This window comes from Campylobacter sp. Cr9, assembly GCF_020138295.1.
GTDB lineage: Bacteria > Campylobacterota > Campylobacteria > Campylobacterales > Campylobacteraceae > Campylobacter_E.
Window position 1 is genome coordinate 1 of the sequence record NZ_JACGBH010000009.1, and the last position, 95,650, is coordinate 95,650.

Consider the following 95,650-nt stretch of genomic DNA (forward strand, 5'->3'; position numbering starts at 1 on the left):
GAAAATATTTAAAAAATTGTGAAAAAGTTGTGGAAAAAAATATAGTAAAAATATGAAAAAATATAGTAAAAATATGAAAAAAATGTGAAAAATATGGATAAAGTTTTTAAGTTATTTAGTGTGAAATTGGATTGATAGATGGTTTGAAAGGGTTGGGGGTTGGTAGTTTAGTGTGTGGTTTGATTTGGTTTAGTGGGATTTATGGCTAGTTAGAAATTTATATGTAAAGTTTATAATATAAATAATTATGAAAAATTAAATTCCTGTTTTAAATTCTTTTAGATAGTTTTATTTTTAGTGTTGTGGTTAGAAAAATGATTTATGTTTAAAGAATTTGGGATAGGAATTTAGATTTTAAATCTAACATTATCAAGGCCTTATTTCAAATTCTTTAATCACAAATCCTAATAATTCCCCTTTGCATTGTGATTTTATTTTCACTTTTTAATTCTTTTAATATTTTTGTTACAACTTCTCTTGAGCTACCAACAGCTCTTGCTAATTCTTCATGGGTGATTTTTAATTCATTATTGCTTGCATTATCCTTTATGTATCTTAAAACACGATTTGCAAGTGGCATAAAAGCAAAATCTTCTAAAAATCTCATAATTTCACTAAGTCTTTTTGAAACAATATCTAATTTTAACTGCTTAAATTCTAAATATTTCTCGCTTAATTCTTCTAAATCTTTGCTAGGAATTAGCCATACACTAGTGTTTTTTACAAACTCAATATTCACATCAAAACTAATATTATTTAACACGCAAGAAGCAGACAATAAACAATATTCATCGTTTGATAAATTAAAAATATCAATCTTTCTAATGCCATTATCAATAAATATTTTGATACTTCCATCAATAATAAATATAAGCCCTTGGCATTGCCATAAATCATCGCCCTTTTTATAGGTCTTAAACAAGCCTTTTTCTAAACACTTTTTAATTAGCTCATCATTTGTAAATATAGAATTTAAAAAATTTTCAACTTTCTTCATTGTAACTTTATCACATACATAATTTTTAAAAACATTTATACTTTATCAAAAACAAGGAATATTATGAGTTTAGATAGAAGAAATTTTTTAAAAATAGCAGGAATTGCTAGTGTAAGCAAGGTTTTTGCAAATACAAATCAAGAAAAAAAGGCAAAACTAATTGATTTAAGCCTTTGCGATGGTTGTGCTGAATTTAAAACACCTTTATGTGTAAGCGCTTGTAAAACAAAAAATAAAGATGTTTTTCCTAAACCAATTAGCAATATACCAAACTATTATCCACAAAAATTTTATGAAGATTATCAAGACAAAAAAGATGAGATAAATAGACTAAATCCTTATAATTTCATCTATGTTGAAAAATTAAACATATATAATAAAAGCATAAATATCCCAAGACATTGCATGCATTGTGATGAGCCAACTTGCCTTAAAATATGTCCATTTGGAGCAATTAGCAAAGATAATTCAGCTGTTAAAATTAACCCTAATGTTTGTTTTGGTGGAGCAAAATGCAAAGATGTTTGCCCTTGGCACATACCACAAAGACAAGCAGGAGTTGGAGCTTATCTTAAAATAGCGCCCAAATTAGCAGGCGGTGGAGTTATGTATAAATGCGATTTATGTGCTGATATTAGCACGCCTGCTTGTGTGAGTGCTTGTCCTAAAAACGCTATGATATATGCAAATAAAGAAGAAATTAAATCACTAGCCTTAAAAAAAGCACAAGAATACAAAGAATTAGCTAAAGATAATGGCACATATATTTATGGAGATAAACAAAACGGAGGAACTGCTACTTTTTATGTATCGCCGATTTCGTTTGAAAAAATTCAAGAAGCAATAAGCAAAAAACACGCAAACAACACTCAAGGAATAGCACATATGAAAGTAGATGTAAATAACAAAATAACCAGTAATGACAAAATAATTAAAAGTGTTTTATTAAGCCCTATTGCAGGGGTTTTGGCAGGTGTCTTACTAAGGAAGAAAAATGAAAATTAAAAGACAAAGTATATTTAATCAAATAACTCATTTAGGAATAATGATTAGTGTTTTTGCATTGATTTTTAGTGGTATTTTGCAAATGCCTGTCGCAAAAAGATATATGATTTATAAACTACCTTTAATGTCGTGGAGCACGGATTATTATATTAGTTTGATGGTTCATTATATTTTTAGCATTAGCTTGATGTTTTTTGTGTTTTTGCATATTACTTTTTATATTTTACGCAAAGATTTTTCAATGCTTCCAAAAAAAGGTGATATTAAAAAAAGCATAAAATTAATCTATGCAATAATTTTTAATAAAGAAGAAGAACCTTGCGAAAAATATCTACCAGAGCAACGCCTTGCATATTTAGGACTTGTAATTATTATGGCTATTATAATAATCACAGGGCTTATTAAAACTTATAAAAATTTAGCAGGGGTTTTGATTAGCGAAAACTCTTTATTTTTGATAGCATTACTACATAATATAGGAATGTTTTTGATAATTTTTTGGATATTTATACATTTATTTGCTTTTGTTTTTAAGGCTAATAGAGCGCTTTTAGGTGCTATGTTTGGTGGAAAAGTTGATGCTAAATATGTATTAAAAAGGCATAAATTATGGCAAGAAGGTGTGAAAGCTGCTAAGAAAGTTTTAAAACTTTCTTAATCTTGCTTATAAAACATATAAACCAAATTCCTATTTTAAATTCTTGCGTCTAAAACAACATAAAAACAACCCAATATTAATAAAAAATTTTTTTAAAGGTAAATCTATAAATTTTATTTTTCTTTAAAAAAACTTGAAATAAAATTATTAAAATTTTATTAAAAGGATTTACTATGTTATCTTTTTTAAAACCTGTCAAAAAAGATAGAAAAATCAAAGATGAAGAGTTGTTAAGCACTTACTATAAATATAGAAAACTTTCTTTAAGTGGTGTTTTTGTTGGTTATATGGGATATTATTTAGTAAGAAACAATATCACCTTATCAACCCCATTAATCAAAAACGATTTAGCAGTTAGCAATACAGAAATAGGACTTATAACAGGCTCAATGCTTATAGCTTACGGAATTAGTAAAGGAGTTATGAGTGCTTTAAGTGATAAGGCTGACCCTAAAAGATATATGGCATTAGGTCTTATTTTATGTGCTTTAATCAATGTAATATTAGGTTTTTGCAATGCTCTTTATGCTTATGTTGCAGCAGTAATTGCTCTTGGAGTATTTCAAGGAATGGGAGTTGGCCCAAGCTTTATCACTTTAGCTAATTGGTATCCTAAAAAAGAGCGTGGAATTTATACTGCTATATGGAACATAAGCCATAATATAGGCGGAGGCTTAGTAGCTCCTATAATTTCTAAATCTATTTTAGTTTTATCTCCTGTATTAGGAATAGCCGCTGCTGATTTTAATGCAAATTATTGGAAAATAAATCATTTTTATGTCCCTGCAATCTTGGCAATATTAATTAGTATTTATGTTTTATATGCCGTAAAAGGTAGCCCAGCAAATGAAGGTTTAAAAGAATTAAGCGAAATCAATAAAATGCGTGGCTATGAAGAAGATATTAAAAATCAAGCTTCAAGCACCAACCTTAGTAGCCGTGAAATCTTTGTGCAATATGTATTAAAAAACCCTAATGCTTGGTATGTTGCTTGGATGGATACTTTTGTTTATATGATTAGATTTGGACTTATTAATTGGCTTCCTATATACCTTTTATCTGTAAAAGGTTTTAGCAAAGAGCAAATGCATACTGCATTTTTATTCTTTGAATGGGCTGCGATACCATCTACAATGCTAGCAGGTATTATTTCTGATAAATTATTCAAAGGTCATAGAATGCCACCTGCAATTTTAGCTGTATCAATTATATTTTTTATGATTATTGGATATTTTACAAGCGATAATATTTATTACACGATATTTTTTGCAGCTGCTGCAGGGTGCTTAATATATGTTCCGCAATTCTTAGCAAGCGTTCAAACAATGGAAGTGGTTCCTGCCTTTGCTGTGGGTTCTTGTGTTGGACTTCGTGGCTTTATGAGTTATGTTGTTGGTGCCTCATTAGGAACTATGGTTTTAGGAAAAATTGTTGATGCATTTGGCTGGAGTGCTGGTCTTTATATGCTTTTATTTGCTTGTGTTATGTGTATAATTTTTTCATTATTATGCCATTTTGGAAGTTTAAATAAAAAATTCTAATATCTAATTTCCTATTTTAAATTCCTTAAAAAATTCGTGGAATTTGAAATAGGAATTAGCTTTTATTGTTTAATCTGTTATAAACAATAATAATCACAAATATACTTAACATAACGGCTAAATGTTTTAATGGCTCTATAACGCCTTCATTACTTGCAAAATAACCATGTGCAAACTCTATAAAATAATGAATTATCAAAGGCATTGACAATAAAAACAAATAAATACTTCTAAGCCTTATGCAAACTGAAATTATAAGTAAAATCAAAAAAGAAACTAAAATATAAAAAATATCTATTAGCTCATAAAGAAGTAACGAGCAAGTAAGATATAAAATAATGCTAAAAAAATAATGCATATTTTCTTTAGCGATTGCAAATACAAATATAGATATAAAAACAAATACCATTAAACAAATCAAGAAAAGTCCATTAGATTGAGTAGCCAAACTTATAGGATAAAGTATGCTAAAACAAATATGAATACATATTGCAAAGCCTAGAAAAAAATCTTTTAACACATAAGCAAAATTAATTTTATCTTTATCAATTAATAAGTTAAATAAAACCACTATAAAAGATGGGATAAATACCACTAAAAAAATAATTTGAAGTCCTACAAAAGGAATTAATAAAAATATATCTTTATATACTGCTTTTTCATCTATAAATACACGAAATATTTTAGCGATATCATCAGGTTTTATAAGCAAGTATAAAGCAAAAAATAAATAATAATAAATATTTAATTTTTTAATAGAAAAATAAAAAGCTATGAAAGATTTTTCATTTGATTTAATCTCACTTATTAACCAGTTTAAAAAAGTCTTCATAACTATCCTTTATTATAAATAAATTATTTTTTAGCAAATCTATCTTTCATTAAAGTTAAGTTTGCAAAAATTAGCAAATCCAAATAACGCTGAATAATAGAAAATACAAAAGATAAAATCAAAAAACTAAGAACAAATACACAAATAGCTAAAATATCATCACGCACAAAATCCCTAGCTATCAAAAAGGCAATGCTAAAACCTAAAGCACCAAAAATAAAACTTACTACCTCGCTAGTTTTTAATCTTGAGATTTTGCCTTTTAGAATATACGAAGCCTTACAATTAGGGCATTGTAAGGTATGAATGCCTAAGTCTTTTTTGTAAGAAAATGATTTTAGCTTTGAAATATTATAAGAGCAAAGCTCACATTCTTTATAAAACATTTTCATCTTTTTACAAGCTTTATGAAAAAATCTTTCAATTTATTTAATCTAGTTTTTTTAACTTCTAATTTCTCATTATCATCAATTAAGACAAATTTAGAAAATATAAATAAATTTAAATAATGCTCAAGCATTGTAAGAAAAAGCCCAATACCTAAAAAAGATATAAGCCATACAAAGATTAAAAAGACAACATTCTTACTCACAAAATCACTACACAAAAACACGCAAAAAAACGGAAGTAAAAACGCAGCCCATCCAAAAATCTCGCTAACAATAGCATATATCATCACAAAAGATATTTTAGGCTTTAATCCATAAGAAGCCTTACAATTAGGGCATTGCAAGGTGTAAATTCCTAAATCTTTTTTATAGCTATATAGTTTTAATTTTGAAATCTTACAAGAGCAAAGCTCACATTCTTTATAAAACATTTTCATCCTTTCTTAAAAATTATTTAATTTCTTATAAAAGCTCTTCAAATACTTCATCTATTATATATGCTTTAAATTCTTTATCATTGTTTAAGCTTCCATTCCATTTATAAACAGCTAATATTTCTCTTAATAAGGCTATTATTTCTTTTTCATTTAATGTTTTATTATCTCTTATAGAAAGGATTTTATAAACTCTATTATAAACTACATTATCAATTTCTTGTTTGATATCATAATCTAAAATTATCCTTATATGCTCGCCTTTATAATATAAAATCCACAAAGATTTATTAAGCTTTGCATGGTCTAGCTCAGGGTCATCAAAATACATACAATTCATAAACCAGCAGTCTAATTCTTCATCTATTACAATGCGTTCTTCAAAAGGAAATTTACGATATTGTCTGAGATACCAATCATTAGAATATCTAATGCAAATATCTACAAAAGAATATTTCTTCTCTAATCTATCATCAATAATTGCATTTTTAAAAGCCATTTGCTTACCCTTTTTTAGCTCAAATTCCGATTTTAAATTCTTAAAACATCAATATATTAGCATAAAAAATAAGCCAAATATACCGCAATACAAAAGCAAATATATAAGAGTAAGTAATAAAAACTTAAAGCAATAAATAAAGTTTTCTATAAAATTATAAAGCTTGTAATTTTTATCCTTTGGTTTGTATTCTTTTAAGAGTTGTTTATAATAATAAAAGCAAAAGATAAATTTTAAAAACAACTTAAATCTATATTTTTTGTATGGATACGCTTCGATTAATAATGCTATTGCAAACACAATCATAGCGATAAAGAAATATTTCATTTTCGCTCCTAAATCAAATTCCTAATTCAAATTCTTTTAAAAATTCGTGGAATTTGAAATAGGAATTTCACGGCATTTGTAAGCTAGAAAATTCTTTAAGCAATCATCTAAATAAGGGCTTAGGGTATTTAAAACTCTTAAATGATAATCATTTAGCCACTTAATTTCATCAGTATTTAGCATATTTAAATCAATTAAATTAAGCTCAAATGGATACAAAGTAACTATATCAAATCTTAAAAAATCTCCATATTCACTACTCATCGCAAACTCACTTATAGCAAGGTTTTCAAGCCTTATTCCGTATTTGTTAGCGTGATATAATCCTGGCTCTATTGATGTTAGCATTCCTCTTTTTACTCTTGTATGCTCGCTAGCATTTGCATTAAGCGATAATACTTGCGGACCTTCATGAACATTTAAAAAATACCCTACCCCATGACCAGTGCCGTGCAAATAATCAAGCCCATATTGCCAAAGCTCTTTTCTAGCTATACTATCAAGTAATGGCATTTTGATATTTTCTGGATAAAGTATTTTTGAGATTGCAATATTTGCTTTTAGCACTAAGGTGTAATCTCTAATTTGCTCTTTGCTAGCTTTATTTATCTTAAAAACTCTAGTAATGTCGGTAGTTCCACACTCATATTGCGCTCCACTATCAAGGAGTAATAAGCCATTTTCATTTAAGAATTTTGCATTATTTTTCTTAGCCTTATAGTGAATTATGGCTGCGTTTTCATTAAATCCTGCAATAGTATCAAAAGAATTGCTTATAAAATACTCATTATCCGCTCTATAATTTGTCAAAATTTCATCAATCTTACACTCATCAACGCTTGATAAATCAGTATTTTCAAGCCAGTGATTAAATTTACAAAGTGCGATGCCATCTAACAAATGAGCGTATTTTAAATGCTTAATTTCATTAGCGCTTTTGCACGCTTTTTGCATTGTGCTTGGCAAAATCTCATTTATTATATTTGCTTTTATTTGACTTATAATTTTTGCGTTAGTATTAGAAAAATCGCAAATTATATTGCCTTTTAACGTCTTTAAATCATCGTAAAATTCAAAATAATCTTTATAAATTAAATCTTCATCTTTAGTAATTTCGCTTAATTTATTTTCATCAATATAAAAATAAGCCTTTGTTTTAGAAACAATCAAATAACTTAAAAAAACGGGATTGTATTCTACATCTTTTCCACGAAGATTTGTAAGATATGCAATATCACTAAGGCTTGAAATTACACAATAATCTATGTTTTTTTCGCTTAGTTCATTTTGCAATCTTTTTATTTTGTTAATGTTATCAACAAATTTAGGATTTTGATAAAATACTTTATCATTTGGCAAAGTTCTTGAATGAAAATCATTGTAATTTATTGTAAAATCAACTATTTTTGCAACTTCGCTTAATTTTAAATAATTTGTATAAGAGATTGTTCTTAAGTCTAATAAAGCAGTTTTATTGTTAAAATTATCTTTAATATAGCTAATATAATCAGGACTTTTTATTAGCTTAAAATCTTGCTTTAGCTCATTTTCGGCTTGTAAAAAATATCTACCATCAGTAAATAAAAATGCTTCGTTTTTGCTAATTAGCAAAGTTCCTGCCGAACCACAAAAACCACTTAAAATTTCTTTAAGTTTAAAATACTCATTAATATACTCGCTTAGATGAAAATCTGCATTAAAAATCAGCATAAAATCAGCGTTAAATTCATTTAAAATATTTCTTATTTTTGTAAGCATAGTTAATCCTTAATAATATCCTAAACATAAAGTATTTGTTAGTTTGATTTTTTTCTCAAATGGTTCAGGTGCGAAATAGCAACATTTTTCAATATAAATATGAGAGTTTTTAGGAATATTTAATTTTTTAAAAAAATCTTCTAAATCTATAAATTTTATCCCTGAAATTTCTACAAGTTTTATTATTTCTAATAGATTTGAATTATTGTTTGGGTTTAAATGCGATGGAGCTAAATTACTCATAGAACAAAAAGCACTAGCTAAAACCAAACCACTTAAATTAGAACATTCCGAAATCAAATTCTCATATTTTTTTGCGATAGTGCTTTTATCCAAAAATACAATTCTAGAATTAGGATATTGAGCGTATTTGATATTCTTCCAAAATTTATAAGCATTTTGTGAGATATTTGCTAATTCGTAAAGTTCTTTGTTGAGTATGTAGTTTTCTAAAGTTTGATTATAAGGAAGTGTGATTTTATTCATAATATTTGAGTGCCGAAGCACTCAATAATTATACTAGCTCAATATAAGCCATTGTAGCCGCATCACCACGGCGAGTTCTTGTTTTGATAATTCTTGTATAGCCACCATTTCTTTCTTTGTAGTTTGGTGCTATTTCTGTAACTAATTTATTTGTGCATTCTTTATCTTGTAAAGCTGCAAATACTGCTCTATGAGCGTTAAAATCTCCAACTCTAGCACGAGTGATTAATTTCTCAATATAAGATCTTAATTCTTTAGCTTTTTCTAAAGTTGTTTCAATTTTACCATTTTTGATAATTGCAATACTTAAATTTTTTAATAAAGCTGCACGATGAGTGCTAGTGCGACCTAGCTTTCTGTATCCGTGTCCGTGTCTCATTTATTATCCTTTATTTCTTTTATTTTTTCAATAAGTTTATCTTTATAAGCCTCAACAGAGTTAGAACCTATTGGATAGCCTATTTCTTTCATAGCATTTAAAATTTCTTCTACTGATTTCTTACCAACATTCTTTAAATTATTTACATCGTTTTCGCTCATTAAAGCTAATTCGCCTATAAATTCAATGCCAGCTTTTTCTAAACCATTGTTACTTCTTACGCTTAAGCCAAGTTCTTTAACGCTCTTAAGTAAAGCAGAAAAATCAAACTCTTCTGTATCTTCTTCGCCAATTAATCTTGGGCTTGTAGTTGCTATTTTGTTAAATACCATCATTTGTTGATACATAGCATCTAAAGCATTCTTAAACGCATCTTCAGGAGTTATTTGACCATCAGTTGTTATTTCAAATACAATTTTTTCATAGTCAGGATTATCTTCATGTAAAACCTTTTCTATTGAATAGTTTGCATTTCTAACTGGTGTAAAAAACGCATCAAGAGCTATAAAACTACTATCAGTTTTTTCTCTTAAATCTTCGCTTGCTACATAGCCAATACCTTTTTCAATAACTAATGTAAAATCTAACTCAGTATCTTCATTTATAGTAGCAATGTAGTTATCAGGATTTACAACTTCAATTACATTATTAGCTAAATCACTACCTTTAATTTCTCTTGGCCCTTTAAAGCTAAAGCTTACTTCTTCTCTCTTACTATCTTCGTTTTTAATTTTAAAACGCATATTTTTAATATTGATAATAAATAAAGAAATATCTTCTACCATACCTCTTTTGCTATCAAACTCATGACTTACGCCATCAATTTTAATAGCAGTTGCTGCATAGCCAATTGCACTAAGGCGTAAAAGCCTGTGCAGTGGATGTGCTAATGTAATGCCAAAACCAATTTCAAAAGGCCAAGCACTTATGCGTGCTTTGTTTTCGCCGATATTTTCAATAGTAAATTCATTTGGCATATGAGCTGTTGTAACTACTTTTCTCATGTGCTACTCCTTATTACTTAGAGTATAGCTCTACTATGAATCTTTCCTCAACAGGAATGACAACTTCTTCTCTCTCAGGTTTTCTTGTGAAAATTCCGTATTTTTTGTCTTTTTCAACATCTACCCACTCAACAATACCTGTTTGATTTGTAAGTTCTACTGCTCTTACGATTTGAGGATTGTTTTTGCTCTTCTCTACAACTTCAACTTTAGCACCTGGTAATACTCTATAACTTGGAATATCTACTCTTTTACCATTTACTAAAATATGTCCGTGAGTTACAAGTTGTCTTGCAAAACGGCGAGTTGTAGCAAATCCCATTCTATAAACTACGTTATCTAGTCTTTGCTCTAAGAATTGAATTAAAATAGCACCTGTGTTGCCATCTTTTCTTGCAGCTTCTTGGAATAATTTTCTAAATTGCTTTTCGCTTACACCATACATGAATTTAGCTTTTTGCTTTTCTCTTAATTGTAAGCCGTATTCGCTAATTTTACCTCTTCTTTGACCATGCTGACCTGGTGCATAAGGTCTTTTATCTAAAGCACTCTTACCAGCTAGTCTTCTTTCACCCTTCATTGCAAGGCTAACGCCTAATCTTCTTTCAATTTTCTCTACTGGTCCAGTATATCTTGCCATACTATTTTCTCCTATATTCCTATACTTATATTATACACGACGGCGTTTTGGTGGTCTGCAACCATTATGTGCTAATGGTGTAATGTCTTTTAAGAAAGTAACTTTAATACCTTCAACTGCACCAACACTCTTAACAGCAGTTTCTCTACCGCTACCAGGACCTTGAACACGAATACCTACTTCTTTAATTCCGTGTTCTTTAGCTTTATTTAAAGCATCTTCAACAGCTTGTTGTGCTGCAAATGGAGTTGATTTTTTAGAACCTTTAAAACCTAATCCACCTGCACTACTCCATGCTATCGCATTTCCCATTTCATCAGTAACTGTTACCATTGTATTGTTAAAAGTTGCACTAATATATACTACACCTTTTGCAATATTCTTTTTAACTAATTTTTTCTTAACTACTTTTCTCTTAGCCATTATCTATCCTTACGCTTTTGCACCAACGGTTTTTCTCTTACCCTTGCGAGTTCTAGCATTTGTCTTAGTCTTTTGACCACGCACTGGTAAACCTTTTCTATGTCTTAAACCACGATATGAACCTAAATCCATTAAAGCTTTAATGTCCATAGCAACTTGTTTTCTTAAATCACCCTCAACTAAATAATGTTCTTGGATTTCTTTACGAATAGTTGCTGCTTCATCTTCGCTTAGTTCATAAACACGCTTGTTTGGATCAATACCAACAGCAGCTAAAATTTTGCGTGAAGTAAATAAACCTATACCATAGATATAAGTTAAGCCATATTCAATTCTTTTTTTCTTTGGTAAATCAACACCTGCAATACGAGCCATACCTTATCCTTGTCTTTGTTTGTGTTTTGGATTTTCGCAAATAATACGAACAACGCCTTTTCTCATAACGACTTTACATTTGTCGCACATTTTCTTAACAGATGGTCTTACTTTCATCTTGTCTCCTAAAAAATAATTTGCTTTCCACTTTTTTACAATCTGCATTTTTAGGTATCACGAATTACCAACTAATATTTAAACGGTGGAAAATTCACTTAAATATTACTTCTTCACACAGATAAATTGCAAAAGTGCTGATGATATCACAACAAAATTAATATAAGTTTAAATATTAGATTTATTTGTATTTCCGAATTCAAATTCTAAAGATTTTTTAGCAATTTAAAATCAAGATATAATTTAAAAAAGTATTTGTAAATTTTGAAAATTATTTAATTACGGATTTAAATTCCACTTGGAATTTATTTCCGTATTAATTAAAATATTTTAAATTTCTTTAATGCCTTAAATATTACATAAATTACTCCAGCAATAATAATCCATGGCAATATCATAAATACATAAAAAATACCACCAACACTAAATAACAAAACCACTGATATTGTGATAATTGCAAGTATAATAAGTTTTTTTAATATATTATTTTTTGCATATTTTAGTATTTCTTCTATATTTGATGTGCCATAGATTGCACTTTTGTGAAAAGCCCTTGCAAATTCACATTCTTTAAGACCAACTAAATTATTTATTAAATTTGTCATTTATTCTCCTATATGTTTAATGCTAGTTTTTGAAGTAAGTTTATAAATAGTTATCATTTCATCGCCATATTGTGAAATTAATTTTTTTAGATTAGGTTCGCAAAGCTGTAATATATTGTGTGGAGTTTTACTAGTTTTGTTAATTATGAAATAAAAAATAGCAATGAAAATAAGGTTAAATGAACCAAAAGCAAAACCAATTAATGGAATTAAACAAAGAACCACCATCGATGAGCAAAAAATTAAAACAATTTTACTTTTGCTATCTAAATTCTCTAAAGCACAATTTGCCTCATAAATAGGTTGAGTGGTGCTTTGGCATTCATACACCACATTTGCTCTTTCTAAAATAGCATTTAAGTTTAGGCTTTCTCCATTAGGATTTAACTTGCCTATAATTGCTAAAGTGCCTTTTATTCTAAAATTATTATTTACTTTAGTTTCTGTATTTACTGTAGATGTAGAACTATAAGAATTAGAAAAACTACTAACCCTGCCTTTTGTATCAATAGTTCCTGAAGTTTCCATACTTTCAGTATAGTTATCTCTTACTATGTTTAAAACACAATTAAATCCTAAATAACTAGCTAAATTTTTTAAAGATTTTTCCGCATCTTCATAGCTAATGCTAGATTTTGCAGTTATTTCTATTTCACTCATATAAATTAAACCATATTGAGTAACATCATTATTATTTACTAATAAAACACCCTTAAACAAATCATATTTGTTTTCATTTTGATTTTCATTTATTGCTAAATCACTCATTTTATCTCCTTCGGAGTAATAATACCCCCCCCCAAGATAAATGAATGGTAAATAAAATGAAAAAATAAATTAGAAGTTTAGCACCATAAAAAGTGCTAAATTATTTGTGTCTATAAGTAATGCGACCTTTATCAAGACTATAAGGAGTTAATTCCACTCTTACTCTATCTCCTGGCATAATCTTAATATAATGCATTCTCATTTTACCTGCAATGTGACATAAAATTACATGCTTGTTATCAAGCTCGACCTTAAAAGTAGCGTTAGGAAGTGCTTCAATAACTTCGCCATCAATTTCTATTACATCATCTTTAGCCATAATTTTCCTTTAAAAAAATGTAAAAAATCAATAATAACATAAAAACTATTAAAAAACTAAATTTATTATTAAATATGAATGATAAGAAGAATAAAAAGACCTATTTCAAAAAGAATTTGAAATAGGAATTAAGAATTAGTTTTTATAAGGAACTAATTTTATATTAGTTTTAAGTAGCTCGTTCATTCCACCATCAAGATTTAAAATATCATTAAAGCCGTTTTTCTCAAGCATTTTAGCAGCTGCTAAACTTCTTTTACCACTTCTACACATAATAGCAATTTTGCTATCTTTAGAGTAGTTTTTCGCTACCTCATCTATAAATTCAGCATTTATAGTGCCATCTTCTTTTAAAAATGTGATTAATTTAGCACCATCTACTACACCTGTTGCAGCGTATTCACTAGGCATTCTAACATCAATTAAAGCATAATCTTTATTAGAAAAATCATACTCGCTAATATTCATAGTAACAATATCAGCATTTAAAAACGAAAATAAACCTAAACTTAGCAATAACTTTTTCATATTAGTCCTTTAAAGTATTAAATATTCTATCTCCAGCATCGCCTAAACCTGGAACAATATAGCCTTTTTCATTAAGCCCTTTATCAAGACAAGCAGTAATTAAAGCTACATCAGGGTGAGCTGCTTTCATCTTATCTCTTGCTTCAGGTGCTGCAATAATACTTGCAAAAATTATCTTTTTTACACCTATTGACTTTAATCTATTTACCGCTGCAATCGCACTTCCACCCGTTGCAAACATAGGATCAATTATAATTGCAGTTTTATTTTGCATATCTTGTGGATATTTTTCAAAGAAAAACTCAGGCTCAAGCGTTTCTTCATTGCGTTGAATTCCTAAAAATCCCACACTAGCTTTACCTAATAAATCAAGTGCAATATCACTCATACCAAGTGCAGCCCTTAAAATAGGAACAATTACAATATCATCACTTATTACATCGCATTCGCAAGGCATTAACGGAGTTTGAACTACTACTTTTTCAGTTGCTAAAAACTCACAAGCTTCATAAATCACAAAACCACTAAGCTTTTTGATATGCTCACGAAAATCTCTGCAAGATGTGTTTTTATCCCTAATTTTCGCTAGATAAGTTGAGACTAAAGTGTTTTTAATTACCTTCATTTAAAAGCCTTTCAAAATACGCTTTCTCATCAAAATCTTTCACTAAAGCTATTCCTTCATCAACTGCAGCCTTTGCAACTGCTGTGCTAACATAAGCTTTTACCCTATCATCAAAAGGTTTTGGAATTATTAAATCTTTTCCATATTTTAAATCTTTGCCATATAATTTTTTTGTTTTTTCACTAACTTCAAGTCTTCCTAATTCGCTTAAAGCCCTTACAGCAGCAATTTTCATAGCCATAGAAATCTTTCTAGCTCTAACATCTAAAGCTCCACGGAAAATATACGGAAAGCCTAAAACATTGTTAATTTGGTTATCATAATCGCTTCTTCCTGTTGCAATAATTACATCAGGGCGAACCTTTTTTGCAAGCTCAGGTAAAATCTCAGGGTCAGGATTTGCTAAAGCAAATACGATAGGATCTTTTGCCATAGTTTTTAACATTTCTTCGCTTAAAGCTCCTGCTTTGCTAAGTCCTAAGAAAACATCAGCTCCTTTAATAACTTCGGCTAAAGTATCTTCATCACATTCTCTTACGAATTCTAATTTATGCTCGTTTAAATCAGTTCTTTTTGTATTGCAAACGCCTTTTGAATCTACTAAGAAAATCTTATTAACACCTAAAGTTTTGTATATTTTAGCACTTGCAATTCCTGCTGCACCTGCTCCACAAACAACTACTTTTAAATCTTCTAGCTTTTTACCTATTAAATCACAAGCATTTATAAGACCTGCAGCACTAATAATCGCAGTTCCGTGCTGATCATCATGCATTACAGGAATTCCTAAATCTTGAAGTCTTGCTTCAATCTCAAAACACTTTGGTGCTGCTATATCTTCAAGATTTATTCCACCAAAACTAGGGGCAATCGCTTTAACTGCTGCTATTATTTCTTCGGTATCTTGAGTGCTAAGTTCAATATCATAAGCATCAACGCCTGCAAATTTTTTAAACAAACACGCCTTACCTTCCATAACAGGCTTACCTGCAATACCACCGATATTGCCAAGACCTAAAACAGCCGAACCATCGCTAATAACTGCTACTAAATTACCTTTGCTTGTATATTTATAAGCTAAATCCGCATCACGAGCAATCTCTTCGCATGGATATGCAACCCCTGGAGAATACGCTAAGCTTAAGCTTTCGTATTCTTTCATAGGCGTTTTTATCGCCGTTGCTAACTTACCACCTAAGTGATACTCTAATGCTCTTTCTTTTAAATTATTCATACAATCTCCTTTAAAAATTTATTAAATCTTGCCTTTATTTCTTCATTTCCTAAAAATTCCATCATAGCATAAATGCTAGGACTTACAGTAGTTCCTGTTAATGCTAATCTTATTAATTGAGCTATGTCTTTTAGCTTAGCGTTATTGTTTTCTAAAAATTCTTTAATTCCTAATTCAAATTCCGCTTCAGTTTTTGCATCTTTAAACTCACTTACAAACTTAGCAAACAATGTTTTGCTATTCTCATTTACAAATTTTGCAACTCCGCTTTCTTCATAAGCGCTAGGAGCATTTACTATAATCTTTGCACTATTAATTAATTCTATTAAAGTCTTTGCTCTTTCTCTTAACATAGTTAATAAAAACGAGTAGTTTTTAATACTTGAAAAGTCAAATCCTAAGTCCTTACAAGCATTCACTAATCTTTCATCGCTTAAAGTCTTTATATAATGAGCGTTTATCCATTCTAGCTTTTGTGCGTTATATGTACTTGCACCTTTGCTAACATTATCAAAAGTAAAGCAATCTAGCATTTCTTGCATAGAAAAAATCTCTTGGTCTTTATTAGAAAAGCCAAGTCTAAGTAAGAAATTAAGCAATGCTTCAGGTAAATACCCCATAGCTTTGTATTCCATAACATCGGTTGCTCCGTGTCTTTTACTAAGCTTTTTGCCATCTTCTCCATTTATCATTGCTAAATGATAAAAATTAGGAACTTTAAAGCCTAGAGCTTCATATATAATTATTTGTTTAGGAGTATTAGAAAGATGATCATCTCCACGAATTACATCAGTTACACCCATTAAAGCATCATCAACAACTACAACGAAATTATAAGTAGGTGTGCCATCAGCACGAGCGATTACAAAATCATCTAAAATATCAGCAGCATTAAATCTTATTTCGCCTTTTACACCATCATTTACGATAATTTCTCCATCAAGTGGTGCTTTAATTCTAACAACAGGTTTAATTCCTGCTGGTGGAGTGCCTTTAAAATCTCTATATCTTCCATCATATTTAGGGCGTTCTTTTCTAGCTTCTTGCTCTGCTCTTAGCGAGTTTAATTCGTCTTCACTCATATAACAATAATAAGCATTTCCGCTATCAAGTAATTTTTGAATGTATTCTTTATAAATATCCATTCTTTTACTTTGATATGTGATTTCTCCATCAACTTTTAAATCAACCCATTTAAACGCTTCTAAAATAGCCTTTGTTGCCTCTTCGCTATTTCTTGCCATATCTGTATCTTCAATACGAAGAATAAACTTACCATTATTTCTTTTAGCATAAAGATAAGAAAAAAGTGCAGTTCTAAGCCCACCAATGTGTAAAAACCCCGTTGGAGAGGGTGCAAATCTAGTAACTATCATTATTATTAGCCTTTTGTGAATTTTTTGTAGTTATAATCACTTAAAATCACTTAAAGGTAAATAATGAGAAAAATTTTATATGTGCTAATTATTAGTGCATTTTTAAAAGCAAATCCTATTGCTTCAATAATTGCTAGTGTAAATAATGAACCTATTACAAACATTGATATATTAGAAGTTTCACAATATATGAATATAGACCAAAACGAAGCTTTAAAACTTTTAATTCAAAATAAAATATGCACTTCACTTGCTAAAAATTTTAAATTAGGAGTAAATCAAATAGAAATAAACGAAGAATTATCAAAAATAGCAGCAGCAAATAATGTAAGTTTAGACACTTTCATAGAACATAATCAAGATAAGATAAAAATCTTAAGTGATAATATAAAAGATGAGATTTTAAAAAGAAAATTATTTGATTTAATAGCACAAAATTATATGAAAGATGTAAGCGATGATGAAATTATAAGATTTTATAACCTAAATAAGGATAAAATGAACGGAGCATCTTATGAAATGGCAAAAGAACAAATAAAAAATTATTTAATAAATAAAAACGCTCAAGAGTCAGTTCGTAATTATATGGAAAAAGAAGAAGCAAAGGCGTCAATAAAAATGTTTAGGTAGGGTAAGGTATGAAAAAAACACGCTCAATTTTATCTAATTCTTTTAAAAATTTTGTTGTTACAACTTTTTTGTTAGTTGAGATTGCGGGAGCAGTTTTTGGGACTTTTAGATATTTTAGCGAAGTTAAAAGGATTGAAGAGCATCATAGAGTGCATAATATAAGCAATGAAAGCTTAAAAATTAGATTGCAACAAAACAAAGATCAGACCTTATTTCAATTTTTTGTATTCACTATAACTGTTTTTGTAGCAGCCTTAGCAAGCAATAGAATATATCAAAGAAGACTAAGAAAAGTAAAAAAAGATTTTGATAATTTCGCTGAGCTTTTGGCAAATTCTGTTAAAAAACATAAACCATTAAACCTATCAAAAGACTTAACATATAGCGAATTTCAAAAAATCGCTGATTCTTTAAATGAAGTTTTAAACGATATATATTATCAAGAAAATTACAATTCTTTAACCAAATTACCAAAAAAACAAAAATTCTTATTAGATATTTTAGAGCTTTACGAAAAATCAGATTGCCCTATAATAGTAAGCTATATTTATCTAAAAGACTATCAAAACCTATTAAAAAGTAGAAGTTTTAATCTAGCTGATAAGATTATTTTAGAATTAGCAAATAGATTTTCTAGCTTTTCAACCACATTAACGGATTCAAAAATTGCAAAAATTAGCGGTAACGGAGACTTTTTATTAGCATTCCCTTGTGCGAATGAAGTTCAAAAATGTTTTGATACTATGGCAGTTAAACTACACGAATGCTTTAGCGAAAGCATTAATTTTGGAAGCGATGGAATATATGAGCAAAGCGTAGGGATTGGCTTTAGCATACTAACAAGCGATAATTATAGTCAAATAATAAATGATACTTATAAAGCTGCACTACTTTCAAGCGTTCAAAAGGATAAATTATATTGCAATTATTCAGAAGAAGTAAAAGCTCAAATTGATAGTGAAGCTAAATTAGAAAACGATTTAAAAAGAGCTTTAGAAAAAGGCGAGCTTGATGTATTTTATCAAGCAAAAATCGGAGCTAATGACAATCTAGTAAAAGGTGCAGAAGCTTTAATTCGCTGGAAGAGAAATGATAAATTTGAAAATACAGAAAAATTCATAAGAATTGCAGAAAAAACCGACCTAATTATAAAGCTTGAAAAATTTGTAATCGCAAGAGTATTTCAAGATTTAAAATATTTACAAACTATCGGAATAAATATTCCTATTAGCATAAATATTTCAGCAAAACATCTTCATCATAAAGATATGATAAATTATCTAGTAGCAAATATGAAAAAATACAACATTTGCCCTAGCCTAATAGATATAGAAATTACTGAAAGATATAGATTAAGAGAAAATAGCGAAACGATATTAGAAAAATTAAAAGCGATAGGATTTTTAATAAGTATTGATGATTTTGGTAAAGATTATAGTTCTTTATCTTATATTAATAATCTTCCTATTGATACTATTAAAATTGATAAAAGTTTTATAGATGGATTAAATACTAAAGATTGTGATTTGATAAACGAAAACTCAAAAGCAATCATAATAGGGATTATAAAAATCGCAAAAACTATGAATAAAAGAGTTGTAGCTGAAGGCGTTGAAACAATTGAGCAAGTAAATTGTCTAAAAGAATTAGGCTGCGATGAATTACAAGGATTTTATTATCATAAAGGTGCAACACCTATGAATGAGTTTTTACAAATATATAAAAACAGATTTTAATGAAATTACATATAGATTTTGATAGCTATTTTGTAAATGCCGAAAGACTTATAAACGAAGAATTACGCAATGTTCCTTGCGTAATTTATGCAGGAAGTAATGAAGATTTTTTCACACAAGATGCAAAATATGTAGAAAACAAAATCGCTTTTATGACTTCAATAGAAGTTAATAAAACCCCCATAAAAAATATTGATTACAAGCATTTTACAGCCATTGCAGTATCTTATGAAGCTAAAAAATACGGAATAAAAGTAGGAGATAAATTAAATATAGCTTATCAAAAATGCCCTAATTTAAAAATCGCAAGAAGCAATATAAGGCATTATAAAGAACTAAGCTTTAAGGTAAAGACTTTTTTAGAAAGCAAAATCCCTGTAATTGAACAATTTAGCATTGATGAGTTTTTTGGAGATTTAGAAGGCTTTAAAAAAGATACCGAAGCACTAGATTATGCAAAATATTTGCAAAAAGAACTCTTAGAAAAATTTGGCTTACCAGCTAGTATAGGGATAAATCATAGCAAATGGGGTGCGAAATTTTTAACAGATTTAGCAAAACCATTCGGCATTAGAATGGAATACGATATGCAAAACGCAATTAAAGGCATTGATATAAAAGACTTTGCTGGAATTGGTAAAGAAATTCAAAAATATCTAAGAGCTTATGGTGTAAATACTTTAGATGAATTATTGCAAAAAGAATATTTATTAGATAAATACGGCAAACACGGCAAAAAAATCATCGCTAGAATTAAAGGCATTGATAATGAAAAAGTAGAAGAGATAAAAGATATCAAAAGCCACGCAATATCAAAAAGTTTTAAACCTATAAGTGATTATGAAGAGCTAAGGCGTAGGATAAAAATCCTTGCTAGATATTTAAGCGTTTGGATAAGCAAAAACGGCTTTCATCCTAGAAAAATTGATGTAAGCATAAAATACGGAGCTAATTACGAGCATACAAGCCTAAACCTCATCCAACCTTTTAGCGAAAAAAACCTACTAGAAAACTCATTAAAAGGCTTTGAAATACTAATGAAAAACGCTAAAAACAACAATGTTTATTATCTTGGAATAAGTGCAAATAATCTTGATAAAACTTATTGTGAAGATATTTTCAACACTAATGAAAAAAGCAAAAAACTAAACGAAACCTTATCAAAAATAAGAGATAAATTCGGAATAAACTGCATAAAATACGGAGATTAAATTCCTATTTCAAATTCCATGAAAATTTATAAGGATTACGAAATAGGAATTAAGATTTTTGTAATCTAGCCGATTTAAAGCAATAAACATTAAGGATTATTTATGATACACGATATAAGTGCTAGTAAAAATATGCCAGTAGCTTGGAAAATTGATGTTAAAAAGCACGAGTTAAATGAGGTTGAGCTAAAAGATTTAAATTATCATATAGAAAAAAATAATTTTGAGATAAAGACAAATAAAGAACAAGATTATAATGTATTTTTTAGACTTGATAAAGATAATATCGGTGTAAAAATAAATGAAAAAAATCTAAATAGATTAAAAGAATTTTTTGATAGCGATAATTTTATTGAAAACGACAAAGGCACCATCTTAGATAAAGATGCAGCTAGCTTTGTAGCTGGGTGGTTTAGTGATATTGCATATAGAAGAAATCTTCTAGCAGCTGATATGAATAATGATGGAGAATTAAGGGGCAAGGAATTTAAATATACATTTACGGTATTTAGTGAAGCTTCCGAAATAGTAATAAACGAAAAAACACTTGAAGAAGAACTAATTTCATATGCTATAGTAGGCACATATTTGCCTAGTATGGTGGCTTTGCCAGATGGTGAGAGTATGGATATTAGCAAGGCTTTAGATATAAGCTTAAATGATGATAAAAACCTTGATGGAGTGATAATATTTGGCGAGTATTTAGGGGCTGATGGTAAAAATAAAATTCATACATACATAGCTGATTGCAAATCAAGTGAAAATGAAATTGGTAATCCTATAGATACATTTAAAGTAATTTTTAAAAATAGTGATAAATTAAAAGAAAAAGAATTAGAAGAATTAAAAAAATTAGCAACCTTAGCAAAGCTAAAAAATCAAGGCTTAGAAAGTCTTACAAATGATGAAAAGAAACTCTTAAAAGATTTTTCTATAAATCTTAAAATAAGCGAAGACAAATTAAAGGATTTAATAAGTAGCGATAAATTAAAAGATTTTATATCTTATACAAAAGACTTTATAAATGAACTTAGCGAAACAAAATTGCTTGATATAAAAGCCTAATTCCGATTTTAAATTCCTTACAAATTTTAAAAGAATTTGAAATAGGAAATAGCTAATAGTTACTTATAGTTACAAACTAATTGTTTTTTAAACAAAATTTCAATATGATTTACTTAAACTAGTTTTAATAATTTAAATCAAAATAATTATTGATAATTTTCGGAGATTTTATGAGAATTAGTGGCTTTGATGTTGACATTTCAAAAGTTTATGATAAAAGTTACCATAAAACAAACTTAAATAATTTTCAAAATCTTAGCAATGATCAAATTAATATCATAAAAGATGATATAACAAATCACAATTATTCTTTAAAAACAAGCGATAAAGATAATATAAATATAGTTTTTAACCTTGATAACAATACTCATGGGCTAAGTCTAAGCAAAACAACAATAGAGCAATTAATGGCTCATTTTAATAAAGATAATTTCATTATTAGTGATGATAAGATTATTTTAAACAAAGACGCTGCTAATTTTGTATCAAGCTGGTTTAAAGAAATCGCCTATGATTTAGGACTTGCTGATGCTGATAGCAATCAAGACGGCAGAATAAATAATGATGAGCTAAGCAAAGCAAGGCTTGAGGTTGGTATTTATGGCGAGTTTGATGGGTATCTTTATGTAGTAAATAAATTAAGCGATGAAAGATTTATAAACACCAAAAATTACGATGCAATAAGGCTAGAAATTGGCACAAGTATTAGCGAATATTTAGATTATGTAATATCTAGTGATAGAGATTTTAATGGCGAGCTTAGTTTTGCTGAGCTTAATTTTACTAATGCTAATGAAGAACAAGAGTATAAAAGTGAGCTTAAAGAAAAATACGCAGATATTAAACGCTACAAAAGTGATTTTAAAAGAGCGTTTGAGTATCACACAAAAGAAGGACAAAGCGCCGAAGAGATTAAAAACAAACAAAAAGAAAAAGAATTAGAGCAAGCCGAGCTTTTAGCAAAACTTATGCAAATAACTTTAAAAATCAAAAAATTAGGTGCAAGCTCTCTTACAAACGATGAGAATAAAGTCTTAGAAAAATTAGGCAAAAACGCAAATGCAATAGAAACTTCTGTAACACTAGAGCTTAGCTCAAGCCTAGTAAAAGACATTGTAAGTAACAAGCACTTAGATATAAAAATCTAATTCAAATCTTAAAGAATTTGAATTAGGAATTACAAAACTTTTATATTTCAAAATATATAAATTAATTTTAGTTTATCGATAAAGTTATATAATCTTAATATAATTTTAAAAAAATTATTTAATTAAAAGAAAGGAAAGTTATGGAAAAGAATAGGCTTTTTCTAATTTGTGCTCCGATAGTAATTATCATTGCTATTTTTGCAATTATTTTTCCAAAGGAGCTTACAAATTTCATCATCTCAAGCACTCAATTTTTTTACGTTGTGTTTGATTGGTTTATTATTTGGTTGCCTTTGCTTGGGCTTGGGCTTGGATTTTATTTCGCATTTTCAAAATACGGCAAAATAAAGCTAGGAGATGCCGAACCTGAATATTCTACATATTCATGGATGAGTATGCTCTTTACTGCTGGAATTGGTGTTGGGATTGTGTTTTATGGACCACTTGAAGCTCTTTGGCACTACCAAAGTGCTCCTATTGGAATAAATGGCAATTTTGACCAGCAACAAGCTATGGAAAATGCTATGAGTATTTCTTTATTTGTTTGGGGCTTACCTGCTTGGGCTTTATATACTTTTGGCGGTGTGGTTGTTGCTTATTTTGCTTATAGACACGGCGGGTCTTTTAGCCCTGATTCTTGCGTTAGAATTGGTTTTAAAGATAAAAAATTTGCTAAACCACTTGCTATATTTATTTTAGTTTTTGCTATTGTTGGTATTGCTTTATCGGTTACTGCAAGTATTGCAATGGCTACAGGACAAATTAGTAGTGGTTTAAAAATCATCACAGATGGTGGCGATTTTACTTCAATGACTTGGAAAATGGCTATCATGATAGCTTTATTTGCTGCATTTACGCTTGCTGCTATTTTGCCGATTGCAAAAGGTATGAAATTCTTAGGCGATTGGACTATGATTTTTGCTATTGCTTTATTATTATTTGTATTCTTTACAGGGCCAACGCATTATTTTGTAAGCGTTATTACAACTTTAATAGGAAAAATCATAACAGATACTATCCCGCATAGTTTTGAATTATATATATTCAAAAGCCGTGATTGGCTTGTATGGTATCCATTAAGCTATATTGTTTGGTGGATTGGTTGGACTCCTTTTGTTGGGGTTTTCTTAGCAAAGATTTCAAGGGGTAGAACTTTAAAAGAATTTATTCTTTGCTCAACTTTAATTCCAACGGGCTTTATGGTTGTTTGGTTTAGCGTATTTAGTGGATATGGTTTATTAGATGAAGTTCAAATGAGTAAAGAAATAGTAGCAATGGCAAACTCAAACGGCTATGAAGGCACAATTTATAGAATATTGCAAGACTTTCCATTTACAAAACTTACTCAAATAATTACCGTATTTTTATTCGTATCATTCGTAATTACAACTATTACTTCAGCTGCAATTTCACTTGGAATTATGACAAATGACGGAATAAATGAAAGCAAAGTAAAAGCAGCATTTTGGTGCATAATAATGGCTATTGTTGCTTCTGCTGTTGTAATTACAGGTAAGATTGAAGGAATTAAAGCTATGGGTTCATTTACTGGCTTTCCTTTTGTGTATTTATTGTTTATTATGGGTGCTGCATTTATTAAGCAGATTAGAAAGGATAACAAATGAATAATTTTGTAAAGATTCTTGATGAAAAATCTATGTTTTATTATGTAAATACTGATATTAGTTCTAATTTAATTGAAAGCTCTCTTATTACTTTAACTATTGTTTTTATTGTATGGAGTATAAAATTAGCAATGGAGAAAGAATGAAAAAGTTAAATATTCCTAGCCTTGAGATTACCAAGGCTAATTTTATTAAGCACGCTAAATCTTATGAAGATTTTAATGAAGATTTATGCGATAAGTTTTTTGCAAATGATGCTATTGTTTTACAAGAAAAATTACTTGAATACGATGAATTAATGCAAAGCTCTTATCTTGAACGCAACTGGACTAAATCATATCTTAGCACTAGAGCGCCGCTTGCGATTGCAAGTAATTTTTGCTTTAAATTACCTAAACAATATGATTTAAATGATTTTATTTGCACATTTTCAAATCTAATAATAGCTTATGATGAAGGTAAATTAGAGTATAAAACAGCTCGTGGAGATGAGATTTTTCCTAGACAATTTGATATTTTAAAAGGTGGAGCTAGAATTCCTAAGCCTTTAAGTGATGAGTTTAGGCTAAATTATAAAAATACAAGATTTTTTAGCGTTCTTCATAATAATAATTTATACAAGGTAGATATTTGCAAAAATACAGGACTTAAAAATAATTTTAAAGATGATTTTAAACCTATAAGTTTTGCTCATCTAAGTTTATTAAATAGCGATGATGCTTCTAAACTTTATCAAAAATACGAAGATTGTAATCCATTTTTTGAAGTGATAGAAAACTCAAGATTTAATATTTGTATTATCAATAAAGACTTTAATAGTATTAACGAAGAAGTTCATTATATGCAATATCATGCACCTTGCTATCATTATAAAACTCTTAATTTTATTTATAATGAAAAAAACAAGAATATTTATATAAATGCCGAACATAGTTTCTTAGATGGTGGCACAATTGCATATATTTTAGAATATATTGATACAAATCTAACAAGTCCAAATGAATTAAAAGAGCCTTATTTTGTGGAGCAATATTTTGATGATGAATATATAAAAAGCATTCAAGAAGGCTTAAAAGCTTATAACAATTTAAGCTTTAATGCTAATTTTAGCTTTGATTTAGCACAAGATTTTGGCTTTTCAAAAGATTTTATTTTGCAAGCTGCAATTGTAAATGCAAGTAAAAATGCTTATAAAAAATACGTATGTCAATACGAAGCTGTTGATATGAGAGATTATGATTATGGTAGAACTGAGTGTGTAAGAGCTATTAGCCTTGAACTACAAGCTGCTTTAAAAAGCTTTAATAAAGATGATTTTGTTAAGGCAAATAATGAGCATAAAACTCGCATAAAAGACTGCAAAAAAGCTTGCGGAATTGATAGACATTTATTAGGGTTAAAAACTCTCATTCCTTGCATTGAAAACAAATACGCAAAAGAATTTTTTAATTCTAAAATGTATAAAAATACTTGCGAAACCATTGTTTCAACAAGCTCATTAGGTAAATCAAACTTCGTTGATGTTTTTTATTTTCATCCTGTTTGTGAAAATGGAATAGGCGTTTCTTATGCTTATTATGAAGGCAAATGCTATTTCACGCTTACATATTTTGATGAAAATATTTTAAATGGCTTTAAAGACGGCTTAACTGAGTTTTTTGATAAATTTAATAATCTATAAACACTAAAAATCCTAATTCAAATTCTCTAATAATTAATGTGGAATTTGAATTAGGAATTACAAAACTTACTTATTTAATAATTTTTGTAATTGTTCGTATTTTTTGCAACCTATATTAGAATTAGCATCACAAGCTTTTTTATAATAACTCAAGGCTTTTTGTGGATTTGCTTCTAAGCCGTAATCTTTAGCATCTTTTAAGAACATTCCATCGCCTGCTAAAACGCAAAATTTTTCATGAGATGATACACCTTGTGCTATTACAGCAGGCAATTCGCATAATTTACTTATAGCTTTTTGAGCATCAACATAAGCTTCTTTAGTATCAATTGCTTGTGTTTGTATTAATTTTACATTTGCAGTAGCTGTCATTAAACAAGCACTAAAATTATCTTTAGCACATAAATCTTTTGAATATTGATAACAAGCTTTTAAATCTTCTTTGCAAAAGTTCGCAAGCTCGGCAGCGCAAGTTGATTGGTCTTGACTTTCGCAAGCTTTATCAATACTATCAACAGCAAATAAACACGAAATTAAAGCTAAACTTAATAATATCTTTTTCATAAACTCTCCTTAAAATAAATATTTAAATTATATATTTTTTTATCAATTTTTTCTCAAATTAACCGATATAAGTTAAATAAAGGAGAATAAAAATGGATTTAAGTATTTGCGATATGGGAGGGTTCTTAAACTCTAGCCTACATAAAATAAAAAATGTAAATAGTACTATTAATCTAAGCCAAATAAGACAAGATATAAAAACAAATAATTTTGAATATAAAACAAGTGATAAAGAATTAAATGTATTTTTTAGCCTTGATAATAAAAGCGTAGGAATTAGCTTAGATAAAGATATTTTAAAAGATTTAAAAAGCTTTTTTAATAAAAATGATTTTTTAGAAGAAAATGGAAAAACTATTTTAAAAGGCGATACGGCTAATTATGTAGCGGGTTGGTTTAGTGAGATTGCATTTGATTTAAAATATCTTGAAAGTGATAGTGATAATAATGGGGTTTTAAATAGTGAAGAGTTGATGAATACTTTAATTGATGTTTGTTATTTTGATGAGAATAAAGATGGGATTTATGTCTTAAGCGAGATTGTGAAAAAAGACAAAATATTAGAAGAAGACATTAATGAATTTGGCGAAAAAAACATAAACACTATTTCAAAAATGATTAATAATAGAATATTTTTTGATAAAGATAAAGATGGAGAAATATTAGTAAAAGAACAATATATTGAAGATGAAAGCGAGTATTTTAAAAACTTAAATCAAGCAAAAGAAGAATTAAAAGATAAAAAAGAAAAAATAGAAATTAATCCAAAGATAAAAGAATACGCAATAAATGAAGAAAATAATCACATAAGAAAACTAAAGCAAGATATAAAACTATTTAAAAACTCAAATGCTTTAAAGATAAATGAAGATAAAGAAAAAGAATTAAAAGATAAAAATACTTTAGAAGATTTTTGTAAGTTCAGCATAAAGCTAATTGATGAGATTAAAGATTATAAACTGCTAGATTTAAAAGCCTAATTTAAATTCTTTTAATTAAAAGGAACATATTTTGCTACTTCTTATCAAATAAAGGAGAGCAAATGATAATAAATGATAGGATTGTTCTTAGTTCTTACACTAAGACAAATAATTTAAAAGATAATAAAAACACTTCATTTGAAGAAGCCTTACAAGCTCAAAGTAAAGCAGCAAATACTATAAATGATGAACTAATTAATAAGTGTATATCAAATGCTGAAGATGATTTTGCTTGGTTACATTATGGACATTGTTTGTATTTTCCCACAGAATGGCATACTCCTAGGAAAGATAAAGAAACCCCAGATGACTATATAGCAAGATTACCTAAAGAAGATGTAGGGGTAATGATGTTCTTAGAAGCTTGTGGGATAGTTGAGACTAAAAAGATATATCCTGTGCAAAATGATTTAGACTATCAAAGTTTAAAAACTGCAGAAGAAATTATAGAAAACTATCAAATAACACCTGATTTGGAATTAAAAATAATTGAATTTGCTAAAAAATCATCAAAAGAATTTATGAATAATTTTGATTTACCATCAGGAAGTGTAGGACTTGATCACCCTAAATTACAAGCAATTTTTAAAAAACATGGAATTTCAATGGATGAATTTGTAGATAAAGAAAAACTAATGAAACAAAGCTTTAAATTTGATTTTGATAAAGAAAAGGATAAATTATTTGATGAACTTTTAAAACTAGGGGAAAACAATAAAATAAGATTAGGAATTAGTTAATTCCTAATTCTTAAAAATAGGAATTAATTTCCTATTTTTTAGCGCTTTTTGGGGTGCAAAGCATATTTATATAGCGACCTTCAAATAAAGGAGCTTTATCCATATTTGCAATTTCGCTAATTTCTTCATAAATTTTTAAAAGTAGTTCTTCTCCTGATTGTGGATTGCTTAATTCACGACCCTTTAAAAACACTCTAAATCTAACATGCTTCCCTGATTTTAAAAACTCAACCGCATGTTTAACTTTATAATTAATATCATTTTGAGCAATTTTTACAGAAAGTTTTATCTCTTTAACTTCTACTACTTTTTGCTTTTTCTTAGCATCTTTTAGCTTTTTTTCTTGCTGATAACAAAACTTACCGTAATCCATAATTTTACAAACAGGTGGCTTTGCATCTTTTGCGATTAATACCAAATCAAGTCCTAAACGATTAGCAAGAGCATTTGCTTCATCACTGCTAATTATCCCATACTGAGTGCCATCATCACCTATACATCTTACCTGTGCTAAATCTATTTCTTCATTTAACAATACATCTTTTTCTTTACTCAAAATACTACCTCGTTTTGTTTTTCTTTAATTAGTTTCAAAAATTCCTCCATTGTTAGTGTTGATTGTTGTTTAGCTCTTCTATCTCTTAAAGCTATTTGATTGTTATTTACTTCTTCATCACCGATTACTGCAATAAATGGTACTTTCATCATTTCTGCATTTCTTATTTTTTTACCTAAGGTATCATTTTTTTCGTTAATATCTGCATCAACTCCTAGCTCTAATAATGCCTTTTGTAATGCTTTTGAATACTCAATATGTTTTTCTCCTACTGGTAAAATCATCACTTGAATAGGTGCTATAAAGAATGGCAATTCTCCTGCAGTGTGCTCAAGCAATATTCCTAAAAATCTTTCAAAACTTCCAAGTAATGCACGATGTAGCATTACAGGGCGTTTTTTCTCATTGTTTTCATCTGTATATTCAAGCTCAAATCTTTCTGGTAAGTTAAAATCTACTTGAATAGTTCCGCATTGCCATTTTCTTTTTAACGCATCTAGTATTTTTATATCAATTTTTGGACCATAGAATGCTCCACCGCCCTCATCAACACCATATTTTATACCTTCTTCATCTAAAGCTTCTTTTAATGCTGTTGTAGCGATTTCCCAAATCTCATCGCTTCCGATTGATTTTTCTGGTTTTGTTGAGATTTCTAGCTCCCATTCAAAGCCAAAAGTTGTCATAATCTTCTTAGCAAAATCTAAAATCTCTTTTACTAATTCTTTTATTTGACTTGGCATACAGAAAATATGGCTATCATCTTGAGTAAATTCACGAACTCTTAAAAGCCCATGTAAAGCCCCACTCATCTCATGGCGATGAACCATTCCGTATTCAAAAAACTTAATAGGTAAATCTTTATAACTTCTACCTTCACTTTTATAGCAAAACACATGACCTACGCAGTTCATTGGCTTAATGCCGTATTCTTGCTCATCAATTCTAGTAAAATACATATTTTCTTTATAATTATCATAATGTCCGCTAATTTTCCAAACGCTTGAATTAAGTAGTTCAGGACCTCTTACAGGCTCATAAAATCTAGTTCTATGAGCTTTATATAAAATATGTTCTAATTTACTTCTAACTCTCGCACCATTTTTAAGCCACAATGGTAAGCCACCGCCTATTTGCTCGCTAAATGTGAATAATTTTAAATCATTTCCCAGTTTTCTATGATCTCTTTTTTTAGCTTCTTCTATCATTGTTAAATAATCTTTTAAAGCTTCTTTTGTCGCAAACGCTATACCATAAATTCTAACTAGCATTTCATTTTTTTCATCGCCACCTAAATATGCACCTGCTAATTTTGTAAGCTTAAAGTTTTTTAGCATTTTTGTATGTGGAAGATGTGGCCCACGACAAAGGTCAGTAAATTCGCCTTGAGAATAAGTGCTAATCTCTCCACTTAGACGGCTTAATACTGCTTGTTTTAATTCATCGTTTTTAAACATCTCACAAGCTTTTTCATAGCTCATTGTGTTTTTTACCATAGGAGAGCCTTTTTTTGCAAGTTCTCTCATTTTATCTTCAATAACTTTTAAATCTTCTTCACTAATTTTCTCATCAACTTTAAAATCATAATAAAAACCTTCATCAACACAAGGTCCTACGAAAAACTTAGCATTTTTATATAATTTTGTAATAGCTTCTGCTAAAAGGTGAGCACAGCTATGACGAATGATTTCAAGTGCCATTGGGCTATCATCATAATAAATTGGCTCAAGTCCTATTCCATCAGTGCTTAAAGTATCATAAATATTTTTGTCTTTATCGTAATATCCTATTATTTCCATTATCAATCCTTTAAATTTTTATAAATATCATCAAGATTTTTATATAAACTATCGTAATTTATTTCATCTTGTTCTAATAATTCATATAAAATCACATTATCTTCTTTACCATTCCAAAGTTTTTTATAACTTCCATCTTTGTAGCCATTATCTTGGCGAAATTTATTTAAAACATTTTTTCCAATGTAGATTTTATAAAGTCTATTAAACTCTAAATCACATTTGCAAGTAAGGTGTAAAAATGTATTGCATATATCGTTTATGTTAACAGTTTTAGCACTGCTAAAATGTATTAATTCTCTTGAATATTCTAAGATTTCATTTAGATTTTTATCAGTTTTGTAGAATTTAAAATCGGAAATTGTATTTTTTAATTCTATTTGTTTATTTTGCATAATAGCAAGACTTAAAATAAAATGCCAAATATCAACAAGTTCTATTTGAATATTTTCTAAATCCCAACTAGCATTTATGCTTTTCCAGTGTTTCCACGGCATAGAATCAACTAGCTCAGCACATTCCATATAAATACAACGAGCAAAATCAATTAAGCGATTTTCTTTTGTAAAACCTTTTGTCCAATCATTGCCACAAGTAGCTATATTTAAGCTATTTTGTAGATTAAGCATTTCATCAATCAAACTTAGTTCTTTCATTATCCCTTCTATGTAAAAAAATATTAAAATACTAGCAAAATAAACTAACAATCAAGCGTAGTGATAAAAATTTTTTTAGTTTGAGCTTTGAAATATAAATAATCATCTTTAAAACTAACTTCGCAAATATCATTACTTTTTGGATAAATTGTAGCCTTTTCATCAACCAATTTAAGCATTCTAGCATAATAAAAACAAGCATTCATTCCAGTTCCACAAGCTAAAGTTTCTCCAACTCCACGCTCATAAGTTCTAACATATAAAACCCCATCTTTAAAAGTTGCGTAATTTACATTAGCATCGTATTTTTCTCTTAAATATTTTGCGTTTTCTTCATTGTAATTTTGCACTCCATCAAGAGTTACTAAATGTGGCACACCTGTATCTATTAGACAAAACACATTGCCAAATTCCACTAAATTTTCATGAATAATCTTAGCTTTAGTAAGTCTAATTTCTACAAAATCATCATTATAGATATTAGCTTTTATTATTCCTGCACCTGTTAAAAAACTCATTTGTTCTTTTGCTAAATTATTTGAGTAGGCAAAATGAGCTGCTGCTCTAGCTCCATTTCCACACATTGAAGCACTTGAGCCATCTTGATTATAAAAACCCCATGAAAAATCATATTCTTTATTTTCTTCTTTTTTAATAGCAATAAGCCCATCAGCACCTATTCCGCTGTATCTATTACATAAATTTTTAGCTAAATTACTTAGATATTTTGAGTCTAAATTATCACTTTTAAAAATAATAAAATCATTGCCATTTGCATAGTATTTATGAAATTCCATGTTTTTCCTTTAAATTTTTTATAAGTTTTAGCGAATTTTCTTTAAAATCTTCTAAATTACCATCGTTTTTGATGAGATAGGTTGCGTATTTTATTTTTTCTTCAATATTTAGCTGAGAATTTAGCCTAAGTTTTGCTTCATCTAAACTTAGATTATTTCTACCCATTAGCCTTTTTAAAGACAAATCATAAGGGCAATATATAATGATTTTATTAAGCAAAAAATTATAATTTCTATTTTCAAAATAAAGTGGAATTTCAACAAAAATAATTTTTTCTTTTGAGTTTTTTATCTTTTTGATGATTTCTTTTTTTATTTTTGAGTGCATTATTTTTTCTAATTTTTTCTTTAAATTTTTGTCCTTAAAAACAATACTAGCTACAAGCTTTTTTTTATCTTTTAGCGAAAGGAATTTGAAATCGGAATTACAAATCTTTAATTTTTTAGCAATTTGTTTAGATTTGTAACGAAATACAATATTAGAAATTTCATCAGCATTTATGCAAAAAATACCATTTTTTCTAGCGTAATTTAAAAATGTAGATTTTCCACATGCAATGCTAGAAGTTACTACATAAACATTTTTTAATTTTAGGTCTTTTTTTATCTTATTTTTTCTTAGCAAAATTGACTCTTTTTATCATTATCATAATATTATTTTATAGCAATATTATTAATTTTTCTTAAGCCTAATTTTAAGGCAATTTAGTATTATTTAGGTTACTCAAAATTTTAAATAAGGAGGCAGTCTTGGAAAACAAAAGAAGAGCGTTTCTTAAAAAGGCTCTAAGCGCTGGTGCCATTGGTGCTGTTGCTAGTGTTAGTTTAAACGCTGCAGTAAGCACTGAAAACAACACCTCAGGCGTAGTAGCTGGACGTGCAAAGAAAAAAGAAGTGTTATACAAAAAAACCCTTCACTGGGAAAAATTTTACAAAATTGCATATTAATTAAAGAAAGGAAAATAAATGCGTAAAAGTATAAGCAGAAGAAGCTTTTTAAAGCTGACTGCTATGGCTGGTGCAACTACTAGCGCATTCGGTGCTACTACTGCTACCGTTAAGGCTGATGAAAATGTAAAAATGCCTTATGAAGGAAGCAAAATAGTAAGAACTGTTTGTACAATTTGTAGTTCAGGCTGTGGTATTGAAGCTGAAGTTCACAACGGCGTATGGGTAAGACAACATAATGCAATAGACCATCCACATTCTTTAGGAAGTCATTGCTGTAAGGGAATTGATCAAATTGATTTAACCAAATCAAAATGTCGTGTTAAATTTCCACTAAAAAGAGTTAATGGTAAGTGGGAAAGAATTAGCTGGGAACAAGCTGTAAATGAAATCGGCGATAAAATGCTTGAAATCAAAAAAGAGAGCGGTCCTGATAGCGTAATGTTCTTAGGCTCAGCGAAATTTAATAACCAACAAGCTTATTATTTTAGAAAATTTGCAGCATTTTGGGGAACTAACTCAATAGATCACGTTGCTAGAATTTGACACAGCGCAACAGTAGCCGGTGTGGCTAATACTTGGGGATATGGCGCTATGACAAATCACTTTGGTGACGTTGTAGGTAATACAAAATGTATGATTATGTTTGGTGCAAATACAGCGGTAGCAAACCCTATTGGATATAAGCATATTTTACAAGCAAAAGATAGAAACAATGCTCCACTAATCGTAGTAGACCCTGTATTTACAAGAAGTGCAGCTCATGCTGATATTTATGTAAGAATTCGTCCTGGAACTGATATAGCTTTCGTATATGGAATGCTAAATATCATTTTTGAAAATGGTTGGGAAGATAAAGAATTAATTAAAGATAGAACTTATGGTGTAGATTTAATCCGTGAAGAAGCGAAAAAATATACTCCTAGCGAAGTTGCTGACATTTGTGGATGTAGCGAAGAAATTTTACATCAAGTAACAAAATTATTTGCAACTACAAAACCAGCTACACTATTCTGGTCGCTTGGTATTACTCAACACTCAGTTGGTAGCTCAAATACTCGTATCTTAGCTATTTTACAATTAGTGTTAGGAAATATCGGTAAGCCTGGTGGTGGAACAAACATTATCCGTGGTCACGACAACGTTCAAGGTGCTACTGATATGGGCTGTTTAGCTGATACACTTCCAGCATATTATGGATTAGCTGAAGGTGCTTGGAAGCATTTTTGTAATGTATGGGGCGTAAAATATGAAGATATGCAAAAACGCTTCGTAGATGATAGTGCAAATGGTGGCAAAAAATGGATGCACGAAAAAGGCTTTAGCTTATCAAGATGGTGGCAAGGCGTTAAAGGTGTAACTCCTTACGGAAGCGATACAACACATTCAAATGCTCCTGTTAGAGTTCTTTGGGTTCAAGGAACAGGAATTACTTCAATGGCTCACACTGTTAAAATTCAAGAAGCACTTAAAAAACTTGATTTAATAGTAGTAGCTGAACCATTTGTAAATGAGGTTGCTGTTTTAGCAGATCGTCCTGATGGTATTTATATACTTCCTGCGACAACTCAGTTTGAAACAGAAGGCTATGTAACTGCAACTAACCGCTCAATGCAATGGAGAAGCCAAGTTATTAAGCCTATTTATGAAAGCAAAGAAGATCATGAAATTATGTTTATGTTTGCTAAGAAATTTGGTTTTTATACAGAATATACTCGTGGTATGAAACTAGAGCTTCAAGACCATAAGTTAGTTCAAGTAATCCCAGACGATCAAGATGCTAAATGGCCTGATGATGCAACAAGAGAGATGAGTAACGGACTTTTGTCAATAGGTCTTCGTGGAATTAGCGCAGAAAGACTAAGAAAACATCAAGCAAACTGGGCTAACTTTGACCCTAATACGCTAGAAGGATTAGGTGGCGAAGTAAAAGGTGAATATTACGGACTTCCATGGCCTGTATGGGATAAACAACACCCAGGAACTCCAATTTTATGGAACCCAAATGTGCCTTATGAAAGAGGTGGAATGGGCTTTAGAAATAGATTTGGACTTGAGCATAATGGCGTTAGTCAATTAGCAGATAGTAACTTTACTCCTGTTGGTTCTAAAGTTAAGGGAGGTTTCCCACAAATTGATAAAAATAATATAGAAAAAGTTTTCGGAATCAAATTAAGCGATAAAGAAAAAGAATTAATGGGTGGCTCATGGAGTACTGATATTTCAGGAATTATCCTAGAAAAATGCCGTGAGAAAAGTGCTTGTTGTTTAGGTAATGCAAGAGCTAGAACAATAGTTTGGGAATTTAGCGACCCAATTCCAAAACACAGAGAGCCAATTCACTCACCAAGATGGGATTTAGTTCAAAAATATCCTAGCTTTGATGATCAAACAACTCCAAATTTCCGTGTTACTACAATGTATAAGAGCGAGCAACAAAGACAAGACTGGAGCAAGGACTTCCCTGTTATTATTAGCTCAATGCGTTTAGTGAATTTAAGTGGTGCTGGTATGCTTGAAAGAACAAGTAAATACCTAGCTGATATTACACCTGAAATGTTTGCTAATGTGCATCCTGAACTTGCTATGAAGCATAATATTGGTGATGGTGAAATGATGTGGATACATTCTCCACAAGGCACTAAGATTAAAGTAAAATGCGTGCATAATAGAAGCGTAACTCCTGATAGAATATGCTTACCTTATAACTTCTCGGGTGTTTTACAAGGTGTGGATTTAAGCCATAACTATCCAGAAGGAACAAAGCCTTATGCAATAGGCGAAATGTCAAACACAGTAACAAACTACGGGTTTGACCCAAATACGCAAATTAGCGAATACAACGCTGGACTTTGCAGAATTGAGAGGGCTTAATAAATGGCTAGAATGAAGTTTTTTGTAGATAAAAATCGCTGTATTGGTTGTTTTGCTTGTCAAGTTGCATGTTCAAGCGGACACGAAGTTCCTGTTGGAATTAAAAGAAGAAAGGTAATTACCCTAAATGACGGAATTGAAGGCAAAGAAGTATCAATGACTATTGCTTGCCAGCACTGCACAGATGCACCTTGCGCGCAAGTTTGTCCGGTTAAATGCTTTTATATCCGTGAAGATGGTATTGTATTACATGATAAAAAAGTATGTATAGGCTGTGGATACTGCTTATACGCTTGTCCATTTGGCGCACCACAATTTCCAAGAGATGGTGCATTTGGAATTAAAGGCGAAATGGATAAATGTACGATGTGTGCTGGTGGTCCTGAAGAAACTAACAGCGAAGCTGAAAGAGAGCTTTATGGACAAAACCGCATAAGCGAAGGAAGAGTGCCAATTTGTGCTGCTGTATGTGCTACAAACGCACTTTTAGTTGGAGATGAGAGTGAAGTTTCTAACGTTTATAGAAAGCGTGTTTTAACTAAAAACGCAAATATAAACCTAAGCAATATGTTTATTTAAACTTTAGCCCCTTTTTTGGGGGCTAATTCCTATTTCAAATTCTTTTATATTTATGAAGGAATACAATGAATGAATTACAAGAATTTATAAAAACTTTTAAAAGCGTAAATATCTCAAGTCTTAGTATTGATAATAAAGTTCTTTGCTCTTATGCTCCAATAATTTTTAAAAACAATGAAATGTTTATTTTCATAAGCGAAGTTGCAAAACATTTTGCAAATATTAAAAATAACCCTAACAATGTAGAAATAATGTTCTTAGAAGATGAATGCAAAGCTGCAAGCATATTTGCTAGAAAAAGACTAAGCTATCAAGTTAATGCAACGATAGTTGATGATAGAAAAGAAGAATTATTTGAAGTATTAAAAGAAGTTCATGGAAATGAAGTAGAAGTGTTTAAAACCATGTTAGATTTTCATTTTATAAAGCTTGAAATTAAAAGCGGAAGATTTGTAAAAGGCTTTGGCAAAGCTTATGATATTGATACTTTCAATAATTTAAGTCTAGTAAATACCCCTCATAAAACAGCAAAAAATTAAAAGAATTTGAAATAGGAATTAGCTTTTAAGCATAAAGTTTAATTGTGCTTAAAAGCAATATAATGGCTTTTTAACTTTTACAACTAGCACCTTCTTTAAATACTGCACCATAATCATTTTTTGAATCGGGTTTAATCAAATCTAAATTCTTTTGTATTTCTAAGCTCTCATCCATTTGCCAAGCATTCCAGCCACCATCATAGATATAAATATTTTCCCAACCATCAAGTAAAGCCATAAACCAAGCAACACTAGCTCTCCAGCCAGTGCCACAATAAAAGGCTAAATTATCATTTTTATTAATGCCTTGACCTTGCCATAATTCATATATTTCATAAGGATTTCTAAGCGTTCCATCAGGGTCATAATAATCAGCTACATTAGATGAATTTGTCCCTGCAAATCCCCAAATAGCACCCTTTGGCTCACCGCTTTTTGGTATATAATCATAACCACTAATTTTGCCTATAAACTCATCCCAAGCCCTAACACTTACTAACTTTAAATCGCCTTTATAATTTTTAATATCATTTGGCATTGATATATTTATATTAGCATTTGCAGGAATTATTGCTTTAAAATCGCTTTCTTTATTAGGTATATTTGGAGTTTTTTCTATGCTAAATCCTGCTTCTTGCCAAGAATATAACCCACCATTTAAAAATCTAACATCCTTAACTCCAGCATATTTTAGTGCAAAAAATACTCTTAGAGCTGCCATTTGATTTTTAGAATATAAAATTATGGTTTTTTCACTCGTAATTCCTAAACTTAAAAGATTTTTTTCTAAAGTTTTCGCATCACTTAAATTCCAAACAGGAGCATTTTCTATTAAATCGGTATTAAAATGATAAGCACCTTTTATGTGCTCGCTATATTCATCGCTATTTTCTCCCCAACTAACCTCAAAAACCATAAAATCTTTACCATTAAAGCTTTCAACTTTTTTGCCTTGCATTAAATCGTTTAGCCATTTAGGATAGATTGCTAAATGATAATTTTTAAGTTTTACTAATTCATTATTATTTGCATAGTCTGTAAAATCAGCATAAATCTCACCATTGTATCCACGAGCTAAAAACTCCGAGCTAACTTTTTTTATCTCATCTAAATTAGAGCCATAAAATACGAGCTTTTTATCTTTTGTAATGCCTTTAGCCTTAAAATATTCTTCAAATTTTTTATTTTCAATAAAATCCATTGATAAAGCACTAATATTTAAAGCCCCTTTAATATGACCGCCATTTTTTGCCCCATCTTCGCTAAAACCATTATAATAACTATCAATTCTTGTATCAATTATCAAATAATCATTATTTAATCTAGCCTTAAATTCATCGGTATTTAGCAATTTAACATCATCAGCATTAAAACAAGCACTAAAAATAAGTGCAAACAATAAAATCAATTTTTTCACGATACTCTCCTTAAAATAATCAAAAATCCAAAAAGCATAAAAGGTAAAAATATAAAGGCTTGAAAGCTAAAATAAGCACTAGCGATTAAAATATTTGCCACATTACAACCACTCGCAAGAGAAGCTCCTAAAGCCATTAAAAAGCCTCCAATTACACTAAAATATCCTTGTTTTAGGGATACGCCTTTAAGCGAAAATGATTTTAAATTAGCAAAAATTGCTCCCAAAATACAGCCAAATAAAAAATACACTCCAGAATCTAAATATCTATATTGATTGGTTACTAGATATAAAATCATATTTTTACTAGGCACAGATAAAGTAAAACTAAAGCCTATTATTTTCCACATTAAAAGGCTTAAAATCGCTAAAACTATTGCAAGAATGCTAATTTTTTTGGCTTTATAAATAAAATATATGCTTAAAATTCCAAGCAAAGCAACTAAAATAAAAGGAGAAATATTTAAATAAGTATGAATATTTGTAAGTTCGTTTTTAGTAAAAACATCTATGTATTTTTTAAATACTCCATTAAACAAAGCCATACTAAAAGCAAAAGAAAAAGCCGTGATTAAATAAGAGCTATTATTAATAATTCTAGTAAAACTTCCACTAACACAAGCCTTACTAAAGGCCATTCCAACGCCAAATATAAAGCTACCTATAATAGTAGCAAGTATTGAGAATTTAAACTCAGGTATGGTAATTAATCTAAAATGCTCTAATGTAAAAAGACCCAAAGATTGTAAAAATACGCATAAACTTAAAGCACTAACAAACGAAAAATCTTTAAAATAAAAAAGATTTCTAAACCCAGAAAAAAAGCAAAATTTAAAATTTGCTAATAAAAATCCAAAAATAATTCCAAAAATAAGTGTATTCATTACCTAATGACTTTCTTTTAATTTTGTGCGATTTTAATCAATAATTGTAATTTGTAATTCCTATTTCAAATTCTTTAAAAAATATTAATTTTTTCCAAAACTTACCGATATAAATAAAAAGGGGTAAAAATGCAAATTAATTCTATAAATCAAACATCAATAAACAATCTAAACTCTAAAGCAAATCAAAATAATTTAAAAGAACAAATCGCAAAGATTTTAAAAGATGCTCCACAAGATGAGTGGGGCACTTATGATCCTAATGCCGTGCTTAGTAAAATAGGAGCTTACGAAAAAGGTAGCAAGATTTATGAAGCCTTAGAAAACGAAATGTTAAAAGGAATAATTACTTACCAAAAAGATCCAAACGAAGAAATATTAAGCACAAAAGATTCGCTTACAATAGATAGTAGTGATCCTGCTTGAGTTGTAGCACTAAAGCTAGAAGTTCAACCTTTGTTTAAATTTGAAAACAATTCAATATACCAAAGAGCTTTTTATCAAAATAACGATGATTCAAAAGAGCTTTTAGAATTTTTAAAAGAAAATCCCATAGACAAACTATCTCTAAGTGATAAAAAATTTAAAAAATCTTTTGAAGATAATGACAATAGATTAGAAATGTTATTTGCAAATGAAGAAATCAGCATAGAAGACTTTAAAAAAGAATATTTGAAACTAAAAGCTATTTATGATGAAAATAAATTAAAAGAAGAACAACCCGAAGATAAAAAACCATTCAAACCCATAGAAGTAAAAGACATTGATGTACGTGAGAGCATGAAAGATATTTTAAGCAAACTTGATATTCGTAATATCAAAGATGAAAGAGATTTATTAGCTTTATTTTTAGCTTATAAAAATGGTGAGAATTTATATGATAAAAGGGTTTAAATTCCTATTTCAAATTCCACAAAATTTTAAAAGAATTTGAAATAGGAATTAAGTTAGGGGCATTTAGCCCCTATTTATTAGTCGTTTTTGCGAATTTGAAGTTTTGCTCTTGAATAAAGACCTGTTCCAACAGGAATCATTCTACCTAAAACAACGTTTTCTTTTAAGTCTTCTAGGTAATCAATCTTACCAGTTACGCTAGCTTCTGTTAGAACTTTAGTAGTTTCTTGGAACGACGCAGCTGAAATAATACTATCACTACTTACTGATGCACGAGTAACACCCGTTAGTTTTGGCTCAGCTATCGCAGGTTGTCCGCCAAACTTCATAACAGCTTCGTTTTCTTCTGCAAATCTACGCTTACTTACAACATCACCTACTATAAACTTAGTATCGCCACTATCAATAATGGTTACTTGTCTTAGCATTTGCGAAATAATAATTTCAATATGTTTATCAGAAATTGCAACACCTTGACCGCTATAAACTTGTTGAATTTCGCTAATTAAATAATGGTGTAATGCTTTTTCGCCTAATATTCTTAAAATATCATTACTTGTAATTGTTCCATCAGTTAAACGCTCACCCGCATGAACCATTTCGCCATCTCTTACTTGAATTTGGCTGTGTCTATCAATAGTATGCTCAACTAAACTTCCATCAGCACCTTCAATAGTAATAATTTGTCTCATACGGCTAGCTTGTCCTAATCTTACAATACCATCTATTTCAGCTAAAGTAGCAGGGTTTTTAACCTTTCTTACTTCAAATAATTCAGTTACCCTTGGAAGACCTCCGGTAATGTCTTTTGACTTAGTTGCTGCTTTTGGTGTCTTAGCTAAAATTTGAGCTACTTTTACCTTTTGATTATCATTTACATAAATAACGGTTTTTGACTCTAATTGATATCTTATTGTACTTCCATCATCTTTTGTAATGATAATAGCTGGTTTCATACTAGCTGGTAAATATTCATTAACAACTAAAGAGCTGTTTCCTGTTAATTCATCAGTTTGCTCTTCAACGCTAAATCCTGGTTCAATATCAACAAAGCTAACAACACCATCGCTTTCTGCAATTATAGGGTTGTTATATGGGTCCCACTCAGCAATTATATGACTTTCTTTGCTTGCGTCTGTTACTATCAAATCATTTGCATTTTTTACTATTTCATTACTTGCAAACTCAATTTTTGACTTTCTTGGAACATAATGGCGAATTGCTTCTCTATCATTTCCGTCTGAAATAATTACAAATAAGCCTTTTTCATTTACAATATGACCTTTTTTAAGCTCAATTTTTTCTAAGCCATCGCTCTTTTGGATAAAGTAATTAATCTTACCTGTTGCGTTTGCTCTAATATCTTGAGCTATTGGCGCTCCATCTTCAATTTTAAGCTCTGATGCATAAGGAATACGTCTTGGAATATTGTAATCTTCCTTAATTACTTCAACGATACTTTCGTTTTCAACTACTTTATCGCCTTCTTTATATGGTAAGTATAATTTACCTAGTAAGTTTCCACTAACTCCAGCTAATTCATTAACCTTAGCAACATCGTGCTTTCTTAGGATGTATTTTTGCTCTTTTTTACCTGATTTTACAACGATTGTTATATCATCGTGAGAGTTGATATAAGAAACTACTCCATCAAAAGGTGCTTTAATCTTTGGCTCAACTAAAAGTATGTTTGCATTTCTTCTATTTGCAATAATTTTCTTACCTTCATTGTTTGTATAAGTTTGAACATTGTAAAATCTTATGAAACCTTCTTTTTTAACTTCTACTTGTCTGTCTTGCATATCAGTTGTAGCAGTTCCCCCACTATGGAAAGTTCTAAGTGTTAGCTGAGTTCCTGGCTCACCGATTGATTGAGCTGAAATAATACCAACAGCTTCACCAGTTTTTACTAGCTTACTTTCTGCAAGGCTAATTCCATAACATTTAGCGCAAATTCCTTTTTTAGCTTTACAAGTAATTGGAGTTCTAATAGTAACTGATTTAATATTGCTTTGAACGATACTTTTTGCTTTTACTTCATCAATTAAAGTGCCTTCATTAAATAATACTTCATTGCTAATTGGATCAATTACATCATCAGCTAAAACTCTTCCGATAATTCTATCGTGTAGGTTTTCAACCACAACACCATCTGCTGTAATTTCACTAACTTCAATACCTTCATGAGTTCCACAATCATGCATTGTAATCTTAACATTTTGAGCAACATCTATTAGCTTTCTTGTTAAGTGTCCAGCACTTGCAGTCTTAAGCGCTGTATCTGCAAGACCTTTTCTAGCTCCGTGAGTTGAAATAAAGTACTCAAGAACGTTTAGACCTTCTCTAAAGTTTGAAGTAATAGGAGTTTCAATAATTGAACCATCAGGTTTAGCCATAAGACCACGCATTGCTGCAAGCTGTGAAATTTGAGCAGTTGAACCCCTTGCACCTGAGTCAGCCATCATATAAATTGAGTTAAACCCTGCTTTATCATTTTTCATTAGGTTAATCATATTCTTTGATAGCTCATTATTTGTATTTTTCCAAATATCAATAATTTTATTATAGCGTTCGCTAGCTGTAATTAGACCTTGGTTAAATGAGTTTTGAATTTCTCTTACTTTTGCTTTTGCATTTTCAATATTATCACTCTTTTCTTCTGGAACAATAATATCAGCAATAGAAATTGAAATACCTGCTTTTGTAGCATACTCAAATCCTAAATTCTTAAGATTATCAAGGAAACTTGCGCTAATTTCTAAGCCACCATTTTTATAAACATAATCAACTAATGCGCCTATATCTTTTTTCTTTAAAACCTTATTCCATAATTCTTCAGGAACAAAATCAGGTAAAATTGATTTAATAATTAAACGACCTGCTGTAGTCTTAATGCTTTTGCCATTTACAACTGATTTAATACTTGCGTGAATATCAAGTGAGCCTGTTTGCATTGCCATTAATACTTCATCAACACCTGTGCAAATCTTATTAGCGCCTTTTGCATCAGCTTTTTCAAGCGATAGATAATAAATACCTAAAACCATATCTTGTGATGGAACTGTAATAGCTTTACCACTCGCTGGTAATAAAATATTCATTGAGCTAAGCATTAATATCTTACATTCTGCTATTGCTTCTTGACTTAATGGAACATGCACAGCCATTTGGTCACCATCAAAGTCAGCGTTAAATGCAGCACAAACTAAAGGATGAAGTTGAATTGCTTTACCTTCAACTAACACTGGATGGAAAGCTTGAATTGAAAGCTTGTGTAGTGTTGGTGCACGGTTAAGCATTACAGGATGATCTTTTACAACTTCTTCAAGACATTCCCAAACCTCATTGGTCTTTTCGCCTATCATTTTATGAGCTTGTTTAACAGTGGTTGCATAGCCTTTTTCTTCAAGCTTAGCTAATAAATGTGGCTTGAATAATTCTAAAGCCATTTGCTTTGGCAATCCACATTGATCCATTCTAAGTTTTGGACCAACAACAATTACGCTACGACCTGAGAAGTCAACACGCTTTCCAAGTAGGTTTTGTCTAAAACGCCCTTGCTTACCTTTAATAATTTCAGTAAGTGATTTAAGCGTTCTTTTGTTTGCACCTTTTGCAGCACCTGTTTGCTTTCTAGCGTTATCAAATAAAGAATCAACTGCTTCTTGAAGCATTCTTTTTTCGTTTCTTATAATAATTTCAGGCGCATCAAGCTCAATTAATCTTTTTAAACGAGAGTTTCTATTAATTACACGGCGATACAAATCATTCACATCAGAAACAGCAAATTTTCCGCCATCAAGTGAAACTAATGGGCGTAAATCAGGTGGTAAAACAGGTAAGCATGTAATCATCATCCACTCAGGGCGATTTCCTTCTCCACTTTGAGAACTAGCTAAAAAGCTTTCTACAATTTTTAATTTTTTTACAATTGCAGGTTTTTTTGATTTTGGAGCTAATTCGCAAGCTTCTTTAAGCTCTCTTACCATATCAACTAAATCAAGTTCAGCTAATAAGTCATGAATTACTTCTCCACCCATTCTAGCTTTAAAGCCTGTATCTTCATATCTTTCATTTAGTACTTGGAATTGTTCTTCGCTAATTACGCTATATTTTGAAACTTTTTTATTATCATCATAAGTTGCTGTATGAGCATCTCCAACTGCTTCAACAATATAAGCTTCATAGTATAAAACACGGCTTAAATCTTTTGTTGAAATATCAAGTAATGTTGAAATTCTTGCAGGAATTGCATTTGAATACCAAGTATGAGCTACTGGAGTAACTAACTCAATATGACCCATTCTTGTTCTTCTTACTTTACTTGTAGTTACTTCAACACCACATTTTTCACATTTAACGCCTTTAAAACGCATTTTCTTATATTTACCACAAAGGCATTCGTAATCTCTAATAGGTCCAAAAATCTTAGCACAAAATAAGCCATCTCTTTCTGGCTTAAGTGTGCGATAATTGATAGTTTCTGGTTTTTTTACTTCACCAAAAGACCATGAACGAATAGCCTCAGGGCTTGCTATTTTAAACCCTATGGCATCAAATTGACTTGGTTTTTCTTCTTCATTAAGTTGGATTTTTTTATATTTTTTATTCATTATCATTATCCTCTTTATAAATCTCAACATCTAAAGCTAATGATTTTAGCTCGTTTGTAAGAACAAAAAATGTTTCAGGAATTCCAGCTGAAGTTACATTTTCACCTTTTGCTAATGCCTTATATGCTGCAAATCTTCCATCAATATCATCTGATTTTATAGTTAGCATTTCTCTTAGAGTATGAGCAGCTCCATAAGCTTCAAGAGCCCAAACTTCCATTTCTCCAAATCTTTGACCTCCAAATAGTGCTTTACCGCCAACTGGTTGTTGTGTTACTAAACTATATGGACCTGTACTTCTTGCGTGAACTTTTTCATCTACTAAGTGGTGAAGTTTAAGCATATACATAACACCAACATTTACACGCTCTTTCATCTTCTCGCCTGTGCGGCCATCGTATAATTCACTTTTGCCATCCATATCAATTTTAGCCATTTCAAATAGCTTTTTAAACTCTGCTGCTGTAACACCTTCAAAAACAGGAGCACCAAATTTAACACCCTTACTCCAATCTCTTGCATGGCGAATAAATTCTTCATCACTCATATCTTTTAGATATACCTTAGCATCCATAAGTCTTGAAATATCACAAATATCAATCATTTTTTGGCGTAATTCTTTTATAAAATCAGCTCTTTTTGCATCAAAAATTTCTTGAATTTGCTCTCCCAATCTAAGACCTACTAAACCTAAATGGCTCTCTAAAATTTGACCTATATTCATACGACTTGGAACACCTAGTGGGTTTAGAACAATATCAACAGGTCTTCCATCAGGTAAATATGGCATATCAACTTCAGGAACTATGCAAGAAACAATACCTTTGTTTCCGTGGCGACCTGCCATTTTATCCCCTACTTTTAATTTACGCTTAGTAGCAATATAAACTTTAACAAGTTTTACAATACCATTTTGTAAAATATCATCTTTTTCTAATATTTCTAGCTTTTCATCATGCTCTTGTTTTAAATTTTTCTTTTCATTTTGGAAATGATTTTTTAAATTCTCATAATATGATTGAACATCTTTTGGATAAGCTTTAATAATACTTCCTATTGCAAAACGATTTAAATTAGATAAATCTTCTTCTTTTACAATATCTCCTTTTTTATAAGAAGTTCCACCAATGGTTTCAGCTTTTTCTAAAGGAGTTTCTTTTAATAGCTTAGCAATTTTTAAATTTTCTTCTCTATCCATCATTAACAGTCTATCATGATAGTCTTTTTCTAATACTAAGCGTTCTGCATCTTGAGCTGCTTTTGCACGCGCATCTTTTTCGTGTCCTTTTTTAGTAAATACTTTTACATCAATTACAACACCTTCAACGCTAGCTCCAGCATATAAAGATTTATTTACAACATGACCTGCTTTCTCACCAAAAATAGCTCTTAATAATCTTTCTTCAGGAGTTGGTTTAACCTCGCCTTTAGGAGAAACTTTACCAACTAAAATCATTCCTGGCTTAATATGTGTTCCTATTCTTACAATTCCACTTTCATCAAGGTGAGCAACATCTTCATCTTTTACATTTGGAATATCACGAGTTATTTCTTCTACGCCATCTTTTAATTCACGAGCTTCTATTTCTTTTTCATAAACATGAACGCTAGTAAATGCATCTTCACGGATCATTTTTTCGCTCATTACAATAGCATCCTCGTAGTTATAACCATTCCAAGGCATAAATGCGATTAAAGCATTCTTACCGATAGCAAGTTCACCTTGATCCATAGATGGACCATCTGCAATTACTTGTCCTTCTTTTACTAAATCACCTTTTCTTACAATAGGCTTTTGTGAAAATGTTGTATTTTGGTTAGTTCTTAGATTTTTTTCTAACTTGTAATGGTCAATATATAAACCATTTTCATCTTCTCCAAGAATGAAAATATTATTACTATCAACCTTTTCTACTTTACCTGCTCTTTTTGCCTTTATAGCTTCCCAAGCATCTCTTGCAACTACTCTTTCCATACCTGTTCCAACTATTGGAGCTGTTGCTGTTAATAAAGGAACTGCTTGGCGTTGCATGTTTGAACCCATTAGAGCACGGTTAGCATCGTTATGCTCTAAGAAAGGAATTAAAGAAGCTGCAAGTCCAACAATAGCTCCTGAAGTAAGGTCTATAAGTCCTATATCTTCACGCTTTGCTAATATTGTTTCTCCGTCAATTCTTGCTTCAAGCAAGTCATCTACAATATTGCCTTTTTCATCTACTTTTGTTGAAGCTGGAGCAATACAAATTCCTTCTTCTTGAGTTGCCGTTAAATATACAATTTCATCACTAACTTTTCCATCTACAACTTTTCTATAAGGCGCTTCAACAAAGCCTAAATCATTTACTTTTGCATAAGTAGAAAGTGAGTTAATAAGACCGATATTTTGTCCTTCTGGTGTTTCAACAGGGCAAATTCTTCCATAATGAGTTGTATGAACGTCACGAGCCTCAAAACTTGCTCTTTCTTTTACTAAACCACCTTCTCCAAGTGCTGATAATCTTCTTTTATGAGTAACTTCACTTAATGGGTTAGTTTGATCCATAAATTGTGATAATTGACCACCTGTAAAGAAATCAAGTAAAGTTGAAGTAATCATTTTTGAATTAACTAAATCACTTGGCATTAACTCTTCAATAGGAGTTGTAATAGAACTTAACTTATCTTTAATACCTTTTTGAATTTTAGCAAAACCTATGTGAAGCTCATTTGTTAAAAGCTCCCCAATAGCTCTTATTCTTCTATTTCCTAAATGGTCTCTATCATCTAAATATCCACGACCTGATTTTATTCTGTAAAGATATTGAATAGTTTTTACTATATCTTCTCTTGTTAAAACTGTAACATACTCAGGAACATCAAGACCTAATTTATGGTTCATTTTCATACGACCAACTCTTGTGATATCGTATCTTTCAGGGTTAAATAACATGTCTAAAATATATGTTTTAGCAGCATCTAAAACAACAGGATCACCGGGTCTTAATACTCTAAATATTTTTGCAATTGCAAATTCTTCTTCAGTTTCATAATTTTCAGAACGCTTAAATGATTTAAACATATCCAAATCATTTTGAAGAGTTTTTAACATTGAATCATCTACGCCAGACCCAACATCATTTGCTATTTTAAAATCACTGCCATTATGAACAAGTGCTATTAATTTATCTTCATCAAGCATTGTTAAAGTATCAAACAATAACTCGCCTGTATTTTTATCATAAACAGGTTCAGCTAATTGACGATTTGCTAATATATCAACAGGATATTCAATTAATTTTAATCCTGAATCTTCTAATTCTTTAATTTTCTTTTTAGTTAATTTTTTACCTGCTTCGTGAACTACTTCACCTTTTTCATTTACTAAATCAAATTCTACTCTATCACCTAATGAATTAACATCAAATTTTGTATAAAACTTATGCTTTTTAAGTGTAATTGTTTGGATAGGATAGAATAATTGAATTATATCTTCTTTGCTATAGCCTAAAACTCTTAAAAGTAAAGTAGCTTGGAATTTTCTTCTTTTATTAATTCTTGCATATAAAATATTTTTTGAATCAAATTCAAAATAAATCCAAGCACCTCTATCAGGTATAATTTGGCTAGAATATAAAAGCTTATTGCCTTCTTCACTCTCTTTGAAAATAACACCTGGACTTCTATGAAGTTGATTTACAACTACTCTTTCAACCCCATTGATAACGAAAGAAACTCTATCGGTCATTAAAGGAATATCACGAATAGTAATATCTTGTTCTTTAATATCTTTTATACCGATTTTTTCTCCAGTCTTTTCGTCTCTATCATATAGCGTTAAACGTATTTTTGCGCGTAAATTCGCTGCATATGTAAGACCTCTTTCCATACATTCTCTAACTGTATATTTTGGTTTTACAAATTCACAAGATACGTAATCTAAACTTAATCTATTTTGAGAGTCACTAACAGGAAAGAAAGATTTGAAAACTTTTTCTATACCACTTTCTCTGTTTTCATTACCAATATTTAAAAAATAATCAAAGCTTTTTTGCTGTAATTGTAATAGATTTGGAATCTCAATTTGTTGTGGAACGTTTGAAAAATCCACCCTTAATCTGTTTCCTGAATGTAAGCTATTTAACATATATGTACCTCTTGGTAAGTTTTGAAAGAATAGTTTTGTTGTTAAAACAACACAATATTAAAAAAGCCCTATAAAATAGGGCTAAAAAATTATTTAAGTTCAACCTTAGCGCCAGCTTCTTCAAGTTGCTTTTTCGCTTCTTCTGCGTCTGCTTTACTAACACCTTCTTTAAGTGTTGATGGAGTTCCTTCAACAGCATCTTTAGCTTCTTTTAGGCCTAAACCTGTTAATGCGCGAACTACTTTAATTACGTTAATTTTGTTTGCACCTGAATCAACTAATACTACGTTAAATTCAGTTTTTTCTTCTTCTGCAGCAGCTGCAGCACCACCAACAGCACCTGCAACCATCACAGGAGCTGCACTAACACCAAATTTTTCTTCAAATTCTTTAACTAATTCTGATAGTTCAAGAACACTTAGGTTTGAAATATATTCTAATACATCTTGTTTTGTAATTGCCATTTTTTATCCTTTATATAATTATTCTTTTTCTTTTTTTTCTTTAAGAGCATTTAATCCGATTGTAAAATTTTGAATCGGAGCATTCCAAACTTGCAATAACATAGCAAGTAGTTCTTCACGTGATGGCATTTTAGATAATGCAATAATTTTATTAGCATCAGCAACTTCACCATCAATGTGGCCAAATTTAACTTCAAAAGCATTATTTTTTTCTGCAAATTTTGCAGCAACTTTAGTAACTGCTAAAGCATCTGCACCCCAAAGATATATATTAGTATCTTTAAGAGTTAAACCTGTTTTACCTGCTTTATCTAATGCAATATTAGCTAAAGTATTTTTAATTACTTCAACTTTTACATCAGCAGTTCTTGCAGAATCACGTAATACTTCTAATTGCTTAGTAATAATTCCTTTATAGTTACAAACTACAACAGCATTATTGGCAGCAAATTCATCAGAAAGTCTAGCTATTAATTCTTCTTTTTGGTTTCTTGTCATCTTTTCTCCTTTCCGATTTATGATTTAAGCAGAGAGACAAAAGTCAATTAAGTAAAACACCTCGGCTGTCACAAATCAAATTTTTATCTTAACTTTCATAAAAAACTAAAATAAAAATTCATAAAAAAACAATAAGCCGTATTTGTAACATAAATTTATTACAAAACGGCTATAAACTAAAAAAATTATTTTAAATCTAGTAATTCTTGAGTTTCTAATTTTAAACCTGGACTCATTGTTAAAGATATAGTTGCACTCTTAATATATCTACCTTTTGCTGTTGCTGGTTTATGCTTATTAATAGCTTTTACAAAAGCACTTATGTTGTTTAATAATTTTTCTTCTGAAAAACTAACTTTTCCTAAACCTGCATGAATATTTCCTTGCTTATCAACACGAAAATTAACTTGTCCTGATTTAGCATTATTTACAGCTTGTGCAATATCCATAGTAACTGTTCCTGTTTTAGGGTTTGGCATTAAACCTTTTGGTCCTAAAATACGACCAACCTTACCTACAAGACCCATTAAATTTGGTGTAGCTATTAAAACATCAAAATTGATATTACCTTTTTGAATTTCCTCAACTAAATCATCATCACCTACAATATCAGCACCAGCTTTTTTAGCTTCATCAGCTTTAATATCTTTAGCGATTACTGCTACGCGAACTTTCTTACCAGTTCCTTCAGGTAATACAACTGAACCTCTAACCATTTGATCAGCATGTCTTGGATCAACATTTAATTTCATAGCTATTTCAACAGTCTCATCAAATTTTGCAGATGAAAGAGTTTTGATAGTCTTAATACCTTCGTTTAATGAATATTCTTTTGTTAAATCAACTTTTTTTAATAATTCTTGAATTCTTTTTGCTTTTTTTGCCATATTAATTTCTCCGCATTTTTTAAAGTGCTTCCGCCTTAACCCGGCGGTTGGGTTTTAATTAATCTACTACTTCAACACCCATAGATCTAGCAGAACCTGCGATAATTTTAGCAGCTTGCTCACGATCTTTAGTATTTAAATCAGCAATTTTTCTATCTACAATCTCTAAAATTTGAGCTCTTGTTAATTTACCAACTTTATTTTTTAAAGGATTATCAGTTCCTTTAGAAATTCCTGCAGCTTTTTTAATTAAATCTGTTGCAGGTGGTTGTTTTGTAATAAATGTAAAACTCTTATCAGCATATACAGTGATAACAACAGGAATATTATAACCTGCCATATCTTTTGTGCGCTCATTGAAAGCTTTACAAAATTCCATAATATTAACACCTTGCTGTCCTAAAGCAGGTCCTACCGGTGGTGATGGATTTGCCTTTGTTGCAGCTATTTGTAATTTGATTTCCCCAACAACTTTCTTAGCCATAATGACTCCTTATTTAAATAATTTTCTCAACTTGTGAATATAGAATCTCAACTGGAGTACTTCTACCAAATATAGAAACATTTAGCTTCAAAGTACCTCTTACCATATCGTATTCTTCTACTATGCCTGTAAAATTCGCAAATGAACCTTCTATGATTCTTACACTCTCTCCATTTTCAAAATAAATTTTTGGTCTTGGAGCTTTTCTATTATTAGCTTTTTCTAAAATTAAATTAACATCCTTTTCGCTTAAAGGAGTTGGTTTTTTAGACTCACCAATAAATCTACCTACTTTAGGTAACTTTTGAATTTTATGCCATAGTTCGATATCCAAATCTATGTTTGCAAAAACATAACTTGAATATAAACATTTTGCTGTAATTTTTTGTTTTCCATTCTTTCCTGTTTCAATAACATCCTCAGTAGGAACTAAAACTTCTTTAAGTCTATCAGAAATACCATTTTCATAACATAATTTCTCAATAGCTCTTTTTACAGCCATTTCGCTTCCCGCGTAAGTCTGAATTGCATACCATTTAAAATTCATCTAACGCCCTTATAAAATACTCTTTAATGAAAAAGACATAATAAAATCAACAAAAGCTAAAAATAATGATATAACAGTTACAACTACTGCAACAGTTATAAAAGCATTCTTCACTTGACTTTTAGTTGGAAAAAATACCTTAGCTAATTCAGCTTTTGACAACTTAAAATAATTTATTAATTTTTCCATTTTAAAACCTTTAATTGGCAGGGCAAGAGGGATTCGAACCCCCAACCATCGGATTTGGAATCCGGCGCTCTACCGTTGGAGCTATTGCCCTAAAATTAACTCTTTAATTTAACTTCTTTATGAACTGTATGTTTTCTTAATCTTGGACAATACTTTTTAAGCTCCAATTTTTCTGTTGTATTTTTTGAATTCTTAAAAGTGCTGTAATTGATATCACCTGTTTCTTCACATTTTAAACCAATTTTAATTCTCATAACATTTCCTTTTATTTTTATAGAGTAGGTTTAAAACCTACTCATCAAATTACTTAATAATTTTTGATACAACACCTGAACCAACTGTTCTACCACCTTCACGGATAGCAAAACGAGTACCTTCTTCAAGTGCTACTGGTTGAATTAGTGATACTGTAATTCTTACGTTATCACCAGGCATAACCATTTCTGTGCCTTCTGCTAATTGAATTGAACCAGTAACGTCTGTTGTTCTTACATAGAATTGTGGTCTATAGTTATTAAAGAATGGAGTATGTCTACCACCTTCTTCTTTAGTTAGAATATAAACTTCTGCTTCAAAATCTGTATGTGGAGTGATAGTTTTTGGCTTAGCAAGAACCATACCACGAATTACATCTTCTTTTTTAGTTCCACGTAGTAACACACCTACGTTGTCACCAGCTTCACCTTGCTCCATTTCTTTTCTAAACATTTCAACGCCAGTTACAGTTGTTGTTTGTGTATCTCTAATACCAACGATTTCAATAGTATCACCAACTTTAACAACACCTTTTTCAATACGTCCTGTTACAACTGTACCACGACCTGAAATTGAGAATACGTCTTCAATTGGCATTAAGAAATCTTTATCTGTATCACGAACTGGAGTTGGGATATAAGCATCTACTTGAGCCATTAATTCTATAATTTTTGCTGACCATTCACCATCTTTACCAGCTTTTGCTTCTTCTAAAGCTTGTAATGCAGAACCTGCAACGATTGGTGTATCATCACCTGGGAAATCATATGAACTTAATAATTCTCTAATTTCCATTTCAACTAGTTCTAATAATTCAGCATCATCAACCATATCAGCTTTATTCATAAATACTACGATGTATGGAACACCAACTTGGCGTGATAATAGAATGTGCTCTCTAGTTTGTGGCATTGGGCCATCTGCTGCTGAAACAACAAGAATAGCGCCGTCCATTTGTGCAGCACCTGTAATCATATTTTTAACATAGTCTGCGTGACCTGGGCAGTCTACGTGAGCATAGTGACGATTTTCTGTCTCATACTCAATATGAGAAGTAGCGATTGTAATACCTCTTTCTTTTTCTTCTGGAGCATTATCAATATTATCATAATCTTTAAGCTCAGCAAGACCTCTTCTTGATAAAACAGCTGAAATAGCAGCAGTTAAAGTAGTTTTACCGTGGTCAACGTGACCGATAGTTCCGATATTCACGTGTGGTTTATTACGTGAGAATTTTTCCTTTGCCATAATACTTCCTCCGTATTAATAAAATTAATTACTAATCTAAAATTATTACCTTTTTGAATAAATGGAGCTCATAGTGGGACTTGAACCCACGACCTCTCCCTTACCAAGGGAGTGCTCTACCTCTGAGCCATACGAGCGCTCAGAAAAATTATAATTTTAGACAACAAAAACTAAAAACATCATAAAAACTTATTTTGGAAAAACTTGCGAAGCGATAAAAATACAGCTCCCAGTTTTTACAAAAAAGTTGGAGCGGGAAACGAGACTCGAACTCGCGACCCTCAGCTTGGAAGGCTGATGCTCTAGCCAACTGAGCTATTCCCGCATCATAGTGGTGGTGAGTCGTGGATTCGAACCACGGAAGGCAAAGCCAGCAGATTTACAGTCTGCCCTCGTTGGCCACTTGAGTAACTCACCTTAATAAAAACCTTTTTTGTTCTGGTCAAACACTGCTAAAAATAAAATGGAGCTGGTTAAGGGACTTGAACCCCCGACCTGCTGCTTACAAGGCAGCTGCTCTACCAACTGAGCTAAACCAGCAATTAAACTAAAAATGAAAGACGGCATTATATGTAAAAAATTTTCATTTGTCAAGAGTAAGTTATAATTTTTTTTAAAAAAAGGATAAAAATGTATATTTTATTTTCACCAAGCGAAGAAAAATTAAAAAGCGAAAACCATTGTAAAATAGAAGAAATAAAAGAATTTTTTCTTCATTTAAATATGAATAATTTTTTTATAAAATCTAGCTTTAGAAAAGAAATTATTGAAAAATATATTAATAATTTTGATAATTTAGAAGAGATTTTTGGAGTTAAAGATACAAAATCAATACTAAATAACTTTTCAAAAACACTTCATAAAGCTATTAATTTATATCAAGGTGTTAGTTATAAAGAATTAGATTATGAAAGCTTATCTAAAGATGCAAAAACTTATATTGACAATAATTTAATCATTTTTTCTAATCTTTTTGGACCTATTTTAGCAAGTGATAAAATACCATTTTATAAACTAAAGCAAGGCGTAAAATTAAATAAAATAAATCAAGCTAAAGAATATCTAAAAGATACAACAAGTGCTTTAGACGAAAAGATAAAAGAATTTGTAATAGACCTTAGAGCTGATATTTACAAAGATTATTACCGAATTCAAATTCCACATGCTACTTTTGTTTTTATGAAAAACAATAAGCAGTTATCTCATAGCTCAAAAGTCTATCGCGGCAGGGTTTTAAGGCTATTGGCACAAAATAATATTACTAATATTAAAGAATTATCTAATATGATTTTAGATAATTTTAATGTTATAAACATTGAAAATAAAGATACTCAAACAATTTTTTACATTGATATAAAGGATTAAAATGGGAAGTTTATATTTACTAGTAGTTCTAGCGATATTTTTATTAATTGTATTTTTAATTATCCAACACTTTAATTCAAGAATATTATTATTAAAACAAAAAATCACAGCACTAGATGAAAAAATAAACGATGCAATGAAATTAATAGAAAAAAATAGGCTATTAATTGAAGACAACAAAGAAAGCATAAAAGCTCAAAATAAAGCTACAAAGGAGGAATAATGGATTATTTACATTTACTTAAAACTCGTTTTGCTTGCAAAGAATTTAATAATGAAAAAGTTTCTCAAGCAAAAGTTCATACTATTTTAGAAGCTGGAGTGCTAAGCCCTAGCTCATTAGGACTTGAGCCTTGGACTTTTTATGTATTGCAAAGCCCAGAAAAAATTGAAAAATTAAAGCAATTTTGTAATTCTAAAAGACAATTTGAAACCTGCTCTTTTGCTGTGATTTTAGCTGCAAAAAATGATTTTAATCCACAAGGACAAGTGGTTCAAAAAGCATTAAGAAGAAGGGAAGATTTTGATAAAGTATATGAATTATATTCGCCATATTTAAAACGTCTAGAAACTAGAAACGCTCATGAATACGGAGCATTACAATGCTATATAGCAGCTACAAATATGGTAAATTGCGCTCATACTTTAGGCGTTGATTCTTGCATTATAGGTGGATACGACGAAGCACCAATTAATGAAGAATTTTTACCAAAAGATGAATTTTGCGCTTTGGTTTTAACTTTTGGTTATAGAGCAAACGGACAACCAAAACATAAAAAAATGAGATTTTCATTTAACGAAAAAGTAAAATTCATATAAATCTTACGAAATAGGAAAATTCAAATTCCTATTTCAAATTCTACAATTTTTTTAAGCATTTTAAATAGTTTTAAGCATAAATTAAGAATGGGGGGGGGTATTATCTCGTTTTTATTTTATTTTAAAAGGATTAAAAATGAATGCGACGATTTTATTCTCTTCAATTCAAGACAAGTTGCCTAAAAAAATAGGTAGATTTAGAAAATTTCTCATAAAAAATATAAAGTCATCAGAACCTATTATGAGTAATGAAGAATTATTAAAAAAACTAGAAAGTTTAAGCGAGACCGAGCTTAACGAAGTTGCTAAAATACTAAAAAAAGACAAGCTTGATAGTCCTGTTACTTGCTTTTGGCTTTATAATCTATTATTAGGTTGTTATGGTGTAGCTTGGTTTAGAATTAATATGTTTTCGGTAGGTTGTATGAAATTAATTTTATTAATAATAGCATTTAATCTCAAGGAAATAAATCCAGAGATATCGGGTATTTTAGATTTAGACAAATTCATTGCTTTTTGGTGCCTATTGGATTTATTTATAATAGGTGCAATTTTAAGAAATAAAAACTTAGAAAAGGTTAATAATATCATAGACTTAGTAAGGGCAAGAAATGCAAATTAAAAAGCCTTTTATTGATAGTAAAAACTATCCTTTCAAGCTAATTTATAAAGATAAATATTTTGAAGTAGTAGTCGGAGAAGCACAGACAAATAAGGGTGAATTATCAATAGGTATAAGGACAAATCATTTTCCTAAGGATAATTTTCACAATGATTGTTATTTTATTTTCCCATCGCACTTTGGCGTTGAGTTTTTAAAATTATTTATATTAGATAATAACCCAAATAATGAAAATATCTCTCAAGCAATTGCAAAAATATTTGAAGATAATAGGGGCAACAATGAAAAAAATAATAATTAGTTTATTTTTAAGCACATATTTAAGTGCTTTTAATTTTTCTTTTTTTGATAATACACCAAAATGTAATGATGAATTAGTGCTTGAAGTCCTAGAAGAGCTTATAAGAAAAAATGCTCCTGAAGTAATATTTAAATACGGCGTTATTAAAGCATTTCAAGATGAAGTAGAAGATACGATAATTAAAGTACAAGAGTTTAAAGATTATGATTATTCATATAATGGTAATTTTGCTGAAAGCTACGCAGCAAATGCTTATAAGCCCGTAATTGATTTATTAAATCAAATAATAAAATATGTAAGCACTAATGTTAAGATGGATTTTTCTAGCTTTGTAACACTAAAAAACGAAGATGATAGAGCAAGATATTGTAATGCTAATTTGAAATTTGTTTATCCAACTATGCCAAACGAATTAAGCAGTAAAATAATAGATGGCAAGATAAAAGGCATAGTTGTAAATGGTGGAGAAAGCGAAACTACAATAGAATATAAAACTTATTACACCGATGATAAAGAGCAAGTTTATGTAGAACTAATTGATTATTAAAATATTTTTACTCAAACCTTTAAAGGCTTGAGTAAATTTAAAATTTATAGCCTAGTTCAAAACCAGCTTTACCACCATGACCGATTAAAGTATTTTCATAGCCAAATTTGACTCCTACATAAATATTATTTGCAAAAGTATAACCAAGTCTTAAATCAACTTCAGGTGAAAAGCGTTTTACATCTTCAATCTTTTTTGTAAAGTATTTAAGATATACACCACCGCTCATTGTAAAATTATTCTCAAATTGCTTTCTAGTAGCAACACCAGTCTTTAAAAACATTGAATTATCTTTTTCACTAGAGCTTAAATCTACTATTGCAGTAGCATTACCAAGTGTTGCACTAAAGTTACTAGCAGTATATTTTGCGTTTTCATAACCTAGACCACCTAAAAATGACAAAGATACATCATTGCCAACCAAGATTCCGTATCCAGCTAAAGCTTGTAAACTAAGTGCTTTTACCTTTACACTAGCCTTAACTTCTACATTTTCTTCAATAGCTTTAATATTGCTTTTATAATATGAATATCCTAATTTTGCATCATAAACGAAATTATTTTCACCTTCACTATAAAATTTATTTGCATATATTTCATAGTGATAAATTCCTTTATCTTCTATATCAAGACCTTCAGCATTTTTAGTATCAGCATTCGAACCATAAAAACCAAAACCAACAAAATTACTCGCAAAAACATTTGCACAAATTAATGAAAAAGCTAATTTTTTCATAAAATCTCCTAATAATAATTTAAAAGAAGAATAATACCCCCCCCCATTCTTAATAAAAGCTTAAAATTATAAAAATAAGATGTGAAATTAACTCTTAATTCCGATTTTAAATTCCACAAAATTAAAAAGAATTTAAAATAAGAATTTTAAAAATATCTTGTAGGTTAAACTCTTTTAAGCATTAAGTTAAATAAATATGATTTATTCGTTAGCAAATCTTCTGATTTGATAATTTATTTCTTCGGGATTTTCTTTCAAAAATTCACTTACTCCATAATCAATATCTTCGCAACTTGTAATAAAATCTTTGTAAATATCTTTATTTTTTAAAAATTTCATATTTTTCTTAATATGCAAAGTGCAATCTCCTACAAATAATCTTAATAAATGCTGTCTTGGGGGATTTTTATAGCATTTCGTTTGAATTAGCCTTACTTCACTACCTTTATAAGCAATCAAATCCACTCCTCCATCACGCTTACCATTAATATATCCATTCGGAAATACTCTATAACCTAAACTCTCATAATATAACTTTATTTTGTATTCGTATATTTTGCCTTTTTCATAATTTGCTTGTAGATTTGGCTTTGGTTTTTCTTGCACTAGGGTTTGAATATCTTGTTCGTAAGCTTTGATTTTATCTTTATACTTTTGCGTTATTGATTCGTAATATTCTAAACTTTCTTGATATTCTTTATTGGTTTTTTCTAATTCTTCAAGTTTTTTATTTTTACCTTTTATAAAAATTTCAAGTTTTTTTATAAAGAATACATAAAAAATAAAAAAACTAAAAAACATCACTAACATTATAGTAAATCTATATTCGTGCAAATAATATAAAGTCCATTTGAAATAATAAATCACACTATCAATCATCTAATTCCTATTTTAAATTCCTTAATAGATTATGATTTTTTCGTTTTGTCTTTGTGTAATATTTGCAAATGCATAGGCGTTTATACCTGCGTTATTTAGTAAATCCAGTGCTTTTTGGCTATCTTTTTGGCTTAGACTTATTATTAGCCCACCACTTGTCTCAGGCGAATATAACAACAAATCATCTTTTAAAAATGATTTCACAATACCTTTTAAGCTAGATTTATTTGAATAACTAGCAGCCCCAAACAATCCTAAAGCAGCGAATTCTAAAGTGTTTTTATAATACCTTATCGCTGAGTTTTCAACTTCAATGCTAATTGCATCGTTTAGCATTTCGCTCAAATGTCCTAATAAACCAAAGCCTGTAATATCAGTGCAAGCATTGATTTTAATATCTTTTAAAACTTCTAAAGCTTTATTATTTAAGCTCTTCATACCATTTATACATTCGCTAAAATCATTAGCAAGACTAGCCTTAATAGCCATTGCACTAAGACTTGTTCCAAGTGGTTTTGTAGCAATTAAAACATCGTTGATTTTAGCAGTATTATTGCTTAAAAACTCATCTTTTTTTACATAGCCAGTTGCACTAAGACCTAAAAAAACTTCCTTTGAGCTAATCGTATGCCCACCAGCACAAAAACCACCAGCCTTATTTATAGTATCATTAAGCCCTGCTATCATTTCGCTTAGCATAGCCTTAGGCAAGCAATCACTAAAAGCTACAATATTTAAAGCACTCATAAGCTTTGCTCCCATTGTAAAAACATCGCTTAGCGAATTTGCCGCAGCAATTACAGCATAATCATAAGCATTATCAACAATAGGTGCAATAAAATCAAGCGTTTGAACTAAGGCAAAATCACTCTCTTGCTTAATAATCTTAGGATAATCAATAACACAAGCATCTTCATTGCTAGTAGTTGAGCTTAAAACAAACTCGCTAGGTTTAATCGAGCTTAAAGCATTGTGTAAGTCAGCCTGACTTAGTTTAGCCCCTCAACCTGCGTGCATACTAAGGCTTGTTAATTTCATAGAGTTACCATATTTGTATCAAATAATGTGCCAATTATCTCAACTGCATTTGAACTTCTACCGATTTTTGGACTTTGTGAGAAGTAATTCAAGCAATTCGCACAGCATAAAATTTCCACTCCATCATCTGCTAGAGTTTTTAAAGCATTAAAAGCAGGATGGTTTTCATCACAAGCTATAAAAATCGCATCGTTTATGAGTACTACTTTTTGAATATTTCTCTCTTTAACAGCAGTTAAAAAGCCAACTAGTAGCATTGCACCTAATTCTCCATCGCCTACTTTTTGAGATTTTAAGAATATTCCTTCTTGCTTTTTGCTTTCGCTTTTTGCCTCATTTATCTTGCTTTTTTGAAGTTTGAAAGTAAAGCCGTCATTTTCAAATTCCTGATTCAAATTCTTTAACAATCTTGTGATATTTTCTTTCGCTGCTTCGTTATCTACGATTATTTCTAATATTTCATTTAAATCTAGGTTTAATAAAGCTTTTTTTGTTTCAATTACAGGTATCGGACAAGCCTTGCCGCTAAAATCTAATTTCATTTTATTCCTTTCTAAATAATTCATCAAATCTTTTTTCTACAAATTCTTCTAACTCTTTTTCTAAAAGCTCATATTTTTGCATAAATTCTTTTGCTTTAGCACTAAGAATTGTTCCGCTATCTTTACTAGCACCTTTTTTGCTAATAAATATATCACCTTCTAAGAATTTTTCTGTGCTATTTTTCTTGCTCCAAGCTTTTTTATAACTCATATTAAGTTGCTTAGAGCTTTCGTTTATTGAGCCATATTTTTCAATGGCTTTTAATATTTCATAATTTCCTTTTCCAAAAATTTCGCCGTTATCTTCAAGCCAAAATTTAATTTTAGGTGTTTTATTTTTCATAGCTATAACTTGGGCTTATTTCGCCTTTTTTAGTAAGCTCTTTATACCAATATGAGTGTAGGATATAAACTTCTTCTTCTTCCTTATAGCCTGTAATCATTGCATGAATTGAGCCTTTGATAGCAAAAACAGCCATGTATAAATGAACAAAAAACATAGCAGCACAAACAATTCCTAAAATATTATGAACTATCGCACTAAGTCTTAAAATATTAATATGACTTAAACCAAATGTGCTTTGTAAAAATTCGCTTTGAAAATCCAAAAAGAACATAAAAGCACCAGTAATTATCATAATCGCACCGCCAAATACCGCAATGTAATACCACATTTTTTGACCGAAATTAAATTTACCCGCTGGAACAGGTCTTTTAACCTTGCTTAAATATCCACCAACTATCATAAGCCATCTTATATCATAGCTTGCAGGTAGCATTCTTTTTATCCAGCAAAAAAACATAGGAATAATTGAAATAAAAAATAAAATCGTAGCAATTCCATGAAGATTTTTGCAAAGCCTAACAAACACACCGCCACCAAAAAAATGACCATTCATTATAATTAAACCCGTTGGAATTAGAATTATCCAAGCAAGTGCAGCAATGAAGTGAAAACCACGCTCAAACAATGAAAAGGCATAAATTTTCTTGCCTTCATGACTAAATGTCTTTGGTCCTATTACCATATAATGAAGAGCAAAAGCACTTAAAACTGCAATTAATACAATAAGCGCTAAAGGTGCAATATAAGTTGAAGCTAAAAGCGTCCATAAATGCCCTAATTTGTAGCTAGTGATATTTTCAACTCTTCCTGTTGTAGTTAAATCACTAGCACTAAGACAGGCAAATAAAAATGCTGGTAAAAAAAACTTTCTCATAATATCTTCCTAAAATAAAATATTTTTTTAATTTATATCAAAATAATTTTAATTTCTCCTTGAATAATCATTAAAATTAAAATCTTTTTGATTTTTAATGTTACCTTTTTCATCAACATAGATTAAACTAGGTAGTTTTACCCCATTAAAAGTTGTATTTTTTACTATCGTGTAATGAATTTGATCACAAAATACTACCCTATCTCCTATTTTTAATTCTTGATTAAACTCATATTCTCCCATAATATCGCCTGCAAGACAAGAATTTCCCGTTAAAACATAGCTAGTTTTAGTGCTTTTAACATCTGCTAGCTCATCACGACTTGCTAAAATTTTTGCATTCTTTACTTCGCTTGTATAAGGCATAATGATTGTATCTGGCATATGAGCTTCTGCACAAATATCTAAAATAGCAATTTTTTTCTCATTTTCAATAATATCTAAAACACTAGCTACTAATTCACCCGTTTGCCAGCCAACAGCTTCGCCTGGCTCAAGATATATTTCAAGCTTATATTTAGATTTAATTTCTTTTAAAAACTTAATTAATTCATCAATCTTATAGCCTTCTTTAGTAATATGATGACCGCCTCCAAAATTAATCCATTTTAAAGGGTGTTTTGCTAGATATGGCTTTAAAAATTTTTCTTCAAATACTGCAAAAACACTTTCTAAACTCTCAAAACTTTCTTCACAAAGTGCGTGAAAATGTAAGCCATCAACCACAATATCACTTTCTAATAAATCTTTTGCTTTAATTCCTAATCTTGAATATTTTCCGCAAGGATTATAAATCTCTCTTGGAGCCAGAGAAAACTCTAAATTACAACGAATTCCTAAAGAATTTGAAACAGGAATTTCATTTTGCAATTTTTTAACCTTTTTGTATTCATTTAATGAATTAACAACTAAATGATTGCTTATTTTTATAATTTCTTTTAAATCTTCTTCATTAAATGCAGGAGCATAAGTATGTACTTCTTTGCCAACATATTCTTTAGCAAACAAACTCTCCCACAATCCACTGCAAGTGCAACCTTGCAGGTATTCTTTAACTAAAGGCATAGCAGCACTAAATGCAAAGCCTTTTAAAGCTAATAATACTTTTACACCGGTTTCTTCTTGAATTCTTTTGAAAATCTCAAGATTATTTTTAAGCTTGTTTTCATAGCAAACATAAACTGGAGTATTTATTGTATTTTCATTATAAATCATCAAAAAATCCTTTTAATATTAATAATTTTGCTATAATATCATATTTAATTTTACAATATATCAGGTATTTTATGAAAGAAAGAAAGTCAATTTTAGAAGAGTCAATTAAGAGCTTAACTCTTTATTCTATAGTATTTTTTGTACTTATTTTTATAATAGGAATCTTCGTAATTAAAGCAAATTATAACGAAGAAATCAGCAATTTAGAAAAAGATTATAACGAACAAATCAATCTATCATCTAATAAATACATAAAAGAAGAAATAAAAAATATTAAAAAATATTTAGATGCTGAATATAACTATATTTTCGATAGCACAAAAGAGATTATTGATAGCACTTATAATTTTATTAACGAATATATTACAACCCATGAAAACAAACAAGAAGCTTTAAAATTCGTTCAAGCTAACACGAAATATCCTATCAGAATAGATGTATCAAATGGAATTGATCCAAACTACATTTATTATGCAAGATATATGGAAATTGATGATAATCAGATTGTAAAATTTAGTATAGATGAAAAAAAATATCAAGAAAGCCAAACAATAGTTGCTTTAAATAATATAAAAAATCTTCATAATGCTCAAATTTCAAACTTTAAAGTAAGAAAATTAGATGATAGTTTTAATTTCCTAGGTAATGAAAAATGGTATTGTGTATATGAAAGCAAAGCTTTTACTTGTTATGATAAAAACTGGTGGCTAGCTTTAGAATTTACAATTAAAGAAGATGTATTAAAAGCTAATTTAGAAGAAGCTAAAAATAAAAGATTTAAATCATTCTTGATGCAAGGAATGTTTTTATGCTTTTCTATTTGCATAGGCTTTGTTGCTTTATGGATTTTTTTGGTTAGAAAAAGAAGAGAAGTAAAATCACAAATAGAGCTAGCAGCTAAGCATTTTGACGTTGCATTAAATAAACAAATTTCTAATTTTAATAAAGATAAAAAACTTAATAATGATTTTGCATTTAAAGAGTTTAGAACCTTAAGCTACGCATTACTTAGATTTATTAGACAAATCCAAACAAAAGATACAAATATCAAAAAACAAGCTTATGTAGATGGTGTAACAGGGCTTATGAATATGATAAGCGTTAATGAAAGCCTTAAACAATACGCTAAAAAAGATGATAAACTACTATTATTTTTATTTTTTAATATTGATAAATTTAGAGTTTATAACTCTATGTATGGAAGACATTTTGGAGATGAAATACTTAAAATAGTTGCTTACAGACTTTATGCTAATTTAAAAGGCTTGGCAATAGGTGATAATGAACATTTAGAAAGCTTAGACTATATAAAATATGATAAATACAAATTCACTCAAAATAAAAATAAATTTGAATGCTTAGCAAGAATTTCAGCTGATGAATTTTTATTAGTAGTAGAAGTTAATAAAGATGAAGATTATTATGCAATAGCTAAAAATTATCATCAAAAACTAACTGCAAGAAGTATTAAAATCACATCAAACGATGATTTGATAGAATATGAACCATTTAGAATAAATGCAAGAATAGGTTGTAGCTTGTATCCAAAAGATAGCGAAGACTTACATGAATGTATAGGAAATGCAGATTTAGCAATAGAAAATGATAAAGCTAGTGGTGATACTTGTGTTTTCGTATATACTAAAGAAATAGGCAAACAAAATGAAGAGAATCTAACTCTTCAAAGAGATATAAGAAACGGCATAATTAATAAAGAATTTTTATTACATTATCAACCAAAAGTTGATTGTAAAACTGGCAAAATAATAGGAGCTGAAGCTCTTGTTAGATGGCAAAAAGGCGATACTTTAGTATATCCTGATCAATTTATTAATATTTGTGAAAAAAGCAATCTAATTATAACATTAGGTAATGAAATTATAAAAATGGCTTGTGATGCTCAAAGAAGATGGCTAGCAAAAGGACTTGAATTAAAATTAAGTATAAACTTAAGCACAAAACAACTATTAAGCGAAGGTATAGTTCATACAATTGAAAAAAACATTCAAGGAATACCGCCTAGATTAATTGAATTTGAAATTACAGAAAGCTTTTCAATAGAAAATGCAACAAGTAAAGCTATCATAGATAAAATTAAAAAGCTTAATGTAGGCTTATCTATGGATGATTTTGGTAAAGGTTATAGCTCTTTATCTTATTTAAACGATCAAGATTTGGATTTTGATGTTGTAAAAATTGATAAATGCTTTATACAAAACATTGACACAAACGAAAGAAATAGAAAATTAGTTGAATTTATTGTAAATATCATCAAATACTTAAATAAGCGTTCAGTTGCTGAAGGCGTTGAAAATATTGAAATATTAAATTTCTTAAAGCATTTAGGTTGCGATGAATATCAAGGTTATTATTTTAGCAGACCTGTTCCTGAAAATATTTTATTAGAAAAGGTGTATGAAAATGGTAAAAATTAATTTTTTAGGACCTATCAATAAAGATAGTTTGGAATTAGATGTAAAAAATATTTACGAACTAAAAGAAGAATTATTAAAACACGAAGATTTAAAAGAATGGTTAGAAATTAGCGCAATAGCTGTTAATGATGGTTTCATTGATAGTTTAGAATATGAATTAAAAAATGGAGATATCATAAGCATACTACCACCTGTATGCGGGGGTTAAATATGAATAATTTTCAAATACATACAAAAGCACTCGATGAAAGAGCTTTATATAGTGAATTTTGTGGGATATGTAAAGAATTAAATTACGGAGCTTTCTTAAGCTTTAGTGGGATAATTAGAGCTGAAGGTGATATTAGTGGTCTTAGTTTTGATATATACGAACCTCTACTTAAAAAATGGTTTAATGCTTGGTGTGAAAAAACAAAAGATTTAAATGTAAAATTATTTTTTGCTCACACTAAAGGTGATGTTTTAGTAGGCGAATGCTCTTATTTTGCAGGAATTGCAAGTTCTCATAGAAAAAATGGCTTAAGTATTTTTGCTGAATTTGTTGAAGACTTTAAACAAAATGCACCTATTTGGAAATATGATTTAATTAATAATGAAAGAATTTATGCTAAAGATAGAAGCTTTAAACTACCAAACGCTGGAATCTTAGGAATTTCAAATAGGAATTGCAAGTGAAAAAGAAAGCCTTAGCAATAGAAATAATAGTAGTTTGTGTAGTAGTTTTAGCTTTATTGGTATTAATATTTTTAAAAGTAAATAGCTCAAAAAGCGAAGCAGAAATGTCAAAATCTATAAGAAATCTAGCAACCTTAATCAACGATATAGATACTTACTATTCTACAAACAATGAATTCATTGATATTGCTCTAATGACTAAAGTTGGGCTTGATAAAAACAAATGGTTTTTTATTAAATCGGAACAATGTTTGCAATTTAGCACTTTTAAAGAATATATTGTTATTAAAAAGACAGATAATCCTGGTGAGCTTTGCAAAACTTTATTAAATTACGATTCAGTAAAATCATTACTAATAGGAAAAGCAACACCTAATGAAGAAGCAATAAATACAAACATTCATAATTCAAATATTATTTATATAAAAGCAGGAAATAAATATAATAGTTCTATTTTATAGAACTATTTTATATCCTGTTGAAGTTATATTTTTTATTATATTTACCCCTAATTTATCTCTAAAACGCTTTATGAAAGTTCTTACCGAACCATCTTTTACATCGCTTTTACCCCAGCAAATTTCTTTAATCTCTTCAAGACTAACAACCTTGCCGATAGGCTCACTAAGTGCTTTTAATAAAGCTAATTCTTTTCTTGTAAGCTCTACTTCATAATCTTTTGTTTTAAAGCTAGATTTTACATAATCTATCGTGTATTCGCCTAGACTAGCTGTTTTGTTTAGATTTTTTATTAGGCTTTTTACACTTGCGATTAATTCTTCAGGAATAATAGGTTTAATCAAATATTTATTAACATTAATATCAATTGCTTTAAGTAATTTTTCTTTATCACTATGTGCTGATATTATAATTATAGGAGTATTCGGACTTAAATCTTTAATGCTTTTTGCAAGACTAAGTCCATCTTTTAAAGGCATTAAAACATCGCAAATTACCATATCAGGTCTTAATTTTTTAAATTTATTTAAGCCACTTACACCATCATTTGCATAATAAATCTCTGAAAATATAGAAGAAAGTATATCTTTCATTAAAAGTGCTATATTTTTTTCATCTTCAACTATTAAAACACTTAGCATTAATCTCCTTTAAAAATTATCTCAAAACAAGTTCGCCCATTTTCACTAGAGCAAAAAATCTCAGCGTTAATTTTATTTAAAATTTGCTTACAGATATATAGACCCAAGCCAACTCCTTGTTTTTTATGCTTTGTTGTAAAATATGGGTCAAATATATGCTCAATTATATTACTTTTTATTCCACCTGCGTTATCAATTATCCTTAAAATTTGTTCCTTATCTTTTACAAACACTTCAAATCTAAGTTCTTTATTAATATTAGTTTCAAGCAAGGCATCTTTTGCATTATTAATAATATTTACTAAGACCTGCACTAATTCATTAAAATTGCATTGAATAGGAGTTTTATAAGCATTTTTATCAATATTAAAAAATAATTTTATACTAGCTTTTTTAAGTGCTTGATTGCTTATATATAAACTTTGCTTAATAATTTTAGGAAGATTACAGCTTTGTAATGGTGTATTTGGATTGATAAAATTTCTAAAATCATTAATGGTTTGGCTCATATTTTGAATTAATTTTTGACACAATTTATAATGTTTATCTTTTTTCTCATTATGTAATAAATAAATCGCTAAAGACAATTCATTTAAAGGCTGTCTCCATTGATGAGCTATATTTTCTAGCATTTGACCCAAAATTACTTGGCGATTTTGTTGAAAAATGATTTTTTGCTGAGCGTTATTTTGACTTATAGCATCTTCTATTTTTTTCTCTAAATTTTCATTTAAAATCCTTAGTGAATTAGTCTTTTGGGCTACAACTTGCTCTAAATTCTCGTTTAATATCATAAGCTCTTGCTTAGTCTTTGTAAGCTCTTCGTTTAATGTAAAAAGCTTTGTTACATCGCTTCTAATTGCGATAAATTCAAAAATACTCCCATCTTCATCAAAAATCGGAATAATAGTAGTTTGAGCATAAAATGCTTCTCCGTTTTTTTTCTTATTTTTTACAATGCCTTTATGAACCTTGCCTTGCAAAATAGTATTCCATAATTTCTCAAAAGCACTTTTTGGCGTATCTGGATGACGAATTATATTATGATTTTGCCCTATTAATTCTTCTTTACTAAAGCCGCATAGATTGCAAAATTCTTCATTTACAAAAGTAATAATACCATTTATATCTGTCTTTGAAACTATATTTGTATTTTCTATGGCGTTTTTATACTCATTTAATCTATACATATTACCTACTTAATTTAAGTGCTAAATAGCATAAATAAAATCCATAAACTATAATTAAAGCAAATAAAAAATATTGAATATTTTTAATTTTTCTAATCTCTTTTACAAATACTCCGCCTAAAAGCATAGCAGGTAAAGTGCTAAGCCCAAAAACAAACATATTAAGCCAAGCTTCATTAAAGCTTTTTGCTATCATTGATTTTGCTACAAAAAAATAAACCAAACCGCAAGGAAAAAGCCCATTTAAAAAGCCAAATATAAAACCTTTATATTTAGAAGTTTTTTTATTTGATAATAAAAGAATTATTTTTTTATAAATAAATTGATTTTCTATTAGAGCTAATAAATTGCCTTTAACTATCAAAGCAAAACCCAAAAACACGCAAAATGCACCCAAAAAGAAATATAAAAATATCTGTAAATTAAGTGAGTTTATAAAATATCCTAAAAAATAAGCAATAATTCCTATTAAAACATAGGCAATTATTCTAAAAAAATGATAGGCAAATATATCAAAATAAGTGCTTTTATTGTGGTTAAATAATATCAAAATCCCACCGCACATAAAAAAGCAGTGGGTAAGACTAAGACCTAGACCTAGTGCAAAGGTGCTAAGGAGATTATTTATAGCATTTTCCTTTTCTTAAGCTCTTCTTCATAAAGCTTTTCGTAAATTAAATCATATTCTTCACTACCAGGAATAATCTTTCTTTTGTAGTTACTAATCTTATCATAAACTAAATCTTCAATATCTTCATAAGTTTTTAAATACTCAATCATACTTGAATAAATTACATTTTTTACTCTATTTTCTGATACATTGAAATTAATTAAATCTTCATCTACTAAAGCATCTAAAATAGCGTGAGATAAAGCATTGTATCTATCTTCATAATTCATTTGGATTTTATACTCATCTGCTAATTTTTTCTTAAGTAGCCAAAACATATTTTTTCTATCAACTTGCATTAAATCCATTTGATTTTCTTGCTCTGCTAAAATTTCATTCACTTTTTCATCTAAAGATTTTTCTTTTAACACTAAAGCAGTGATTATTTTAGCAATAACTTCTTTAGTAGGTTCAAGTCCATTTACTAATTTTATGAAATTTGAATTTAATAAATCTAGTGAAATTTTATTTGAAACATAAGGAATATGTGGTTGTCTAATACGCATTTTTTATCCTTTTTTATTTTTCTTGATTATAAATAATTTAAGTAAAAATGAATCTAACAATAATAATTTAATTTTATGTTTTTTGTTTTTATAAAAACCTTGCAAAATAAAGCTTTTAAAGCTTGATTTGTAAATGGAATTTGAATTCGGAATTTCCGAATTCAAATTCTTTTAATCTCCGATGTAGATTTGTCTTGGGCGAACTATTTTTAAAGGACTTTCTTTTTGTTCAACTAATTGCGAAATCCAACCAGGAATTCTACCAACCACAAACATAACAGCAAACATTTCATTAGGAATTCCTAAAGCTTTTAATATTAAGCCGCTATGAAAATCCACATTTGGATATAATCCACGGCTTACAAAATACTCATCATTTAAAGCTATTTCTTCAATTCTTGTTGCAACTTTTACAAAGTTTGCATCAATTCCTATCTCGCTAATTAATTGATCTCTTAGTTTTTTAAGAACTTTTGCTCTTGGGTCAAAATTCTTATAAACTCTATGACCAAAGCCCATTAATCTAAATGGATCATTCTTATCTTTTGCTCTTTTAATAAACTCATCAACCCTATCAGGTGTACCGATAGTCTCAAGCATTCTAATAACGCCTTCATTAGCACCCCCATGAGCGTGTCCCCATAACGCACCGATAGCTGAACTTATACAGCTGTATGGATGTGCGTGAGTGCTACCAACTGAGCGAACTACACTTGTACTTGCATTTTGCTCGTGATCAGCATGAAGCATTAAAACGGTATCTAAAGCCTTAACTTCAATAGGTCTTAGATTTACATGCTCGTATGGATAAGTTCTTAACATATATAAAAAGTTTTCTGTAAATCCACGATCAAGATTTGGATATGCCATAGGAAAGCCGTTTTTATAACGATACGCACTTGCTGCTATTGTTGGTATTTTTGCCACAATTCTAGCTGCCATTTCCATAAAATCTTCGTGCTTATCCATATTTAAATGATCAGGATAAAAGGTTGAAAGTGCGGCAACTGCTGCTTGCATAACTGCCATTGGATGAGCGTTATCAGGGAAAGCATCAAATAATTTATGCATACCTTCGTGAATAAAACTTCTTTTTTTTAGCTCATATCTAAACGCTTCTAATCTCTCAGGGCTTGGTAATTCTTTGTGTAATAACAAATGCACTACATCTAAAAATGTTTTATTTTCTGCAAGCCATTCAATAGAATAACCACGATGTCTTAATTCCCCTGCTTCTCCATCAATATAAGTAATGCTTGATTTACAAGTTGCTGTGCTTGTTAGCCCTTCATCGTAAGAAAATGCCCCTGTTTTTGAATATAAAGATGAAAAATCAATAGATTTTGCACCCCTAGTTCCGCTAAGAACATCAAATTCAAATTCCTTACCATCATAAATTAATTTTGCTTTTTCCATTTTGTCTCCTTTTTAATTTTTACTATTTTAAAAAGAATTTGTGAAATTTAGTAAAAAGCTATCTTGATTTTTGTTTTCTTGTTTCAATAAGTAACGAAATCTTAGGAATAACCCACATAAATAAAACTGCTTCAATAAGTGAAGATAAAACTAAAGCCAAATAAAAAGAATCATCAATTAAGTTTAATTTCTTACCTAAAGTAGCAATAGCAATAAGCAATGTAAGTGGCATACAAGTTGTAAATGCTACTAAAATACAAGATATTTTAAAATCTTTATAAAATACAAAAGAGCTAATAAGCCTACAAACAAGCATAGTAAAGCAAATCGCAAATGCCATAAAAATAAGCTCATAATTTACAAGACTAAAATCAAGGCTAAGCCCAACATAAACGAAAAATATAGGTATTAAAAAAGGATGTCCTAAAGAGCTTAATTTATGTTCCAAATCCTTTTTATGACCAAAAAAGCTTGATATAAACATACCAGCTAAGAATGCTCCTAAAGCTATTTCAAAATCAAAATAAAGCATTAAAGCAACTGCTAACATCCATAAAGCAAGGCTAAGCCTTACATTTCTTTCTGCTTTATCATAATCAGGCATTAAAATCTCTTTAAGCCAAGGCAACCACCAAAAAATAGCATTAAAAATATAATAAATTACAACAAATATTCCTAAAAAGAACACGATTGATAATACAGAAGTAATAACGCTAATTAAATCGCTAGAGTGCGAAAAACTATTTAAAAGTGTTATTAAAATAATGCTTATAACTTCTCCAAGTGCTGCTAAAACCATAGCAAAACTAAGCCATTTTGGAGTAACTTCATAATCTTTATACAAAATACTAATAAGACCAATACTCATTACAGGAATTATTATAGCAACCACTAAACTAAGCTTTAAAACTAAGGCAACACTAATAGCTAAGGAGTATAAAATAAAGTAAAATAAAAATATTTTCTTAAGTTCATCTGCTTTTAACTTTATAAATTCTTTAAGACTAACTTCAAGCCCAGCAATAAACATCAAATAACAAAATCCTATGCTAGATGCTAAGCTAAAAGCAGGAGTTTTAGTAATTATTCCTAAAGCACCCGCAATACTTCCTAAAATAATTTCTACTGCTAATATAGGCAAACTTGTAATTTTTGCTATATAAGGAGATGAAAACACAACAAAAGAAATAAATAATAAAATATTTAAATCACTTGAGCTTAATTGCATTATTTTCCTTGTATCAATCTAACATCTTCAAAGATTATACTTTTTGCGATGATTTCAATTTTTTTTGGTATTTCATCTAAAATTATAATAGGACTTAGGTTATAGTGGTTAAATAGTTTTGCTCTAAAACTTATCTGTTTTTTAATACTTGGTGGATTTTTCAAAAACTCATTAAAATCTTTGTATTTAAAAAACTCATTAGCCTTTTTAAAACTAATTAAACATAATTCATCTTTATTGCAAATTATAAAATCTTTTGAATTATCAAGATTTAGATTAATTTTCCTTGATTTAAAATGAGAATAAAACAACACAAAAGCTCTTAAGTATTTTTCATTATCGCTAATTCTTGCATAAAGCAAACGATAATTTAAGAATTTTTCTCTAATAATGCTTATGTTTTTATTACTCTTTTCATCTTTTTCAATCTTTTTAAAAAGTTGCAATTTCTCTTCTATTGAAGCAGGTAAAATAAGGTTTTTGTATATGCTTGAGCTTAGTTCTTTTATTAAATGCTCTTCGCTTTTTTGCTGAACTAGCCCATAAATACAACCACAATAATTTTGATGATACAATAAATCATCTTTTGCTAATTTTAACTGCCTTTGTGTTCCGCCATTTTTTCTAAAATCTACACAAAAAAACTCTAAATTAGTCCCTTTTAAAGCTTCTTGCATTGATACTTTTAATTGCTCTAAATCTTTTTTAGGAGAGCATAAAAGTGTAGTTGTGAATGATTTTTGTCCTAATTTTAAAGCCATTTCAACCGAGCTTTGCATTCTAAAATCAAAACATTTAGAACATCTCTTGCCACGCTCAGGCTCGTTTTCATAGCCTTTTACGAAATTAAACCATTCAGCGAAATTATATTCACCCTTAATAAGCTTTATATTTAATTTCTTGCAAGATCTTGCTACATCAAAATATCTTAATTCATATTCGCTTAAAGGATGAATATTTGGATCATAAAAATACCCGATGAGTTCTTCATCAGGCATTAATTTTCTTAATTCTTGTAAAAAAAAGTGCGAATCAACGCTACAACAAATATGAACTAGCATTAATTTATTTTATACTTTTTGCTAATTTCATTTATTGTGCCATCATCAAGCATTTCTTGTAAGGTTTTATTTATCATTTCAAGTAATTTAGTATTTCCTTTATTTATCGCAAATCCTTGAGAATCGCTGTCTTTATAATCGCAAAAAATATCTAAATCTTCATTTTTTTCTAAAAAATTAAGAGCTGCAACCTTATCAAGCACAATAACATCAACCTTTTTATTTCTTAAAGCTAGTATGCTAATGCTTGAATTGTTATAGCCCATTACTTGTTTGCTAAGCTTTTTTGCAATATCGTATTGAATAGAGCCAAGCTCTGCACCAAAAATAGTATTTGAAAAATCTATATTTTCGCAATTTTCAAGATTTTGAGTTTTACCTAATTCTAGTCTTTGTAAAAAATAATTTGAACTATCTTTAAAATTAATCGTAAAATCAACCGCTCTTTCTCTTAAAGGTGTTCTTTTCATTAAAGCACCTATTAAATCAGCTTTGTTGCTTTTAAGTGATGGGATAAGCCCATCAAAATCCATATATTTAAACTCTAATTCTAAATTATTTCTTTTTGCAATCTCTTTTACAATATCAACATCAAAACCTTTTAACTCATTATCTTCCAAATATTCATAAGGAGGATAATTTGGTGCTGTTGCAACTCTTAGCACCTCCGCATTTAAAGAGCTAAGTAGTGCTAAAGAAAATAATAATTTTTTCATCAAAATCCCTTACTTAATAGTGTCTTTATAAACAGCTTGTTCATTCACTACTTCTTTAATAATTAAAGACCTTTTAGTCTCGCCAGTATTATCTATGCTAATTACTCCGCTTACACCTTCATAATCTTTTGTCTTTTTGATTTCTTGATTTATACATTCACTTGTAACTTCTTGGCAACGATTAGCAGCTTCTACTAATACAAAATAAGCATCAGCTCCCATAGCAGCAAAGTTTGAAACAACTGCACCATTATAAGCTTTTGAATATTCTTCTAAGTATTTTTTACTAAGTTCTGTTGGTGGAACATTTGCATCAAAACTATCTGTATATAAGTGATTGTTTGTATATTCTCTTGCAAGTTTAACAAATTGCTCATCAGCAACGCCATCAGCACTTGCTATTATACTTTTTACTCCTGCAATTTTTGCTTGTCTTACAAAAAGCGCTGCTTCTTGATAATAAAGTGGTAAATACACTACATCAGGATTTAAGCTAGCAATTTGTGCAACTATTGCATTAAAATCTTTATCCCCACTTGTGATGATTAATTCTTTTATTATTTCTCCACCACCTTTTGTGAATTCTTTTTTATAAGCTTTTGATAAACCTAGTGAATAATCAGTAGCTTGATCTTTTACTATTATTGTAGTTTTTTTGCCTTGTGCTAATAAATATTTAGCCATAGCTTCACCTTGAAAACTATCATTAAAGCAAACTCTAGCTGCGTAATTTTTACCTTTTAATAATTTATCATTTGTTGCAGCTGGTGCAATTACAGGAACTTTTTTAGCTTCTGCTGTATTCATAACTACTATTGTATTAGCTGTAATCATTTCGCCTATTATTGCATTTACTTTAGGCAAAATTCTCTCAGTTGCTGTGATTGATTCTATTTTATCGCCTTTAGTATCCACAATATTTAAATTAATCTTTTCACCATTTTTTAAAGTTGGTTGCATTGCATTTGCTACTTTAATTCCACTAAGTGCTGCGTTTCCATAAGCTGCTACACTTCCACTAAGTGGTAAAACCACACCAATATCTAAAGCAAAAGCCGCACTTGAAGCTAACAAAATTAAACTTTTTTTCATAATAAATCCTTTAAATAATTTAAATAAATACCTTGAATAATAAGGCATAAAAGACCTGCAAAAAATCCTGCAAGCAAATCATCAAGCATAACACCTAGCCCGCCTTTTATTCTTTTATCAACCCTACCTATAACACTAGGCTTAGTAATATCAAAAATCCTAAACAAAACAAAAGCTAAAGCAAAATGCCACCAAGAGCCGTTAAAACTCATACCAATAGCCAAGAAAACCCCACAAACTTCATCAATTACTATTTCTTTAGCATCGTGTTCGTGAGTTTTTTCGTAATCGTCAATGATTGTAATACTTGCTATAAAAATTGCAATACTTAAAAGTATTAAAGTGCTTTTTGCTGTGTAAATTAGTAACAAATAAGCAAAAGGTAGTGCAGCAATTGTTCCCATTGTGCCACTTGCAACAGGGCTAAGACCTGAATAAAAAAATGTTAAATATAATTTGGCTAATTTATCTTTCATCATAATCCTTTTAAGTCGTAAAAAATAGCTAAAAATAGTAACAAATTAAAAAGAATTTGAAATAGGAATTTGATTTTATTTCCTAATTCAAATTCCTTGATTTTATTTCATTGTTTTGTATCTAAAAGATAAGGCAATTTTTATATCTTTTTCATTTATTAATAATCTTTCTTCAAAATCAGCTAAAGACCTAGCAACCTTTAAAACCTTATTAGCTGCTCTTGCACTAAGATTATAATTTTTTACAGCTTTTTCAAAAATTACTTTTGCACTATCGTCTAATACGCAATATTTTTTAATCTCTAAATCGCTTAATTTCCCATTAAATTCATCTTGCTTTCTTACTTCTTTTTGAAATATAAAAGCCTTTAAAATCTCATCTGCTAATTCCTTACTGCTTACATTTGAACTTGCATCATAAGAAACCTCATCAACTGCAACATATAAATCAATCCTATCATAAATAGGCTCTGAGATTTTGCTTTTGTATTTAACAATATCACGCTCAAGGCATTTGCAAGTTTGCTCTTTTTTAAATAATTTGCCACACGGACATGGATTTAGCGCTGAAATAAATAAAAACTTAGTCTTATAAGATATTTTTGAATTAACCCTAGAAATATTGATTATATTATCTTCTAAAGGCTCTCTTAGGCTTTCTATAATTTGCTTATTAAAATAACTAAACTCATCAAAAAACAAAACTCCATTATTAGCAAGTGCGATTTCGCCAATTCTTGCATTCTTTGTCCCACCTCCTAAAATTGAGCTAATGGTTGAACTTCTATGCGGACTTCTAAAGCTTCTAATTGATGAAAAATCAAGCTTTTCATTATTTAAACTCTTATACGCATTACTTTCTAAGATTTCATCAATACTAAGCGGAGGCATTATATAAACAAGTCTTTTAGCACACATACTCTTACCACTTCCAGGAGAGCCTTCTAGCATTATATTATGCATTCCAAGTGCTGCGATTTTACAAGCTAATTTTGCTTGATTTTGCCCTCTTATGTCTATAAAATCTAGTGGAAATTCTGTATTTTTAATATAAGTTTTATTATTTATTTTGATTAAGGATTTAAAAATATTTTCATTATAATTTATTTTAAACTCATCTTTATTCTCGCTTAGAAAAAAGCTAAATGCTTCGTTTAAATTATCAACTGCGTAACAATTTAGATTATAAATAAGACTTGCTTCATTTGCTAAATCTTTTGGAATTAATACCTTAGTATTTGGTTTAACACTTGCTAAAAATAATAATATAGAAAATAAATTTGAAGTGCTTTTTAATTTACCATCAAGTCCAAGCTCTCCAAATACATAATAATCATTATCTAAGTCTTTTTCATAAAAATAAACCAGCAAAGCGATTGCTAAATCAAAATGACTTCCTTGTTTTGGAATATCTGAAGGGCTTAGGTTTATTACTATTTTTTTACAAGGCAAAGAAAAATCATCAAGATTTGCGAAGGCTGATTTTATCCTATCAACGCTTTCTTTAATACTTGCACTCGGTAAGCCTACTATATTAAAAGATGGTAAGCCTTTTTGAATCATTATTTCTATATTTATTTCACAAAGTTCGTTTGAATAAATTGCTGATTTTATATTTTTCATTTTAAAACCTTAAATAATTTCAAACAATTTAAAAAAATAAAGTAAATATTTAAAAGAAATATTAAATTTATTAAAAACTTGCCGATATAAAAAAAAGGGGTTTAAATGCAAATTAGTTCAATTAATCAAAATGTAAAAACATTAATAAAACAAATACAAGTATTTGATACGCTTGATAAAAAAGAATTAAAAAAAGACTTAGATAAAGGCTTAGAAGTTAGCCAAATAGCAGAAAAACACAATGTATTAATAAATGATACCGAAGAAGAAAAATTAAACAATATTCTAAAAGATATTCCTAAAGATGAAAATTTCAATGTATATGAACCAAATGCCTTGCAAAAAGCTATGCAAGGTCTAAAGCAAGAAGGTTTTTTATATGCTAGTTTGCAAAAAGAATTGATGAATTCGCAAGTTTTATATGGCTTAAAAGATGATGATTTCATTGCTTTTAGAAAGTTAAAAGCCTTGCAAAATGATACTACAAGCAATAATATTTATAATCAAATTTTTAGACAAAACAATACAGATTTAAAACAGCTTTTAAAAGAAAATGAATTCATTTATTTAAAAGTTGGTAATGAATTAGATTTCGTTGGACTTGCTTGTGGTAAAGACGCTTATTGTGATAAATTAGCTGATTTGTTAGCAAGAGAAGATTTAAGCCTTGATGATTTTAAAAATGAATTTATAAAACTAGCAAACGAAATGCAAAATCATTTTGATGAAGAAGTAATGAAAGCTTCAAAAGATAAAGATGATGATTTTAAACCCATAGAAAGTAAGAGCGAAAATATAAAAGAAAGCTTGAATAAAATTGATATAAATAAAATCAAAAATGATAGAGATTTATTAGCTATATTTTTAGCATATAAAAACGAAGAAAACATTTATGATAGAAGAGTTTAAATTCCTATTTCAAATTCTTTGAAAAAATCGTGGAATTTAAAATAGGAATTTGAAATATTATTTTAAGTTCTAAAACACTCCTAAAAGCATTTAAAACTAAAGAAAATATATTATTCTCTTTTAAGAATATTACAAGTTTATAAGCCTATAATTTTAATTAATAATTTTAAAATTAATTTAAGGAGATGTATGAAAAAGATATTTTTAAGCTGTATTATCTCATCGTTTGCTCTTGCAAATACGATGTATTTAAACAAAGATGTTGAAGTTAAACTTGACAATAAATTTATAGGAACTGCTAGTTTATTAAGCCCTGTAAATGTTAAAAGTATAAATAATGGTAAAGCTAATGTTGAGCTTATTGGTTATGTTAATGATAACTATCAAGAAGAAATTGTAAAAAGCTTTATGCAAGTTGAAAATTATATGAGTTTTCATGATAATGATAACAACCCTACATTTAAAGGTGATGCAAATCCATATATAAAAATGCTTGAACTAGTTCAAGATGAATATGGCGAAGATTGGCATAAAGTAAGCATTAATTTTACACTTAATGAAAGCGATTTAGTGGCTAATAAAGATGAGATTTTTAAGAGTGCGAAAAGTCTTTATGAGCAAACTTGCTCACCTTGTCATTTATTGCACGATACGAAAGAATATTCAGTAAATCAATGGCCATCAAATCTTGAAAGTATGATAAGTTCAGGTTATGTAGAGCTTGATAAGGCTAGCAAAAGTTTAATTATTAAATATTTACAAAATCACGCAAAAGATATTAAATAAAGGAGAAAATTATGAAAAGAAGAAGTTTTTTAAAGCTAAGCGCACTAACTACTGCAAGTCTTCACGCTAGTAAAATAGAAGGCGTAAAAGATACTATTTTTGATGATAAAAAAGTATTAGTTTCTGATAGATTTGGACCATTTTATGCAAACATTAATAGTTCTCAAATAGTAAGCGTAACTCCATTTGAAGGAGATAAATTCCCAAACACTATGAATAACTGCGTTCCTGATAGAACACAAAACGAAAGCCGTGTTTTATATCCTTGCGTTAGAAAAAGCTATCTTGAAGGTAAAAAGAAAAACGACTTAAGAGGCGAAGAAGAATTCGTAAGAGTTAGCTGGGAAAAAGCACTTGATTTAGCTGCAAAAGCACTTAAGGATAATTTTGATAAATACGGCCCTGAAGCAATTTATGGTGAATGCTACTGGTGGGGTGGCTGGGGTAAAATTAGTTGGGGAAGAACCACAGCTCATAGAATGTTAAAAATCTTAGGCGGTTATGTAGAAGAAAGTGGGGATTATTCAACTGGTGCTGGTATGGTAATCTTACCTCATATTTTTGGCTCAAACACAGTTTATGAAGCACCAACTACTTGGAAAAGTATTTTAGAAAACGCAAAAAGCGTTGTATTTTGGGGAACTGACCCACTAGTAACTAATCAAATCGCAGTTGGAACACCAACTCATACAAACTATGAATATTTCACAAAACTAAAAGAACTAAGCAAAGCTGGCAAAATCAAAACTTATAGCGTAGATGTATATGCAAATAACACAAATCGCTATGTTGAAAGCAAATTAATCTCAGTTCGCCCTAATACAGATACAGCAATGATGATAGGAATGTGCTGCTATTTATATGAGAGCGGAAAATATGCAAAAGATTTTATTAAAAAATACACAGTTGGCTTTAATAAATTTAAAGAATACTTCATGGGCGAAAACGATGGAGTTAAAAAAGATTTAGCATGGGCAAGTGCGATTTGTGGAGTAGATGTAAAAACTCTAAAAGATTTAGCAGATGATTTATGCGACAATAAATCAATAATAATTGCAGGCCGTGCAATACAAAGACAAGACCATGGAGAGCAAGCTCACTGGATGATTACAATACTAGCTACTATGCTAGGTCATATAGGAAGCACTGGTTGTGGATTTGAGTTTAGCTTAGGATATTATTCACAAGGCGCTGATAAATTTATAGCACCTACTCTTAAAGGTTTAGCTTCAGTTCCTAGCGAAAACTTAGGAGATGAAAATAGCCCTTGGAAGAAATTTGAAAATATAACAATTCCTAGCTCAAGAAGTATTGATGCAATGCTAAATCCTGGCAAAGTAATTGATCAAAATGGTAAAAAAATAAAACTTCCTCACATAAGAGTAGCATTTAATGCAAGTGGCTCATTCTTTACTCGCCATCAAGATGTAAATCGTGCGGTAGAAGGATTTAAAAAAGTTGATACTATCATAACAGCTGAGCCATTTTGGACTGCACAAGCAAAATTAAGCGATATTGTTTTACCTGTTGCAATTGAGCCTGAACGCTACGATATAGAAGCTAGCACAAATAGTGAATACATATTCTTAAATAAGCCAGTAATTGAGCCTATGGGAGAGAGCAAGAGCGACTTTTGGATTTGTAAAGAGATTTGCAAAAGATGGGGCGTTGAAGAAATCTTTACCGAAGGTAAGGCTAATGAACTTGAATGGATGAAAGATATTTATAATGACGCTTTAAGACAAGGAAAATCATTAGGATACAATATGCCAAGCTTTGATGAAGCACTTGAAGCTGGTTTTGTTAGATTTGATAAAGTGAATAAAGATACTGAGTATTACACAAGACTTAGTGATTTTGTAAAAAATCCACATAAATATAGATTAGGAACTCCTAGTGGAAAGATTGAAATATACTCTCCAACAATTGCAAAAATGGGTTATGATGATTGTTTAGGACACCCTGCTTGGTTTGAACCATTTGAGTGGGTAGGCAATAAAGAACAAACCAAAAAACACCCATTAGCAGTAATTAGTCCGCATTCAAGATTTAGATTACACTCTCAGCTAAATAACTCTTTAATTAGAAATTATGCTGAAGTAAATGGTAGAGAACCTATGTTAATTCATCCAGATACTGCAAAAGCAAGGGGAATTAAAACAGGAGATATTGTAAGAGTTTATAACAATAGAGGTGAGATTTTAGCTGGTGCTTTAGTAAGTGATATCGTAAGAGCTGATACTATTATAATTTGCGAAGGTGCTTGGTATGACCCTGAAGTTTATGGCAAAAAATCACTTTGCCAACATGGTTGCGTAAATGTTCTAACTCGTGATAAAGGAACATCAAAACTAGCTCAATCAAATACAGCTCATACAACATTAGTAGAAGTTGAGAAATTTAAAGGCGTAATTAAACCTTTAAGAGCGTTTTCTAAACCTAAGATTATTCAATCTTAATTTTAAGTAGGAATTTGATTTTTCAAATTCCTATTTTGTATTTTAATTCTCTATTATTTTTACTAAAAATAAAAAGAATTTGAAATAGGAATTTAGATTTTAAAAACTCTTAAATGAAAGCAAAATCCGAATTCAAATTCCACAAAAAATATGCTAGTTTTTTGCTGATTTTATAAGCTTAATTTAATCTTCTTTAGCTTAAATAATTCCTTTAAATTTTTTAAGGATAAATCGTGTCAAAAAAGATAATAATTTTTGGAAGCTTGAATATGGATTTTTCCATTGAATGCGACGAAGTTCCCAAACAAGGGCAAACAATAGAAGGTAAAAACCTACTAATAAGCGATGGCGGTAAGGGAGCAAATCAAGCCTTAGCCTGTCAAAAATTAGGAGCAGATGTATTAATGATAGGCTCAGTTGGAAATGACGCCTTTGCACCTGCACTAATAAACAATCTAAAATCTCATGGAATTAACACCGAAAATATAAAAATCTCTTCAAATTGCAGTAGCGGAACAGCTTTTATAATTCGCTCAAACAATGATAATCGCATAATCATCAATAAAGGTGCAAATCACAGCATAGATGAAAATGAAATAAAAGAGATTTTAAACACTCTTTATAAAAAGGGTGAAATCAAAAAAGATGATATTTTTATCGCTCAATTTGAATGCGACATTAAAGCAACTTTTGAAGCCTTAAAACTAGCAAAAGAATTAGGATTATTTACGATATTTAACCCTGCACCTGCAAAAGAAATTGATAAAGATATTTATAAATACATTGATTTATTTATTGTAAATCAAAGCGAAGCAGAGTTTTATACTAATATAAATACTGATACAAAAGCTTGTTTAAAAGCTTTATTAGATTTAGGAGCAAGAGAAATAATACTTACGCTTTCAAGCGATGGAAGTGCATATAAAAATAAAGAAGTTGAAAAATTTTTCAAAGCATATAAAGTAAATCCTATTGATACAACAGCAGCAGGAGATACATTTATAGGTGCTCTTGCAGCAAGTCTTGCAAATGCAAAAACAATTGATGAGGCAATAGATTTTGGCTCAAAAGCAGCAGCTCTAAGCACATTAAAACTAGGAGCACAAAGCTCAATTCCAAGCATTGATGAAGTAAATAATTTTTCTAAGGATACAAAATGAAAAGACCAATTATAATAGATACAGATCCAGGTATTGATGATGCTTTAGCTATTGCAATTGCACTATTTTCTAATGAATTAGATGTAAGGCTAATTAGCACGGTTGCAGGAAACGTAAGCATTGATAAGGTTACAAACAATGCTTTAAAATTACTAGCTTTATTTAAAAAAGATATACCTGTTGCAATGGGTGCAAAAGAGCCTTTAATAGAGCCTTTAATAGACGCATCAAATGTACATGGCTCAAGTGGAATGGACGGCTTTGATTTTCCTAAGCCAAAAATTGAATTATTATGCAAAAATCACGCAGTATTAGAGCTAAGAGATACTATTTTAAATAGTAAAGAAAAAATAACTCTAGTTCCTATTGCTCCACTTACAAATATAGCATTATTATTTTCTATGTATCCTGAAGTAAAAGATAATATCGCTGAAATCGTTTTAATGGGTGGCTCACTAGCTCGTGGAAATAAAGGAGTTTTAAGCGAGTTTAATTTCGCAACCGATCCAGAAGCTGCTAAGATGGTGTTTAATTCAGGGCTACCTATTGTGATGGCTACACTTGATGTAGGACTTAAAGCTCTTGTGTATCCTGAAGATATGGCAAAGATTGATGAGTTTGGCGAAGTTGGAAAAATGGCTAATGCACTATTTAAAAAATATCGTGGTGGTAGCTTTAATACAGGGCTTAAAATGTATGATAGTTGTGCTATCGCTTATCTTTTAAAGCCTGAGCTTTTTAGCGTTAGTGAATGCTTTGTAGATATAGAATTAAATGGATACGCTAGAGGTGCTAGTGTTGTGGATTTAAAAGGATATTTAAAGCGTGAAGCAAATGCAAAAGTTTGCACTGATATTGATGCAAATGCCTTTAGAGAGTGGTTTTTAAACTCGCTTAGTAAGTGTATTTAAGGATAATAAAATGATTATGTATATTAGTGCAATTTTAGGCGTTTCGCTTATTATTTATATGCTTATTAAAAACCTTGATATTAAAATAAGCTTGTTTTTTGTAGGTCTTACTCTTATGTATATTGCTATGTATAGTGGTGGCGATATTGCTATTAAGGGCTTTAAATCAAGTGGCATTGCTTTGCTTGACCCACTTCAAGCAATTGCAATAAAGTTTAAAGATATTTTAACTAAGGCGGGATTTGTTATCCTTATTTTAGGTGGATATACAGCTTATATGAATAAAATTAGAGCAAATGATGCAACTGTAAGCTTACTTATAAAACCTATAAAATATATAAAATCGCCTTATATTTTAGTGCCTGTGGTGTTTTTATTAGGCAATTTATTATCAATTGTAGTTCCAAGTGCTTCAAATCTAGCGATAATCTTGCTTGCTACACTTTATCCTATTATGAAAAAATCAGGGCTTTCAACTCTTAGTGCGGCAGGAATTATCGCAACTACTGCGACTATTGTGCCAACTCCTTTAGGAAGTGATAATATCGCAGTTGTAGGAGAATTAGTAAAGTTAGAAAGGTTTGCAAATCTAAGCGTAAGCGAATATGTGTTTAATTATCATGCAAGGGTTTCAATTCCAACTATTATTTTTATGGCATTTGTGCATTTATTTTGGCAAAAATATTGCGATAGCAAAGAAAAGATTTCAAGCGATGATAATGTAAAGAGCGAAGAATTAAAAGAACTAGAATTTAGTCCAATTACAAAAATTATTTATGCCTTTTTACCACTACTTCCGATATTTTTATTAGTTGGGGTTTATTTATTTAGTAGTGCTGCAATTAGTGTTGAAATAGCTGTATTTTTCTCATTTATCGTAGCTATTGTTTGTGAGCTAATTAGAACAAGAAATATAAGACTTAGCCTAGATTTAACGCAAGAATTCTTTAAAGGTATGGGTGGAGCACTTTCAATCGTTGCACTACTTGTAGCTGGAACAACCTTTGTTGTAGGTCTTCAATCAATAGGAATTATCAAGGCTTTAGAAAGCTTTATGAGTAGTATTCAAGGCGATGGAATAAGCTTTGTTTTACCACTTATTTTAGTGCTTTTAACGGCTGTAATTGTTATATTAAGTGGTAGCGGAAATGCTTTGTTTTATGCGATGGCTCCACTTTTTGTGCCACTTGCAGCGGCTGCAAATATAGATGTATTAGCTATATCAATTCCTATGGGACTAGCTGGAAACTTGCTAAGAGCAGTCTCGCCAGTATCAGCTGTAATAATGATAGTAGCAGGTAGTGTTGGCAAAACCCCACTTGAAGTAGTTAAAAGAACAAGTGTGCCTATGATAGCAGGAACTATTTTTATGTTCGTTTTATCTATGATTTTTTATATGTAATAAGCACTCTTAAAGGGTGCTTAAAACCATGAATTACGAAGTAAAATTTACAAGAAAACGCATAAAAAACATAATCATAAAAGTGCGAAAATATGGCTTAGTTGAAGTAAGTGTGCCGTATTTTGTAAATATGAATAGAGCAAAAGAATTTTTAGAGCTTAAAAGTACTTGGATTAAGCAAAGAATGCAAGAGCTTTTAGCAAATCAAGAAACTACTAATCAAATAAGCTTTTTAGGCAAGAATTACGAGCTAGAATTTGAATTAGGAATTACAACTTCTTTTTTATTGCAAGATAACAAACTAATCATAAAAGCTACAAAAGATAGCGAAAAGGCTAAAAAGATTTTAGATGATTTTTATAAATTAAAATCACGAGAAATATTTAGCGAGATTTTAAAAAGATTTTGTGTAATTGTGGGTAAAGATATAAAGGCTTTAAAGCTTAGAAAAATGACAACTCGTTGGGGCTCTTGCAATACAAGAAAAGCTTATATAAACCTAAATACCGAGCTAGTTAAAAAAGATATTTTAGCAATAGAAGCTGTGATTATGCACGAGCTAACTCATCTATATCACGCTGATCATTCAAAGGCTTTTTATAACAAACTTTTAGGCTTTATGCCTGATTACTACGAGCGAATAAAATTGCTAAAAATGGAAAAAGAAATTTAAAAATATTTACATTAAACTTTAATTCTATTTAATCCATTAAATATTTTAATATTTATTTTAGAGTTTTTTAATAAAATTAAAATTCTAATATCACTTCAAAGGAATAAAATGAAAAAACTTTCACTAGGTTTAATTTTAGTTAGTATTTTAAGTAGTGCTGCTTTAGCTCATGAAAATAGATATTCTATTGAACAAGAATATGCAATTATTAATTCTTGTGTTGGAAACAATTCATACAACAAATCAAAATGCATATGTGCATTAAGAAAAACACAAAAATCTTTTGATGAATTTGAAAATACAAATCGTTTTTTTAACGAATTTAATAAAAATTTTAAGAATTGTTATTGGTTATAATTTATCTTCACTTATTTAAATGACAGTAAGATAATTTTAATAAATTATTAACGCATTTATCCCCAAGAATTTGTCTTTCGAATTCAAATCTATCTTGGGGACTTAAATAGTCATAGTATTTTTGTAATTTTTCTATAGTACTACGCCTTGGATTATCACTATCTCTGTCTAGTAATTTTTTAAATGATTCATAAAAATTATTTATCTCTTTTTCGTTTTCTAAATTCTCTACTTGTTCTGCTAATTCTCTAGCAACTTTTACAAGAGTTGTGTTATTGATAATAATGTAATTATCTATCTTTTTCTTAAGTTCTTCTACTATTTCTTTATTTGTTTTCATTTTTTTGTCCCTAAATGTCCCTAAGCCAAATTATATACTTCGTTCGCTTTGCAAAGTAAATAAAACGAAAGGAGATTAGATGAAACCACAAGATAATGCAGCAAATATGCAAAATGCTAACAAGGGTGTAAGCGGTGTTAATAAGCAATATGCTCAAAATCAAGGCAACCGCGGAGCACAACTAAACCCAAATAATAAAAAATAATCACTCCTAGCTTAAGGCTAGGAAATTAATTACGAAATGAACGACAAAAATTAAAACGGATAAGAGTTACGAAAATTAAGAAATTGAAAGGAAGTACTATGAGTAGTTTATTTGGCTACGAAACAAAAGAAATTTTAGAAAATGATAAATTGTTATTAAGCAAAAATTCAAAAGATTTTTATGTATATAGGTTAAAAAAGGATTTAAACAATCTTTATATAAGTGCATTAGCTTATAGATTGTGTAGTATTGAAGATGAGAATATAATAAAATGTGAATTTTATGAAGATAAAAATTATTATTATTTTATAACCGATGTTTATCAAGAATTTGAGCTATTAACCAATACTAGCCTTTGCTTTGCTGATAGTTACAATCAAAAATGTTTGTTAAATATCAAAAACCTAATAAAGCTTTTAGATTCTTTTATAAAACTTGAAAAACTTGAATTAAATGATTGTCTAGCTGATAAATTATATATAAAAGACAATAAATTATATTTGGACTTTTTATGCAATAAATTGCTAAATAATAATATATATCAAAACAATTTAGAAGTATTTAAAAGCATTGCCAAAAATTATTTTTCTATTAATTTAGATATGTTTAATGATTTTGATGAACTTAAAGAAGAGCTTTTAAAATATATAAAAGAGCCTTCTAGTTTATTTGAGATTAATTTCTCAATTGATGTTATATCTGGCTATGTTGATTTTATGCAAAAACAAGATAAATATTTGCTTCATCATCAAGCAAAAGAAAATTTAGAAAAATACATAAATAACCATAAGCCTTATTTTCTACTAGATTATGATAAACAATCAAGAGAAGAAATAAAGATTGCTTTAGGTGATTTTGTGTTTTGTTGCAGTACTAAAAACGATAATTATTTGTATTGTTTCCACATAATGTTTGATAACAATGCTAGGCTTGATGAGATTTATAAAAAAGGGCTTTATAAAGAAAATATTAGTTTTGTAATTAGTGAAGATGAGTATTTTTCAGGACTTAAAGTAAATAAATTAAATAATTTATATGAAGAATTAAGGCATTTTAAAACAAGTTCAAAAATAAGCTCAAGTGTAAAATCTGTTAAAATGGAAGAAGATTTATTAAGAGCTGAAAATGAATTTATCCAAAGCAAAAAATTAAGCCAAATAGGAATAATAGATAGCTTTAAAGATAATCAAATTTGTTTTTTAATTGAAGATTTTAAAAAACACTTCAAACAAAATCATAGAGTAATCATAAAACAAGCCAAAACCACATTAAACGATGTTGAAGTTCAAGGGGTGGTAGAAAAATTTGTAAGCTCAAAAGGTTTATTGTATGTAAATCTTAATGATGAATATTCGGGAATAAAGCTCAAGCAATACGATAAATATAAAGATTTTATAAAATACAATATTAGCTATGATTATCAAGCCGAAGAATCTGTATATAAGAAAAAAGAAAGAGCCTTATTCGAGCTTAAAAACAGTAATGTTTATATAAATAATCTAGCAAATAAATTATGTGATCCAAATGAAAGTTTTACGCAAAATACGGTTGTAAATCTTGAAAGATTTTTTAACAATGATTTAGATGAAAACCAACAACTAGCAGTTAAAAAAGCTTTAAGCTTGCAAGATGGAAGTGAGATTTTGCTAATACAAGGACCTCCAGGTACAGGCAAAACCACCACTATTGTAGAAATTATTAGGCAGTTTTTAAAAATACATCCAAATTATAAAATGCTTATAAGTTCTCAAAGCAATCAAGCAGTAGATAATGTATTAGAAAAGATTGTAAAAAGAGAAAAAAAGGTACTAAGAATAGGTAATGACCTTAGTAAAATGAGCGAAATTGCTAGAAAATTTACTCCAGATAAACTAATTAATACTTTAGTATCAAAGAATCTAAAACAACTAAACAAAAACCAAATACAAGAATATGAAGATTTTCAAGCAAATTTTAAAGAAACATTGCAAAGCATTACTTCAAAAAGTGCAAAAGATAGTGCTACTGAGATGTTTTTTATAAAAAATGTAAAGCTTATTTTTGGCACTCTTATTGGCATATCATCTTGGAATAATTTTAGAGAGATTGTTTTTGATTTAGTAATAGTTGATGAAGCAGGAAGAGCTACTTTAAGCGAATTATTAGTGCCTTGCATAAAAGCAAAAAGAATTATTTTTGTAGGAGATCACAAGCAATTAGCTCCTATAATTGATGATGAAATTGCAAACAATTTAGAGGAATATTCAAAGGCTGAGGTTGTTACATCTTTGTTTGAGCAAATTTATGAAAGCAATACTAAATTTCCTAATCTAAAACATAGATTAACATACAATTATAGAGCACATGAAAGCATTTGTAATCTTTATAGCAATGTATTTTACGAAGGCGAACTAAAGACTAAAGAAGAATTAAACGAATTAAAGCAACACAATATCCCTTTTTACGATAAAAATGCAATATGGCTAAATACAAGTAGATTAGCAAACAAAACAGATGAGCAAAAAGGTACTGGTAAAATTAATCGTTGCAATGCAAAGGTAATTAATAAAGAACTTCAAAAAATGTTAGAGCATTGCAAAATAAACGCTTTAAGCATAGGAATCATTACTCCTTATAAAGATCAAAAACATTTATTAGATAGTGCTTTAAGTAAAATTGTAAAGCAATATAAAGATGAAAAATTAGAAATTGATATAGGTACGGTTGATAGTTTTCAAGGAAGTGATAGGGATATTATTATTTATGATTGCGTTAGATCAGGAGCAGGCAATAAAGCAAAGATTGATTTTATAGCAGATGAAAAAAGACTAAATGTATCATTGTCAAGGTCAAAAAAACTGCTTTTAATTGTTGGAGATATTGAGTTTTTATATAAATCAAGCACAAATAAAGGCATAAATCCATTCAAAGAAATAATTGAATACATGCAAAACAATCAAGATTGTTATGAGATAAAAACATTAGGAGATAGTGATGAGAATTGATAAAGACTTAATCCAGCATAAATATGCTTATTTTGGAGAAGATAAAAATTATGAACTTTATGATATAAAAGAAATTTATTATCCTGTATATAAAGGTGTAATAAATTGTAGTTTTATAGAAAATGAAGAGCTAACAAGGATAGAAGAAGAGATATTAAAACTCTTGCAAGTTATAAAAGAAAATCACATTGCAAATATATTAAATATAACTTGTATTGATAAAGATATTTTAGGAACTATTTTATCTGAGCTGTATTATAAAGGATATGTTGATAAGTTTTTGCAAATAGATAATAAAGGCAAAAAGTATCTAAACGGAATAAGAGCTAGAAAAACCATTGAAGAAGAATTATGTGTATTATTTGATGGGATTTTAGGCGATATTTTAGAGATTTCAGAGTCAAATATCCTTGTAGAAACAAAAACAAATCAAAACGCAATCGAGCTAAAGCCAAACAATAGTGCAAGACCAAGAAACGAGGCTTTAAACGATGAATTTATTGATGATTTAACCTTAAAGCAAGTTATTTTTGAAAGTGTTAGAAATTTTAATAAAAACAAAAATCTTTATAAAATTAATGAGATTAATAAGATTGGAAAGTATTTTAAAAAGCATTTAGCTTGTTTTTACAAAAATCAAAACGAAGAAGAAAAAATCATCGTTTTAAACGATGAATTAGCAATAGATGAAGAATTATCAAGATTATTTGAAAATTTATTAGAGTTAAACAAATTTAAACCTAGAGAAAACAAAGCAGATGAAGAAAATAAAGAAAATTTCAATAATTATAATTTTGGCATTAAGATTGAAGAAGGAGCTATTATTAATGAATGTTCGCACGGAAAATACCTAAAATATACTTTAGCAAATGCAAAAAAAGATGTGTATATTCAAAGCCCTTGGGTAAGAGCGGTTGTGCTGAATGAATATCTTGATGATTTTAAAAATGCCTTATTAAAAGGTGTAAATATTCATATCAAATATGGCATTAAAAAACGCAATAGGTTAGATAAAGAGCCAATAGATGATGAAGGTTTAAAGATTTTAAATAACCTTAGCTCAAATTATAAAAACTTTAAAATCTATCAAGATAATTCTCATGAAAAGATTTTGATTTGTGATAATGATTATATTATCAACGGTAGTTTTAATTGGCTAAGTTATAAGCATAATTATGGCAATGAAAGAAAAGAAAGCTCAATGATTTCAAAAAATAAAGATAGCATTATGAAAAAAATAAAAGAATTTAAATAAGGGATTTTCCCTTATTTAAAATAGATATTTAAATTAGTTTAAATGTCTATTTCAAATTCTTTGATAATTTAAGCAAAAAATATTGATAATTATTATATGCTAGGAATAAAGCCAAATAATCCGAGCAAGGGTTAGAAAAGAACAAATATAAAAGTATTTGGAGTTTAAAAATTAAAAGAATTTGAAATAGGAATTAGAATTGTAGCTAAAGCATTCGCAAGACTATTTTAAAATTAATCAATACTTTTATTTTATACGGTCTAAATATTGTTTTTAAATTCATATTTCCAATTCTAAGCTTTATTATCTTTGCTTATAGATGAAAACAATAAAATCTTTTAATCCTCAAGGATTAATTTGTTATTTTCTACGCCTTTTATCTTAATCTTATCACCTTCTTTTAGGTGTGAGATTTCATCTGCTTGCCATAAAGCTCCCTTATAATACACCATGCCGTTTTTAATAACTCCAAAACCGCTTTCATCTAAAAAGTTATCTTTTACAATCTCTTGATTTTTTTTGAAAAATTTTTTAAATAAAAGCAATAAACCAAGCGATAAAACAACACATAAAACAAGCTTTATTTCAAGACTAATTTCTACAAAAAGCCCTAAAACTCCAACTATAAAAAACCCAATCGCAAAAAATATAACATAAAAGCTACCAAGCAAAAGCTCAATAATTCCTAACACAAACCCAGTAGCTATCAAAATATAATCAATCATTTTTCTTACCGATAAAATCTTTTAAAACACTCAAAGCTCCGATTAACTCACTGCTTTCATAAGGCACTATTATTTTGTCTTTGCTTTCGTTTTTTGCTAGCTCTAAAAACGCCTCAACCCTACCCTTTGCTAGTAAAAACTCAGCCGCATTTACATTTTCGCTCATTGCTTCATTTATATTGCGAATAGCTTCTTTTTGACCTAAAGATATTGCGATTTGCTCGTATTTTTTAGCATCTGCCATTCTTTCTATGGCTTCTGCGTTTAAAACTTGCTCTTGTTTTAGCGCTTCTGCGTTTCTTATAAGTGCTGCTTTTTTAGCCTCAGCGTTTAGCTCAATAGCTCTTTTTTCACGCTCAGCTTTCATTTGCATATTCATAGCTTCTTCAATACCTGCTGGAACTGAGATTTCTGATATCTCAACTCTCATTATCTTTACACCCCAGTTATCTGCTGCATCGCATAAAGCCATTTGCAAAGCTGCGTTTAATCTATCACGACTACTTAGCGTATCATCAAGGTTCATTCCACCTATTTCACCCCTTAAGGTTGTCATTGCAAGGGCTGAAATTGCCATTTTATAATCTTCTACATTATAAACAGCCATTTTTCCATTAGTTACCTTTAAATACACTATGCCATCTACTGATATATTTACGTTATCTTTTGTAATAACTTGTTGTTTATCTATATAAATAAGCTGTTCTCTTATGGTTATTACAGCTCTTGGAACATCTAGTACAGGGAAGATTAAGTGAAATCCACCGCTTATTTCTTTATGAAATTTCCCAAGCCTTTCAATGATGATAATATCACTTTGAGAAACGATTTTGATAGCTAGTTTTAAAAACAAAATAGCTAAAACTAATAAAACGAAAATAACAAGATTTAAACCAGAAATTTCTAACATAAAAATCCCTTAAAATAATTTTTAACTAATATATCAAAATATTATTAAAACTTTTAAGCCTTATTGTTCGTAACATAATTCATAATTCAAATTCTTAGCACTTTTAAAAGATTTATATAAAGATAAAATTAAAACTTTAAATTAACATAATTTTATTAAAATTAAAAGTTTTAGCGATTTTATAACATTAAATAAGGAATATTATTATGAAATATAAATTAAGCTTATCATTATTAACTTGTTTAGCACTTAGCAGTGGACAGATGTTCGCTGAAGATGATTTAAACATTGTTTGTCCTAACGGAACAAATCCTTGCGTTATTAATGGAAAAGAAGTTAAAAACGATAATAAAAATACTGTAGATAAAATAACTCTAACAAATGGTGCAAAACTTACAAATAATGGAAATGATATCAATATAAACGAACTTACAGTTGATGGGACTTCAACCTATATAAATGCTAAACATTCGACTATAATTAATAAATTTACAAGTACAGCAACAACAGATCAAAAAGTAAATTTTAAAATAGAAGGTAAGCAATTAGAGATAGGTGATTTAACATCAATAACTAAAAATATTATACAAAATACAAATTTTACAGGAAATTCAAGCTTACATCTAAAAAATGTTAGCATAGATAGTAGCGTAACTAATGATGTAGGGTATATAAACTTAATAGGTAGTGAGGTTAATGGTACAACGATAATAACAAAAAGAGATTTAAGTCTTAAAAATAACACAATAACTAACGCTACCTTAAAAGCTACTTCTAATCTAAATGGAGTGGCAGAAGGAAATATTTTTACAAATAGTAAAATGGACGGTAAAGGAACTTACAAAGGAAACACCTTTACAGATACAGAACTAGGTTTAGACACCACAGGTACGATAAATTTAGAAGAAAATACATTTAAAGGCGGAAAGCTAAAAGCTCAAGGAAAATATACTAATAACACATTTACTAAAAAAGACCCCAAAGACCCTAACAGTAAAGGTGCTGATATAGATACTGGCTTTGATGGTTATATAACTTTTGCTGGGAACAATACATTTGATAGTGTAAATATGCATAAAACTACAGCAGATCAGTCAAATCATAATGTAGTTTTAGATTCTAACACAGAAACTATTTTTACAAATAGTACTCTAAGTAATATATCTATCAATGGTAATAGTAATACTTCTGTAAACAATAAACTAACTATAACAGGTGGAAAGCTAACCAACACAACAGTAGGTTCTCATAAAACAAATACAAATGTTTCAGATTTAACTTTAGATGGTGTAACTATTGATAATTCTGGTGTAACAAATCTTAATCACAACCTAAGAGCTCAAAATATCACTATAACAAATGTTACAAACGCAACAGGTGCTAAGATTAATGCTCAAACTAAACTTGACATGACAGGCTCTACACTAGATGCTACAAGTGCAATCACAGCAAAAGAAGCTGATATTAAAACATCTACTGTAAATGGAACTACAAATGTTACTAACAAACTAACAACTACAGGTTCTACCTTCGTTGGCACAGTAACGGCGAATGATTTGGTAAGCCAAAAAGATACAAGTGGAAAATTATCAGAATTTAATGAAGTTGTAAATATCACCAACTCAATCACATCAAGCGATACAACATTTACTAAAGATGTTACAGCTAATACAATCACAGCAAACGCAAATTCTAGCTTTAACGCTAACACTACAGCAACTAATAAAATAACTTCAGATGGTGCTACATTTGGTGGCTTAGTAAAAGCAAATGAATTAGAAACCTTAACAGCTAACAAATCAACATTTAAAGGTAATGTAGATATTACAAACAAAATTACATCAGCAAATGCTACATTTGAAGCACAGATAAAAACAGCATTTCTAGACGCTCAAAAGGATTCTACATTTGGCGTAAATAGCAATGTAATTGCAACAAATATAAATGCAGTTGGCGCTACATTTAGTGGCACAATAGCGAAAAATAATTCAATCACAGCTGATAGTTCAACATTTGAAAAAACAATCGATACAGGTAAGCTAACAGCAAGTAACGGTTCTATATTTAAAGGCACTGTAAAAGCAAATGATTTAGAAACTCTAGCGGGAACAGTAGCTTCAGAATTTGCTAACACAGTAAATGTTACAAACACACTAACATCAGCTAATGCTAATTTTACAAACAATGTAACAGCAGGAACCATCACTGCAAACAATGGTTCAAGCTTTGGTGGAATTACCACAGCTAACACAATCACAGCTAATAGTGGCTCAGTATTTGATACAAATAGCAATGTAAAAGCAAACGATAATATCATAGCAAATGCTGGTTCAAACTTTAAAGGTTCAACAACAGCAACCAATAAAATCACTTCAAACGGGGCTAGTTTTGATGGTACGATAAATTCAGCATTCCTAGAAGCAAATGCAGGTTCAACATTTGCAGCTACAAGCACTGTAAATGCAACTGGTATTAAAGCAATAGGTTCTACATTTAGTGGAAACATAGTTAAAAACAATTCAATCATAGCAGATAGTTCAACATTTGCAAATGCAATTGATACAAACAAACTAACAGCAAGTAATGGTTCTAAATTTAATAGCTCAGTGAAAGCAAATAATTTAGAGACTTTAGTAGGAACAACAGCTTCAGAATTTGCTAGCACCGTAGATGTTATAGATACATTAACATCAGCTAATGCTAATTTTAAAGGCAATGTAACAGCAGGAAACATAATAGCTAACGATAAAGCAATTTTTAGTGGCATAGTAACAGCAACTAAGGAAATCACAGCTAACAGCGGTGCAAACTTTACAAACGAAGTTAATTCAAACATACTAATAGCAAATAATGGCTCAGTATTTGATACAACAAGTAAAGTAAAAGTAACAGATAGCATTATTGCAAATGCAGGCTCTAAGTTTCATGGTAGTGTAACTACTGATTTCTTAGCAGCTGATAAAGGTGCAGAATTTACAGGTACAACTGATGTAAGACAACTATATGCTAAAGGCTCAAATTTCGGTGGCACTGTAACTATTAGTTGTGATAAACCTGATGAATGCGAATCAGTAATAGATGATTCTACCTTTAATAACTTGACCTTAAAAGAACAAACAAAAGTAACGCTAGATAATGGCTCTACAGTCAAT

100 protein-coding genes, 5 tRNA genes and 1 pseudogene are annotated in these 95,650 nt (G+C 29.5%); 41 read left to right on the forward strand and 65 right to left on the reverse strand.

The features are described from left to right. Nucleotides 1-391: 391 nt before the first annotated feature. Nucleotides 392-997 carry a Crp/Fnr family transcriptional regulator gene (locus AVANS14531_RS05425; protein WP_336611614.1) on the reverse strand — a complete coding sequence of 202 codons (606 nt, stop codon included), beginning with the start codon at nucleotides 995-997 and terminating at the stop codon, nucleotides 392-394. Between the two features lie 63 nt (nucleotides 998-1,060). Between AVANS14531_RS05425 and AVANS14531_RS05430 the strand changes: the two genes are divergently transcribed. The 3 genes from AVANS14531_RS05430 (at nucleotide 1,061) to AVANS14531_RS05440 (ending at nucleotide 4,201) form a co-directional block, all read left to right on the forward strand. After that, on the forward strand, nucleotides 1,061-2,002 hold the full coding sequence (locus tag AVANS14531_RS05430; protein WP_336611615.1) for a 4Fe-4S dicluster domain-containing protein: 942 nt from the start codon (nucleotides 1,061-1,063) through the stop codon (nucleotides 2,000-2,002). Beyond that, nucleotides 1,992-2,660: a cytochrome b/b6 domain-containing protein gene (locus tag AVANS14531_RS05435; RefSeq protein ID WP_239817801.1), complete on the forward strand. Its 669-nt coding sequence runs from the start codon at nucleotides 1,992-1,994 to the stop codon at nucleotides 2,658-2,660. The genes AVANS14531_RS05430 and AVANS14531_RS05435 overlap by 11 nt, the downstream gene beginning before the upstream one ends. Nucleotides 2,661-2,833: 173 nt before the next feature. Continuing rightward, a complete protein-coding gene (locus tag AVANS14531_RS05440; RefSeq protein WP_336611616.1) occupies nucleotides 2,834-4,201 on the forward strand; it encodes an MFS transporter in 1,368 nt (455 codons plus the stop codon). A 55-nt stretch (nucleotides 4,202-4,256) separates the two neighbouring features. Here AVANS14531_RS05440 and AVANS14531_RS05445 read toward each other — a convergent pair whose 3' ends face one another. The 20 genes from AVANS14531_RS05445 to gltX all read right to left on the reverse strand — a co-directional run bounded on the left by AVANS14531_RS05445 (nucleotide 4,257) and on the right by gltX (nucleotide 17,319). Continuing rightward, nucleotides 4,257-5,033, reverse strand: coding sequence for a hypothetical protein (locus AVANS14531_RS05445; protein ID WP_336611617.1), 777 nt, complete (start codon nucleotides 5,031-5,033; stop codon nucleotides 4,257-4,259). 23 nt (nucleotides 5,034-5,056) lie between these two features. Beyond that, the gene (locus AVANS14531_RS05450) at nucleotides 5,057-5,419 is read right to left on the reverse strand and encodes a hypothetical protein (protein WP_336611618.1); all 363 of its coding nucleotides are present in this window, start codon (nucleotides 5,417-5,419) and stop codon (nucleotides 5,057-5,059) included. A gap of 2 nt (nucleotides 5,420-5,421) precedes the next feature. Then, a complete protein-coding gene (locus tag AVANS14531_RS05455) occupies nucleotides 5,422-5,853 on the reverse strand; it encodes a hypothetical protein (protein ID WP_336611619.1) in 432 nt (143 codons plus the stop codon). Between the two features lie 31 nt (nucleotides 5,854-5,884). Beyond that, nucleotides 5,885-6,355: a hypothetical protein gene (locus tag AVANS14531_RS05460; protein WP_336611620.1), complete on the reverse strand. Its 471-nt coding sequence runs from the start codon at nucleotides 6,353-6,355 to the stop codon at nucleotides 5,885-5,887. Between the two features lie 48 nt (nucleotides 6,356-6,403). Beyond that, nucleotides 6,404-6,682 carry a hypothetical protein gene (locus AVANS14531_RS05465; protein WP_336611621.1) on the reverse strand — a complete coding sequence of 93 codons (279 nt, stop codon included), beginning with the start codon at nucleotides 6,680-6,682 and terminating at the stop codon, nucleotides 6,404-6,406. Nucleotides 6,683-6,718: 36 nt separating this feature from the next. Then, nucleotides 6,719-8,440: an aminopeptidase P family protein gene (locus AVANS14531_RS05470; protein WP_336611622.1), complete on the reverse strand. Its 1,722-nt coding sequence runs from the start codon at nucleotides 8,438-8,440 to the stop codon at nucleotides 6,719-6,721. Between the two features lie 9 nt (nucleotides 8,441-8,449). Further along, complete coding sequence (locus tag AVANS14531_RS05475; RefSeq protein ID WP_336611623.1) at nucleotides 8,450-8,926, reverse strand: cysteine permease; 477 nt, start codon at nucleotides 8,924-8,926, stop codon at nucleotides 8,450-8,452. Between the two features lie 28 nt (nucleotides 8,927-8,954). Beyond that, complete coding sequence (gene rplQ, locus AVANS14531_RS05480; RefSeq protein WP_239817791.1) at nucleotides 8,955-9,305, reverse strand: 50S ribosomal protein L17; 351 nt, start codon at nucleotides 9,303-9,305, stop codon at nucleotides 8,955-8,957. Beyond that, nucleotides 9,302-10,309, reverse strand: a complete 1,008-nt coding sequence (locus tag AVANS14531_RS05485; RefSeq protein WP_239817790.1) for a DNA-directed RNA polymerase subunit alpha — start codon at nucleotides 10,307-10,309, stop codon at nucleotides 9,302-9,304. The genes rplQ and AVANS14531_RS05485 overlap by 4 nt, the downstream gene beginning before the upstream one ends. Nucleotides 10,310-10,322: 13 nt before the next feature. Next, nucleotides 10,323-10,949, reverse strand: coding sequence for a 30S ribosomal protein S4 (gene rpsD / locus AVANS14531_RS05490; RefSeq protein WP_239817789.1), 627 nt, complete (start codon nucleotides 10,947-10,949; stop codon nucleotides 10,323-10,325). Between the two features lie 30 nt (nucleotides 10,950-10,979). Then, nucleotides 10,980-11,372 (reverse strand): 30S ribosomal protein S11, encoded by a 393-nt coding sequence (rpsK, locus tag AVANS14531_RS05495; RefSeq protein ID WP_239817788.1) that lies wholly within the window; start codon nucleotides 11,370-11,372, stop codon nucleotides 10,980-10,982. 9 nt (nucleotides 11,373-11,381) lie between these two features. Continuing rightward, nucleotides 11,382-11,747, reverse strand: a complete 366-nt coding sequence (gene rpsM, locus AVANS14531_RS05500; RefSeq protein ID WP_239817787.1) for a 30S ribosomal protein S13 — start codon at nucleotides 11,745-11,747, stop codon at nucleotides 11,382-11,384. A gap of 3 nt (nucleotides 11,748-11,750) precedes the next feature. After that, entirely contained in the window at nucleotides 11,751-11,864 is a 114-nt protein-coding gene (gene rpmJ, locus AVANS14531_RS05505; protein WP_214117768.1) for a 50S ribosomal protein L36, read from the reverse strand. Between the two features lie 320 nt (nucleotides 11,865-12,184). After that, nucleotides 12,185-12,469 carry a hypothetical protein gene (locus AVANS14531_RS05510; protein ID WP_336611624.1) on the reverse strand — a complete coding sequence of 95 codons (285 nt, stop codon included), beginning with the start codon at nucleotides 12,467-12,469 and terminating at the stop codon, nucleotides 12,185-12,187. Next, nucleotides 12,470-13,237, reverse strand: a complete 768-nt coding sequence (locus tag AVANS14531_RS05515; protein WP_336611625.1) for a hypothetical protein — start codon at nucleotides 13,235-13,237, stop codon at nucleotides 12,470-12,472. A 100-nt stretch (nucleotides 13,238-13,337) separates the two neighbouring features. Then, nucleotides 13,338-13,556 carry a translation initiation factor IF-1 gene (gene infA / locus AVANS14531_RS05520; protein ID WP_214117771.1) on the reverse strand — a complete coding sequence of 73 codons (219 nt, stop codon included), beginning with the start codon at nucleotides 13,554-13,556 and terminating at the stop codon, nucleotides 13,338-13,340. Between the two features lie 135 nt (nucleotides 13,557-13,691). Further along, nucleotides 13,692-14,084 carry a rhodanese-like domain-containing protein gene (locus AVANS14531_RS05525; protein WP_239817781.1) on the reverse strand — a complete coding sequence of 131 codons (393 nt, stop codon included), beginning with the start codon at nucleotides 14,082-14,084 and terminating at the stop codon, nucleotides 13,692-13,694. Nucleotide 14,085: 1 nt separating this feature from the next. Continuing rightward, on the reverse strand, nucleotides 14,086-14,709 hold the full coding sequence (upp, locus tag AVANS14531_RS05530) for a uracil phosphoribosyltransferase (protein WP_336611626.1): 624 nt from the start codon (nucleotides 14,707-14,709) through the stop codon (nucleotides 14,086-14,088). Further along, nucleotides 14,696-15,943 carry a malic enzyme-like NAD(P)-binding protein gene (locus tag AVANS14531_RS05535; protein ID WP_239817779.1) on the reverse strand — a complete coding sequence of 416 codons (1,248 nt, stop codon included), beginning with the start codon at nucleotides 15,941-15,943 and terminating at the stop codon, nucleotides 14,696-14,698. Before AVANS14531_RS05535 ends, upp begins: the two co-directional genes overlap by 14 nt. Then, nucleotides 15,940-17,319, reverse strand: a complete 1,380-nt coding sequence (gene gltX / locus AVANS14531_RS05540) for a glutamate--tRNA ligase (RefSeq protein ID WP_336611627.1) — start codon at nucleotides 17,317-17,319, stop codon at nucleotides 15,940-15,942. The genes AVANS14531_RS05535 and gltX overlap by 4 nt, the downstream gene beginning before the upstream one ends. A 63-nt stretch (nucleotides 17,320-17,382) precedes the next feature. On the opposite strand from gltX, the gene AVANS14531_RS05545 reads away from it, so the two are divergent. The 8 genes from AVANS14531_RS05545 (at nucleotide 17,383) to AVANS14531_RS05580 (ending at nucleotide 26,415) form a co-directional block, all read left to right on the forward strand. Continuing rightward, nucleotides 17,383-17,949 (forward strand): hypothetical protein, encoded by a 567-nt coding sequence (locus AVANS14531_RS05545; protein ID WP_239817777.1) that lies wholly within the window; start codon nucleotides 17,383-17,385, stop codon nucleotides 17,947-17,949. A gap of 8 nt (nucleotides 17,950-17,957) precedes the next feature. Beyond that, nucleotides 17,958-19,685 carry an EAL domain-containing protein gene (locus tag AVANS14531_RS05550; RefSeq protein WP_239817776.1) on the forward strand — a complete coding sequence of 576 codons (1,728 nt, stop codon included), beginning with the start codon at nucleotides 17,958-17,960 and terminating at the stop codon, nucleotides 19,683-19,685. After that, on the forward strand, nucleotides 19,685-20,896 hold the full coding sequence (locus AVANS14531_RS05555) for a Y-family DNA polymerase (RefSeq protein ID WP_336611628.1): 1,212 nt from the start codon (nucleotides 19,685-19,687) through the stop codon (nucleotides 20,894-20,896). Before AVANS14531_RS05550 ends, AVANS14531_RS05555 begins: the two co-directional genes overlap by 1 nt. 102 nt (nucleotides 20,897-20,998) lie before the next feature. Further along, nucleotides 20,999-21,961: a hypothetical protein gene (locus AVANS14531_RS05560; protein WP_336611629.1), complete on the forward strand. Its 963-nt coding sequence runs from the start codon at nucleotides 20,999-21,001 to the stop codon at nucleotides 21,959-21,961. 170 nt (nucleotides 21,962-22,131) lie between these two features. Then, nucleotides 22,132-23,109: a hypothetical protein gene (locus tag AVANS14531_RS05565; protein ID WP_336611630.1), complete on the forward strand. Its 978-nt coding sequence runs from the start codon at nucleotides 22,132-22,134 to the stop codon at nucleotides 23,107-23,109. A 140-nt stretch (nucleotides 23,110-23,249) separates the two neighbouring features. Next, nucleotides 23,250-24,734: a BCCT family transporter gene (locus tag AVANS14531_RS05570; protein ID WP_336611631.1), complete on the forward strand. Its 1,485-nt coding sequence runs from the start codon at nucleotides 23,250-23,252 to the stop codon at nucleotides 24,732-24,734. Beyond that, a complete protein-coding gene (locus AVANS14531_RS05575; protein ID WP_336611632.1) occupies nucleotides 24,731-24,880 on the forward strand; it encodes a hypothetical protein in 150 nt (49 codons plus the stop codon). Before AVANS14531_RS05570 ends, AVANS14531_RS05575 begins: the two co-directional genes overlap by 4 nt. Next, a complete protein-coding gene (locus AVANS14531_RS05580) occupies nucleotides 24,877-26,415 on the forward strand; it encodes a choline/carnitine O-acyltransferase (protein ID WP_336611633.1) in 1,539 nt (512 codons plus the stop codon). Before AVANS14531_RS05575 ends, AVANS14531_RS05580 begins: the two co-directional genes overlap by 4 nt. Before the next feature lie 66 nt (nucleotides 26,416-26,481). Here the strand turns inward: AVANS14531_RS05580 and AVANS14531_RS05585 are convergent, their stop codons facing one another. Then, nucleotides 26,482-26,979 (reverse strand): hypothetical protein, encoded by a 498-nt coding sequence (locus AVANS14531_RS05585; protein ID WP_336611634.1) that lies wholly within the window; start codon nucleotides 26,977-26,979, stop codon nucleotides 26,482-26,484. Nucleotides 26,980-27,071: 92 nt separating this feature from the next. Between AVANS14531_RS05585 and AVANS14531_RS05590 the strand changes: the two genes are divergently transcribed. Next, on the forward strand, nucleotides 27,072-27,959 hold the full coding sequence (locus AVANS14531_RS05590; protein WP_336611635.1) for a hypothetical protein: 888 nt from the start codon (nucleotides 27,072-27,074) through the stop codon (nucleotides 27,957-27,959). Between the two features lie 62 nt (nucleotides 27,960-28,021). Beyond that, nucleotides 28,022-28,699, forward strand: coding sequence for a hypothetical protein (locus tag AVANS14531_RS05595; protein WP_336611636.1), 678 nt, complete (start codon nucleotides 28,022-28,024; stop codon nucleotides 28,697-28,699). A 31-nt stretch (nucleotides 28,700-28,730) separates the two neighbouring features. Here the strand turns inward: AVANS14531_RS05595 and infC are convergent, their stop codons facing one another. Genes infC through coaE form a run of 5 tightly spaced genes read right to left on the reverse strand, consistent with a single transcriptional unit; the run spans nucleotide 28,731 to nucleotide 33,132 of the window. Then, nucleotides 28,731-29,255 carry a translation initiation factor IF-3 gene (gene infC / locus AVANS14531_RS05600; RefSeq protein WP_239817759.1) on the reverse strand — a complete coding sequence of 175 codons (525 nt, stop codon included), beginning with the start codon at nucleotides 29,253-29,255 and terminating at the stop codon, nucleotides 28,731-28,733. Beyond that, the gene (thrS, locus tag AVANS14531_RS05605; RefSeq protein WP_336611637.1) at nucleotides 29,252-31,060 is read right to left on the reverse strand and encodes a threonine--tRNA ligase; all 1,809 of its coding nucleotides are present in this window, start codon (nucleotides 31,058-31,060) and stop codon (nucleotides 29,252-29,254) included. Before thrS ends, infC begins: the two co-directional genes overlap by 4 nt. Continuing rightward, complete coding sequence (locus AVANS14531_RS05610) at nucleotides 31,057-31,710, reverse strand: dUTP diphosphatase (protein WP_336611638.1); 654 nt, start codon at nucleotides 31,708-31,710, stop codon at nucleotides 31,057-31,059. The genes thrS and AVANS14531_RS05610 overlap by 4 nt, the downstream gene beginning before the upstream one ends. Nucleotides 31,711-31,754: 44 nt before the next feature. Continuing rightward, nucleotides 31,755-32,507, reverse strand: a complete 753-nt coding sequence (gene dapF / locus AVANS14531_RS05615) for a diaminopimelate epimerase (protein WP_336611639.1) — start codon at nucleotides 32,505-32,507, stop codon at nucleotides 31,755-31,757. After that, a complete protein-coding gene (gene coaE / locus AVANS14531_RS05620) occupies nucleotides 32,494-33,132 on the reverse strand; it encodes a dephospho-CoA kinase (RefSeq protein ID WP_336611640.1) in 639 nt (212 codons plus the stop codon). The genes dapF and coaE overlap by 14 nt, the downstream gene beginning before the upstream one ends. Before the next feature lie 125 nt (nucleotides 33,133-33,257). On the opposite strand from coaE, the gene AVANS14531_RS05625 reads away from it, so the two are divergent. The 4 genes from AVANS14531_RS05625 (at nucleotide 33,258) to AVANS14531_RS05640 (ending at nucleotide 37,447) form a co-directional block, all read left to right on the forward strand. Next, entirely contained in the window at nucleotides 33,258-33,455 is a 198-nt protein-coding gene (locus tag AVANS14531_RS05625; RefSeq protein ID WP_239817764.1) for a Tat pathway signal protein, read from the forward strand. A gap of 18 nt (nucleotides 33,456-33,473) precedes the next feature. Beyond that, nucleotides 33,474-36,329, forward strand: a complete 2,856-nt coding sequence (locus AVANS14531_RS05630) for a molybdopterin-dependent oxidoreductase (protein ID WP_239817765.1) — start codon at nucleotides 33,474-33,476, stop codon at nucleotides 36,327-36,329. 3 nt (nucleotides 36,330-36,332) lie between these two features. Beyond that, a complete protein-coding gene (gene fdh3B / locus AVANS14531_RS05635; protein ID WP_336611641.1) occupies nucleotides 36,333-36,908 on the forward strand; it encodes a formate dehydrogenase FDH3 subunit beta in 576 nt (191 codons plus the stop codon). A gap of 65 nt (nucleotides 36,909-36,973) precedes the next feature. Then, nucleotides 36,974-37,447, forward strand: a complete 474-nt coding sequence (locus AVANS14531_RS05640; RefSeq protein ID WP_336611642.1) for a pyridoxamine 5'-phosphate oxidase family protein — start codon at nucleotides 36,974-36,976, stop codon at nucleotides 37,445-37,447. Nucleotides 37,448-37,517: 70 nt separating this feature from the next. Here the strand turns inward: AVANS14531_RS05640 and AVANS14531_RS05645 are convergent, their stop codons facing one another. Further along, nucleotides 37,518-38,864 (reverse strand): rhodanese-like domain-containing protein, encoded by a 1,347-nt coding sequence (locus AVANS14531_RS05645; protein WP_336611643.1) that lies wholly within the window; start codon nucleotides 38,862-38,864, stop codon nucleotides 37,518-37,520. Further along, nucleotides 38,861-39,748, reverse strand: a complete 888-nt coding sequence (locus AVANS14531_RS05650) for a YeeE/YedE family protein (RefSeq protein ID WP_336611644.1) — start codon at nucleotides 39,746-39,748, stop codon at nucleotides 38,861-38,863. Before AVANS14531_RS05650 ends, AVANS14531_RS05645 begins: the two co-directional genes overlap by 4 nt. Nucleotides 39,749-39,877: 129 nt before the next feature. Between AVANS14531_RS05650 and AVANS14531_RS05655 the strand changes: the two genes are divergently transcribed. Then, a complete protein-coding gene (locus AVANS14531_RS05655) occupies nucleotides 39,878-40,174 on the forward strand; it encodes a hypothetical protein (RefSeq protein ID WP_336611645.1) in 297 nt (98 codons plus the stop codon). Between the two features lie 30 nt (nucleotides 40,175-40,204). Beyond that, nucleotides 40,205-40,642: a hypothetical protein gene (locus AVANS14531_RS05660; RefSeq protein WP_336611646.1), complete on the forward strand. Its 438-nt coding sequence runs from the start codon at nucleotides 40,205-40,207 to the stop codon at nucleotides 40,640-40,642. A 77-nt stretch (nucleotides 40,643-40,719) separates the two neighbouring features. On the opposite strand, the gene rpoC is transcribed toward AVANS14531_RS05660, so the two are convergent. The 15 genes from rpoC to AVANS14531_RS05735 form a co-directional block, all read right to left on the reverse strand. Next, nucleotides 40,720-45,255, reverse strand: a complete 4,536-nt coding sequence (gene rpoC / locus AVANS14531_RS05665) for a DNA-directed RNA polymerase subunit beta' (protein ID WP_442862401.1) — start codon at nucleotides 45,253-45,255, stop codon at nucleotides 40,720-40,722. After that, nucleotides 45,248-49,378 (reverse strand): DNA-directed RNA polymerase subunit beta, encoded by a 4,131-nt coding sequence (gene rpoB, locus AVANS14531_RS05670; RefSeq protein WP_239817754.1) that lies wholly within the window; start codon nucleotides 49,376-49,378, stop codon nucleotides 45,248-45,250. The genes rpoC and rpoB overlap by 8 nt, the downstream gene beginning before the upstream one ends. A gap of 89 nt (nucleotides 49,379-49,467) precedes the next feature. Beyond that, nucleotides 49,468-49,842, reverse strand: coding sequence for a 50S ribosomal protein L7/L12 (rplL, locus tag AVANS14531_RS05675; RefSeq protein WP_214118192.1), 375 nt, complete (start codon nucleotides 49,840-49,842; stop codon nucleotides 49,468-49,470). Between the two features lie 18 nt (nucleotides 49,843-49,860). Next, nucleotides 49,861-50,340 (reverse strand): 50S ribosomal protein L10, encoded by a 480-nt coding sequence (rplJ, locus tag AVANS14531_RS05680; protein WP_239817753.1) that lies wholly within the window; start codon nucleotides 50,338-50,340, stop codon nucleotides 49,861-49,863. Between the two features lie 185 nt (nucleotides 50,341-50,525). Next, nucleotides 50,526-51,227, reverse strand: a complete 702-nt coding sequence (rplA, locus tag AVANS14531_RS05685) for a 50S ribosomal protein L1 (protein WP_336611647.1) — start codon at nucleotides 51,225-51,227, stop codon at nucleotides 50,526-50,528. 58 nt (nucleotides 51,228-51,285) lie between these two features. Further along, nucleotides 51,286-51,711, reverse strand: a complete 426-nt coding sequence (gene rplK, locus AVANS14531_RS05690; RefSeq protein ID WP_336611648.1) for a 50S ribosomal protein L11 — start codon at nucleotides 51,709-51,711, stop codon at nucleotides 51,286-51,288. A gap of 13 nt (nucleotides 51,712-51,724) precedes the next feature. Next, complete coding sequence (gene nusG / locus AVANS14531_RS05695; protein WP_239817751.1) at nucleotides 51,725-52,258, reverse strand: transcription termination/antitermination protein NusG; 534 nt, start codon at nucleotides 52,256-52,258, stop codon at nucleotides 51,725-51,727. Between the two features lie 9 nt (nucleotides 52,259-52,267). After that, nucleotides 52,268-52,447, reverse strand: coding sequence for a preprotein translocase subunit SecE (secE, locus tag AVANS14531_RS05700; RefSeq protein ID WP_336611649.1), 180 nt, complete (start codon nucleotides 52,445-52,447; stop codon nucleotides 52,268-52,270). A gap of 15 nt (nucleotides 52,448-52,462) precedes the next feature. Next, nucleotides 52,463-52,538: transfer RNA gene (locus AVANS14531_RS05705), tRNA-Trp, on the reverse strand. A 4-nt stretch (nucleotides 52,539-52,542) separates the two neighbouring features. Then, nucleotides 52,543-52,701 carry a 50S ribosomal protein L33 gene (gene rpmG, locus AVANS14531_RS05710; RefSeq protein WP_214118203.1) on the reverse strand — a complete coding sequence of 53 codons (159 nt, stop codon included), beginning with the start codon at nucleotides 52,699-52,701 and terminating at the stop codon, nucleotides 52,543-52,545. Between the two features lie 49 nt (nucleotides 52,702-52,750). After that, complete coding sequence (gene tuf, locus AVANS14531_RS05715) at nucleotides 52,751-53,950, reverse strand: elongation factor Tu (RefSeq protein ID WP_239817749.1); 1,200 nt, start codon at nucleotides 53,948-53,950, stop codon at nucleotides 52,751-52,753. Between the two features lie 62 nt (nucleotides 53,951-54,012). Then, nucleotides 54,013-54,087: transfer RNA gene (locus tag AVANS14531_RS05720), tRNA-Thr, on the reverse strand. A 111-nt stretch (nucleotides 54,088-54,198) separates the two neighbouring features. Beyond that, nucleotides 54,199-54,275: transfer RNA gene (locus AVANS14531_RS05725), tRNA-Gly, on the reverse strand. A 7-nt stretch (nucleotides 54,276-54,282) separates the two neighbouring features. Beyond that, nucleotides 54,283-54,367 (reverse strand) — tRNA-Tyr (locus AVANS14531_RS05730). A gap of 47 nt (nucleotides 54,368-54,414) precedes the next feature. Further along, nucleotides 54,415-54,490 (reverse strand) — tRNA-Thr (locus tag AVANS14531_RS05735). Between the two features lie 90 nt (nucleotides 54,491-54,580). Between AVANS14531_RS05735 and yaaA the strand changes: the two genes are divergently transcribed. The 6 genes from yaaA to AVANS14531_RS05765 all read left to right on the forward strand — a co-directional run bounded on the left by yaaA (nucleotide 54,581) and on the right by AVANS14531_RS05765 (nucleotide 57,604). Then, nucleotides 54,581-55,315 (forward strand): peroxide stress protein YaaA, encoded by a 735-nt coding sequence (gene yaaA / locus AVANS14531_RS05740; protein WP_336611650.1) that lies wholly within the window; start codon nucleotides 54,581-54,583, stop codon nucleotides 55,313-55,315. 1 nt (nucleotide 55,316) lies between these two features. Continuing rightward, nucleotides 55,317-55,538, forward strand: coding sequence for a hypothetical protein (locus AVANS14531_RS05745; protein ID WP_336611651.1), 222 nt, complete (start codon nucleotides 55,317-55,319; stop codon nucleotides 55,536-55,538). Beyond that, a complete protein-coding gene (locus AVANS14531_RS05750) occupies nucleotides 55,538-56,134 on the forward strand; it encodes an NAD(P)H-dependent oxidoreductase (protein WP_336611652.1) in 597 nt (198 codons plus the stop codon). The genes AVANS14531_RS05745 and AVANS14531_RS05750 overlap by 1 nt, the downstream gene beginning before the upstream one ends. A 136-nt stretch (nucleotides 56,135-56,270) precedes the next feature. Next, the gene (locus AVANS14531_RS05755) at nucleotides 56,271-56,756 is read left to right on the forward strand and encodes a hypothetical protein (protein WP_336611653.1); all 486 of its coding nucleotides are present in this window, start codon (nucleotides 56,271-56,273) and stop codon (nucleotides 56,754-56,756) included. After that, nucleotides 56,746-57,057 (forward strand): hypothetical protein, encoded by a 312-nt coding sequence (locus tag AVANS14531_RS05760; RefSeq protein ID WP_239817744.1) that lies wholly within the window; start codon nucleotides 56,746-56,748, stop codon nucleotides 57,055-57,057. The genes AVANS14531_RS05755 and AVANS14531_RS05760 overlap by 11 nt, the downstream gene beginning before the upstream one ends. Further along, the gene (locus AVANS14531_RS05765) at nucleotides 57,038-57,604 is read left to right on the forward strand and encodes a hypothetical protein (protein ID WP_336611654.1); all 567 of its coding nucleotides are present in this window, start codon (nucleotides 57,038-57,040) and stop codon (nucleotides 57,602-57,604) included. Before AVANS14531_RS05760 ends, AVANS14531_RS05765 begins: the two co-directional genes overlap by 20 nt. Before the next feature lie 37 nt (nucleotides 57,605-57,641). Here AVANS14531_RS05765 and AVANS14531_RS05770 read toward each other — a convergent pair whose 3' ends face one another. From AVANS14531_RS05770 to nspC, 7 genes and pseudogenes are all read right to left on the reverse strand, one after another. Continuing rightward, nucleotides 57,642-58,340 carry an autotransporter outer membrane beta-barrel domain-containing protein gene (locus AVANS14531_RS05770; protein WP_336611655.1) on the reverse strand — a complete coding sequence of 233 codons (699 nt, stop codon included), beginning with the start codon at nucleotides 58,338-58,340 and terminating at the stop codon, nucleotides 57,642-57,644. Nucleotides 58,341-58,541: 201 nt separating this feature from the next. Next, on the reverse strand, nucleotides 58,542-59,219 hold the full coding sequence (locus tag AVANS14531_RS05775) for a restriction endonuclease (protein WP_336611656.1): 678 nt from the start codon (nucleotides 59,217-59,219) through the stop codon (nucleotides 58,542-58,544). Between the two features lie 21 nt (nucleotides 59,220-59,240). Continuing rightward, a pseudogene (gene selD, locus AVANS14531_RS05780) lies at nucleotides 59,241-60,209 on the reverse strand (selenide, water dikinase SelD); the annotation flags it as partial. 44 nt (nucleotides 60,210-60,253) lie between these two features. Continuing rightward, nucleotides 60,254-60,799, reverse strand: a complete 546-nt coding sequence (yedF, locus tag AVANS14531_RS05785; protein WP_336611657.1) for a sulfurtransferase-like selenium metabolism protein YedF — start codon at nucleotides 60,797-60,799, stop codon at nucleotides 60,254-60,256. A 1-nt stretch (nucleotide 60,800) separates the two neighbouring features. Then, entirely contained in the window at nucleotides 60,801-61,142 is a 342-nt protein-coding gene (locus AVANS14531_RS05790) for a winged helix-turn-helix domain-containing protein (RefSeq protein ID WP_336611658.1), read from the reverse strand. Further along, the gene (locus tag AVANS14531_RS05795; RefSeq protein ID WP_336611659.1) at nucleotides 61,132-62,019 is read right to left on the reverse strand and encodes a formate dehydrogenase subunit gamma; all 888 of its coding nucleotides are present in this window, start codon (nucleotides 62,017-62,019) and stop codon (nucleotides 61,132-61,134) included. The genes AVANS14531_RS05790 and AVANS14531_RS05795 overlap by 11 nt, the downstream gene beginning before the upstream one ends. 48 nt (nucleotides 62,020-62,067) lie before the next feature. Next, nucleotides 62,068-63,231: a carboxynorspermidine decarboxylase gene (gene nspC, locus AVANS14531_RS05800; RefSeq protein ID WP_442862402.1), complete on the reverse strand. Its 1,164-nt coding sequence runs from the start codon at nucleotides 63,229-63,231 to the stop codon at nucleotides 62,068-62,070. Nucleotides 63,232-63,305: 74 nt separating this feature from the next. On the opposite strand from nspC, the gene AVANS14531_RS05805 reads away from it, so the two are divergent. Genes AVANS14531_RS05805 through AVANS14531_RS05820 form a run of 4 tightly spaced genes read left to right on the forward strand, consistent with a single transcriptional unit; the run spans nucleotide 63,306 to nucleotide 66,805 of the window. After that, nucleotides 63,306-65,669 carry a putative bifunctional diguanylate cyclase/phosphodiesterase gene (locus AVANS14531_RS05805; protein WP_336611661.1) on the forward strand — a complete coding sequence of 788 codons (2,364 nt, stop codon included), beginning with the start codon at nucleotides 63,306-63,308 and terminating at the stop codon, nucleotides 65,667-65,669. Next, on the forward strand, nucleotides 65,656-65,877 hold the full coding sequence (locus tag AVANS14531_RS05810) for a MoaD/ThiS family protein (RefSeq protein ID WP_239817735.1): 222 nt from the start codon (nucleotides 65,656-65,658) through the stop codon (nucleotides 65,875-65,877). The genes AVANS14531_RS05805 and AVANS14531_RS05810 overlap by 14 nt, the downstream gene beginning before the upstream one ends. 2 nt (nucleotides 65,878-65,879) lie before the next feature. After that, the gene (locus AVANS14531_RS05815; protein WP_336611662.1) at nucleotides 65,880-66,344 is read left to right on the forward strand and encodes a molybdopterin synthase catalytic subunit; all 465 of its coding nucleotides are present in this window, start codon (nucleotides 65,880-65,882) and stop codon (nucleotides 66,342-66,344) included. After that, on the forward strand, nucleotides 66,341-66,805 hold the full coding sequence (locus tag AVANS14531_RS05820) for a hypothetical protein (RefSeq protein ID WP_239817733.1): 465 nt from the start codon (nucleotides 66,341-66,343) through the stop codon (nucleotides 66,803-66,805). Before AVANS14531_RS05815 ends, AVANS14531_RS05820 begins: the two co-directional genes overlap by 4 nt. On the opposite strand, the gene AVANS14531_RS05825 is transcribed toward AVANS14531_RS05820, so the two are convergent. From AVANS14531_RS05825 to AVANS14531_RS05875, 11 genes are all read right to left on the reverse strand, one after another. Next, nucleotides 66,800-67,444 carry a response regulator transcription factor gene (locus AVANS14531_RS05825; RefSeq protein WP_239817732.1) on the reverse strand — a complete coding sequence of 215 codons (645 nt, stop codon included), beginning with the start codon at nucleotides 67,442-67,444 and terminating at the stop codon, nucleotides 66,800-66,802. The two genes, AVANS14531_RS05820 and AVANS14531_RS05825, sit on opposite strands and share 6 nt — an antisense overlap. Then, nucleotides 67,444-68,634: a PAS domain-containing sensor histidine kinase gene (locus AVANS14531_RS05830; protein ID WP_336611663.1), complete on the reverse strand. Its 1,191-nt coding sequence runs from the start codon at nucleotides 68,632-68,634 to the stop codon at nucleotides 67,444-67,446. Before AVANS14531_RS05830 ends, AVANS14531_RS05825 begins: the two co-directional genes overlap by 1 nt. A 1-nt stretch (nucleotide 68,635) precedes the next feature. Next, on the reverse strand, nucleotides 68,636-69,262 hold the full coding sequence (locus AVANS14531_RS05835; RefSeq protein ID WP_336611682.1) for a sulfite exporter TauE/SafE family protein: 627 nt from the start codon (nucleotides 69,260-69,262) through the stop codon (nucleotides 68,636-68,638). Next, nucleotides 69,259-69,810 (reverse strand): DUF507 family protein, encoded by a 552-nt coding sequence (locus AVANS14531_RS05840; RefSeq protein WP_336611664.1) that lies wholly within the window; start codon nucleotides 69,808-69,810, stop codon nucleotides 69,259-69,261. The genes AVANS14531_RS05835 and AVANS14531_RS05840 overlap by 4 nt, the downstream gene beginning before the upstream one ends. A 171-nt stretch (nucleotides 69,811-69,981) precedes the next feature. Further along, nucleotides 69,982-71,226 (reverse strand): citrate synthase, encoded by a 1,245-nt coding sequence (locus tag AVANS14531_RS05845; RefSeq protein WP_336611665.1) that lies wholly within the window; start codon nucleotides 71,224-71,226, stop codon nucleotides 69,982-69,984. A gap of 58 nt (nucleotides 71,227-71,284) precedes the next feature. After that, nucleotides 71,285-72,454 (reverse strand): cation:proton antiporter, encoded by a 1,170-nt coding sequence (locus tag AVANS14531_RS05850; RefSeq protein ID WP_336611666.1) that lies wholly within the window; start codon nucleotides 72,452-72,454, stop codon nucleotides 71,285-71,287. Next, the gene (locus AVANS14531_RS05855; RefSeq protein WP_239817726.1) at nucleotides 72,454-73,515 is read right to left on the reverse strand and encodes an epoxyqueuosine reductase QueH; all 1,062 of its coding nucleotides are present in this window, start codon (nucleotides 73,513-73,515) and stop codon (nucleotides 72,454-72,456) included. Before AVANS14531_RS05855 ends, AVANS14531_RS05850 begins: the two co-directional genes overlap by 1 nt. Continuing rightward, nucleotides 73,515-74,231, reverse strand: a complete 717-nt coding sequence (locus AVANS14531_RS05860) for a substrate-binding periplasmic protein (RefSeq protein ID WP_239817725.1) — start codon at nucleotides 74,229-74,231, stop codon at nucleotides 73,515-73,517. Before AVANS14531_RS05860 ends, AVANS14531_RS05855 begins: the two co-directional genes overlap by 1 nt. A gap of 9 nt (nucleotides 74,232-74,240) precedes the next feature. Then, on the reverse strand, nucleotides 74,241-75,323 hold the full coding sequence (locus tag AVANS14531_RS05865) for an ABC transporter substrate-binding protein (RefSeq protein WP_239817724.1): 1,083 nt from the start codon (nucleotides 75,321-75,323) through the stop codon (nucleotides 74,241-74,243). Further along, the gene (locus AVANS14531_RS05870) at nucleotides 75,320-75,799 is read right to left on the reverse strand and encodes a phosphatidylglycerophosphatase A family protein (protein WP_239817723.1); all 480 of its coding nucleotides are present in this window, start codon (nucleotides 75,797-75,799) and stop codon (nucleotides 75,320-75,322) included. Before AVANS14531_RS05870 ends, AVANS14531_RS05865 begins: the two co-directional genes overlap by 4 nt. Before the next feature lie 102 nt (nucleotides 75,800-75,901). Beyond that, on the reverse strand, nucleotides 75,902-77,422 hold the full coding sequence (locus AVANS14531_RS05875) for a YifB family Mg chelatase-like AAA ATPase (RefSeq protein WP_336611667.1): 1,521 nt from the start codon (nucleotides 77,420-77,422) through the stop codon (nucleotides 75,902-75,904). Between the two features lie 105 nt (nucleotides 77,423-77,527). On the opposite strand from AVANS14531_RS05875, the gene AVANS14531_RS05880 reads away from it, so the two are divergent. From AVANS14531_RS05880 to AVANS14531_RS05915, 8 genes are all read left to right on the forward strand, one after another. Continuing rightward, nucleotides 77,528-78,331 carry a hypothetical protein gene (locus tag AVANS14531_RS05880; RefSeq protein ID WP_336611668.1) on the forward strand — a complete coding sequence of 268 codons (804 nt, stop codon included), beginning with the start codon at nucleotides 77,528-77,530 and terminating at the stop codon, nucleotides 78,329-78,331. 189 nt (nucleotides 78,332-78,520) lie between these two features. Next, nucleotides 78,521-79,117, forward strand: coding sequence for a hypothetical protein (locus AVANS14531_RS05885; RefSeq protein WP_239817720.1), 597 nt, complete (start codon nucleotides 78,521-78,523; stop codon nucleotides 79,115-79,117). An 11-nt stretch (nucleotides 79,118-79,128) separates the two neighbouring features. Beyond that, nucleotides 79,129-81,576: a molybdopterin-dependent oxidoreductase gene (locus AVANS14531_RS05890; RefSeq protein ID WP_336611669.1), complete on the forward strand. Its 2,448-nt coding sequence runs from the start codon at nucleotides 79,129-79,131 to the stop codon at nucleotides 81,574-81,576. Nucleotides 81,577-81,809: 233 nt separating this feature from the next. Beyond that, entirely contained in the window at nucleotides 81,810-82,736 is a 927-nt protein-coding gene (rbsK, locus tag AVANS14531_RS05895) for a ribokinase (RefSeq protein ID WP_336611670.1), read from the forward strand. Further along, on the forward strand, nucleotides 82,733-83,647 hold the full coding sequence (gene rihC, locus AVANS14531_RS05900; RefSeq protein ID WP_336611671.1) for a ribonucleoside hydrolase RihC: 915 nt from the start codon (nucleotides 82,733-82,735) through the stop codon (nucleotides 83,645-83,647). The genes rbsK and rihC overlap by 4 nt, the downstream gene beginning before the upstream one ends. A 10-nt stretch (nucleotides 83,648-83,657) precedes the next feature. Continuing rightward, nucleotides 83,658-85,049: a C4-dicarboxylate transporter DcuC gene (gene dcuC, locus AVANS14531_RS05905; protein WP_336611672.1), complete on the forward strand. Its 1,392-nt coding sequence runs from the start codon at nucleotides 83,658-83,660 to the stop codon at nucleotides 85,047-85,049. A 28-nt stretch (nucleotides 85,050-85,077) separates the two neighbouring features. Continuing rightward, nucleotides 85,078-85,722, forward strand: a complete 645-nt coding sequence (locus tag AVANS14531_RS05910; protein WP_336611673.1) for a M48 family metallopeptidase — start codon at nucleotides 85,078-85,080, stop codon at nucleotides 85,720-85,722. A 108-nt stretch (nucleotides 85,723-85,830) separates the two neighbouring features. Continuing rightward, nucleotides 85,831-86,079 carry a hypothetical protein gene (locus AVANS14531_RS05915; protein ID WP_336611674.1) on the forward strand — a complete coding sequence of 83 codons (249 nt, stop codon included), beginning with the start codon at nucleotides 85,831-85,833 and terminating at the stop codon, nucleotides 86,077-86,079. Nucleotides 86,080-86,086: 7 nt separating this feature from the next. Here AVANS14531_RS05915 and AVANS14531_RS05920 read toward each other — a convergent pair whose 3' ends face one another. After that, complete coding sequence (locus AVANS14531_RS05920; RefSeq protein ID WP_336611675.1) at nucleotides 86,087-86,419, reverse strand: hypothetical protein; 333 nt, start codon at nucleotides 86,417-86,419, stop codon at nucleotides 86,087-86,089. Nucleotides 86,420-86,498: 79 nt separating this feature from the next. Between AVANS14531_RS05920 and AVANS14531_RS05925 the strand changes: the two genes are divergently transcribed. The 3 genes from AVANS14531_RS05925 to AVANS14531_RS05935 all read left to right on the forward strand — a co-directional run bounded on the left by AVANS14531_RS05925 (nucleotide 86,499) and on the right by AVANS14531_RS05935 (nucleotide 90,863). Beyond that, the gene (locus tag AVANS14531_RS05925; protein WP_336611676.1) at nucleotides 86,499-86,624 is read left to right on the forward strand and encodes a hypothetical protein; all 126 of its coding nucleotides are present in this window, start codon (nucleotides 86,499-86,501) and stop codon (nucleotides 86,622-86,624) included. A 98-nt stretch (nucleotides 86,625-86,722) separates the two neighbouring features. Next, a complete protein-coding gene (locus AVANS14531_RS05930) occupies nucleotides 86,723-89,608 on the forward strand; it encodes a DEAD/DEAH box helicase (protein WP_336611677.1) in 2,886 nt (961 codons plus the stop codon). Continuing rightward, complete coding sequence (locus AVANS14531_RS05935) at nucleotides 89,598-90,863, forward strand: phospholipase D-like domain-containing protein (protein WP_336611678.1); 1,266 nt, start codon at nucleotides 89,598-89,600, stop codon at nucleotides 90,861-90,863. Before AVANS14531_RS05930 ends, AVANS14531_RS05935 begins: the two co-directional genes overlap by 11 nt. Nucleotides 90,864-91,201: 338 nt before the next feature. Here the strand turns inward: AVANS14531_RS05935 and AVANS14531_RS05940 are convergent, their stop codons facing one another. Together AVANS14531_RS05940 and AVANS14531_RS05945 are read right to left on the reverse strand one after the other, a co-directional pair. Beyond that, nucleotides 91,202-91,588: an NfeD family protein gene (locus AVANS14531_RS05940; protein ID WP_336611679.1), complete on the reverse strand. Its 387-nt coding sequence runs from the start codon at nucleotides 91,586-91,588 to the stop codon at nucleotides 91,202-91,204. Continuing rightward, entirely contained in the window at nucleotides 91,581-92,498 is a 918-nt protein-coding gene (locus AVANS14531_RS05945; protein ID WP_336611680.1) for an SPFH domain-containing protein, read from the reverse strand. Before AVANS14531_RS05945 ends, AVANS14531_RS05940 begins: the two co-directional genes overlap by 8 nt. Nucleotides 92,499-92,704: 206 nt before the next feature. Here AVANS14531_RS05945 and AVANS14531_RS05950 point away from each other — a divergent pair. After that, on the forward strand, nucleotides 92,705-95,650 hold a 2,946-nt coding region (locus AVANS14531_RS05950; protein WP_336611681.1), incomplete at its 3' end, for a beta strand repeat-containing protein.

Excerpts from the sequence above, each read along its gene's own strand:
- AVANS14531_RS05865 (WP_239817724.1), bottom strand. The coding sequence starts at position 75,323 with ATGAAAAAAAGTTTAATTTTGTTAGCTTCAAGTGCGGCTTTTGCTTTA.
- AVANS14531_RS05560 (WP_336611629.1), top strand. The coding sequence starts at position 20,999 with ATGATACACGATATAAGTGCTAGTAAAAATATGCCAGTAGCTTGGAAA.
- AVANS14531_RS05610 (WP_336611638.1), bottom strand. The coding sequence starts at position 31,710 with ATGAAAGAACTAAGTTTGATTGATGAAATGCTTAATCTACAAAATAGC.
- AVANS14531_RS05450 (WP_336611618.1), bottom strand. The coding sequence starts at position 5,419 with ATGTTTTATAAAGAATGTGAGCTTTGCTCTTATAATATTTCAAAGCTA.
- AVANS14531_RS05930 (WP_336611677.1), top strand. The coding sequence starts at position 86,723 with ATGAGTAGTTTATTTGGCTACGAAACAAAAGAAATTTTAGAAAATGAT.
- AVANS14531_RS05935 (WP_336611678.1), top strand. The coding sequence starts at position 89,598 with ATGAGAATTGATAAAGACTTAATCCAGCATAAATATGCTTATTTTGGA.
- AVANS14531_RS05470 (WP_336611622.1), bottom strand. The coding sequence starts at position 8,440 with ATGCTTACAAAAATAAGAAATATTTTAAATGAATTTAACGCTGATTTT.
- AVANS14531_RS05580 (WP_336611633.1), top strand. The coding sequence starts at position 24,877 with ATGAAAAAGTTAAATATTCCTAGCCTTGAGATTACCAAGGCTAATTTT.
- AVANS14531_RS05940 (WP_336611679.1), bottom strand. The coding sequence starts at position 91,588 with ATGATTGATTATATTTTGATAGCTACTGGGTTTGTGTTAGGAATTATT.
- AVANS14531_RS05475 (WP_336611623.1), bottom strand. The coding sequence starts at position 8,926 with ATGAATAAAATCACACTTCCTTATAATCAAACTTTAGAAAACTACATA.
- AVANS14531_RS05595 (WP_336611636.1), top strand. The coding sequence starts at position 28,022 with ATGATAATAAATGATAGGATTGTTCTTAGTTCTTACACTAAGACAAAT.
- rpoB (WP_239817754.1), bottom strand. The coding sequence starts at position 49,378 with ATGTTAAATAGCTTACATTCAGGAAACAGATTAAGGGTGGATTTTTCA.
- upp (WP_336611626.1), bottom strand. The coding sequence starts at position 14,709 with ATGAAGGTAATTAAAAACACTTTAGTCTCAACTTATCTAGCGAAAATT.
- yaaA (WP_336611650.1), top strand. The coding sequence starts at position 54,581 with ATGTATATTTTATTTTCACCAAGCGAAGAAAAATTAAAAAGCGAAAAC.
- AVANS14531_RS05435 (WP_239817801.1), top strand. The coding sequence starts at position 1,992 with ATGAAAATTAAAAGACAAAGTATATTTAATCAAATAACTCATTTAGGA.
- AVANS14531_RS05915 (WP_336611674.1), top strand. The coding sequence starts at position 85,831 with ATGAAAAAACTTTCACTAGGTTTAATTTTAGTTAGTATTTTAAGTAGT.
- rpmJ (WP_214117768.1), bottom strand. The coding sequence starts at position 11,864 with ATGAAAGTAAGACCATCTGTTAAGAAAATGTGCGACAAATGTAAAGTC.
- AVANS14531_RS05485 (WP_239817790.1), bottom strand. The coding sequence starts at position 10,309 with ATGAGAAAAGTAGTTACAACAGCTCATATGCCAAATGAATTTACTATT.
- rpoC (WP_442862401.1), bottom strand. The coding sequence starts at position 45,255 with ATGAATAAAAAATATAAAAAAATCCAACTTAATGAAGAAGAAAAACCA.
- AVANS14531_RS05795 (WP_336611659.1), bottom strand. The coding sequence starts at position 62,019 with ATGAGAAAGTTTTTTTTACCAGCATTTTTATTTGCCTGTCTTAGTGCT.
- AVANS14531_RS05440 (WP_336611616.1), top strand. The coding sequence starts at position 2,834 with ATGTTATCTTTTTTAAAACCTGTCAAAAAAGATAGAAAAATCAAAGAT.
- AVANS14531_RS05535 (WP_239817779.1), bottom strand. The coding sequence starts at position 15,943 with ATGAATAATTTAAAAGAAAGAGCATTAGAGTATCACTTAGGTGGTAAG.
- AVANS14531_RS05870 (WP_239817723.1), bottom strand. The coding sequence starts at position 75,799 with ATGAAAGATAAATTAGCCAAATTATATTTAACATTTTTTTATTCAGGT.
- rpmG (WP_214118203.1), bottom strand. The coding sequence starts at position 52,701 with ATGAGAATTAAAATTGGTTTAAAATGTGAAGAAACAGGTGATATCAAT.
- AVANS14531_RS05875 (WP_336611667.1), bottom strand. The coding sequence starts at position 77,422 with ATGAAAAATATAAAATCAGCAATTTATTCAAACGAACTTTGTGAAATA.
- yedF (WP_336611657.1), bottom strand. The coding sequence starts at position 60,799 with ATGAAATTAGATTTTAGCGGCAAGGCTTGTCCGATACCTGTAATTGAA.
- rihC (WP_336611671.1), top strand. The coding sequence starts at position 82,733 with ATGAAAAGACCAATTATAATAGATACAGATCCAGGTATTGATGATGCT.
- AVANS14531_RS05850 (WP_336611666.1), bottom strand. The coding sequence starts at position 72,454 with ATGCAATTAAGCTCAAGTGATTTAAATATTTTATTATTTATTTCTTTT.
- tuf (WP_239817749.1), bottom strand. The coding sequence starts at position 53,950 with ATGGCAAAGGAAAAATTCTCACGTAATAAACCACACGTGAATATCGGA.
- rplJ (WP_239817753.1), bottom strand. The coding sequence starts at position 50,340 with ATGACAAGAAACCAAAAAGAAGAATTAATAGCTAGACTTTCTGATGAA.
- AVANS14531_RS05845 (WP_336611665.1), bottom strand. The coding sequence starts at position 71,226 with ATGGAAAAAGCAAAATTAATTTATGATGGTAAGGAATTTGAATTTGAT.
- AVANS14531_RS05840 (WP_336611664.1), bottom strand. The coding sequence starts at position 69,810 with ATGCGTATTAGACAACCACATATTCCTTATGTTTCAAATAAAATTTCA.
- AVANS14531_RS05465 (WP_336611621.1), bottom strand. The coding sequence starts at position 6,682 with ATGAAATATTTCTTTATCGCTATGATTGTGTTTGCAATAGCATTATTA.
- rplK (WP_336611648.1), bottom strand. The coding sequence starts at position 51,711 with ATGGCTAAGAAAGTTGTTGGGGAAATCAAATTACAAATAGCTGCAACA.
- AVANS14531_RS05775 (WP_336611656.1), bottom strand. The coding sequence starts at position 59,219 with ATGATTGATAGTGTGATTTATTATTTCAAATGGACTTTATATTATTTG.
- AVANS14531_RS05515 (WP_336611625.1), bottom strand. The coding sequence starts at position 13,237 with ATGAGTGATTTAGCAATAAATGAAAATCAAAATGAAAACAAATATGAT.
- rplQ (WP_239817791.1), bottom strand. The coding sequence starts at position 9,305 with ATGAGACACGGACACGGATACAGAAAGCTAGGTCGCACTAGCACTCAT.
- gltX (WP_336611627.1), bottom strand. The coding sequence starts at position 17,319 with ATGATAGTTACTAGATTTGCACCCTCTCCAACGGGGTTTTTACACATT.
- AVANS14531_RS05745 (WP_336611651.1), top strand. The coding sequence starts at position 55,317 with ATGGGAAGTTTATATTTACTAGTAGTTCTAGCGATATTTTTATTAATT.
- AVANS14531_RS05430 (WP_336611615.1), top strand. The coding sequence starts at position 1,061 with ATGAGTTTAGATAGAAGAAATTTTTTAAAAATAGCAGGAATTGCTAGT.
- AVANS14531_RS05425 (WP_336611614.1), bottom strand. The coding sequence starts at position 997 with ATGAAGAAAGTTGAAAATTTTTTAAATTCTATATTTACAAATGATGAG.
- AVANS14531_RS05885 (WP_239817720.1), top strand. The coding sequence starts at position 78,521 with ATGAAAAAGATATTTTTAAGCTGTATTATCTCATCGTTTGCTCTTGCA.
- AVANS14531_RS05640 (WP_336611642.1), top strand. The coding sequence starts at position 36,974 with ATGAATGAATTACAAGAATTTATAAAAACTTTTAAAAGCGTAAATATC.
- AVANS14531_RS05890 (WP_336611669.1), top strand. The coding sequence starts at position 79,129 with ATGAAAAGAAGAAGTTTTTTAAAGCTAAGCGCACTAACTACTGCAAGT.
- AVANS14531_RS05760 (WP_239817744.1), top strand. The coding sequence starts at position 56,746 with ATGCAAATTAAAAAGCCTTTTATTGATAGTAAAAACTATCCTTTCAAG.
- dcuC (WP_336611672.1), top strand. The coding sequence starts at position 83,658 with ATGATTATGTATATTAGTGCAATTTTAGGCGTTTCGCTTATTATTTAT.
- AVANS14531_RS05585 (WP_336611634.1), bottom strand. The coding sequence starts at position 26,979 with ATGAAAAAGATATTATTAAGTTTAGCTTTAATTTCGTGTTTATTTGCT.
- AVANS14531_RS05545 (WP_239817777.1), top strand. The coding sequence starts at position 17,383 with ATGAGAAAAATTTTATATGTGCTAATTATTAGTGCATTTTTAAAAGCA.
- rpsM (WP_239817787.1), bottom strand. The coding sequence starts at position 11,747 with ATGGCTCGTATTGCAGGTGTTGATTTACCAAAGAAAAAAAGAATTGAA.
- infA (WP_214117771.1), bottom strand. The coding sequence starts at position 13,556 with ATGGCTAAAGATGATGTAATAGAAATTGATGGCGAAGTTATTGAAGCA.
- AVANS14531_RS05815 (WP_336611662.1), top strand. The coding sequence starts at position 65,880 with ATGAATAATTTTCAAATACATACAAAAGCACTCGATGAAAGAGCTTTA.
- AVANS14531_RS05460 (WP_336611620.1), bottom strand. The coding sequence starts at position 6,355 with ATGGCTTTTAAAAATGCAATTATTGATGATAGATTAGAGAAGAAATAT.
- AVANS14531_RS05945 (WP_336611680.1), bottom strand. The coding sequence starts at position 92,498 with ATGTTAGAAATTTCTGGTTTAAATCTTGTTATTTTCGTTTTATTAGTT.
- dapF (WP_336611639.1), bottom strand. The coding sequence starts at position 32,507 with ATGGAATTTCATAAATACTATGCAAATGGCAATGATTTTATTATTTTT.
- AVANS14531_RS05810 (WP_239817735.1), top strand. The coding sequence starts at position 65,656 with ATGGTAAAAATTAATTTTTTAGGACCTATCAATAAAGATAGTTTGGAA.
- AVANS14531_RS05565 (WP_336611630.1), top strand. The coding sequence starts at position 22,132 with ATGAGAATTAGTGGCTTTGATGTTGACATTTCAAAAGTTTATGATAAA.
- AVANS14531_RS05525 (WP_239817781.1), bottom strand. The coding sequence starts at position 14,084 with ATGAAAAAGTTATTGCTAAGTTTAGGTTTATTTTCGTTTTTAAATGCT.
- AVANS14531_RS05855 (WP_239817726.1), bottom strand. The coding sequence starts at position 73,515 with ATGCTAGTTCATATTTGTTGTAGCGTTGATTCGCACTTTTTTTTACAA.
- AVANS14531_RS05920 (WP_336611675.1), bottom strand. The coding sequence starts at position 86,419 with ATGAAAACAAATAAAGAAATAGTAGAAGAACTTAAGAAAAAGATAGAT.
- AVANS14531_RS05455 (WP_336611619.1), bottom strand. The coding sequence starts at position 5,853 with ATGTTTTATAAAGAATGTGAGCTTTGCTCTTGTAAGATTTCAAAATTA.
- rplL (WP_214118192.1), bottom strand. The coding sequence starts at position 49,842 with ATGGCAATTACAAAACAAGATGTATTAGAATATATTTCAAACCTAAGT.
- AVANS14531_RS05570 (WP_336611631.1), top strand. The coding sequence starts at position 23,250 with ATGGAAAAGAATAGGCTTTTTCTAATTTGTGCTCCGATAGTAATTATC.
- AVANS14531_RS05805 (WP_336611661.1), top strand. The coding sequence starts at position 63,306 with ATGAAAGAAAGAAAGTCAATTTTAGAAGAGTCAATTAAGAGCTTAACT.
- AVANS14531_RS05860 (WP_239817725.1), bottom strand. The coding sequence starts at position 74,231 with ATGAAAAAATTATTATTTTCTTTAGCACTACTTAGCTCTTTAAATGCG.
- rplA (WP_336611647.1), bottom strand. The coding sequence starts at position 51,227 with ATGGCAAAAAAAGCAAAAAGAATTCAAGAATTATTAAAAAAAGTTGAT.
- AVANS14531_RS05825 (WP_239817732.1), bottom strand. The coding sequence starts at position 67,444 with ATGCTAAGTGTTTTAATAGTTGAAGATGAAAAAAATATAGCACTTTTA.
- AVANS14531_RS05445 (WP_336611617.1), bottom strand. The coding sequence starts at position 5,033 with ATGAAGACTTTTTTAAACTGGTTAATAAGTGAGATTAAATCAAATGAA.
- AVANS14531_RS05750 (WP_336611652.1), top strand. The coding sequence starts at position 55,538 with ATGGATTATTTACATTTACTTAAAACTCGTTTTGCTTGCAAAGAATTT.
- AVANS14531_RS05755 (WP_336611653.1), top strand. The coding sequence starts at position 56,271 with ATGAATGCGACGATTTTATTCTCTTCAATTCAAGACAAGTTGCCTAAA.
- AVANS14531_RS05770 (WP_336611655.1), bottom strand. The coding sequence starts at position 58,340 with ATGAAAAAATTAGCTTTTTCATTAATTTGTGCAAATGTTTTTGCGAGT.
- AVANS14531_RS05555 (WP_336611628.1), top strand. The coding sequence starts at position 19,685 with ATGAAATTACATATAGATTTTGATAGCTATTTTGTAAATGCCGAAAGA.
- AVANS14531_RS05550 (WP_239817776.1), top strand. The coding sequence starts at position 17,958 with ATGAAAAAAACACGCTCAATTTTATCTAATTCTTTTAAAAATTTTGTT.
- rpsD (WP_239817789.1), bottom strand. The coding sequence starts at position 10,949 with ATGGCAAGATATACTGGACCAGTAGAGAAAATTGAAAGAAGATTAGGC.
- AVANS14531_RS05575 (WP_336611632.1), top strand. The coding sequence starts at position 24,731 with ATGAATAATTTTGTAAAGATTCTTGATGAAAAATCTATGTTTTATTAT.
- AVANS14531_RS05910 (WP_336611673.1), top strand. The coding sequence starts at position 85,078 with ATGAATTACGAAGTAAAATTTACAAGAAAACGCATAAAAAACATAATC.
- fdh3B (WP_336611641.1), top strand. The coding sequence starts at position 36,333 with ATGGCTAGAATGAAGTTTTTTGTAGATAAAAATCGCTGTATTGGTTGT.
- AVANS14531_RS05790 (WP_336611658.1), bottom strand. The coding sequence starts at position 61,142 with ATGAAAAATAAAACACCTAAAATTAAATTTTGGCTTGAAGATAACGGC.
- AVANS14531_RS05830 (WP_336611663.1), bottom strand. The coding sequence starts at position 68,634 with ATGTATAGATTAAATGAGTATAAAAACGCCATAGAAAATACAAATATA.
- secE (WP_336611649.1), bottom strand. The coding sequence starts at position 52,447 with ATGGAAAAATTAATAAATTATTTTAAGTTGTCAAAAGCTGAATTAGCT.
- AVANS14531_RS05765 (WP_336611654.1), top strand. The coding sequence starts at position 57,038 with ATGAAAAAAATAATAATTAGTTTATTTTTAAGCACATATTTAAGTGCT.
- AVANS14531_RS05925 (WP_336611676.1), top strand. The coding sequence starts at position 86,499 with ATGAAACCACAAGATAATGCAGCAAATATGCAAAATGCTAACAAGGGT.
- AVANS14531_RS05590 (WP_336611635.1), top strand. The coding sequence starts at position 27,072 with ATGGATTTAAGTATTTGCGATATGGGAGGGTTCTTAAACTCTAGCCTA.
- AVANS14531_RS05655 (WP_336611645.1), top strand. The coding sequence starts at position 39,878 with ATGCAAATTAATTCTATAAATCAAACATCAATAAACAATCTAAACTCT.
- nusG (WP_239817751.1), bottom strand. The coding sequence starts at position 52,258 with ATGAATTTTAAATGGTATGCAATTCAGACTTACGCGGGAAGCGAAATG.
- AVANS14531_RS05880 (WP_336611668.1), top strand. The coding sequence starts at position 77,528 with ATGCAAATTAGTTCAATTAATCAAAATGTAAAAACATTAATAAAACAA.
- rpsK (WP_239817788.1), bottom strand. The coding sequence starts at position 11,372 with ATGGCTAAGAGAAAAGTAGTTAAGAAAAAATTAGTTAAAAAGAATATT.
- AVANS14531_RS05650 (WP_336611644.1), bottom strand. The coding sequence starts at position 39,748 with ATGAATACACTTATTTTTGGAATTATTTTTGGATTTTTATTAGCAAAT.
- AVANS14531_RS05510 (WP_336611624.1), bottom strand. The coding sequence starts at position 12,469 with ATGACAAATTTAATAAATAATTTAGTTGGTCTTAAAGAATGTGAATTT.